The sequence below is a fragment of the Mesorhizobium australicum WSM2073 genome (genome assembly GCF_000230995.2).
In the GTDB taxonomy this organism is placed as follows: Bacteria; Pseudomonadota; Alphaproteobacteria; order Rhizobiales; family Rhizobiaceae; genus Mesorhizobium; species Mesorhizobium australicum.
In genome coordinates, this window is record NC_019973.1 from 2,087,124 (window position 1) to 2,202,233 (window position 115,110).

Sequence of the window (115,110 nt, forward strand, 5' to 3'; positions counted from 1 at the left end):
GCCTTCCTGCTGCTTTCGGTCGCGATCGTCACGTTGTTTTTCTTCGTCAGCAGGAAACGAGACTGAAACCGACAATGGGAGTTAAAACCATGAACTGGAAGACAACAGCGACCGCCATGGGGTTGGCGTTGCTTGCCTCGACGGGCCTCGCGCGGGCCGAAGGCGTGCTCAACATCTACAATTGGGGAAACTACACCAGCCCCGACGTGATCAAGAAGTTCGAGGCGAAATACAACATCAAAGTGACGATCACCGACTATGACTCGAACGACACCGCTCTGGCCAAGGTTCGCCAGGGCGGCACCGGCTTCGACATCGCGGTGCCTTCGCAGACCTATGTGCCGATCTGGATCAAGGAAGGCCTCGTCCAGGAGACCGATCCCGGCAAGATGGAGAACGCCAAGAACATCGCGCCCGAATGGGCCAACCCCGACTTCGACCCAGGCCGCAAATACACTGTTCCTTGGGCCTGGGGCACGATCGGCGTCGTCGTCAATACCGACGCCTACAAGGGCCCGGCGAACACCTGGGGCATCATCTTCAACACGCCCGACGAGTTGAAGGGCAAGGTCAACGTCGTGCCCGAGATGGGCGACGTGATGTTCGCGGCGATCAAGTATGTCGGCGGTCAGCAATGCACCGACGACAAGGCGGTGCTGAAGAAGGTGCGCGACCTCCTGGTGGCAGCCAAGCCGAACTGGATCGCCATGGAATACAACACCATCGAGAAGATGGGCGCCGGCGACTTCAAGGCAACCAGCGACTGGAACGGTTCGGCCCTGCGCCAGCGGCTGGCCAACCCGGCCATCCACTTCAACTATCCGAAGGAAGGTTATGGGCTGTGGAGCGACAACGTCGTTGTGCTCAAGGAGGCCAAGAACGTCGAAAACGCCAAGCTGTTCCAGAACTTCATCATGGATCCGGAAAACGCCGCGGGTCTCTCGGCCTTCCACCGATACGCGAACGCCATCACCGGCTCGGACAAGTACATGCCAGCCGACATGAAGGACGCGCCGGAGGTGGTCATTCCGGCCGACGCCAAGCCGCTTGGCGAACTGCAGCAGATGTGCGCTCCGGAGACGCAGGAACTCTACACCAAGATCTGGACCGAACTGCAGAAGTAGTCACAGACCCAAGGGGCCCGGCGGCACTTGCCGCCGGGCCTTTTCTTTCCGGGAATGGCCTTTCATGAGTTCCTATCGCAATTCCAATCCGCGGCCGCCGATCATGCAAGGCTCGCCGCCCGCCATGCTGCCGCCGAGGCTCGACTGGGACAGGCCGCCCTGGAACCGCTGGGCTTTCCAGCACATACGGGAAATTCTGCCGACCGTGGAAGTCTGGCGCGGCGCTGGCCATCGCCACCGTCTCGAACGCGCCGAGGTCGATCTCGACGGGCTAGCGGTCGAGGACAGCGAGGGCAGGCCTTCGACACTCGCCGGTCTGCTCGACGAGACCTATACGGACGGCTTCCTGGTGCTCAAGGACGGCAGGATAGCCTATGAGCGCTATTTCAACGGCATGGACGAGCGCACGCTGCACCTGTCGCAGTCGATGGCCAAGTCGGTCACCGGCTCGGTGTTCGGGATATTGGCCGGGCGCGGCCTGATCGATCCGGCGAAGCCAGTGACGGACTACCTGCCGGAACTGAGCGCGACCGGGTGGGCCGGCGCCAGCGTCCAGCATGTGCTTGATATGACCACCGGCGTGCGGTTTTCGGAGGAATACACCGACCGCTATTCCGACATCGGCCAGGTCGATGTCGCCACCGGCTGGAAGCCGGTGCCACCGGGCAGCGATCCGGATTTCCGCTGGCCATCGCACATGTTCGAACTGATCCTGGGCTTGAAGGACACGGTTCGCCCGCATGGAGCCACGTTCGAATATCGCTCGATCGAGACGGACGTGCTCGCCTTCATCATGGAACGGGTGACCGGCAAGCGGCTGGCGCAACTCGTCTCGGAAGAACTTTGGCAAAAGCTCGGGGCTGACGAAAGCGCCTGCTTCACCGTCGACAGCGCCGGCTATGCGCTGGCCGATGGCGGCTTCAACGCGACGCTGCGCGACTACGCCCGCTTTGGCCAGCTGATCCTCGACAGTGGCGGCGGCATCGTGCCGGCGGACTGGATCGAGGCGACGCGTACCGGCAGGCATGGTCCGGATTTCTCGGCCAGCCTGCCCGAGGGCAGCTATCGCAACCAGTTCTGGATCGAGAATCCCAGCTCGCGGGCACTGATGTGCCGTGGCGTGTTCGGACAGTTGATCCATATCGACTGGAACACAGGAATAGTCGTGGTGAAGCTGTCGACCTGGCCGGATTTCAGCAACATGGCCTATTCCAGGGCAACGCTGAAGGCCGTGCACGCCATCGCCGCGGCGCTTGCCTGAGCTTCATGACCAATGGACTGGGAGGAAACGCCATGACCGGCAAGACCGCGTTCGAGACTCGATACGGATTCCGCCGCAACGAGGTGCTGCTCGGCAACTGGCGTGTGAGCCCGTTCAATCGGTGGTCGTTCCAGAATCTCGGCGAACTGGTGCCGACCGCCCGGGTGGCGGCAGCGCCCGGCGCCGCAGAAGCCCCTCGGCGAGACATGGACGGCTTGCTCGGGGAAAAGGTCACGGTCGCGACTGCACCGGAGACGGTGGCTGAATTCCTCCTGCGCTCCAGCACCGACGCCCTGACGGTGATGAAAGGCGGCAAGATCATTGGCGACTGGTTCGCGCCGCATATGGAGTTTGGCGCGCGCCACATCATCTTCTCGATCAGCAAATCGGTGACCGCGATCATCGCCGGCATACTGGAAGGCGAGGGGGTGTTCGATCCGGAAGCGCCGGTGATGGACTATATCCCCGAAGCAGCCGGCTCGGCCTATGGCGATGCAAGCGTTCGGCATGTGCTCGACATGAGCGTCAGCCTCGACTTCGAGGAGGCCTATCTCGATCCGGAAAGCGCCTTCGCCCGCTATCGCCGCGCGACGCTGTGGAATCCGGGCGGCGGCACCGAAAGCCTGCGTGAATTCATCCTTACCCTGCAGCGGCTTGCCGAGCCGCATGGCCAGACCTTCCGCTACCGCTCGCCCAATTCCGACCTGCTCGGCCTGCTGCTCGAGCGCGCCTCGGGCCAGCGCTTCACCGACCTCATGCGCGAGAAACTATGGCTGCCGCTTGGCGCCCTCAGCGAGGCCTCTGTCGGCGTCGACATGGAAGGCACGGCACGCACCGCCGGCGGCATTTCGGTGACGCCGCGTGACCTGGCGCGCCTCGGCGAGATGATGCGGCAGGGCGGCACCGCCAATGGCCGCCGCATCGTGCCCGAGGCCTGGGTGCGCGACACCACCAGCACCGGCGGCAGCTCGGAAGCTTGGCGGCGCGGTGCCATGCTGCCGCTGTTCCCGAAAGGCCGCTACCGCAACAAATGGTACCAGACCGGCTTCGAAAATGGCGCGTATTGCGGCATCGGCATCCATGGCCAGTGGCTTTATGTCGATCCCAGCACCGAAGTGGTGATCGCTAAGATGTCGTCGCAGCCGGAGCCGGTCGACGATCCGCTGGATATCGAGATCGTTGCGTTTTTCGAGGCGCTGAGCCGGATGGTCTAAGTGGGCAGTCGCGTGCGATTGGTGATGTCGGCGCTGCCCCTCATCCGCCTGCCGGCACCTTCTCCCCGTATAGTGACGGGGAGAAGGGATCTAGTCGCTACGCCGCGGCGCCCCTTTGCACCGTTGGCAATTGGCGAAATCGGCGATGACAGCGCCCTCTCCCCGTCACTGTACGGGGAGAGGATGCCGGCAGGCAGGTGAGGGGCGGCGCAGACATCAGTATCAGCAAATTCCTGCGGTACCCAGATCCGGTGAACGCATCGCGTTTTCCTGTGGACCTCCGCCGCCGTTGAAAACGTCGCGGTTGGCGGACCTGATGTCTGCGCTTATGGTCGCCGCTCTTTTCGACGAGAGTGGGAAGACATGGCATCCGACATCAAGCGCATCGCAGCCATCATCGCGGCCGAAATCAAGGCGCGGCCGGAACAGGCGGCCGCGGCGATCGGACTGCTCGATGAGGGGGCGACGGTGCCGTTCGTGGCACGCTACCGCAAGGAAGTGACCGGCGGGCTGGACGACACGCAATTGCGCGACCTTGCCGAGCGTCTTGTCTATCTGCGCGAACTCGACGCGCGCCGCGACACCATCCTGGGCTCGATCCGCGAGCAGGGCAAGCTGACGCAAGAGCTTGAAACCAAGATCGCGGGCGCCGCGACCAAGGCGGAGCTAGAGGACATATACCTGCCCTACAAGCCGAAGCGCCGCACCAAGGCCGAGATCGCCCGCGAGCGTGGATTGGGGCCGCTGGCCGAAGCCATTCTCAACAACCGTGCGCTGGTGCCCGCGGACGTCGCGCTCGCCTATGTCACCGGCGAGGTGGCCGATGCGAAGGCGGCGCTCGAGGGCGCGCGCGACATCCTGTCGGAGCAATTCGCCGAAAACGCCGATCTGGTCGGCAAGCTGCGCAGCTACATGAAGGAGCGCGCCTTCCTGCGCGCCAGGGTGGTCGACGGCAAGCAGGAGGCCGGCGCGAAATTCTCCGACTATTTCGACCATGTCGAACGTTGGGCGACCGTGCCAAGCCACCGCGCGCTCGCCATGCTGCGCGGCCGCAACGAGGAGGTGCTGTCGCTCGACATCGAGGTGGATGCCGATGACGGCTCGCCGGTGAAGCCGGTCGAGCGGATGATCGCCAACGCCTACGCCATCGGTGCCAGCCTGCCCGGCGACCGCTGGCTGATGGAAGTGGCAGGCTGGACCTGGCGCATCAAACTGTCGCTGCACCTGACGCTCGACCTGATGCGCGACCTGCGCGAGCGGGCCGAGGAAGAAGCGATCCATGTCTTTGCCCGTAACCTCAAGGATTTGCTGCTGGCGGCTCCCGCCGGCTCGCGGCCGACGATGGGGCTCGATCCGGGCATCCGCACCGGCGTCAAGGTGGCGGTGGTCGATGGCACCGGCAAGCTGCTGGCGACGACGACGGTCTATCCGTTTCCGCCGAGGAACGATGTGCGTGGCACGCAGGCCGAACTTGCGGCACTTATCCGCCAGCACAAGGTCGAGCTGATCTCGATCGGCAACGGCACCGGCAGCCGCGAGACCGAGAAGCTGGTCGCCGACATGCTGTCCGACATGCCTTCGACCGGCGGTCCGAAGCCGCTCAAGGTGATCGTCAGCGAGGCGGGAGCGTCGGTCTATTCGGCCTCGGCGACGGCTGCCGCCGAGTTCCCCGGCCTCGACGTGTCGCTGCGCGGCGCGGTGTCGATCGCGCGACGGCTGCAGGATCCGCTGGCCGAACTGGTCAAGATCGAGCCGAAATCCATCGGCGTCGGCCAGTATCAGCACGATGTCGACCAGTACCGGCTCGGCCGCTCGCTGGAAGCGGTGGTGGAGGACGCCGTCAACGCGGTCGGCGTCGACCTCAACACCGCCTCGGCGCCGTTGCTGGCGCGGGTTTCAGGCCTCGGCGCGTCGCTCGCCGATGCAATCGTCGCGCATCGCGATGCGACCGGCCCGTTCGCCAGCCGCAAGGATCTGCTGAAGGTGGCACGGCTTGGGCCGCGCGCGTTCGAGCAGTCCGCCGGCTTCCTGCGCATCGCCAACGGCAGCGAACCGCTCGATGCCTCGTCGGTGCATCCGGAGGCCTATGGCGTGGCCAAGAAGATCGTCGCCGCCTGCGGCCGCGACGTGCGTTCGCTTTTGGGCGACAGTGCCGCGCTCAAGGCGCTCGACCCGCGCGTCTTCGTCGACGAGCGGTTCGGCTTGCCGACGGTGCGCGACATTCTGGCGGAGCTGGAGAAGCCCGGCCGCGATCCGCGTCCCGGCTTCAAGACGGCGACCTTCGCCGATGGCATCGACGAGATCAAGGATTTGAAGCCCGGCATGCTGCTGGAAGGCACCGTAACCAATGTCGCCGCTTTCGGCGCCTTCGTCGATATCGGCGTGCACCAGGACGGGCTGGTGCATGTCTCGCAGCTCGCCGACCGCTTCATCAAGGACGCGCATGAGGTGGTCAAGGCCGGCGACGTGGTCAAGGTGCGCGTCGTCGATGTCGACATCAAGCGCAAGCGTATCGCGCTCTCCATGCGTAAGGATGCCGGCGAGGGCGGTGCATCGAAGGGCGGGCCGCGCGACAATGGCGGCGGCAGGCCGGCGCCACGCGGGCCTACGCCGCAACGCCAGCCGGAGCGGCCGGCACAGCAAGGTGCGTTCGGCGCCGCGCTGGCGGACGCGCTGAAGCGAAAGTAGCTACCACGCCAGAACAGCCGGCTCCTTCTCAAGCTGGCCGAGCAGCCAGTCCCGGAAACTGGCAACCGGCGGATAGCCGCGCTTGTCGTGGGGGACGACGAGGTAATAGGCATTGCGGCTTTGCATCGGTTGGCCTGGCGCGGGCACAAGTTGGCCGCGCTGCAGTTCGCCCTCGATGAGGATCTGCGGCAAGAGCGCCACGCCGAGGCCCGCCATGCAAGCCTGGGCGGCGGTGGCGAACTGCTCGAATTGCATGCCAGGCCCGGTCGGCGCGCTCAGGCCCTGATGCTCAAACCATTCGCTCCAGGCCCCCGGGCGCGTCGTCATGTGCAGCAGCGGCAAACGGCCGATGTCGGCCGGTGTGGCGATGGCGCGGCCGGCGAGGAAGTCGGGCGACACCACCGGTGCCACCGTCTCGCGCACCAGAAGTGTCGAGTCGGCGTCCGGCCAGTCCGGCAGGCCGTAGTGGATGGCGGCATCCAACCGTTCGCGGGCGAAGTCGAAGCGCCCGACGCGGGTGACGAAATTGATGGTGATGTCGGGATTGTTCTCGACGAAATCGGGGATCATCGGCATCAGCCAACGCGTACCGAAAGTCGGCAGAATGGCAAGATTCAAGATCCCACTATGCCGATTGCTCATCAATCCAAGGGCTGCGTCACGCAACTGGCCAAGCGCCGAGCGTACCGCTTCGGCGTAGATTTCACCTGCCGTGGAGAGCCTTACATTGCGGCTGTCGCGTTCAAACAGCTGCCGGCCGAACTGATCTTCCAAAAGCCTGACCTGGCGGCTGACCGCGCCCTGGGTCAGGTCCAATTCCTGGGCGGCGGCGGTGAAGGAGCCAAGCCGCGCCACGGCCTCGAAGGCGGCAAGGGCGCTGATATTGGGCAAAAGGCGGCGCTGGACACTCATGATCCATTCCTAACGCTCATTGATCCGCGAAGCAATTTCGTTTGATTTTTTCAGGCCACGAGCCGATAAGCCGGGCTTCACCTGTTTCAAGGATCGAGAAGCCATGGCCGACAAGAATGCATTCGTGTGGGAAGACCCGTTCCTGATCGAGGACCAGCTTTCGGAAGACGAGCGCATGGTGCGCGATGGCGCTGCCGCCTTTGCCGCCGACAAGCTCGCGCCGCGTATCGAGGAAGCCTATCTCAACGAGACCTTCGACACGGCGATCTTCCGCGAGATGGGCGAGGCCGGCCTGCTCGGCATCAACATTCCGGAGGAGTTCGGTGGCCTCGCTGCCAGCTATGTCACCTACGGGCTGGTGGCGCGGGAAGTGGAACGCGTCGATTCCGGCTATCGCTCGATGATGTCGGTGCAGTCGTCGCTGGTGATGTACCCGATCCATGCCTATGGTTCGGACGAACAGCGCAGGAAGTACCTGCCGAAGCTTGCCAGCGGCGAATGGATTGGCTGCTTCGGTCTGACCGAGCCGGATGCCGGCTCCGACCCCGGCGGCATGAAGACCCGCGCCGAAAAGACCGCCAGCGGCTACAAGGTCTCCGGCTCCAAGATGTGGATTTCCAACGCGCCGGTCGCCGACGTGTTCGTCGTATGGGCGAAGTTGAAGGGGGAGAACGGCAAGGACGAGATCCGCGGTTTCGTGCTCGAGAAAGGCATGAAAGGGCTGTCGGCGCCGAAGATCGGCGGCAAGCTTTCGCTGCGCGCGTCGATCACCGGTGAAGTGGTGATGGAAGGCGTCGAGGTCGGCGAGGACGCGCTGCTGCCCAACGCCAAGGGCCTCGGTGGACCCTTCGGTTGCCTCAACCGGGCCCGCTACGGCATCTCCTGGGGTTCGATGGGCGCGGCGGAAGATTGCTGGCATCGCGCTCGCCAGTATGGCTTGGACCGCAAGCAGTTCGGCAAGCCGCTGGCCGGCACGCAGCTCTACCAGAAGAAGCTCGCCGACATGCAGACCGAGATCGCTCTGGGGCTACAGGCCTCCTTGCGCGTCGGGCGCCTGCTCGATGCAGGCAAGATGGCGCCGGAAATGATCTCGATCGTCAAGCGCAACAATTGCGGCAAGGCGCTGGACATCGCCCGCCAGGCCCGCGACATGCATGGCGGCAACGGGATCCAGATCGGCTATCACGTCATGCGCCACGCGCAGAACCTGGAAACCGTCAACACCTACGAAGGCACCCATGACGTGCACGCGCTGATCCTGGGACGGGCGCAAACGGGGATACAGGCGTTCTTTTGAGCGACTTAAGCCGGCAAGCGGTTCTTTAATTTAGGTGCACCGCAACATCCGCTTGGAGAATGGCGGCCAGGTGTGTCAGGGTTCGGCTGATGAAACGCCGATCTCCGGGGCCCCATGGCAATTCTGGCAGCCGTCTACCACCTGACCCACTATAAATACGACCGGCCGGTGGTTCTCGGGCCCCAAATCATCAGGCTGCAGCCGGCACCGCATTCCCGCACCAAGGTGTTGAGCCATTCGCTCAAGGTCGAGCCGGCGAACCACTTCGTCAATCTGCAGCAGGATCCTTACGGCAACTTCCTCGCCCGTTTCGTCTTTCCGGAGCCGGTGACGGAGCTGAAGATCGAGGTCGACCTCGTCGCCGACATGACCGTCTACAATCCGTTCGACTTCTTCGTCGAACCGTCGGCCGAGGCGTTCCCGTTCGACTATCCCGAGGATATCCGTGACGACCTCGCCATCTACCGGATGCCGGAGCGGGCCGGGCCGCTGCTCCAGGCGTTTCTGAAAACCGTCGACCGCAGCGCGCCCAACACGGTCAATTTCCTCGTCGATCTCAATGCCCGCCTGCAGCGCGAGATCGCCTATATCGTGCGCATGGAAACCGGCGTCTTCTCACCGGAGGAAACGCTGGCAGCGGCCAAGGGCTCCTGCCGCGATTCAAGCTGGCTCTTGGTGCAGATCCTGCGCAATCTCGGCATCGCCGCGCGCTTCGTCTCGGGCTATCTGATCCAGCTCAAGCCCGATCTTGTCGCGCTGGATGGGCCGGCCGGCACAGCGGTCGATTTCACAGACCTACACGCCTGGTGCGAGGTCTATCTTCCTGGCGCCGGCTGGATCGGCTTCGATCCGACCTCGGGCCTGCTCACCGGCGAGAGCCATGTGCCACTGGCAGCGACGCCGCATTTCCGCAATGCGGCGCCTATTTCCGGCATGGCGAGCTTTGCCAATGTCGAGTTCGGCTTCGAGATGCGGGTCGACCGCATCGCCGAGCATCCGCGCATCACCAAGCCGTTCTCGGATGAGAGCTGGCAGGCGCTCGACGCGCTCGGCAACAAGGTCGATGCCGCGCTCGCGGCCGGGGATGTGCGGCTGACCATGGGAGGCGAGCCGACCTTCGTCTCGATAGACGATTTCGAGGCCGCCGAATGGAACACCGCCGCCGTTGGGCCAACCAAGCGCGAAAAGGCCGATGCGTTGATCCGCAGGCTGCGCGAGCGTTTCGCGCCCGGCGGTTTTCTCCACTACGGCCAAGGCAAGTGGTATCCCGGTGAAAGCCTGCCACGCTGGACGTTTTCGCTCTTTTGGCGCGCCGACGGCGAGCCGGTGTGGAGCGACCCGTCGCTGATCGCGCGGGAAGATAGTTCGGCTGATATCGGGCCGAAACAAGCCGAAAGCCTGCTGACCGCGATCGCCGGCGAACTCGGCATCGACACGTCCATGGTCAGCGAAGCCTATGAGGATCCGGCCGAATGGCTGCTCAAGGAAGGCAAGCTGCCCGAGAATGTCGACCCGTCGAATTCGAAGCTAGAAGATCCGGAGGAACGCAGCCGCATGGCGCGTGTCTTCGAACGCGGGCTGACCAAGCCGTCCGGATATGTGCTGCCGGTGCAACGCTGGAACAGCCAGGCCTCCGATCCGCGCTGGCGCTCGGAGAAATGGAAGACGCGGCGCGGCCGGCTGTTCCTGGTCCCGGGCGATTCCCCGGTCGGCTATCGTCTCCCACTGGGCACGCTGCCCTATGTGCCGCCGGCGCAATTCCCCTACATCGTGCCCGTCGATCCGTCGCTGCCGCGTGGCCCTTTGCCCGTGCGCGAAGCGATCTTGCCAGCGGCCGCTCCTGCGGAACTCGAAGGCGCCGACGAAATGGCCCGTCGCCAGCAGGCAGCCTCGTTCACGGCGACGACCGGCCAGCAGGAGCGCGTCGAGCAGGAGATCACCGAGATCGGCGGCGCGGTGCGCACGGCACTGTCGGTCGAACCGCGTGACGGCAGGCTGTGCGTGTTCATGCCGCCGGTCGAGGCGCTCGAGGATTATCTCGAACTCGTCGCCGCCGCCGAGAACGCGGCAAAGGCAATTGGCCTTCCCGTGCACATCGAGGGCTACGGTCCGCCGCATGACCCGCGCCTCAACGTCATCCGCGTGGCACCCGATCCCGGCGTCATCGAGGTCAACATCCACCCTGCCTCGAACTGGCAGGACTGCGTGGCGACAACGACGGCGATCTACGACGAGGCGCGGCAGGCGCGGCTTGGCGCCGACAAGTTCATGATCGACGGCCGCCACACCGGCACCGGAGGCGGCAACCATGTCGTGGTCGGCGGCGCCACGCCCAATGACAGCCCATTCCTGCGCCGGCCCGACCTGCTGAAGAGCCTGGTGCTGCAATGGCAGCGGCATCCCTCGCTGTCCTATCTGTTCTCCGGCCTGTTCATCGGCCCGACCAGCCAGGCGCCGCGCTTCGACGAGGCGCGCCACGACTCTCTTTATGAGCTTGAAATCGCGATGGCGCAGGTGCCGCATCCCGACCAGGGTGCCGCACCCTTGCCGTGGCTGGTCGACCGGTTGTTCCGCAACCTGTTGACCGACGTCACCGGCAATACGCATCGCTCGGAAATCTGCATCGACAAGCTGTTTTCCCCGGATGGTCCGACTGGCCGGCTTGGCCTTGTCGAATTCCGCGGATTCGAGATGCCGCCCAATGCGCGCATGTCTCTGGCGCAGCAATTGCTGGTGCGGGCCATCATCGCCCGCGCGTGGAAGAACCCGCTCGACGGGCGCTTCGCGCGCTGGGGCACCTCGCTGCATGATCGCTTCATGCTGCCGCACCATGTCTGGGCGGACTTTCTCGACGTGCTCGACGACCTCAAGCTCAATGGTTTCGAATTCCGGCCCGAATGGTTCGATGCCCAGCTCGAATTCCGCTTTCCCTTCTGCGGCGAGGTGCAGCATGCCGGCATCAAGCTGGAGCTTAGGCAAGCGCTGGAACCATGGCATGTGATGGGCGAGCAGGGCGCGATCGGCGGCACCGTGCGCTTCGTCGATTCATCGGTCGAACGGCTGCAGGTCAGGACCGAAGGCCTCAACCCGGAGCGTCATGCGATCGTCTGCAACGGCCGCATCGTGCCGATGAGGATTACCGACAACAGAGAGGTCGCGGTGGCCGGCGTGCGCTTCAAGGCCTGGCAGCCGGCCTCGGGCCTGCATCCGGCGCTGCCGGTCAACACGCCGCTGGTGTTCGACATCTATGACCGCTGGTCCGGCCGGGCAATCGGCGGCTGCGTCTACCATGTCGCGCATCCCGGCGGGCGCAGCTACGACACTTTCCCCGTCAACGGCAACGAGGCGGAGGCACGGCGGCTCGCCCGCTTCGAACCGCGCGGCCACACACCCTCGGGCTATGTGTTGCGCGAGGAACAGCCGGCGGAAGATTTCCCGATGACCCTTGACCTCAGGCGTCCACCAAGACTGTGATCTGACATGGCAAAGGGGAATCACAAAAGGGTGCGCGGCAAGCCGCAGGCCCATAGCCTGCTGGAGCACTACCAGCCGATCGACGGCGTCGTCGACGAGATGGTCGACGCGTCAGGCAATCCCCGTCCGGTCTGGAAGCATTTTGTCGAAGCGCTCGACGACCTCGGGGCCGAAAAGCTCGGCCAGCGCTTCGCCCGCGCCGATCAGTATCTGCGCGATGCCGGTGTCTATTACCGCGTCTACGACAAGGCGGGCGCCAACGAGCGCGAATGGCCGCTGGCGCATATTCCCTTGCTCATCGAGGACAGCGAGTGGCAGGCGGTCAGCGCCGGCCTGGTGCAGCGCGCCGAACTGTTCGAGGAAATTGTTGCCGATATCCACGGGCCGAACCGGCTGATCGAAAAAGGCATCCTGCCGGCAGGACTGATCGCGGCGAGCCCTGAATATTTGCGGCCCGTGGTCGGCACCAGGCCGGCCGGAGGGCATTTCCTGCACTTCTGCGCCTTCGAACTCGGCCGCGGTCCGGACGGCCGCTGGTGGGTGCTGGGCGACCGCACCCAGGCGCCTTCGGGCGCCGGCTTCGCGCTGGAAAACCGGGTCGCCACCACGCGCGCTTTGTCCGACATCTATGGCGAGATGCATGTGCACCGGCTCGCCGGCTTCTTCCGCCGCTTTCGCGATGCGCTGATCGGCATGGCAAAGGAGAGCGACGGCCGCGTCGCCATCCTGACGCCGGGGCCACTCAACGAGACCTATTACGAACACGCCTATATCGCCCGCTACCTCGGCATCATGCTGCTCGAAGGCGAGGACCTGACCGTTTCCGGCGGCAGGCTGATGGTGCGGACCGTGTCCGGCCTGATGCCCATCAGCGTGCTGTGGCGGCGGCTCGATGCCGCCTTCGCCGATCCGCTCGAGCTGCGCCCGGATTCGCAGATCGGTACGCCGGGGCTGGTCGAGGCGATCCGGCAAGGCACGGTGTCCACCGTCAATGCGCTGGGCTCGGGCCTGATGGAGACGCGCGCGCTGCTCGCCTTTCTGCCCAAGATCGCGCGCGAATTGTGGGGCGAGGAGCTGCTTTTGCCCAGTGTGGCGACATGGTGGTGCGGGCAGGAGACGGAGCGCGCCCATGTGCTCGCCAATATCGACCGCATGGTGGTCGGCCCGGCGCTGTCGACAAGACTTGCCTTCGAAGATGACGGACAGACGAAGCTCGGCTCGGCGCTGTCGGTCGGGGAGCGGGCGGAACTGGTGGCGCGCATCGAACGCGGCGGCGAGGCCTTCGTCGGCCAGGAGGCGGTGACGCTTTCGACGACGCCGGTCTATGTCGGCGGCTGGCTGGAACCGCGGCCGGCGAGCCTGCGCGTCTATCTGGCGCGTACGCCCGAGGGCTGGACGGTGATGCCGGGCGGGTTTGCGCGCGTCGGCCTATCGCTCGACCCGACGGCGATCGCCATGCAGCGCGGCGGCCAGGCGGCTGATGTCTGGGTGGTCAGCGACAGACCCGTGGAGCGCGAGACGCTGCTGCCGCAGGAGAGCGACAGCTTCAACCGGACGAGGCCCGGCAGCCTGCCCAGCCGCGCGGCGGAAAACCTGACCTGGCTCGGCCGCTACATCGAACGCTCGGAAGACACGGTGCGTATCCTGCGCGCCTATCACGTGCGGCTCGCCGAAACGTCCGATCCGGACATGCCGCTGCTGGCCGATATCAGGGATTATCTCGAACCGTTCGGCATCGATGTCGAAACGGCGATCCCGCCAGGGCTGATCGGCACGCTCGACAGCGCGGTGTACAGCGCCGGCCAGATCCGCGATCGTTTCTCGCCGGATGGCTGGCTGGCGCTCAAGGATTTGTCGAAAACGATCCATCAGTTCGCCACCACAGTGGCGCCCGGCGACGATGCGACGCGGGCCATGACCGTGATCCTGCGCAAGCTTGCCGGATTCTCGGGCCTTTTGCATGAGAACATGTACCGCTTTGCTGGCTGGCGTTTCCTCGAGATCGGCCGGCGGCTGGAGCGCGGCATCCAGATCGCCAGCACGCTGGCCCGACTGACCAGCAGCAAGGCGCCGGACGGGGCGCTGGACATGATGCTGGAGATCGGCGACAGCGTGATGACCCATCGACGGCAATATCCGGTGCAGGCCGGCCGGCGCACGGTGATCGATCTCCTGGCGCTCGATCCGCTCAATCCACGCTCCATCCTGTTCCAATTGGAGAGGCTGAAAGCAGAGATAGGGCTGTTGCCGGCGACCGGCGGCGAGGGGCACATGTCGGCGGCGGCCAAAGAGATACTGCAGCTCAACACGTCCATCGCCATCAAGGAACCGGCAGACATGACGGTGAAGGCGTTGAACGATCTCGCGGGCGAAATAGGCGGGCTCTACAGCAGCCTCGCCAAAGCCTATTTCGGCTAGAAAGAGATGGCCATGCTGTACGACATCAGGCTTCTGCTCCACTACGACTATGCTGCCGCTGCTGGCGGCGGACGCCATCAGGTGCGCGTGCTGCCGTCGACCATTGACGGTGTGCAGCGTGTCATCGCCGCTTCGCTTTCTTTTTCACCGGCACCCAACGAACGGTCGGATTTTTCCGATTTCTTCGGCAACAATGTCACTTCGATCGCGTTTCGCGACGCCCATGACACGCTCGACATCAGGATGAGCGCGCGTGTGTCGGTGGCGCGGCCCGAGCCGGGGCTCGACGTGTCGCCCGATCTCGGCCGCCTTCGACAGGAGCTGGCCGCCGTGCGGTCGCTTGCGCCTGCCTCGCCGCACCATTTCCTGGCCGCCAGCAGCCATGCGGGCATTGATGCCGCGATCACCGCATTCGCGCGAGACAGCATCGGAAACTCGGCCGCGGGGACGGCGATGAACCTGTGCAATCGCATCCATCGCGATTTCACATACGATGACGAGGCGACCACGGTGCGGACCCAGGCCAGCGACGCCTTCCAGCTGAAGCGGGGCGTCTGTCAGGATTTCTCCCACATCATGATCGCCGGCTTACGCGGGCTTGGCATTCCGGCCGGCTATGTCAGTGGCTTCCTGCGCACCATTCCGCCCAAAGGCAAGCCCCGGCTGGAAGGCGCGGATGCCATGCATGCCTGGGTCAAGGTCTGGTGCGGGCGTGATGCCGGCTGGCAGGAGTTCGATCCGACCAATGGCATGCGGGCCTCCAACGACCATATCACCGTTGGTTACGGGCGCGACTATTCGGATGTGGCGCCCATCGTCGGCGTGCTGAAGACGACTGGCGGACAGGTCGGCGACCAGGCGGTCGACGTCATCCCGGTCGTGCTCGAAAAGGCGTGAAACGGGGAGGCAGTCGACGGCCTGGAAAGTGGCGCACGCAGTCCGCGAGATGACGGACGACCGCGACGGCCGGGATCCGCTGCTGGGCCGCATCGTCGAGGTCGACACGACCTACATGGGCGCGCCTCCGCGCAAGAAGAAGTCCAAGTTCCACCGCCATGTATGGAACCCGCCAGGCAGGGGTACGAAGCGGCCGGAGGTGGCCGTCGCAGCCAGCCGAGACGGCCGTGTGGCGGCGGCGGTGATCCCCAAGGGCGACAAAGGCGCCATCGCCCGCTTCCTCGACCGTTTCGTCTCAAAGGACGCCAGGATCATGTCGGACGATGACCGCGCGATAGCCAAGGCGGCCAAGGCTTTCGCGGGCCACGCGACCGTCATCCACGGCCAGGAGGAATTCGCCCGCGGCGATGTCCATTCGAACACCGTGGAGGGCTTGGCGTCGCAGCTGAAGCGCGCCCAACTCGGCGTGTTCCACTACATCAGCGAGACGCACCTGCAGCGCTATGTCGACGAAATCATCTTCAGGCGAAACCAGCGGGAGATTATCGTCAAGCAGTACGTCGAGGACGGGCCGAAGAGCAAAGAGATGGTCTACCGGAACTTCGAGATCCAGCTGCGTGACCTGCTGAAACGGGCGATCGGACGCCAATTGCGCAGATCGCAGATCGGCGGCATGGAATGGCCGGATCCGATCGCTCCGGGATACGCGGCCGCGCCTTCGGCGGCCTCGACCTAGCGATGAAAGCGTGACGAGTAGGGCGATGGCAGACACGGTTCTTCGCTTCGTGACGCATTCGACACACCCGCCCTTCGGCTACCGAAGCGGCGTATTCAAGGTAGCGTATGAGCTTCGTAGAACGCTGCCGCCTTTAACGCCACGTTTCGAAGACATGGCGGAGCAATTGAGCTGGTTCGAGACGAACCTCGCCGTTCCCACGCGCTTTTCGACATCTCGACACCCTCGCGCACAGGAAACGGCTATCTCGTGGATCAGGAGCAGCGCCAAAGAACACGTGCGGAGGCTTCGCTTGCTTGTAGCCTTGGTCGAAGAGCTTGGGCACACCGCGATCGACGAGATCAGGACGGAGCGACCCGGCTACGTGGTGTTTGAAGACGACCATCAGGTCGTCGCGCTGCCATTTGCGGACACTCCTCGCTGATGACCCCATCCAACAGCTAGCGAATAACTGCATCGATGCGGTCACTAGAGCAGCTCACCGGTTCACGGAAAAGGCAAGCCGATCCAAGTCTTTGATTTCGCGCAATTCCGGACGGAAAAGCCGTTTCACACTTTTCCTGTAAGTGCTTAGTCTGTATTCGCCTTAAGGGAGAATAGTCTTAGGCTGCCGCGCACAGGCATGAGGTTTGTCATTGAAAGCTGTCAGCGTCGTCATACCCGCCTACAATGCGGCGGCAACGATCGCTAAAACGCTGGCCTCGCTTGGCGGAGAGGCCGGGTTTATCGGCGAGGTCCTGCTGGTCGACGATCAATCGACCGATGGCACGGCCGATGCGGCCCGGCAGGCCGCGGCGCAATCATCCCTGCCTTTGCGTGTGCTGCCCGCCAGTTGCCGCGACGCCGGCGGCGCCCGCAACCTGGCGCTCGACGAGGCAGCCCATCCGTGGGTCTACCTGATCGACGCCGACGACCTGCACCTTCAGGGCGGCTTAAGCTCCTTGCTGTCGCAGGCGGAAACCCAGCCCAAGGCCGACATGATCGTCGGCGCCTTCCGGCGCAGGGTGAACGGCCAGGACCGGCAGATCAAGGTGCCAAACGGCTATACCGCGGCCTGCCTCACCAACGCCTCCGCCTACGTGAAGGGAGATATACGCTCGGTGGCGGTGGGCAGCGTGCTGGCTTCCCGGCGTCTCATCGGCGAGACGCGGTTCCCCGTCGGGCTCGCCTTCGACGAGGACACGCTGTTCTGGGCGCGGCTGATGAGCAAGGCGTCGCTGGTCATGATTCAGCGCCCCGTCATGATCTACGAAGTTTCAGCGGAGCGTTCGGACGATCGCTTCACGGTCAACCCGGTGCGGCGCTTCCTGGACTGGCGCCGGGAACTGCGTACGCTCACCGATTGCGGCATCCCGATTTCGGCACTGAAAGCCAGGGAGGGCCTCGTCGCGCTCAAGATCGCCCGTGTCCATTATGCGCGAGGCGACCTGGACATGGCCGCGCGCTTTCTCGCAATAGCCTCGGCGGCGCCGAAGCGGCGCTCGGAAGCCTGGCGCTGCCTGCGCTACAAATTCAAACTCGCGGCGCGGCGCCGGCTGTCCCTTCCGCCGACACAGATGCAGCGCGCATTGTAGGCCTGACCGCCGCCACCGGGGGCCTGACCGCCGCCACCGGGACTGCCTTGTTTCCAGGCGGGGTGTGGAACCAGCGGTCAGCCCGCAGCTTATCTACGCATATTTCGTGTGGAGCTTACATGCTGCAAAGAACCGGATCGTCGCGGAGCCGATTGGCCGACGGTGATAGCGTACCCAAGAATGGAGCACAGATTTCCGCCAGGGATGCCGCGCTGACCTATGTCAGCGATGCCGAGCCCGGCATCCGCCGGCTGAAGGCAGGCAAGGGATTCGCTTACAAGGCACCGGACGGGAAAGCGGTCTCCGATGCCGACAGAGCGCGCATCGCGGCGATCGTCATACCGCCGGCCTGGACCGATGTCTGGATTTCGCCCGATCCGAACGGGCATATCCAGGCGACCGGGAGGGATCAGCGGGGGCGCAAGCAGTATCGCTATCATCCGCAATGGGCCGAGGAGCGCGACGGCGCCAAATATTCGAGCCTCGTGGCTTTCGCCGAAAGCCTGCCGGACCTTCGGCGCAAGATCGACAGCGACCTGCGCCGTCACGGCCTGCCGCTCGAACGCGTCGCCGCCGCGGTGGTCTGGCTGCTCGACAACACGATGATCCGCGTCGGCAATGCCGCCTATGCTCGCGACAACAAGAGCTTCGGCCTGACGACATTGCGGGACCGGCATGTCGATATCAAGGGATCGAGCCTGCGCTTCGCCTTCAAGGGCAAGTCCGGCAAGGAATGGAAATTGAAGCTGGTTGACCGCCGGATCGCGGGGATCGTTCGGGGCGCGCAGGACCTGCCGGGCCAGAAACTGTTCCAGTATCTCGACGAGGACGGCAACAGACGCCCTGTCCGCTCCGACGACGTGAACCACTATATCCGCGAAGCGGTTGGCGACGCGTTCAGTTCGAAGCACTTCCGCACATGGGGTGGCACCATCCACGCCGCGTCGCTGTTTGCACAGACGGAACTGCCTGAAAGCCAGGCACAGCAAAAACGGGTGATGAACAACGTCATCGACAAGGTGGCCGAACGGCTGGGCAATACGCGCGCGGTCTGCCGCCAATGCTATATCCATCCGCAGGTCTTCAAGGCTTGGAGCGAAGGACGACTGCTTGCCGAAATGGCGGAAGCCAACAAGCGCAAGCGATCCATCGAAGGCCTCGATGAGGAGGAAGCGCTCGTGTTGAGATGGTTGAAGACGCAGGAGGACCGATCGGCGGCAATCGGCGGCCGCTGAATCCGCGGCGTCTCGATTTTTTTATCGACGCCATGTCGGCATCGGCCCTACTGTTTCGTCCTTTGCTACAGAAAGGACCGTCCATGCTCTACGCCATCCTCTGCTACGCCTCCGAAGATGTCGTCTGTTCCTGGAGCAAGGAACAGGACGACAAGGTCATGGCCGACCTGCTCGGCGTTCAGGAGAAGTATGCCAACGCCGGCCGGCTTGGGCCCGTGGCGCGGCTTTTGCCGACGACGGCGGCAACGACGCTGCGGAAAGTGAAAGGTGAATCGCTGGTCATCGACGGGCCGTTCGCCGAGACCAAGGAACAGTTCCTCGGTTTCTACACGCTCGATTGCGCCGACCTCGACGAGGCCGTCGAATTCGCTCGCGAGCTCTCCGAGGTCAACCCAAGCGGCGGTTCCTACGAAATCCGCCCGGTATCGGTGTTCCATCCGACGAGGGTTCCGGCATGACCGAACTCGCCTGGATAAGCTCCGCGATCAGCGCTGCCCGCCCACAAGCGATGGGCGCGCTGCTGCGCTATTTCCGCGATCTCGACACGGCGGAGGAAGCTTTCCAGGACGCCTGCCTCAAGGCGCTGAAGAACTGGCCGCAAAACGGGCCGCCTCGCGATCCGGCGGCCTGGTTGATCTTCGTCGGCCGCAACAGCGGCATCGACGCTGTGCGCAAGCGTGCCAAGCAGGCGCCGATGCCGGAAGAGGACCAGGTTTCCGATCTGGAGGACGCCGAAAGCGACATCGCCGAGCGGCTGGACGGAGCGCATTACCGCGACGACATATTGCGGCTGCTGTTCATTTGCTGTCACCCTGATTTGCCCGCAACGCAGCAGATCGCGGTGGCGCTGCGCGTCGTCTCCGGCCTCACCGTCAAGCAGATCGCGCGCGCCTTCCTGGTCGGCGAGAGCGCGATGGAGCAGCGCATCACCCGCGCCAAGGCGCGCATCGCGGACGCTGGCGTGCCGTTCGAGACGCCGGGCGCGGTCGAGCGCTCCGAGCGGCTCGCGGCGGTCGCGTCCATGGTCTACCTGATCTTCAACGAGGGCTATTCGACCAACAGCGGCGAGGCGCCGGCTCGCGCGCCATTGTGCGAGGAAGCGATCCGGCTTGCCCGGCTGCTGCTGCGGCTGTTCCAGACCGAGCCGGAGATCATGGGGCTGACGGCGCTGCTTCTGCTGCAGCACGCACGCGCACCGGCACGTTTTGATGATGATGGCGAGATCGTGCTGCTCGAGGACCAGGATCGAAGCCTGTGGAGCCGCAAGATGATCGACGAAGGGCTGGCGCTCGTCGACAAGGCGCTGCGCCATCGCAAGCCAGGTCCCTATCAAGTCCAGGCGGCGATCGCAGCGCTCCACGCGCGGGCCGAGAAAGCCGAGGACACCGACTGGGTGGAGATCGACCTGCTCTATGGGCTGCTCGAGCAGATGCAGCCGTCGCCGGTCATCACGCTCAACCGTGCGGTCGCGGTCGCCAAGGTGCGCGGACCGGAAGCGGCGCTGGCAATGATCGAGCCGCTCGAGCCGAGGCTTTCGGGCTATTTCCATTTCTTCGGCCTCAAGGGCGGGCTGTTGATGCAACTCGACCGGGGCGAGGAGGCACGCATTGCCTTCGATCGCGCCATCGCGCTCGCCAATACGGCGGCGGAAGCTGCCCATATCCGCATGCATATCGACCGTCTGATCAAGGACGGCGCCGTACGTACGCCGGCGAAAAAGGCAAACTGAGCCCCTGCGCCCGGTCGGCCCGAGCATCGCCTGGCTCAATCGTGCAGCCCGGGCATGGACCATGCCGGGGTGGCGATTTTCCCCTGAAACAGGTAATGGCACGCCATGACAGCCCCTTCCAGCCGCGACGGCGCCGGGAAGGCATGGCAAGGCGTTGGTCCGCGCCCTACGAGCGGCGGGATTCTGAAAGGGACAGAAATGACGATAGCGAAGGAAACGGCCGAGCTTCTGGCGAAACTGGGCGTGGCCAAGGAGGCGCTTGACGGCGGCGACCTGATCGTGCGCAGTCCGGTGACGGGTGAGCGGATCGCGGCGTTGAAGACGATCTCGCCGGCCGACGCGGCAAAGACCATCGATGCAGCCCACAAGGCGTTCCAGTCCTGGCGGCTGGTGCCGGGTCCCAAGCGCGGCGAACTGGTGCGGCTGCTGGGCGAGGAACTGCGCACGCACAAGGCCGAGCTTGGCCGGCTGGTGTCGATCGAGGTCGGCAAGATCCCGTCCGAAGGGCTCGGCGAAGTGCAGGAGATGATCGACATCTGCGATTTCGCCGTTGGTCTGTCCCGGCAATTGTACGGCCTGACCATCGCCACCGAGCGTCCGGGCCACCGGATGATGGAAACCTGGCATCCGCTTGGCGTCGTCGGTGTCATCTCCGCATTCAACTTCCCGGTCGCGGTGTGGTCGTGGAACGCAGCACTTGCGCTGGTTTGCGGCGATGCAGTGGTATGGAAGCCGTCTGAGAAAACGCCGCTGACCGCGCTTGCCTGCGAGGCGATCTTCAAGCGTGCGGTCAAGCGTTTCGGCACAGACGCACCGCAAGGACTGGCACCGGTTCTGATCGGCGACCGAGCGGTCGGCGAGATCCTGGTCGACCATCCCAGAGTGCCGCTGGTTTCGGCCACCGGTTCGACTCGCATGGGCCGGGATGTCGGTCCGCGCCTGGCCAAGCGTTTCGCCCGCGCCGTGCTGGAACTGGGCGGCAACAATGCCGGCATCGTCTGCCCGACGGCCGATCTCGACATGGCGCTGCGCGCCATCGCCTTCGGCGCCATGGGCACCGCTGGCCAGCGCTGCACGACGCTGCGCCGCTTGTTCGTCCATGACAGCGTCTACGACGCCTTGGTGCCGCGGCTGAAGAAGGCTTATCAGAGCGTCTCGGTCGGCAATCCGCTGGAGACCTCGTCACTGGTCGGTCCGCTGATCGACAAGGCCGCCTTCGACGCCATGCAGAAGGCGCTGACGGAGGCGGCCGCGCATGGCGGCAAGGTGACTGGCGGCAGCCGGGTCGAGAACGGCCATCCCGATGCCTATTATGTGCACCCGGCGCTGGTCGAAATGCCGAAGCAGGTTGCACCGGTGACGGAAGAGACCTTCGCGCCGATCCTCTATGTGATGAAGTATTCCGATTTCGACGCCGTGCTCGACGAGCACAACGCGGTCGGCGCCGGCCTGTCGTCGTCGATCTTCACCCGCGACTTGCAGGAATCCGAGCGCTTTCTCGGTGTCGACGGTTCGGACTGCGGCATCGCCAACGTCAATATCGGTACTTCCGGCGCCGAGATCGGGGGCGCTTTCGGTGGCGAAAAGGAAACCGGCGGCGGCCGCGAGAGCGGCTCCGATGCGTGGAAAGCGTATATGCGGCGCGCCACCAACACCGTGAATTATTCCAAGGCGCTGCCGCTCGCCCAGGGCGTCTCGTTCGACATCGATTGAGAACGCCGGCCCGGTTCGGGTGTCGTTGCACACCCGAACCGTTTGCGACCGGAGGTTGATTGCCGAGTGCAGTTATGCTACCATCTTCCGCATGGTGCCGACATGCGCCGATGACCCGCCGCAAGGCGGGTTTTTTGTTTCACGGTTCTTGTGTTTGGTTGGTTGGTTGTCGCCAACAGGCAGGTGACGCCGGCGACGCGGTTAAACCGCTCTACGGCATGTCGCGGCGAATAGGATTCGCCCGACCTGCTGTAAGCCCCTGATTTATGCAGGTCGTTGGCCCGGAGCCGGGTGCCATCCATTAAGTCCCTGTTTTTACGCGATTCCGGGCGGAAACATACCCTTCCTGGAAGCGCTTTGGAAACGGCCAAAAAGCACGCGCAGGTTGACAACCTTCCGGTTGCTGCAACATCCTGCCGATCTTTGACTCGGAGGTAGTTATGACTGTTTCGATCAACCGCCGCACCTTTTCCATAGGCACAGGAGCTTTGGCTTTGGCCGCCGCCGGCCTTTCGCCGGCGCACGCGCAGCAGGCTTTTTTCCGCATCGGCACGGGTGGAACGTCCGGCACTTACTATCCGGTGGGTGGCCTGATCGCCAACGCCATCTCGGCAACGGGGCCGGCCGGCGTCGAAGGCCTGGTCGCCACCGCCACGTCCTCCAACGGGTCGGTCGCCAACATCAGCGCCATCCAGTCGGGCGCATCCGAATCAGGGTTTACGCAATCCGATGTCGCCTACTGGGCATATTCGGGCACTGGCCTCTATGAGGGCAAGCCCAAGGCTGATGACCTGCGCCTCATCGCGACGCTCTATCCCGAAACGATCCATCTGGTCGCCCGAGCGGATGCTGGCATCAAGACGGTGGCGGACCTGAAGGGCAAGCGCGTTTCCCTCGACGAGCCGGGCTCAGGGACCATTGTCGACGCGCGCCTCGTGCTCGGCGCATACGGGCTGACGGAGAAAGATGTGCAGCCCGAATACCTCAAGCCCGGTCCGGCCGGCGAGCGGCTCCAGGATGGCGCCATGGACGCCTATTTCTTCGTCGGCGGCTATCCGACCGGCGCCATCGTCGAACTTGCCAGCACCAACAACATCACCCTGGTTCCAATCACCGGCCCCGAAGCCGACAAGCTCCTGTCCGAGCAGAAGTTCTTCTCCGCCGACACTGTGCCGGAAGGCACCTACAAGAATGTCGGCGAGACCAAGACCATATCCGTCGCCGCGCAATGGGTGACCAGTGCCAAGCAGACCGACGACCTCGTCTACAAGATCGTCAAATCGCTTTACAGCGACGCGACCCAGAAGGCGCTGCAGGCCGGCCATGCCAAGGGCAAGCTGATCACGCTCCAGAACGCGGTCACCAGCGCAGGCATTCCGTTTCATCCCGGTGCGGAGAAATTCTACAAGGAAGTCGGCGCCCTGAAGTAGGAGTCTAGCGCGTAGGACCGACGGACGACAGCGAGGCGGGAGGCGCGCTTTCCGCCTCTTTTGTCTGGAAACTCAGGACACGGAACCGGCCATGAGCGACGATGACAAAATCACGCTTTCCGCGATGGAGTTCGATGAGGAGAAGGCTCGCGAACTGGAGGAGAAATTCGACTCCGAAATCCGATTCCGGCCATTGACCCAGGCCGCGGGCTGGCTGGTCGGCTTCCTTCTGGTGGCGCTGTCGCTGTTTCACTATTACACCGCCGGCTTCGGGTTGCTGCAGGAGATGCTGCACCGAGGCATCCATCTGTCGATGGTGCTGGCGCTGATCTTCCTCGTCTTCCCGCTGGTGAAGAAGGGTTACGACCAGCCCGCGCAATCCAGCTTCCTGCGGCCGCTTGGCATACCGCTTTTCGACTGGCTGCTGGCGCTCGCCGCCGTGGTGGCCGTGCTGCACGTGCCGATGATCCCGCTCGACGATCTTGCCTTCCGCGTCGGCAACCCCACGACGCTCGATGTGGTGTTGGGCGTTATCCTGATCCTGCTCCTCCTGGAAGCGACGCGCCGCTCCGTCGGCATCCCGCTGCCGATCATCGCGTGCATCTTCATGGCTTACGCACTGTTTGGGCGGTACATGCCGAGCATTCTGGTGCACCCCGGCGCGTCCGTTTCCCAGCTTGTCGATCACCTTTATCTGACGACGCAGGGAATCTACGGCATCGCGCTCGGCGTCGTCGCCACCTACGTCTTCCATTTCGTGCTGTTCGGCGTCTTCGCAACCCGCATAGGCCTCGGCCAGCTCTTCCTCGACTGTGCCGCCTGGGTCGCCGGCCGCTACGCCGGCGGTCCCGCGAAGGTTTCGATCTTCGGCTCGGCATTGTTCGGCATGATCTCCGGCTCGTCGGTCGCCAACACCGTCACCGTCGGCTCGCTGACCATCCCGGCGATGATCAAGCTCGGCTACAAGAAACATTTCGCCGCGGCGGTGGAGGCGGCGTCCTCGACCGGCGGTCAGGTCACGCCGCCGATCATGGGCGCGGCCGCCTTCCTGATGATCGAATTCCTCGAACTGCCCTACACGACCATCATTCTGGCCGCCATCGTGCCTGCCTTCATGCATTTCTTCGGCGTGTTCATGCAGGTGCATTTCGAGGCCAAGCGCACCGGCCTCCGAGGGCTCAGGCCGGACGAGATGCCCGACGTCGTCGAGGCGCTGAAGCGGGACTGGCCGACGATCATCCCGCTCGTCGTCCTCATCGGCGTCCTGCTCTCGGGCTACACGCCCTACATGGCCGCCTTCTGGGGCATCACGCTCTGTATCGCCGTCGGCCTGCTCAATCCGCGCCGTCGCATGTCGGTTGCCGACATCGCAGTATGCCTGCGCGACGGCGCCAAATATGCGCTCGCCGTCGGTGCCGCGGCCGCCACCGTCGGCATCGTCGTCGGCGTCGTCACCCTGACCGGCGTCGGCTTCAAGCTATCCTACATCGTCACCTCGACGGCAGGCCAGTTGTCGCTCCTGTTCGGCACCTTCATCCCCGAGTCGATCTTCTCGGCTCAGGGCCTGACGCTGCTGTTCACCCTGCTCATGACCGGCGTGGTCTGCATCCTGATGGGCTGCGGCATCCCGACGACGGCCAACTACATCATCATGGTGACCATCGCGGCACCCGCGCTGGTCATGCTGGGCACCGAACCGATCGTCGCCCATTTCTTCGTCTTCTATTACGGCCTGCTGGCCGACATCACGCCACCGGTGGCGCTGGCCGCCTATGCGGCCGCCGGCATGGCGGGGGCGGACCCGTTCAAGACAGGCAACACCGCCTTCCGGTTAGGGTTGGGCAAGGCGCTGGTTCCTTTCGTGTTCGTCTTCTCGCCGTCCCTGCTGCTGGTGACAAAGGACTTCACCTGGCCGAATTTCTTCCTGGCCTTTGGCGGCTGCGTGCTTGGTATCACCTGCCTCGGGGCCGCCCTGTCGCGCTATCTGCTGGTGCGAACGCGCCCATGGGAGAACGTGCTCCTGGTATTTGCCGCCCTGCTGCTGGTGGCGCCCGAGCTCTATTCCTCGCTGCTCGGCCTGGCGCTCGTCGTTCCCGTCGTGCTGCGCCATTGGAGCGCACGCCATACCGACGAGGCGCAACCAGTCTGACCGGCGCCGCGCCCGCGCGATCGACGCTTTAAATAAGCCTGCATCACCTTCACAAGCTGGGAGGTGACGGGACTCGGCGGTCGGTGGAAAAACACGCTGCAAAGGCGCTGTCGACGACGGCCAGCTTGGCGGCCTGGACGATCATGTATTCCTCGTAGAATCCGTGCGACACCCACATCACCGAATTGCCGCGCTGACCAAGCCAGCCAATGCTGCCGAGTTCCTCCGCCGTGCGCAGTTTACGGCTGAGATGGGTCCGCGACAGCTTGAGCCATTTGGCGAAGTCGCCGATCGAAACCACGCCGGTCGGAATTCGCTCCAGCCCGGCATGGTCGGGGTTGATGCCCGACATCAGCCAGTCCATGACGATGCCGCCATTGTTGAGCCAGATGAACAGGGAAAAGGTCTGGTTGGGTTCGCGCACCGGCTTTGAGGCTAGCAAGCCGTCAGCCACCAGCGGCTGCAGCGTGGCAAGCATGTCGGGCCGCTCCAGGAACCTGGCCAGCCGGTTGCCGCCATCGATATGGTCGAGCGTGCGCAGATGGGCTGTTACCCAGCCGGTGAATCGCTCAATCGTCGCCGCCGTCGGTTGCAGGGGATGCGTGCGGCCGTCCCCACCCGCCACATACTCGGCGATGTTGTAGTGCAGCATCTCCTTGATGAAGGCGTCCGCCGTGTTGCGGCTGGCCACGGCGTTCTTGTGCACGACCTCGATGAAACGCGATACGGTCAGGTCCTTGCGGCGGTCGTTCGGGTCGCGCCTGAAGTGCATGGCAAGGCCGACATGGCCCAACAGCCAGCGTTGCTGCGTGGCAAAGACGGAAGCCAGCCGCGGGCTTTCCTCATAGATGCGGATCAGGGACTGCGACTGTTCCTGAACGTAGCGGTGCAAGGCTGGATGGCCGGCTATGTCTTGCGGATTCAGCGATGATCTCCCGATGCCTTGAATCAACTCGCATGGCGAGATTGCGTTCCCCATTTTCCAGTCTTCGACATCTGTGTCCAGACGTACCAACTACGAAGAACAGGGCCAGCCGAGACACAGATCCACGGCAACGGTCATGCGTCTCGTTTGCCATGGCTTGAGAACCCCTTCCCGAATCGTTAGCCGAACGGCGAGATCCAGCCGCAGCGTGGCGCAACGGTCGTCAAGGGCGTTTCCAGTTTCTGGTCCATGGCGGCATCTTTCACCTCCATCAACCAAATGAGTCCCAGCCAGGTCGAATTAACCGTTGGACAGGTTGAAGCCCTTGCGGGTTCCGCCGATTTCGCAAGGCCGTGCCACTTTGCCAGGTGGGACGGACGCCTTCACTCGGCCGCCTGAACCCGACAGGCCTGGATGATCGTGCGGATTTCCGACCGGCAGGAACCGCAATTGGTACCTGCCTTCAGCGTGGCGCCGATGGCTTCGACACTGTTGCAGCCGGCCGCCACGGCCGCGGTAATCTGGTTCACCCCGATGTTGAAACAGGAACAGACGGTCGCGCCGGCATCGGGCCGCTCGGCACCGGCACGGCCGGCGACGATCCTGAAGCGTTCGCGCTGGCTGGCGTGGACCTCGCCGAGCTGCTCGGCGGCCCAGCCGCGCGACACCGCGACCGGACCGGGTGCGATGAACAAGGCACCCGCCAGATGCTCGCCTTGGAAGGCGGCGATGCGGTGCTGGCCGGCCTCGCGGTCGTGATAGGCGAGCATTTCGGCATCCGCGGCATCGAAGAGAGAGCCGGCGAAGGCCGTCCAGTCGATATCGTCATTGGCAAAGGCCAGTTCGACCCGCCAGCCGCCCCGGCATCTGGCGGTCGCCCAGTAGTCGGCGGCCATCGTCACGGGCCTTTTGCGTGTCACGGCAAAGCCAAAGGCCCCAGCGGTGAATTTCTCGATGCGGGCGGCGACATGCTTTAGCGCCGGCTGCCCCGACACGGGATCGGCAAGCGACGCTGTCAGCGTGTCGAGCCGGCCCCTGGCGGCGAACTGGTCGGTCCAGTGCATCGGGGCGAACAGGCTGCCCGGGCGCTGGCGCGTTGTCACCAGCACGCGGACCAGCACTTCGCCGCGCGGAGTCGAAACGCGCGCGATGTCGGCGTCGCCAATGCCGTGGCGTTGTGCATCCTCGGGATGGATTTCGACGAAGGGCTCGGCGATGTGCTGGGACAGGCGCGGGCTTTTGCCGGTACGCGTCATGGTGTGCCAATGGTCGCGGATCCGGCCGGTGTTGAGGACGAGCGGGAAGGCGGCGGTGATGCGGGTCTCGACGGTTGGGCGCAGAGCGATGAAGCGGGCCTTGCGGTCGGGCGTGTAGAAGTTGCCGTCGGCGAAGAAACGGGTTGGTTGGCGTTCAATCGAAGTGGCCCCCTCTGGCCGAGTTCCAGCCTGAGCACCCCCTTCTGATTGAAGCTGAGCTTGAGCACCCCCCTCTGGCCTGCCGGCAGGCCAGAGGGGGGTGCCTGGGCTCGGCGCCGGCCAATGGAACGGAGCCAATCCTTCGTAGTCCTCAACATCGATCGCAGCATAAGCGCTGATGTCGAAATCCCGCTCGCCATCATTTTCGAACCCCGACAGCGCGGCGTGCTCGGCAAAGATCCCCGCCGGGCTCTTATGCGCAAACGCCTCGCCAAAGCCCATCCGCCTTGCGACTTCCGCAATGATCCACCAGTCGGGCCGCGCCTCGCCGGGGGCGGCCAAAAACGGCCTCTGGCGCGAGATGCGGCGCTCGGAATTGGTGACGGTGCCGTCCTTCTCGCCCCAGGCCGTGGCCGGCAGCCGGACATGGGCGTGGCGGACCGTGTCGGTCTCGGCCAGCACGTCCGACACCACGACGAAGGGGCAGGCCTTGATCGACGCCTCGACTGCCCCTGCATCCGGCATGGAATCGACCGGGTTGGTGGCCATGATCCACAACGCCTTGATGCGCCCATCGGCCACCGCCTTGAACATCTCGACCGCCTTGAGACCGGGCTCCCCGGCAATCGCCGGCGCCTTCCAGAAGCGCTGCACGCGTTCGCGATGCCCGGGGTTTTCGATCTCCATGTGGGCGGCGAGCATGTTGGCCATGCCGCCGACCTCGCGGCCGCCCATGGCGTTGGGCTGGCCGGTGACCGAGAAAGGGCCGGCGCCCGCTTTTCCGATGCGGCCGGTGGCGAGATGGCAGTTGATGATGGCGTTGACCTTGTCGGTGCCCTGGGACGACTGGTTGACGCCCTGGCTGTAGACGGTGACGGCCTTTTCGGTCCTGGCGAACAGGCTGTAGAAACGGCTAAGTTCGTCCTCGCTGAGGCCCGTGGCGGCAGCGACGCCGGCAAGGTCCAGCGTCGAGGCGGCGAACAGGGCTTGTCCGAATCCGGCCGTATGCGCCGTGATATAGGCACGGTCGAGCGCATTGTGCTGGCCGAGCCAGGCGAGCAGGCCGGTGAACAGGGCGACGTCGCCATCCGGCGCGATCGCCAGATGCATGTCTGCGATGTCTGATGTCATGGTACGGCGCGGATCGACCAGCACGATCTTCATCTCGGGCCGCTTTTCCCGGGCAGCCGCGATGCGCTGATAGAGCACGGGATGGCACCAGGCGAGATTGGAGCCTACCAGCACGATCAGGTCGGCCAGTTCCAGATCCTCGTAGATTCCCGGCACGGTGTCCGAACCAAACGCGCGGCAATGGCCAGCGACCGACGAAGCCATGCAGAGCCGCGAATTGGTGTCGATGTTGGCCGAGCCGATGAACCCCTTCATCAGCTTGTTGGCGAGATAATAATCCTCGGTCAGCAACTGGCCGGAGACGTAGAAGGCGACCGCGTCGGGGCCATGTTCGGCGATGGTGTGCCGGAAGGTCGAGGCGACGAGGTCGAGCGCCTCGTTCCAGCCGGCGGGGCGGTCGTGGATTTGTGGATGGAGCAGCCGGCCGTCGAGGTCGATCGTCTCGGCCAGTGCGGAGCCCTTGGAACAGAGCCGGCCGAAATTCGCGGGATGATCGGGATCGCCACGGACCGACACCTGCCCATTCGCGGCAACCTTCGCCAGCACGCCGCAGCCGACCCCGCAATAGGGGCAGGTGGTCCTCACCTCGCGCGCTGCGTCAATCTCCATAGTTCAGGCCGCGCGGCTGGCCAGCGCTTCCAGCGCGACGAACAGGTGCTCGCCCTCCCGCTTCACGGGAATCGTGCGCACGGCGCCTTCGTCGGCGCCCAGCGCCTTACCCGTCTCCAGCGAGATCACCCAATTGTGCAAGGGGCAGGTCACCGCCGCGCCATGCACGATGCCCTGGCTCAGCGGCCCGCCTCTGTGGGGGCAATGGTCCTCGATGGCGAAGACCTGGTCGTCGGCGGTGCGAAAGACAGCGATCTTGCCTTGCGGGGTGGCGACACAGCGCGCGCCACGGCGGGGAATGTCGGAGAGGGTGCCGATCGATGTCCAGGTCATAGGTGTGCCTTTGCTTGATATGAATGTGCCAAGGCACCCCCCTCTGTCCTGCCGGACATCTCCCCCGCAAGGGGGGAGATTGGCAGCTTGAGCGCAGGCGCATTTTCTTCAGCGCTGGAGATTGGCGAAAGCAAATATGACATCCGATCTCCCCCCTTGCGGGGGAGATGGCCGGCAGGCCAGAGGGGGGTGCCTCGCGCTGACATCTCCATCACTCCGCCGCCTGCGCAAACCCGACCGACGCCATCGGCCGGAATTCATGCTTGTCCTTGCCGGACACGCGCTCGGACCATGGGTCGACCTGGGCGAACTTCTGCGAAAAGATGAAGCGATCGTAATAGGCCTTGCGCTTCTCGCCATCGTCCATGATCTGGCGCTTGATCTCGACGATGCCGATGCGCTTGGCCCATTTGTAGATGCGTTCGAGATAGCGGCCCTGCTCGCGATACATCTGCGTCAGCGCCACGATATGCTCCAACGCCTCGTCCTCGGTCCTGACCAGGCCGAGCACTTCCGTGCCCTTGATGTCGAGCCCGGCGGCGCCGGCGAAATGGATCTCGTAACCGCTATCGACGCAGATGACGCCGACGTCCTTGCAGGTCGCCTCGGCGCAATTCCTCGGGCAGCCCGACACCGCCATCTTGACCTTGGCCGGCGTCCACGAGCCCCACATGAACTTCTCGATGCGGATGCCGAGACCTGTCGAATCCTGCGTGCCGAAGCGGCACCAGTCCGAGCCGACGCAGGTCTTCACCGTGCGCAGGCCCTTGGCATAGGCATGGCCCGAGACGAAGCCGGCCTGGCCGAGGTCGGCCCACACCGCCGGCAGGTCCTCCTTGCGGATGCCCAGCATGTCGATGCGCTGGCCGCCGGTGACCTTGACCATCGGAATCTCGAATTTGTCGACGACGTCGGCGATGGCGCGCAGTTCGGCCGCATTGGTGACGCCGCCCCACATGCGCGGCACCACCGAATAGGTGCCGTCCTTCTGGATGTTGGCGTGGACGCGCTCGTTGATGAAGCGCGACTGGTAGTCGTCGGCATACTCGTCCGGCCAGTCGCAGACGAGGTAGTAGTTAAGGGCCGGCCGGCATTTGGCGCAGCCGCAGGAGGTCTTCCACTCCAGCTCCTGCATGACCGCCGGAATGGTCTTCAGCCCCTTGGCCTTGATCAGCCTGCGCACGTCGTCATGGCCGAAAACGGTGCAGGAGCACATGGGCTGCACGGCGGCCGGGCTGTAGGTGTCGCCAAGCGTCAGCACCATCAGCTTTTCGACCAGCCCGGTGCAGGAGCCGCAAGACGCCGACGCCTTGGTGTGGGCGCGCACGTCGTCGAGCGAAGTCAGCCCCTTGCCCGTGATCGCGCCCGTGATCTTGCCCTTGCAGACGCCGTTGCAGCCGCAGATTTCCGCATCATCCGGCAAGGCTGCAACGGCCGCCATAGGGTCCAGCGGGGCACCCCCCTGGTAGGACTGGCCGAAGATCAACGTATCGCGCATCTGCGATATGTCGGTCTGTTTCTTCTTCAGGTCGTTGAACCAGGCGCCGTCCGATGTCTCGCCATAGAGCACGGTGCCGATGATGCGGTCATCCCTGAGCACCAGCCGCTTGTAGACGCCGGCCGAGGCGTCGCGCAGCACGATCTCCTGGCGGTCGTCGCCATCGGCGAAGTCGCCGAGCGAGAAGAGGTCGATGCCGGTGACCTTGAGCTTGGTCGGCGTGTCCATGTGGACGAAGGCGGCGGTCTCGTCGCCGGCAAGCTGATGAGCGGCGACACGCGCCATCTCATAGAGCGGCGCCACCAGCCCGTAGACCATGCCGCCCACCTCGGCGCATTCGCCGAGTGCGTAGATATCCGGGTCGTTGCTGCGCATCCCGGCATCGACGACGATGCCTCTGTTGACGGCAATGCCTGCATCCTTGGCCAGTGCCGCGTTCGGCCGGATGCCTACCGCCATGACCACCAGCGTCGCCGGGATGATTGTGCCGTCGGCGAGTTCCACCCGCTCGACCTTGCCATTGCCGGTGATTGCCTGCGTGTTGGCCTTGGTGACGACCTTGATGCCGCGCTGCTCCACCGCGCGCTGCAGGAGGTAGCCGGCGGCCGGATCGAGCTGGCGCTCCATCAGCGTCGGCATGACGTGCAGCACGGTGACATCCATGCCTTGCGCGTTGAGGCCGGCCGCCGCCTCCAATCCGAGCAGGCCGCCGCCGATGACGACGGCCTTGGCGCGCGACTGGGCGGCGAGCATCATCGCCTGAACGTCGTCGAGATCGCGATAGGTCAGCACGCCCGGCAGATTGTGGCCGGGCACCGGGATGATGAACGGCACCGAGCCGGTGGCGATGACAAGCTTGTCGTAAGGCTCGGTGACGCCGTGGTCGGAGGTGACGGTCTTCGCTTGCCGGTCGATGGCCATGATCTTGTGGCCCTTGTAGAGGGTGATGTCATTGGCGATGTACCAGCCGTCGCCATGGATGATGATTTCCTCATAGGCCTTCTCGCCGGAGAGCACCGGCGACAGCATGATGCGGTCGTAATTGACCCTGGGCTCGGCGTTGAAGATGGTGACGGCGTAGCGGCCCGGCGCCTGTTCCAGCAGATGCTCCAGCATGCGCCCGGGCGCCATGCCGTTGCCGATGATGACGAGTTTTTCGGTCATGGCGTTACTCCGCGGCTTCGACGAAGCGGTGGCGTTCGTAGAGGAACTTCAGCACCGCCTCGCGGCAACGCAGGAAGGTCCGGTCGGAGGCAAGTTCGATGCGTCGGCGCGGCCGCGCCAGCGGCACGGGCAGCACCTCGCCGACGGTCGCCGCCGGGCCGTTGGTCATCATGACGATGCGGTCGGACAGCAGCACCGCCTCGTCGACGTCATGGGTGATCATGATCGTCGTCGAACCCAGCCTGGAATGGATGTCCATCACAGCGTCCTGCAGATGGGCGCGGGTCAAGGCGTCGAGCGCACCAAACGGCTCGTCGAGCAGCAGGATCTTGGGTTCCATGGCAAGCGCCCTGGCAATGCCGACGCGCTGTTTCATGCCGCCGGAGATTTCGGCCGGCCGCTTGTCGCTCGCATGCGCCATCTGCACGAGGTCGAGATTGCGCATGATCCAGTCATGCCGCTCGGCCTTGCTCTTCGAGCGGCCGAAGACTTTCGACACCGCCAGATTGATGTTCTCGTAGACGGTCAGCCACGGCAGCAGCGAGTGGTTCTGGAACACAACGGCGCGCTCGGGGCCGGGGCTGTCGACCTCCTTGTCCTCCAGCAACACCGCGCCGGCGGAAACCTTGGTCAAGCCGGCGATCAGGTTGAGCAAGGTCGACTTGCCGCAACCGGAATGGCCGATGATGGAGACGAATTCGCCCTTGTCGATGGTCAGCCGGATGTCCCTCAGCACATCGCTTACCTGGCTGCCACGAGCGAAGGATTTGTCGATATGGTCGAGCTTGAGATAGGCGGTCATGGCGCTCTCCTCACTTTGCCGTCGTGCCGCGGGTGACAAAGGCGCCGACCGCCGCGACCAGGCGGTCGAGGCAGAAGCCGGTGACGCCGATATAGGCGAGCGCGACGATGATGTCGGGCAGCCGTGACGAATTCCACGCGTCCCAGATGAAGAAGCCGATGCCGACGCCGCCGGTCAGCATTTCGGCCGCGACGATGGCGAGCCAGGACAGGCCGATGCCGATGCGCAGGCCGGTGAAGATGTAAGGCGCAGCGGCCGGCACCATGATCTTGATGAAGAACTCGAGCTGGTTCAGCCGCAGGATGCGGGCGACATTGCGATAGTCCTGCGGGATGTTGCGCACGCCGACGGCAGTGTTGATGATGACCGGCCAGATAGAAGTGATGAAGATCACGAACAGAGCCGACGGGTTGGAGTCGCGGAAGGCGGCGAGCGACAGCGGCAGCCAGGCGAGCGGCGGCACGGTGCGCAGGATCTGGAACACTGGATCGAGGCCGCGCATCGCCCAGATCGACTGGCCGACCAGCGCGCCGAGCGCCACACCGACGACCGCCGCCATGCCGAAGCCGATGGCGACGCGCTGGAGCGAGATCAGCACCCGCCAGGCAAGGCCGATATCCTGCGGGCCGTTGTCGAAGAATGGATGCGCGATCAGGTCATAGGCCTCGTTCCACACCTGGCTCGGCGGCGGCAGGCTTGCCGTCGGCGACGAGCAGGCGACCTGCCAGACGACAAGCAGAAGGGCGATGACGATGGCGGGCGGGACGAGAGCGCTGGCCACCTTGGCGGCGACCGCCACCGGATCGACACGGCGCCGCGCTTTGCCGGTGAAGGCGACCACCTCGGCTGACTTGGCCGGGAATGCTTTCACCTTGGTGTCCTCGACGGCTTGGATGGACATGTCCTGGGATACTCCGTGGTGTGCTGGTGCGGTACTGAGCGCCAAACGGCGCTGGCGCCGTTTGCGTTGGGTACAAACGGCCTGACTAAGCCGATGCCTTGATGGTCAGGCTGTCGAGATAGGCCGAGGGGTTGGCCGGATCGAAAGTCTTGCCGTCGAAGAAGGTCTCGACGCCGCGCGAGGACGAGGCCGGGATGTCGCTCGCGGCGACACCGAGTTCCTTGGCCGCCTCCCGCCAGATATCCTCGCGGTTGACCTGTTCGACCAGCGCCTTGATGTCGGTGGTCGGCGCGAACTTGCCCCAGCGGATGTTTTCGGCGAGGAACCAGCTATCGTGGCTCTTGAACGGGTAGGAGACGCCGCCCTTCCAGAATTTCATGTAGAGGTCGGTACCGGCAGCGACCCGGCCATTGCCGTAGTTGATGTCGCCCTTGAGGCGGCCGATGATGTCGGCGACGGGCACGTTCATCCATTGACGCTTGCCGATGATGGCGGCCATCTCGTCCTTGTTTTCCTTGGCGTCGCACCATTGCTGTGCCGCCATCACCGCCATGACGATCGCCTTGGTGGCGTTGGGGTATTTTTCGATGAAGGCGGCGCGCAGGCCGAGCGCCTTTTCCGGATGGCCCTTCCAGAGTTCGCCGGTCGTGGCGGCGGTGAAGCCGACACCCTGATGGACAAGCTGTTCGTTCCACGGCTCGCCGACGCAGAACACGTCCATATTGCCGACCTTCATGTTGGCCACCATCTGCGGCGGTGGCACGACGATGGTCGAGACGTCCTTGTCCGGGTTGATGCCGCCGGCCGCCAGCCAGTAGCGCAGCCACAGATCATGGGTGCCGCCCGGGAAGGTCATGGCGGCCTTGACCTCCTTGCCCTCGGCCTTCTTGGCGGCGAAGGCGTCCTTCAGCTTGGCGGCATCGAGGCCGACGCCGGTCGCGGCATATTCCTGTGCGACCGAAATGCCCTGGCAGTCGTAGTTGAGGCGGGCGACGATCGCCATCGGCAGCGGCTGGTTGTTCTGCGTCACCTTGCCGGTGTGCATGAGGTAAGGCATCGGCGTCAGGATGTGGGCGCCGTCGATGCCATTGGCTTCGCCGCCGAGCATCAGATTGTCCCGCGTCGCGCCCCAGGAGGCCTGCTTGAGCACCTCGACATCAGGCATGCCGAATTTCGCGAACAGGCCCTTCTCCTTGGCGATGATCAGGGGCGCGGCATCGGTCAGCGCAATGAAGCCGAGCTTGGCGCCGGTTACTTCGGGACCTTTCCCTTCGGCATGAGCGCCGGCGGGAAACAATGTCTTTGCGGCGAGGAACAGTCCTGCCGTCAGCGCGCTGCTGGCCAGAAAATCGCGGCGGGTGAAATCCTTGAGGGACGTGCCAGTTCCGATCCGTTTCGTCATCGTCGTCTCCGGTTGGGCGCGTTGGAAGCGCCGTCGATTGCGTGTTCGGCCAAAAACAAAAAAGCCACCGGCCAGGCTTCGCGCATCCCTGGGGATTGCGCAGTGACCTGAGCGGCAGCTTTGCCTACGGCGCCCGCCATTGGACGCCTGTTCCATTGCCCGTGAAGGCTCGTTTATTTCAAAGCAGGAACCGTGCCAGTTTACCTCTGGCCGAAAAATCCAAATGGAATCAATACGGTGGGGGCTTTATGCGGCGACCCGATCCGTCGCGACTGAGGTCAAACATTGGTCAGCTCACCTTTCGAGCGCATAATTTTTGTGCAATGCACAAGCATGGCGCTAAAATGATCAGGCTTCCCCGATGGCTGATTTTTGCCTCTCGATATAGGCGTCGATCTCGTCTGGATCGAAGATCTGGCCATCGAAGAAACCGTCCGGTCCGAGCACCAGGCTTGCCCCCGCCGAGCCGACGGGCGTTGCGATGTTCAGCGCACCCTCGACCTTGGCATTGGCGCCTGGCAGCGCCACGCCAAGCGGCTTCAGCGCGGCGCGGTAGAGATCGGGCCGGTAGCAGTCGCGGGCGATGGCGAGATTGTCGGGCGTGTGCGCGACGTGGCCCCAGCGGACCATCTGCGTGTAGAACCACAGCGAATGGCTTTTCCAGGGAAAGTTGGCGGCCTTGTCGAACGGCACGAAGAAGTCGTCGATGTCCAGCTCGGCCTCGCCGCCCAGCCGGAGATGGCCGGTCAGGATCGGCATCTGGACCGCCGGCGGCAGGCCAAGGAAGCCACGTTGCGCCATCACCGCGGCCAATTCGTCACGGTTCGCCGGATCCTGGCACCAGCGCGCCGAGTGATGCAATGCGCGCAAGAGGGCCGCCAGCGCCTCTGGGACCTGTTCGGCCCAGGCCTTGCGCACGCCAATCACCTTCTCCGGGCTGTTGCGCCATATCCGTGCCTTGACGGTGACGATATGGCCGGTGCCGGCCGCCACCGCGGCGCTGTTCCAGGGCTCGCCGACGCAATAGCCGTCGATGCGGCCGGCGGCCAGCGCGTCGGCCATGAAGGGCGGCGGCACGATGACGATCTCGATCTCGCGCGATGGATCGACGCCGCAGGCGGCAAGCCAGTAACGCAGTTCGTAATTGTGCCCGGAATGCGGATGCACGACGGCGAAACGCAGCGGGTCCCGGCCGGCGTCGGCCCGCTCGCGGATGAAGGCGCCAAGTGCCGCGCCGGCACGGGCCGGATCGAGATCGGGTGCCGCACCGTGCGCCGCCATGCCGGCCCAGACGGCGTTGGAGATGGTGACGCAGTTGCCGCCGAGCCCCAGCGAAAAGGGCACGATGGTCTCGGAGGCGAGCGGAGTGAGGCCCAGATTGCAGGCGAGCGGCATCGGTCCGAGCATGTGCGCGAGGTCGAAATGGCCGATGGCGATGCGGTCGCGGATGTTGGCCCAGGAGGTCTCGCGGTGCAGGGTGAGATCGATGCCTTCGCGCGCGGCAAAGCCCAGTTCGCCGGCCGCGACCAGCACGGCGCTATCGAAAAGCGGCATGAAGCCGGCGGTGATCTGGTGCTCGGCGCCCATGCTCATTCGTCCTCCGCCGGTCCGAGAAGCCCGGCGGCAGTCACCAGGCTTTGGGCGATGTCGCCGATCTTGCGGTTCTGGTTCATCGCGGTCTTGCGCAGCAGCGTGTAGGCGGCCTCTTCGGTCAGGCCGCGCGACTTCATCAAGATGCCCTTGGCGCGGTCGATCACCTTGCGGCTCTCGAGTTCGCTGCGCGCCTCTTCCAGTTCACGTGCCATGCGCGAGAAAGCGTTGAAGCGGCTCACCGCCATGTCGAGGATCGGCTTGACGCGCTCCTGCCTCAACCCGTCGACGACATAGGCCGAAACGCCGGCATCGACCGCGGCCTCGATCGAGGCCTGATCCGAGCGGTCGACGAACATGGCGATCGGGCGCTTTACGGCCCGCGACAGCTGGAACATGTTTTCCAGCATGTCGCGGTTGGGATTGCCAAGGTCGATGACGATGACGTCGGGTTCGATCTCGGCAATGCGGCGCGCAATGCCCGAGACGTCATGGATGACGGTGACCTGCTGATGACCCGCCTCGCGCAATCCGGCTTCGATTATCGAAGCGCGGATGCGGTTTTCGTCGATCACCAGGACGGCGAGGGAAGCTCGGACCATGCCCGCATTATGAGCAAGGCCGCAAATTTGTGCAATGCAGCATAGCCACCGACCTTGGAAGGTCGGTGGCTATGCCCAGAATGCCCGGCGGCGAAAAGTATCGGCTTGGCAGGAGACGTTGATCAGCCGCAGACGCGAACGTCTTCGACCACCCTGTGGTGGTGGCGCCAATGCACGACCGTCTCGATGTGGCAGCGGTGATGGCGGTGGTGACGCCAGCGGTAGCCGTCATTGTCATACTGGACGCTCTGGTCGCCATCATACTCGTTGTCGTAGCGGCGCTCATGATGACGGCGCACGACGATTCCCGAATCTTCGTCCGAGGAATACTGGTTGCCGTCGTCGGACTGGATAGTCACGCTGGCAGCCTGCGTGGGCGCAATCGCCGCAGCTGACGCGGCAAACGCCAGCACCGAAGCCAAAATCAACTTTCTCATTCTGTCCTCCTGCATGTTCAACACACATAAACTCGCGGAACAACCGGGTGTTCCGCTCAAATCCACACGCTTTGCGACGCTGGCGACATCAAGCCGTTATCGGCCGCATATTACAAATGGACGAAGGCGGTCAGCGGCAGATGGTCGGAGGCCACGCGCGACAACGGTGTGTCATGCGCTTCGATGGTCCCGATCATGCCGTGCCGGTTGGCCATGATCCGGTCGAGCGCCAGCAGCGGCAGATTGGACGGGAAGGTGGGAACGGCAGGGGGCTGCGGGCCGAAGCTCGCGTGCAGCGTGTTCAGCGCGGAGCGGTTGCCGAGCCGCCATTCGTTCAGGTCGCCGAGCAGGAGCGTCGGCTTCTCGTCGGGACTGTTCATGATATCCAGCACGACCTGGGCCTGCTGCGAGCGGGAGCGGCGCAGCAGGCCCAGATGGGCCGCGATGATGCGCAAGGACCGATTTCCGTCGAGATCGATTTCCGCGACCACCGCGCCGCGCGGTTCGAGACCCGGGAGCCTGATCTGATGCACGTCACGAACGACGCCCCTTTTGAACAGCAGGACATTGCCGTGCCAGCCATGGCCTTTGCCCGTTGCTGAAATGGGCACCGGCACGAGGCCGGTTTCGAGTTCTAGACGGTGCAGGTCGAGAAGCCCGTCACGGTCGCCGAAACGATTGTCGGCCTCCTGCAGGGCGATGACATCGGGGGCGATCTCCCGGATGACGCGGCTGGTGCGGTCGGGATCGAACTTGCGGTCGACGCCGATGCATTTGTGGACGTTGTAGGAGGCGACCAGCGTCCCGGTGACGCCGTCCTTCTTCGCCGAGAAGGCGTTGGCCTTGCGCATCCGCCGGTCGCGAATGGACAGGAGCATATTGGCCGGCAGGCTACGCCCGTTCATTCGCATCGCGCGCCGATCGTCCTTGCTGTTCTCACCATGCACCTAGAAATAGAGTCTTTCAGCCGATGTTCCATGGTTGGCGACACCCTATCCGGTAAACACGTCGTTTTCTTAACGACAGGTTTTTTCCCAGAGATAGTTTCCTAGAGATAGGGCGATCCCAGCCAGAGCATGCGATCGAACAGCCGGATGATGAACGGACGCGCCCGCAAGGAGGCCAGCGTGACTGGGACGGCCGTTTCGATCGCCGATCCGATCCGGGTCTCGATCTCGGTGGCAAAACCCGCGTCGAGGACCTCAAGGTCGATCTCGAAGTTGAGCCGCAGCGAGCGGGCATCGAGGTTGGAGGACCCGACATAGGCCCACGCGCCGTCGATCGAAAGCAGCTTGGAATGGTCGAAGGGCCCTTCCGTGCGCCATATGCGGCAATAATTCTTCAGGATCTGGTCGAATTGCGCGGTCATGGCGCGATCGACAAGGAAGAGGTTGTTCACCGCCGGCACCACGACATCAATCTCGACGCCGCGCCTGGCCGCGGTGATCAAGGCACTGATCAATTCCCGGTCCGGCAGGAAATAGGGCGACATCAGCCGTATCGACTTGCGCGCGACCGAGAAGGCGCCGATCAGCAGTTTGTGGTTGGTTTCGTTGCTTGCATCCGGTCCGGATGCGACCGCACGCACCAGCATCGGCTGGCCGGCGGGTGGCGAAACCGGTGTGATCCGCCAGGCATCGCCCTTCAGCGCCTCCTTGGTGGCAAAGCGCCAGTCCTCGGCGGCGACGGAGAAGAGATCGGCGACAACGGGGCCGGTGACCTGGAAATGCGTATCCCTGGCGCTTTTCGACCCGGCGAACTCCGCCGAAAAACCCTTGCGGATGTTCATGCCGCCGGTAAAGGCAACCGTGCCGTCGACCACCAGGATCTTGCGGTGGGTCCGCAGGTTGGCATAGGGCAGGCGCAGGCCCATGACGATGTTGCCGTTGAAGACATCCGCCGTGATGTTGGCGCGGCGCAGATGCCCCAGGATGCTGGGGACGGAGTATCGTGCGCCGACGGCATCGATCAGCACACGGACGGTGACGCCGCGCTGGACGGCGCCGGCCAGCGCTTCGACGAAAAGCAGGCCGACGGCGTCGTTGTCGAAAATATAGGTCTCGAGCAGGACGCTGCGCTCGGCCCCGTCGATCGCCGCGCACATGGCCGGGTAGGCCTCGTCGCCGCTTTCCAGCACCTCGATTGCATTTCCCGGGTTGAGCGTTCGCCGCGCCACCCTGTCGCCCAGCGTCCTGAGGCCGGTGAACCGCTGTCCATAGCGTTCGATGATCAACGCCTCTTCGAGGGCGACGTCGCGTTCATGCTTGGCCGACACCAGGCCATCGGCGAGCGGGCGCTGGGCGCTGATCGTGGCGCGGCGGATGCGATTGATGCCGGCCACGGCATAGATCAGCACGCCGAGGATCGGCGACAGCACCATGATGCCGACCCAGCCGGTGGCGGCGCGGACGTCCTCCTTGGTCATGACAGCATGGGCAATGCCGATGGTCGCCATCACCACCGAGATGATCGCCAGTATTTGGGGCCAGTGAATCGCCAGGGTCTCGAACATTGCCGGGACTATCCAGCGAGCGCCCGCATAAGGCAATGCAGCCGGCCGTATCCACGTCTCTGCATGTGCGAGAACGGCGGCGCACGGTTATTTGAGCAGGCCAACCAGGACGCTGAAAGCGGCGTCGATATCGGCGCGGACCGCGGCCTTGACGGCCTCGCCGTCGCGAGCACGGCAGGCCGCCGCTGGTCGCGAGAGCCTCGGCCGCCAAGCGTGGCTCTCCAACTGGTGGGAACGTTCGTTTGAGGATTGAGCAGTTGGCTCGATCAACCTGCGATAAATTCCACCCGAGAGAGCCCAGCCTCACCGCGTGGGAAAGCATAGAGCCGGTGCGATCCGGCGCCGTCCCGCGCTGCTTTGGTCATCGAGGCTTCCTGTACTTTGGTACCGCATCCATTGTATATCAGAGGGAATGAAATTAGCGATGTAACACTTCGGTTGATGGCGAGGGGGGCGCCGAATGATGACGTTCAACTTCGAGGGGCCACCAGTGGGCGACGGCGATGCGCCGGCCGATTGCCAGGACCAGTTGCTGCCTCTCGTCAATGAGATCGTGCAGGCCGCGGTGGCGGCCGGCTGGAAGCGGGACGATGTTCTTCTGGCTTTCGTGGAACTCGCCTGGGATCTGTACGAGAACCGGCGCGGTGATCTGTAGCAGCGGACTGCCAATCACCGGCTCCGAACGGCGGCTCCCATGCTCGACCTCGCGGGCAAGCCATCAATCAGCGCAGGCTGCGCCAGGCACCTGCCGTCAGCGGTTGACGAGAACACAGAATCGCGCGACCGGGCGTGTCAGCACCGATTGGCGAACTCCTGGATGGCGAAGACCTCGCGCCGAGCGAAAATGAAACGCTCGGCAACTCCCATTCACCGCCATTCTTTGTTCTTTTCTCGAACAAAGATTTTTCTTTGCACGTGGGAGTTCTTCCCAAGCGAAGATGGCTGCGTTACGCTGTCTTCGGGGCCGGGAAGGGGATGTGAGGCGTCGTCGGACGGCTGAGGCAGTGCGAATGAAAAATGCGGACGAGGCACGGGAAAGCGGCATTTCCCGAGGCATCGATCGGAAGCGAGCAGCTCGATACGTCCTGGACATCATTCCTGAAAGTGCAGGTCCGCGCAGGGCCACAGCGCAAGGAAGCGTGATTTATTCCGTTCGCGGGCCCGGCTCGCAGACATTCCTGGCCAAGGAGTACTCCGCAGGGATCGTGCTTGCGCCCATGCAGCCTGCGCATCGTTCGCCGTCCGGACGGATCGCTCACATGAACGGGCCTCACGACGACGCCGGCCCGCGTCGAGCAATCACGAATTGTTTTTCGCGGGAACGGCCAGGGAAGCCTCGGGTTGAACTTTATCTGGAACTTATCAGGAGGCCGAAGAATGCCGGGCGATGATGGTTTCCCCGGGTCAGTTTCTCGAATCAATTCGGCGCGGCAGCCGGCGCTCACTGCAAAAGGCGGGCTTTCTCCCCGCGCCGCCCGCAAGGTGCAAGACTTCCTGCACGAGAACTTCACCCGCAAGCTGGCGCTTGCCGAGATGGCCGCGGTGTGCGGGTTGTCGCCTTCTCATTTCGTGCGGGCGTTTGCCAGGACGTTCGGCGTGCCGCCGCATCAATATGTTCTCGACCTGCGGCTGGACCTCGCCGAAAGGCTGCTTGCCGACAGCCGCATGACGATCGCCGACATCGCCCATTCCAGCGGATTTTCAAGCCAGAGCCATTTTACCACCGTGATGAAGAAATACCGGCAAGTGACCCCATTGCAGGCGCGGGTAGGGAAGCTTAACGCCAAGATTAGATGAAGCGTCGCCCACACCGTTGCTTGATTACTTGGTTTTAAAGCAGTTGCTAAGGTAACGAGCTGTTAACCTCCGCCTATATGCTCGGATCTTTTCTCACAAGACAGCAATTTCGTGAAATACGGCAAGCAGGAATCATGTCTTCCTGCCGTGGACTGGAATTGTCAGACGATTCCATGCCGGCCAGCGGAGAGGGCATCATGACCGACAATCAGATTTCGAGCGGCTCGCCTGTTGTGCAGCGTCGCGCGGCGCATTTCGCCGGCAACTGGATCGCCGGCACCGATCCCCGTTCCCGCTCAATTCGTCGTCGTTTGATGGCGGTGCTGCGCATGGCTCATCGCGCGCTGGGTATGGGACGCAAGCGCCTGGGGCTGGGAACGCTGGGCGTCGGCGGGGCGCCGGCCGCGATGCTGGGCGCCTTCGCGATCGGCATGGCTGCAACGCCGGCCCTGGCGCAATATCAGGCCGGTGGCGGGTCGGCGACAGGCGGCAACGCCGTCGCCATCGGTAACGGCGCGACGGCGAATGGCAATAACAGCACGGCGTTGGGCACCTCCAACAGTGCAACGGGCGACGCTACGATCGCCATCGGCTATGCGATGAGTGTCAATGGCCTCAATTCCATAGGCATAGGCGTGTTCGCGGGCGCGACCGGCGTCAACGCCCTCGCTTTGGGCGGGAACGCCCATGCCAACGGGGACGGAGCAAGCTCGATTGGCGTCAACTCGGTTGCAGCCGCAGGCGCGGCCGCCTTTGGCCTGAACGCGCGTGCCGACGGATTGAACTCGACGGCGATCGGCTACGTTACCCGGGCGACCGGGCTGCGCGCCACCGCGCTCGGGTTTGGGGCAACAGCGTCCGGGCTGGATTCGCTTGCCCAAGGTAATAGCGCCGTCGCAAGCAATCAGAACGCCATCGCCATCGGCTTCCAGGCGACCGCGACCGCGATCAATGCCGTCAATCTTGGCAACCGAACTGTTGCGGGAGGGGGCGCCCTTCAGGAAAGCGCCATCGCCATTGGCACGGACGTACTGGCGTCTCAGGTTGACTCCACTGCGATCGGGCGCCAAAGCAAGGCAACGGGCACGTCCGCCATAGCGATGGGCGTCACAGCCGCGGCATCGGCAACTAACTCGGTCGCCGTCGGCGCCAGCACGGTTGCATCGGGAGCCTTCGGGGTCGCCATGGGTAACCAAGCGCAGGCGCTTGCAGCCGGTGGTGCTGTTGCGATAGGCTCGGGCGCAATCGTTGCCAGCACCGCGACCTCGGGCCTTGCGCTCGGCAACAATGCAAGTTCCGGTGGTATTTTATCGGTTGCCGTAGGCGCCGGTACCAACGCCAGCGGCGACAATTCCACAGCCACCGGACGCCAGGCTGTTGCGAGTGGCACAAACGCCTCCTCGTACGGGACAGGATCCAAGGCTACGGGAGACAATTCCCTCGCTGCCGGCGTCAGCTCCAACGCCAGCGGGGTTGCCAGCACCGCACTTGGCATCGGCGCCGCGGCGTCGGCTACGAGCGCCATCGCCATCGGCAACAATGCCGCGGCCGGTTCCACCAACGCGGTTGCCATGGGTACCAACGCCGTGGCGACCGGCGGCCAAGCCGTCTCGATCGGTGCGAACAACACCGCCTTTGGCGACGGCGCGGTCGCCATCGGCGATCCGAGCTTCGCCAGCGGCACCGGCGCCTTCACCGGCGGCGCCAACAACATCGCCAACAGCGACGGCACGGCGACCGCGACCGGAGCCAATATGGCCAATGGCGCCGTCGCCATCGGCAACAACAACAAGGCGATCGGGCAAGGCTCCGTCGCGCTGGGCAACGGCTCCACCGCGGGCGCCGCCGGTTTCGTCGGCAATGTCGCGCTGGGCAACGGCGCCTCGGCGGCGGCAAGCTCGGGCGACGTGGCGCTGGGCTCGGGCTCGGTGACCGCCGTGGCGGTCGGCACCGCCAGTGGGGTGGTCAACGGCACGACCTATGCCTTCCAGGGCACCAACCCGACCTCGACGGTCAGCATCGGCGCGCCGGGCGCGGAACGCACCATCACCAACCTGGCTGCGGGGCGGATCAGCGCGCTCTCGACTGACGCGATCAACGGCTCGCAGCTCTTCGCCACCAACCAGGCGGTCGACGCCATCGGCGCCGTCGTCAACAACATCAATGTCGGCGGCGGCATCAAGTATTTCCACGCCAACTCGACGCTGGCGGATTCGCAGGCGCTGGGAGCCGATTCCGTCGCTGTCGGCCCGAACGCGGTGGCCAACAATGCCGGCGACGTCGCGATCGGCCTGAATTCGACGTCGGGCGCCACGACCAATGTCGGCGGCACGACGATCGGCGGCGTCAACTACACCTTCGCCGGCGGCACGCCGGCGGGCGCCTTCTCGGTCGGCTCGGCCGGCGCCGAGCGCCAGATCCAGAACGTCGCCGCCGGACAGTTGAACGGCGGTTCGACCGATGCCGTCAACGGCTCGCAGCTCTTCGCCACCAACCAGCAGGTGACGCAGAACACGACCGACATCGCCAATATCGGCGGCAACATCACCAATCTCGGCAACACGATCAACAACATCGCCGGCGACACCTCGGCGATCTACACCAACGCCAATGGCGAGGGCATCCGCTATGCCCGCACCAACGAGACCGGCCTGGCGCAGACCGATTCCTTCGCGCAAGGCGTCGGTTCCACCGCAGTCGGCTACCAGGCGACCGCGACCGGCGTCAGCGCGCTTGCGCTCGGTCGCGACAGCGCGGCCAGCATCGACGGCAGCGTGGCGCTCGGTCAAGGTTCGGTCTCTGACCGCGCGATCGCTCCGGCTTCCGGGCAGATCGCGGCCGGCCCGTCCAACTTCATCCAGTACAACACGACCGACAAGACGCTGCTCGGCGCCGTGTCGGTTGGTACCGCCACGGCCTACCGGCAGATCACCAACGTGGCCGACGGCACGCAGGACCAGGACGCCGTGACTGTGCGCCAGCTGGCGGGAGCGATCGCGGCGGTCTCCGCCACCTCGACGAAATATTTCCATGCCAATTCGACAGCCGGCGACTCGCTGGCGGTCGGAGCGGAATCGGTCGCGGTTGGCCCGACCACGGTCGTCAATGGCGACAATGGCGTCGGCATCGGCAATGGAGCCGTCGTCGACCAGACGGCACCCGGCGGCACCGCCATCGGGCAGAACGCCCATGTCATGCTGGCCGACGGCATCGCGCTCGGCACCGACTCCACCGCCGCCGGCGTGCAATCCATCGCACTGGGCGCCGGCGCCCAAAGCATCTTCGCCAACAGCGTGGCGCTGGGCGCGTCATCCATCACCACGGTCGGCGCGCAGGCCGGCTACACAGCCTTTGCCCTCGGCGCCGCGCAGACATCGGCCGGCGAAGTGTCCTTCGGTGCCGCCGGGGCGGAGCGCAAGCTCACCAATGTCGCGGCGGGTTCGGCCGATACGGACGGCGTCAACGTCTCGCAGTTGCGCGGTGTCTCACAAAACGTTTCCAACCTGTTCGGCGGCGGCACCACGGTCAATCCCGACGGCTCGATCACCGGGCCGACCTACAACATCCAGGGCAACAACTACTCGACCGTCTATGACGGCTTCACCGCCGTCAACAATGCGCTCACCACCATCAACAATGGCGGCGGCATCAAATATTTCCATGCCAATTCGACGCTGGCCGACAGCCTTGCCGGCGGCACCGACGCGGTGGCGATCGGGCCGGAGAGCGTGGCGAGCGGCACCGACAGCCTGGCCGCGGGCCATGGTTCGACGGCGACCGGGCAGGGCGCCGTGGCGCTCGGCCAGGGCGCGCAGGCCAACAATGCCAGCGATGTGGCGCTTGGCTCCGGCTCGGTGTCGCAGACCGCCGTCGGCACGTCCAACACGGTCATCAACGGCAAGACCTACGCCTTTGCCGGCACGACCCCGGACGGCACCGTCAGCGTCGGCGATGCCGGCGCGGAGAGGACGATCACCAATGTCGCCGCCGGACGCGTTTCTTCCGACAGCACCGATGCGATCAACGGCTCGCAGCTCTACGCCACCAACACAGCGATCGAAGACCTGACCAAAACGATCGGCGGCATCGGCGGCACCGTCCAAAACACCGTGCAGTACGACACCGTCACCAATCCGGACGGATCGACGACCAAGGTCAACAAGATCACGCTGCAGGGCGGCGATCCGAATGCGCCTGTCGTCATCTCCAATGTCGGCCCCGGCGTTGCCGGCACCGACGCGGTCAACGTCAACCAGCTGAACCTGAACCTGGCTCAGAGCAAGACCTATACCGACCAGGTGGCTGTCACGACGTTGCAACAAGCCAACACTTATACCGACCAGAAGTTCAGCCAGCTCAATTCCGACATCAGCGGCATCCGGGACGAAGCACGGCAGGCGGCGGCAATCGGTCTGGCGGCAGCCTCGCTCCGCTACGACGACCGTCCTGGCAAGCTGAGCGTGGCGGCGGGCGGTGGCTTCTGGCGGGACTCGAGCGCCTTTGCCTTCGGCGCGGGCTACACCAGCGAGGACGGCCGCATCCGTGGCAATGTGTCCGGCACGGCGGCGGGTGGAAATGTCGGTGTCGGCGCCGGGCTGAGCTTCACCTTGAACTGAGGCGGGGACCTGGGGCGGGAATGAACAGGCGAACCGGCCATGTCAGGCCAGGCTCGAATCCGGGAACCCCGTTTGGTTTTCCCGGACTAGCCATGGCATTCCTGATCTGCCTGGCGCTTGCCGGCGGGCTGGCGCCGGCTGCCGCGCAGACGGCTTCGCCCTATAGGGTCAAGCCCTCCGACGTGGTCGTGCCGCCGGACGTGAAGCTCGGACAATACCAGCGCACCATCCGTCCCTTCGAGAACTGGACGCTGATCTGCGACGAGAACCTCAAGGCGCGCAAGAAGGTCTGCAACGTCTCGCAGGTGATCGAGGACGGGGCGGGCAAGATGGCGTTCAGCTGGTCGCTCGCCGCCACCCAGGACGGCAAACCCTACATGATCCTGCGCACCGCGCCGAACGCCAGGAGCGATGGGCTGGTATCGCTGAAGTTCGAGGGGCGCGCCGAATCCATCGACGTGCATTTGAACGGCTGCAACGAAATGGTCTGTGTCGGCATGCTGCCGGTGGGACCTCTGATGCGCCAGGAGATAGCGCAGAAGGCGACGCCGGCGATTTCCTACCCGACCGTCGATGGCCAGACCGTTACCGTCACCGCAACGCTCAAGGGGCTGTCCGAGGCCCTTGCGCCAGTCAAATAACCGAGGCAGCACCGTGAGCCAGCAAGACCCGTTCATCTCCGCGACGCGCAGCAACCCGACCGTCGAGCCGGACCGCAAGAGGACCGTCGAGCCGCCGCGGCGTTGGCCGCGCGTCATCGGTTTGTGTGCGCTGGGGCTGGTCATGATGGGCATCGGCTTCGCCGCAGCGAACTATGCCGCGATCGCCGGTCTCGTCGGCACGCCGACGGCCGCTCAGGCCGGCACGGCGCCGCCCGCGCTGCCGGACTCGCCCTTCCTCCAACACGTCAAGCAATCCGGCGTGCAGGCCTGTTCAACCGTCTATCCGGTGCTCGGACAGCTCTTGACGACCGGCTCGAAATACAGCGTCAAGTCGCTGTGGAGCGACCAGGCCGCCGACAAGCACGCCGTGCAGGCGCTTGTCGGCCTGGACTATGCGACCGAGCGCTACAGCGGGCCGGCCGCCGGCATCGTTTTTGCTTCGCCCACCGCCACGGGTTGCGAAGGCACCATGGTGCGGGTGGCGCCGTTCGCCAGCCCTTGCGCCGACGTCACGTCCGCGCTTCCGCAGGGCAGCAAGATCACGGATCATCTCGGACAGGTCGAAGTGTACGAGCTTGGCGGCAACACGGGCGAAGCCCTTCTGCTGCCGACGGGCAACACCTGCGTGGTGATTTCCATCGCATCGGCGGCCAAGTGAGAATGTCAGGCGAATGGGCGAGGCGCCCTGGAAAGGATTGCGGACCATGAAATCGCGACGTTTGACAGTCTTGTGCATGGCCTTGCTGTGGAGCGGGCAGGTCGTCTCGGCCGATCTGGTGGAGCCGTCCGAGCCACCGCAGGAGGAGAAAGGTATCTGGGCGGCAATCGCCTACTCCCAGACCGATACCAAATACGGCTTCTTCTGGGGCGCCGACAAGCGGCAGGAAGCGAAGGACATAGCGCAGAAATATTGCGAGAATGCCGGTGGAAAGGCCTGTAACGTCGTTACCGTGTTCCGCAATCACCGTCATTGGACGGACGACGATAAGACCGGATTTCCCTACAAGCATTGCGGCGCGCTCGCCGTGGCAGACAAAGTGGAGCACCGGTTCACCCCGTGGGGCGTGAACTCCGCCGAGACCCGCCGGGAAGCGGAGGATCTCGCCCTGCAAGCCTGCGAGGCAGGGGGGACCCAATGCAAGATCCGTGAATGGGTCTGTACGTGACGATAAACACGGGTCCTCGAGCCGCTACTTCGGGCATTTGCCCAGCACCCAAGAGAAGGCAGCATTCATTGGTTCGTAGACAGCTTTTCCCGAAGGCAGCCGTCATCTGCGCGGCTGCCTTCGCCGCTTCGGTGCCGGCCGTTTTCGCGCAACAGCAGCAGGCTTCGCTTCCCAATGGCGCATCGTCGCTCCAGGAAACCTATCAGGACTGGCAGCTGGCCTGCGGCATGCAGGACAATGCCCGGGTCTGCACGGTCACGCAGGACCAGACGCAGAAAAACGGCCAGAGGCTTCTGGCCGTGGAACTGCGCGTGGGGCAGAAGGGCGGGCTGATCGGAACCTTGCTGCTGCCCTTCGGCATCCTGTTCGAGCCCGGCGTGACGCCACAGATCGACGACCAGCCGCCCGTCGGGGCGTTGAAGTTCAGGACCTGCCTGCCGAACGGCTGCGTGGCGCTGTTTCCGATCGACCGGGCGCTGATGCAGAAGCTCAAGGCGGGGACCGAGCTGAAACTCGACGTCACCACCGCGGCCGACACCAAGCTGAGTTTTCCGGTGTCGCTGAAAGGCCTTGGCGCCGCCCTCGATCGCATGGTCGCGCTGAGCGCACGTTGACGAGGGTGCCGTACGCGACTGCCGGCGGATGCCAAGGTCCTCGTCCCCTGCGGGCGCCCAGCGTCATACCGGAGCCTGACCCGGTCGGGTCATTTCAAAAGGCCCATTGCAGCGCGAGGCCGACAACCGACAGTCCCATCGCTGTCGTCGCGAGCCAGCCGAGAAAGCGCAGCCAGCCCTCGACGGGGAATTCGCCCATGATCTCGGAACGCCCGGTCATCAGCATCATGACGACCATTACGGGAACCGCGCATATGCCGTTGATGACGGCGCTCCAGTAAAGCGCCTTGATGGGATCGATCGGCGTCAGCATGATCCCCATTCCCAGCACCACGGCGGCGGCCAAGGTCGCATAGAATGCCAACGCTTGCTTCGGCTTGCGCTCCAGCCCCACTGGCCAGCGGCGCGCCTCGCCCACGGCGAAAGCGGCCGAGCCGGCGAGAACCGGCACGGCGAGAAGGCCAGTGCCGATAATCCCCATCGCAAAAATCACAAAGGCGAATTTGCCCGCGACCGGCTCCAGTGCCTTGGCTGCGTCGGCGGAGGAATCGATGTCGGTCACCCCCGCCTTGTGCAGGGTGGCGGCCGTCGTGACGATGATTGCAATGGCGATCAGGTTCGAAAAAGCCATACCTACCAGGGTGTCGGCGCGAATGCGCTGGAACGCTCGCGGCGCCTGCCAGGGTGCCCATTTCAAAGGCTTGGCCTTCGGGTCGATCTTCTCCTCTTCGACCTCTTGCGATGCTTGCCAGAAGAACAGGTAGGGAGAAATCGTGGTGCCGAGTATGGCCAGAAGCGTCGTGAAGAACGCCCGGCTCCATTCGACATGCGGAACGACGATTCCCTTGAGTGCCTCGCCCCATGGGATATCAGCCAGAAACGCGGCCACCACGTAGGCAAAGAGGCTCAGCGTTGTCCATTTCAGGACCGTGACGTAGCGGCTGTAGTCGAGGAAGACGATCGCCAAAACGCATGCCACGCCGAACGCAACGACGTAAAGCGAGCTTGGGCCGCCCACCAGCAACCACAATGCATCAGCCATCGCGCTCAGGTCCGCCCCGATGTTGATCACGTTGGCGGCGAACAAAAGCAAGGCTACAAAATACATCAGCGGAGATGGGTAGTGCCGTGCGAGGTTGCCGGAAATACCTCGACCTGTCGTCCGGCCTATTCGCGCTGCTATCTCCTGGATCGCGACCATGAGCGGAAAGGTGAAGACCATCGTCCAGCCGACATTGAACCCCAACTGGGCGCCCGCCTGGCTGTAGGTGCCGATGCCCGAAGGATCGTCGTCCGAAGCGCCTGTGATGAAACCAGGTCCGATTGTGCGCAGCAGCCGCTGGAATGGCCCTTTTGCCCGAAGATTGCTCTGTTTCTCAGAGACTTCGGCGCTTATGTTGCTCATGCAGGTGCTCCAAATACGGGGTCCCTTCCGTAATCCGCCTGAAGCAAAATTCGGCGATAGCCATTCGGTTCCGTTAGCTATCGCTGAAACGCCGTTGGTGCCGTGTCGCCAGGTCGTGCTTGCTTTGCCGGCGATATGCTATTTCTCAGGCGCGAGATCGAGCGAAGGTCTCGGCGATCGCGAGAACCGCGGCGTGTATAGGTCCCGCGGTTAGACTGGGCATGATCGACGCGTCGACGACAAAAAGATTGTCGAGCGCCTTCAGCCGCAGATCCGCATCGACGACGGCGTCCGGATCCTTGCCCATCCTGCAAGTGCCACAGGGATGATGATGCGTGATGACCGACTGCGCGATGAAGTCGTCCATGTCAGCCGCGCTGTTCAGGCTGCCTGGCAGGAGTTCGCGCTCGCGCCAGCCGGCGAGTTCATCCCGATGTCCGATCGTCCGGGCTGCCTCGAGCGCCTGGCGAAACAGCGCACGGTCCCGGCCGCTTTGCAAATATGCGGGGTCGATGATCAACCGATCATCGAGCTCCGGCCCGCTTATGCGCACGCTGCCGCGGCTCGCTGGATGGGTGATCCCGAACAGCAGCGAATATGCCGTGCCGGCGGCAGGCGCCTGAAAGCGTTCCGACACGATCGGCGCGATGCCGCAACCAACGACGATTTCGGGCTGACCGGTACCGGTGAACCCGTCGGCGCGCATATACGCCATCGATTCCGAGTGCTGGAGGCGCGATGGAGGAACGTGCCTGCGAGCCGCATAAAGGTTGCCGGCGCCAAGCAGGTGATCCTGAAGGTTTCGACCGACTTCCGGCATATCGATCAGGCAGCCAACGCCGGCGGTATCGAGCATGTCGTGCGGACCGATGCCCGAGCGCATCAGCAAAGCCGGACTTTCCAGCGCGCCGGCGCAAAGGACAATTTGATCCGCGAGGATTTCGACCGGACCCTGTCGCCCTGCGATTTCGAGGCCGCGGACCCGATTGCTCGCCAGGTTAAGCCGCCGCACTCGCGATCCCGTGAGGATGGTCAGGTTCTCGCGGCCTCGAACAGCCGGCGTGAGCCAGGCGTCCGCCACCGTAACCCGCCGCCCATCGCGAATGTTCAAGGAGTTCGGGGTGACGCCGATCATCTCCCCGCTGTTGTGCCCTTCAAGACGCGGCAGGCCGAGCGAAGCGCCGGCTTCGATAAACGCGCGCGCGACCGGACTGACCTCGTCGGCCGGCAAATGGACGGGCATCGGCCCGCCCTTGCCGTAAAGGCCGTTGCCGCCGAGCGGGTGATCCTCGATAGCCCGAAACGCGGGCAGCAATTCATCCCAGCTCCATCTGTTATCGCCGGTCGCGTCGACCCATGCCTGGAAGTCCCGGGGATGACCACGCATGTAACCCATCGCGTGCAGGCAACTCGAGCCGCCGACCACCCGCCCGCGCGCCCAGCGATGCACCCGGCCAGCGGTCCCGGCTTGCGGCTCCGTGCGATAGTCCCAATCGTAGCCACGGCCCTGAAGTGCCGGCCATGCGGCGGGGTTCCAGATGTCGGGATCCACCGCTTCTTCGCCTGCCTCGATCAGCAGAACGCGGCTGTCCGGCTTTTCACTCAGTCGCGCCGCAAGCAATGCGCCAGCCGACCCGCCGCCGACGATGACGATATCGGCATCCCGTTCGCGCTCAAAATTCGCCCAGCTCATCATCACTCCATCTGACGCTTGCGTATTTGGTCGGCAAGTTTGGCGCCGGCACGAGGTGGCCTACGCATCGAGCTGTGCGCGGACAGTCGATCCGCGACATCCTCAAAGGCTTCGGGTTTCAGGCGGAGCAACTGTCTTTCGAAAAACTCAAATCGCGCTGTCCATGGACATCTTCGCTGCCGCTTTGGCCTTCAACAGGTGATTTTTGGAGGCCTTGCGGGCGGCCTTCTCGTCGCCGGCGGCGATGGATTCGTATATCTCCTTCATCTCCGCCAGGCTGCTCTGTGCCCTGCCATCCAATGACATCGATCGTCCGCGAAAGAAGCTGATCCTGGCCACAAGGCCACGATGGACCTCCTCAAGGATCGGGTTGCCGCAATTGGCCAGTACGATCGAATAGAAGTCCGCGGCGGTCATGACCTGTGCCAGGCTGTCATTGCTGGACGCCGCCGCTTCGAACGCGGAAAGAGATTTCTCGAGTTCAAGCAACTGCTCCGGGGAAATTCTCGACGCGCAGCGTCCCGCGGCCTCGACTTCAAGCAGCTCTCGAACCTCGTAGATGGCGGTTGCCACCTCCCACGTAAGCGACGGTATCGACGGCCCGCGGTTGGGGACGATCTCGATCAGGCGCTCGGCTTCGAGACTGCGCAAAGCCTCCCTTAGCGAAGGGCGACTGATGCCGAGCTGTGTGCACAGCTGACTTTCGATGAGGCGGCTTCCCGGCTGGAACAATCCGGAGAAGATGGCGAGCCGTAACTTGTCGACGGTCTCCCGTTGAACTGTTCGTGGAGAAATTCGCAAATTCAAATCTGGAGGCATTTCTAACGTCTCATCGGTTTGAGTCGCAATCTCCTAACCAGCATACGTCACGCCGTGGAAAATAGCCAGATTGTCAAATCTGAAGATTGCAAGAATGTCAGACAATCTGCTTGACGTCCTTCTGGCTGTATGATCCTTTTGACCGAGACGGGCAGTGACGGTGAGGATCATGAACATTGCGGCAGGGATAGCTTCCGACCGATTTGGCTCGCGACGCATCGACACCGGCCGCATCACCGTGAATGTGCGCGAGGCCGGCAACGGCCCGTTGATGCTGTTTTTCCATGGCATTACCTCCAATTCCGCGGTCTTCACGCCGTTGATGGCTCGGCTTTCGGATCGCTTCACGACCGTGGCCGTCGACCAGAGAGGGCACGGCCACAGCGACAAGCCGGAAGGCGGTTACGAGGCGCATGACTACGCGGACGACATTGCCGGCTTGATCCGTACCCTCGATCGGGGTCCTGCCATCCTCGTCGGACATTCGCTTGGCGCGAGAAACTCCGTCACGGCCGCCGTGCGACATCCGGAACTGGTGCGGTCGGTCATCGCAATCGACTTCACGCCCTATATCGAGACCGAAGCGTTGGATACGCTGGAAGCCCGGGTAAACGCGGGAAGCCAGCTTTTCGAGGATATCAAGGCCGTCGAAGCCTATCTTGCTGGCCGCTATCCGAACATTCCCGCCGACGCCATCAGGATCCGAGCCGAGAGCGGCTATCAGCGGGTCGACGGCGGGCTGCGACCATTGGCGTCGCCCGCGGCCATGGCCCAGACGGCCAAGGGCCTGCGATCGAACCTGGTGCCCGCCTATCGGGATGTGGCGAAGCCCGTCCTTATCGTTCGGGGCGAGGCGAGCAAATTGGTTTCGGCGGCGGCGCTGGCGAAAACAAGCCGGCTACGGCCCGATCTGCCCGTGGTCGTCGTTCCGGGCGCCGACCACTACGTCAACGAGGTATCTCCCGAGATCACGCTGAAAGCGATCACGAATTTCATCGACGCCTGACGGCCCAGCACGCCGTCTTCTTGTACGCAGCATCAGGATAGAAAATGGCCAATGTAAACAAAACCCAGGGTAAGGCGCGCCGTGCCGAGGTCGCTGGCGGCGGCTTTGCCGGTCTGACCGCCGCCATCGCTCTGAGGCAGAACGGTTGGGATGTCAGGCTGCACGAAAAGAGCTCGGAGCTGCGGGCATTCGGCGCGGGCATCTATCTCTGGCACAATGGCCTTCGCGTGCTCGAAGGACTGGGCGCCCTGGATGATGTTCTCCAAGGTTCGCATACGCCCCCGACCTACGAGACCTGGATGCATAACAAGTCGGTTTCCAAGGAGACGTTCAACGGCCTCCCGTGGCGCATCATGACCCGGAGCCACCTGCATGATGCCCTGGTCAACCGCGCCCGCGCGCTGGGTGTCGACGTATCGGTCAACTCCGAAGCGGTTGCCGCCGATCCGGAAGGTCGCCTGACGCTTCAGACGGGAGAGGTTCTCGAAGCCGACCTGATCGTCGGCGCCGACGGTGTTGGGTCCAAGGTCAGGGACTCCATTGGCTTCAAGCAGGACCGATGGGTCTCCAAGGACGGTCTCATCCGGCTGATCGTGCCTCGCAAGAAGAAGGAACTCGGTCACGGCGAGTGGGACAACACCATAGACATGTGGAACTTCTGGCCGCGCGTTCAGCGGATCCTCTACTCGCCCTGCAACGAGAATGAGCTTTACCTCGGCCTCATGGCTCCAGCCGCCGATCCGCGGGGGTCGCAGGTGCCGATCGATCTCGAGGTCTGGGTCGAGATGTTCCCTTTCCTGGAGCCGTGCCTGATCGAGGCGGCCAAGCTGAAAACAGCCAGGTACGACAAGTACGAAACGACCAAGCTTGACAGCTGGACAAGAGGTAAGGTGGCCCTGGTGGGAGATGCCGCGCATGCGATGTGTCCGGCTCTTGCCCAGGGCGCCGGTTGCGCGATGGTCAATGCCTTCAGCCTGTCGCAGGATTTGCAGACGGGCTCTTCGGTCGAGGACGCGCTCGTCGCGTGGGAAAAGCGCATTCGCCCGATCACCGATCGCTGTCAGGCGCTGTCCGGCGACTATGCGGCGAACCGCTCGCTCTCGAAGGGAAACATGTTCACGCCGGCGGCGTTGGAAGCAGCCCGCTACGACCCGCTGCGCGGCGTCTTCTCATGGCCGCAGTAGCATCGGACGAGCCGCTCAACGCATTAATCGGCGCGCGCAAGCTGCGCTCCCTTCAGGAGACAAAGATGAACTATTCCAGTGAAGTCGAACGGGACTACGATGTCAGGGGGTGGTACGCCTCGGTCCAGGAAAGCCGGCATGATGGCGGCCAGCCTGGCGAGACCCTCGTCAAAGTCGCGACTGGCGTTGTCATCCGCAATCCGTTCGCCGGAAAGTTCGTCGCCGAACTGTCCGACCTGACCAATCCCAGTTCAGCCATCGGTCATGCGCTCGGCGAGCGGGCGGTGGCGCTGCTCGGCAACAGGCCGGTCGAAAGCTATGGCAAAGGCGGTATCGCGGGCACATCCGGCGAGCAAGAACATGTCGTCGCCTGCATCACCACGGTGTTCGGAGATCCGCTGCGTCAGCAAGTGGGCGGCGGCAAGGCCTGGATCTCGTCGGTCAGCAAGGTCGCCGCAGCCGGCACATCCATCGATATCCCGCTTGCCCACAAGGACGAGCTTTATATCCGTTCCCACTATGATGCCGTCACATTTTCGGTGCCGGATGGCCCGCGCCCCGATGAGCTTTTGATCTGCGTGGCCGTCGCATCGGGTCCGCGCGTGCATCAGCGCGTCGGGGGCAAATCCGTCGCCGACCTCAAGGCCGGTGTCTAATTCGATCGAAATTGGCGAAGGACGAATTCCATGCCCCTGAACATCAAGGACCTCAAGATTACGTCAGCGGATTTCAAGCCGCTCGGGAAGTTGCGCGACGAGCATGCCGGCGACAAAGGCAATGTGTTGCCCAGGCTTACGGTCAGCGGCGTCCCCGCGGGCACGAAGGAACTCGCGGTCATCTGCCATGATCCCGACGCGCCCTTGCCCAACGGCTTCACGCATTGGGTCGTCTACGGCATCGATCCGTCGACCACCGACCTTTCGGATGCGCAGGAGAAGTTTCGCGTCGGGCCAAACGGCGCCGGCGGCAAGCAGTATTACGGGCCCCAGCCGCCCGCAGGCCATGGAGAACATCACTATTACTTCTGGGTTTATGCCCTGGACACCAAGGTCGAAGGGACGCCTACCAGGGAGGAGTTCCTGCAGAAATATGCCGGGAACATCATCGAGCAAAACCGGATCGTCGGCCTCTACGAAAACAAGTGAAATCCGCGACGCCGGCGACCGATAACTAAGAATAAAAATGGTCGCCAGCGCCGCGAAATGGGAGAATTTGGAAATGAAAGACAACAGCCCAGCGCACCAGACGGTCTTCGAAGAGCTGGTCACGGCGACGAAGATCCTTCTGAACGAAGGCATCATGGATACGTTCGGGCACATCAGTGCCCGTGACCCCCAGGATCCCCAAAGCTTCTTCCTGGCGCAGAAGCTTGCTCCGAGCCTGATAACCGTCGACGACATCCAGCGTTTCAATCTCGACGGCGAGACGTCGGACAATCGCCCGTCCTATCTTGAGCGCTACATCCACAGCGAGATCTACAAGGCGCGGCCCGACGTCCAGTGTGTGCTCCACACTCATTCTCCGGCTGTCCTGCCGTACTGCTTCGTCGACACACCGCTTCGGCCGGTCACCCACATGGGAGCTTTCATCGGCGAGAAAGTCCCGGTCTACGAGATTCGCGACAAGAATGGCGACGAGACGGATCTCTTCGGCGGCAGCCCCGGGATCTGCGCTGATATCGCCGAAAGTCTCGGCAACCAGACAGTGGTGCTCATGGCGCGGCATGGCGTCGTCAATGTCGGCAACTCCGTGCGTGAGGTCGTCTTCCGGGCGTTCTATCTCGAGCAGGAAGCGGCAGCGCTCACGGCCGGCCTGCGGATCGGCAACATCAAATATCTGTCGCCGGGCGAGATAAGGACGGCAGGAAAACTCGTCGGCGCCCAGATCGATCGAGGATGGAATCACTGGTCGCAGCGTCTGAGAGAGGCCGGCCTGGCCTAGTCCCGGCCGCCTTGAGGAATACCTAGTCCATCCGGCCCTGGCCGGGATGGTCCAGGCTCGGTTTCAATAGTTCCCTCGCGCAGGAGCGCCGGACCAAGGCAATGAAACGCACCATGCCGCACGCGGAAAGTTACGACTACATCATCGTTGGGGCCGGATCGGCCGGTTGCGTGCTCGCCAACCGGCTGAGCGCCGACCCCGGATGTTCGGTGCTGCTGCTCGAGGCCGGCGGCTGGGATCGCGACCCCATGATCCACATCCCGCTTGGCTGGGGCAAGATCCTGACCGAGCGTCGCCACGACTGGATGTATTTCTGTGAACCGGAAGACAATGTCGGCGGACGCAGGGTCGAGTGCGCCCGCGGCAAGGTGATCGGCGGGTCTTCGTCGACCAACGCCATGGCCTATGTGCGGGGAAATCGCGGCGATTACGACCGTTGGGCGGCCAGCGGGCTCCATGACTGGTCGTACGACAAGGTGCTGCCCTATTTCCGCAAGCAGGAGAGCTGGGAAGGAGGCGCGAACCACTTTCGCGGCGGCAATGGTCCGGTCAGCACCCAGTTCTGCCGTTACAAGGACCCGCTGATCGACGCGTTTGCGCAGGCCAGCGTGCAGGCAGGATATCCACAGACGGACGACTACAATGGTGAGCGGCAGGAAGGTTTCGGCCGCCTCCAGATGACGATCTCGAAAGGTCGGCGCAGCTCGACCGCGTCCGCCTATCTGCGGCCAGCCCTGAAGCGGCCCAATTTGACCGTCCTGACCGGAGCGACGGCGACGAAGATCACGCTGGAGGGCACGCGCGCCGCCGGCGTGGTTGTGAACCATGGCGGCGGCCAACGGTCGGTCGTCGCCCGCAGGGAAGTCCTGCTCTCGGGCGGCGTCATCAACACGCCGCAACTTCTGATGCTGTCCGGCATAGGGGAGCCGGAGGAGCTCGCGACGCGCGGTATCCAGACGCGGGTCAACCTGCCGGCGGTCGGCAAGAACCTGCAGGATCACGTATCGGTCATTCTCATGTACCGGCGCCGGGGGCCGGGCGGCCCTTTCCTTCGCAACATGCGTGCCGACCGGATCGGGTTCGATTTCGCCAAGACCTACTTCACGGGACGAGGTTTCTCGGGAGATGTGCCCGGAGGGGTCGTCGCATTCCTGAAAAGCGGCCCGGAGCGTCCGTTGCCGGATGTGCAACTGCTGTTCACGGCCGCCCCGCTCGCCGCGTGGCCGTATTTCGAGCCGTTCAAGGCGCCATTTCCGGACGGGTTCGCCACACGGATCGTGGCGACGCAGCCTGAAAGCCGGGGCGCGGTGAAATTGGCCTCGGCCGATCCTCTCGCGGCGCCATTGATCCACCAGAATTTCCTCGCCTCGCCGAAGGACTGGGGCTCGCTTCGGGCCGGCTTCCGAGTGGCGAGGGACCTCGCGTCTCAGCCCTCCATGCAGCCCTTCATCGAGGCGGAGTTTTTCCCTGGCCCGAAGTGCCAGAGCGACGACGAGATCGATGAGCATATCCGCAAGACCTCGATCACCGTGCATCACCCGGCAGGAACCTGCCGGATGGGCGCCGACGCGGCCTCGGTCGTCGACCCGCAATTGCGGCTTCGCGGCGTCGACGGCCTGAGGGTGGTGGACGCTTCCGTCATGCCCGACCTGGTCTGCGGAAACATCAACGCGGCGGTGATCATGATCGCCGAGAAAGCCGCCGACCTCATCGCGGCATCAAAAGCAGCAACGCAAAGCAGGGCAGCATAATGATCCAGCGTATCGCCATCATCGGTCTGGGTACGATGGGGCCTGGCATGGCCGCCCGGCTCGCCAGGGGCGGCCTGCAGGTCGTCGCCTACGATGTTGCCCCGGCCGCGATCGAGCGCGCGGGGTCCATGCTGGGCGTGGCCGAGGGCGTTCTCGACGCCCTGGGTATCGCGGTGCCTCCGGCCGGCGCCGGAACGGTCCGCTTCACGGATGATATCGCAGACGCGGTATCGGGCGCCGACCTCGTCATCGAGAACGTTCCTGAAAACATTTCGATCAAGGCCGATGTCTATCGCACGATCGACAGCCTGATCGCGTCGGACACGATCGTAGCGTCCGACACGTCGGGCATCCCGATCACCAAGCTGCAGGCGCACATCTCCCATCCCGAGCGGATGGTGGGCATGCACTGGTCGAACCCGCCGCATATCATCCCGATGATCGAGGTGATCGCAGGCGAAAAGACCGCGCCGCATATCGTGACGACGATTCGCGACCTGATCCGCTCGATCGGCCTCTTGCCGGTGGTGGTGAAGAAGGATGTTCCGGGCTTCGTCGAAAACCGCGTGCTCTATGCGTTGCTGCGCGAGGCGGTCGACCTTGTCGAGCGCGGTGTCATCGAGCCGGAAGATCTCGACACCTGCGTCTCCTGGGGCATCGGCTACAAGATCGCGGTGATCGGGCCGATGGCGCTGCTCGATATGGCGGGCCTCGATATCTACAAGTCCGTTTCGTCGTTCCTCAACGCCGATCTCTCCAATCGCGACGATGTCGCGCCGATGGTGCTGGAAAAGACGAACGCGTCGAAGCTCGGCATCAAGTCGGGGGAGGGCATGTTCTCCTACACGCCCGAGCAGACAAAGGCGCTGCAAGGCGAACGGGCGCGCAAGCTCGTCGCGGTGCGGCGCATCCTGGAGGGCCGGGAGTAGCCATGACACATCGTGCTCACAAAGCCGGTCGGGTTGGGGCGCCGCATGGAGGGCCAAGCCATGCGTGTTGAAACCATCCGGGCAGCCGGCGGTCGGCCGGCCCATATACGTCACGACGACCTGATCTCCGCCAAGGGCGTTTCGGTGGTCATGGCCAGGCAATTGGTTCTGCAGAACATCGATCTTTCGGTACCGAAGGGCTCGTTTGTTTCTCTCATTGGTCCTTCCGGTTGCGGCAAGAGCACCTTGCTGAAGGTTCTGGCCGGACTTGTAAATCCGACAAGCGGCAGCGTTTCGATCGCCGGGCTTTCGCCGGTCGAGGCGGCGCGCAAGCGCATGATCGGCCTCGTCTTCCAGGACGCCAACCTTTTGCCGTGGAAGAACGCGGTCGACAACGCTTCCATGCTGCTCGGTATCGCCGACAAGTCGCTTTCGCGCGCGCAACTACGGACGCGCGGACAGGAGATGCTTGAGCTGGTGGGCCTGGGCGACAGCGCCCACAAGCGACCGAACGAATTGTCAGGCGGCATGCGCCAGCGCGTCGCTATCGCGCGGGCGCTGGCGCTCGATCCGGCGGTGCTGCTGATGGACGAGCCGTTCGGCGCGCTCGACGCCATTACCCGCGACCAGATGGGTCAGTCGCTGCTGGAGATCTGGCAGCGCACCGGCAAGACCATCGTTCTTGTCACCCACTCCATCGACGAGGCCATTCATTTGTCTCGCCATGTTCATGTGCTGGGGATCAAGCCGGGCCGGATCACCGAAAGCCTCGATATTGGCCTGCCCTATCCGCGCGATCTGTCGGTGACGGAAGATCCGGAGTTCGTCAGGCTGGTGGTTCAACTGCGCACCATGCTGCGCGCCAGCCACCAACCGGGAGGCGTGTCATGAGCGATCAACCCATCACCAATCCCTCCGACTCGCGGTTTGCCTCGAGTTGGGTGGCCGCGACCGGCAGCTGGCTGCCGGCGGTCATACTTTTGCTGGCGACGATCGTCGTATGGGAAGCCGTGGTGCGGATTTTCGCTATCTCCGCCTTCATCATTCCCGCTCCGTCCGAAATCGCGCAATCGCTGGTCGCGCAATGGGCAACGCTGATGCAGGCGACGCTGGTGACGGCAGGCGAGATCCTGTTCGGGTTCCTTGTCTCCGTCGTGGTCGGCGTCGCCATTGCGCTGGTCATCGTGCGCTTCGACTGGCTGGGCCGAGCGCTTTATCCGCTGGTGGTGTTGTTCCAGAACGTGCCGAAGGTGGCGCTGGCGCCGATCTTCATTCTCTGGTTCGGCTATGGGCTCGCGCCCAAGATCGGCCTGATCCTGGTCATCGCCTTCTTCCCGGTGACATTGTCGATGCTGGCCGGCATGCAGTCGGTCGATCGCTCGCTGCTGTCGCTGATGAACTCGGTCGGCGCCAGCCCGACGCAGATCCTGTTCAGGATCCGCGTTCCGCATTCGCTGCCGAACCTGATGGCGGGAACCAAGATCGCGGCCACGCTGAGCGTGATCGGCGCCATCGTCGGCGAATTCGCCGGTGCCTCGGACGGCTTGGGCTACGTCATCCAGTTCGCCTCGACCCAGCTCGACACCGCGCTGGTCTTCGCGGCGCTGCTGCTCGTCTCCGTGCTCGGCATCGCCTTCTACTACGCCGCCGAAATCCTCGAACGCATCGTGGTGCCATGGGCACCGAAATTCAGCCAGGCCTAGGCCTCTCGATCAACCACCGTCAATAAAAGGGAACAAAAATGCTGAGACGCTCACTTATCAAGGTAGCCACGCTTGCGGCCTTTGCCGGCGCGCTTGGCTTCTCGAACGCGACGCTGGCGGCTGACAAGATCACGGTCCAACTCGATTGGGTGGTGCGCGGCAATCATGCCATGTTCTTCGTCGGCAAGGAAAAAGGCTTCTTCGCCAAGAACGACATCGACGTTGCCGAAATCCGCAAGGGTTCGGGTTCGCCGGATGCCATGCGGCTGGTGGGCAACGGGAACGCGGATTTCGGTTTCGGCGATCTTCCCACGCTCGCCGTCGCCCGCTCGCAGAGCGTTCCGGTGGTGGCGGTGGCCGCCGTCAACCAGCACTCGCCGCTGGCAATCATGTCGCTCGCCAAGACGGTGAAGCTCACCAAGCCGGCCGATCTCAAGGGCCTGACCATCGGCATTCATCCAGCGGGCTCGACCTACATCTTCTTCAAGGGCTTCCTGGCGGCCAACGGCCTGACCGAAAAGGACATGACGCTGAACAGCGTCTCGCCGCCCTATGAAAGCTATCTGCTTCTCGGCCGGGTCCAGACGGTGGTCGGCTATGTCGACGCCGAGGTTCCCGAACTGGAAGCCAAGGCGGGCGGTCCCGGTTCGCTCAGCATCATGATGGGCGCCGACCATGGCTGGAAGGCTTATGGCTCCGGCCTGTTCACCTCGGAGACAATGACCAAGGACAAGCCGGACGTCGTCGCCCGTTTCGTCAAGGCCTACAGGGAAGCCTTCGACTATGTTGTCGCCCATCCGGAAGAAGCCGCCGAGATCACTGCCAAGGCTGCTCCAGGCTATGCCGACAAGAAGGATGTGCTGCTGGCGCAGATCAACGCCGACATCGCCTCCACCTTCACCAGCCCCGACACCAAGGATCACGGCCTCGGCTGGATGACGAAGACGCAGTGGGAGGAAACGCTGAAGACGCTCACCGACCAGGGCGTGCTTAAAGCCGCGCTATCGGCCGACGACGTCTTCACCGACAAGTTCCTGGCGAAGGAATAGGGCACGATGGCCCGGACGGACCGATCAATGAGCGCCTACCGGCATGCCAGGCTGTCCTGCTCCATGCCGCAGGACACCTCGCGCTCGCCTTTGGCGGCATCGGTTCGGTCGAGCGCGATCTGCCCGCGCGTGGCATATGCGCGACCCGCGAGGCCACACCACAGGCGCTCGACCGGCAGGTTTTCGCGCTTGTCGTTGAGGATGGTGAAGGTGCCGGTCTTGGGATCGAACCAGAGTTCGACACGAGCGCTCATGCCCGGCTCTATCGTGGCGATCCCTTCTGAATACCAGTGGGCGAAGTCGGCGTTGCAGGACACACCTTTCTTGCCGGCATTCGAAATCGTCAACGGCACCATATCGAGCCCGTCGGTTCCCTTGCGGACGATCACATGGTGCAACTCAACCGCGTTGGCAAGCGATGTGAACGCCAACATCACGGGGAGGACATAACGGATTTTCACTTTGCCTGAGCTCCATGGGTAGCTTTCTCAGGCAGTCTATCTCGCTTGTGCGCAATAACAATAAAAATATTGATTGGAAATCAAACAGAGAGGGTAACATGTTAAAGATCCTGAAGGGTAGCGTAAGTGCATTAATACTGTCTGGTATCTTGACGGGCGGCGCGCTTGCCGGCGAAGTCAAGTCGATCGCCATCCTCACGCCTGAAGAAGGCACGGACTATGGCTGGAACCAGCAAGGCATCGACGCCGCCAAGGCAGCCGGCAAGGCAGCCGGCGTCGAGGTGGTCGTGGCGCAGGGCCTCGGCTATGGCGATGTCCGTCCGACGCTGCGCGAGCTCGCGTCCGACGGCGCCAGCCTGCTGATCGCGCATGCCAGCGGCTACAACACCTCGGCGCCCGAGATCGCCAAGGAATTGAAGGTTCCGGTAGCGATCGTCGATACGCCGAACGGGCTGAAGAAAGGCCTCGTCGCCGACTACACGCTGAGCGGCCACCAGGGCGCCTATCTGGCCGGCCGTCTCGCCGCCAAGATGTCGCGCTCGAAGTCGGTCGGCATCGTCGTCTCCGGTGAACCGCCATCGTGGAACTCGCAATCGGCGGCGTTCGCGCAAGGGGTGAAGGCGGAGAACCCGGACGTCAAGATCACTTATGCGGTGATCGGGCCGGCCGCCTACAGTGACGCTGCCGGCGGCAAGCGCGTCACCGAAAGCGTTATCGCCTCGGGCGCCGACATCATTTTCGGCCAGGGCAACGGCTCCAGCTTCGGCATGCTGCAGGCAGTCGAGACGACAAAGGCCGCCGATGGCGGCAAGGTCTATTTCATCGACGTCATCGGCGACAAGTCGCCAATCGACAAGGGCTTCCTGCTGTCGTCGGTGGTGTGGAACATCGAACCGGTCTACGCGGCGATGATCGCCGACCTGAAAGCCGACACGTTCGGTACCAAGCATTACTCGATCGGCCTCAAGGACGATTCCGTGCAGTTGCTGAAGACCGCCGCCATCCCCGGCAACGTCTGGAGCGAAATCCAGGCGCTGCGCGAGGACGTCATTTCCGGCAAGATCAAGGTCGAGCCGGTCTATGACGCCGCCGCCGTCAGGGCGCTGATGACAAGCGTCGCCCAGTAAGGCGACCAGAAGTCGGCTGCCGGAGGGGCGATCGGTTCGCCCCTCCGGATATTTCCCGTTTTCCAGTGCTGGGCTTTCATGAGCAGTCTTTCTTCATCGCCCGTCGACAGCCGCGACATCGTCGCGCTCGAAGGCGTGACCAAACGCTTTCCCGGCATCGTCGCCAACGACAGCGTCGACCTGTCGATCCATCCTGGCGAGGTGCATGTACTGCTCGGCGAGAACGGCGCGGGAAAATCCACCTTGATCGGCATGCTGTCGGGCCTGCAGCAGCCGGACGAGGGGCGCATACTTGTCGACGGCAAGCCGACGCCGATCACGTCGCCGCGCCATGCGCTGGCGCTTGGCATCGGAACGGTGTTCCAACACATGATGCTGGTGCCCACCCTGACAGTCGCCGAGAACCTGCTTCTTGGCGGGCCCTGGTGGCAGCGTCCGAGGACCGAAGAGCTTGCGGCCCGCGTGGCCGAGATCACTGGCAGCCTCGGCATCACAGTAAAACTGCATGCCAAGGTTTCGGAACTCTCGCTCGGTGAGCAGCAGCAAGTCGAAATCCTGCGCGCCATGGTGCGCAACAGCCGGGTGCTGATCCTCGACGAATCCACCTCGATGCTGACGCCGAAGGGCATCGAGGAACTTGGCGCGCTGATGCGGCGCCTCGTCGAACAGGGATTGGCGATCGTCTTCATCACCCACAAGCTCAAGGAGGCGGCCGCCTTCGGCGACCGCATCTCGGTTCTCAAGCTCGGCCGCAAGGTGGGCGAGATCCCGCCCGAGCGGTTTCGCGCACTCGGCGAGCAGGAGATTATTTCCGAGATCGTGGAGTTGATGTTCGGCAAGCAGAAGGACGATCCCGAAGCGGTCGAACGTCCGGCCCGCGCGGTCGATGCCAGTGCCGCGCCTCTGCTTCAGGTCGCGGATCTGACGGTCGCGCCGACCGACAATGCACCCGGCCTGTCGTCGATCTCCTTCGACATCCGCCCGGGCGAGATACTCGGCATCGCTGGTATCGATGGCAACGGCCAGAAACAGCTGGCGGAGGCCTTGGCCGGTCAACGGGCGGCGACCAGCGGCTCGGTTCGGCTGGAGGGCACCGCCATCGAGGCGCTGAGCGTCGGCGAACGCCGCCACCGCGGTCTTCGCTACCTGACCGACGACCGGCTGGGCGAGGGCACCGTCGGCACGTTCCCTGTCTCCATCAACTTCTTCCTCAAGCAGGTCGGGGCGGCGCCCTTCTGGCGCAGCGGCGTCGAGCAGCGCGCCGAGATCGACAGGCGTGCCGCCGAGCTCGTGCGCGAATACGATGTGCGCACGCCAAGCCTGAAGACACCGGTGGCGCGGCTTTCCGGCGGCAACATCCAGAAGGTGCTGCTGGCGCGGGAACTGGCCGAAGGCGCCAAGGTGGTGATCTTCAACAAGCCGACCTACGGGCTCGATCTCGCCAACACGCTGGCCTCGCGCCAGCGCATCCGCGACACGGCGGCACGCGGCCTCGCCGTACTCTTGATCTCCACCGACCTCGAGGAACTGCTCAGCATGTGCGACCGCATCGCCGTCATCGCCAATGGCGTGCTGGTCGGCACCGTGGCGAATGCCGACGACGCCCGCACCAGGGTCGGTCGCCTGATGATCGGACTTGCCGCATGAGCATCGACACCGCACCCGCCGCCGGCGCCACCGCACTCGATGCCACGAGCGCAGCCGCCACGCGGCGCGACATAGTGCACCGGCTGCTGATGACGCTTGGGCCGATCCTTGCCGCCCTCGTCATCGCCGGCTGCATTCTGCTTGCCGTCGGCGTCGACCCGCTCGCTTACTATGGCTACGTGCTGGAGAAGGGCCTCTTCTCGCCGCTCGGCATCCAGCAGACGCTGACGCGCATGGCGCCACTGCTGTTCCTCGCCGCCGGCCTGATCGTTGCCTTTCGCGCCGGCATGTGGAACCTCGGCGGCGACGGCCAGTTCCTGCTCGGAGCCGTCACGGCGGCGGCCAGCGCTCCCGTGCTGGTGCAGGTCATGCCAGCCTGGCTGGCGTTGTTCTGCGCGTTCCTGATTGCCATGCTGGTGGCCATGATCTGGTCGCTGGTGCCGGCGCTGCTGCGCGCCTATCAGGGTGTCAACGAGATCATCACCACGCTGATGATGACGTTCCTCGGCACGTCGCTCGCCAATGTGCTGGTCAAGCTGGTGTTTCGCGATCCCGGCACGACCGTGCCGCAGACCCGCACGCTGCCGGTGGAAGACCGGCTGCCGCGCCTGTTCGAAACCACCATCACCAGTGGCCTGCTGCTCGGCCTGGCGGTAATCATCATCGTGCATCTGGTGATGACGCGTACGGCATTCGGGCTGAAACTGAGGATCGTCGGCGCCAATCCGCGCGCCGCGGTTCATGCGGGGCTGGGCGTGCCCGGCCTGACGATTGCCGTCTTTGCCATTTCCGCCGGGCTCGCCGGCCTTGCCGGCGCTGTCGACATCATCGGCGTGCAAGGCAATGTTCGCGCCGACTGGAATCCAGCCTATGGGCTGGCGGTCATTCCGGCCGTGTTTCTCGCCCGCATGAACGGCTTTGCCGCGATCGGCTTCGTGTTCCTGCTCTCCGTATTGTCGATCGGCGGCGAGAGCGCGGCGCGGCGGCTTGGCGTGCCCAATCACTTCACGCTGGTGCTGGTCTCCATCGTGCTGATCGTGCTCGCCTTGGCCGAATATGTCGACCACCGTTATCATCAGTCGAGAAAGGCGTAGGGCATGACCGGGCTCTTCAGCGAAGTCTTTCTCAGCGCATTGCTGTTTGGCGCCGTCACCGCCGCCATTCCGCTGCTGCTTGCCGGGCTCGGCGAGCAGATGTCGGAAAAGGCCGGCGTGCTCAACATCGGCATCGAGGGCATGATGCTGGCCGGCGCCTATCTCGGCTTCGTCGGCGCGTTCTATTCGGGATCGCTGTGGCTGGGCTTCCTCACCGGCGCTGCCGGCGGCATCGCGGTGGCGCTGATCATGGCGCTGCTTTGCGTGCGCATTGGGCTGAACCAGATCGTCATCGGCATCGCGCTTACGCTTGGCCTCGAAGGCCTGACCGCGCTGCTCCATCATTTCCAGTTCTCGCGCAGCTATCCTCGCCTGCCGGCGGCGGACGCAACCGTCATTCCGCTGCTGTCCGACATTCCGGTGATTGGCCCGGCCTTCTTCAGGCATCATTTGATCGTCTATCTAGCGGTCGCCCTGGTGTTCGCCATGAGCTACCTCTACCGCCGCACGCAGCTCGGTCTCAATCTGCAGGCAGCGGGCGACAAGCCGGCCGCGCTCGATGTCGCCGGCATCGACGTCATCAGGACCCGCACCATCGCGGTGCTGACGACCGGCGCGCTGGCGGGGCTTGGCGGCGCTTATCTCGCCAATGTCGGAGCGGGCCTGTTCATTCCGTTCATCACCAATGGCGCCGGCTTTCTCGGCATCGTGCTGGCGATGCTGGCGCGGGGACGGCCGATCTGGGTGCTGTTTGGCGCTCTTCTGTTCGGCGTGTGCCTGTCGCTGACGACGGCCATGCAGGTGGCGGGCATCAACATACCGACCGATGTCATCCAGATGCTGCCGTTCCTGGCGGTGATGATCATGCTGGTGCTGTTCGGGCGGCGGGCCAGCCTGCCGGCGGCACTGGGCATTCCATACGAGCGCGGGGCGCGCTGAGAAAAACCAGACGCGCGGATGGAACCCGCGCCGGAAAAGGAGGCAACAATGTCGGATACCAAGGTCTACCTGCTTGACGGCGGCTCACTTGTCCTCGACGGCTATCATGTGTTCTGGAACCGTGGCCCAGGCGGCGAAGTGCGCTTCCCCGTCTATTCGATCCTGATCGAGCATGCCGAGGGCCGCTTCCTCATAGATACCGGCTATGACTACGACCACGTCATGAAGGTGCTGCCCTTCGAGAAGCCGATCCAGGAAAAGCACCAGACCATTCCCGGCGCGCTGGCGCTGCTCGGGCTGGAGCCGAAGGATATCGACGTGGTCGTCAACTCGCACTTCCATTTCGACCATTGCGGCGGCAACAAGTACTTTCCGCATGCCAAGAAGATCTGCCACCGTTCGGAGGTGCCGCAGGCCTGCAATCCGCAGCCCTTCGAACATCTCGGTTATTCGGACCTGAGCTTCTCGGCGGAAGCGGCGGAGGCACGTGGCGCGACCGCGCAACTGCTGGCAGGCACAACACGGGCCAACTCGACTTTCGAGGGCATCGAAGGTGACATCGAACTGGCAAAAGGCGTGAAACTGATCTCCACCCCCGGCCACTCGATCGGCCATTACAGCCTTCTGGTCGAGTTTCCCAAGCGCAAGCCGATCATGTTCACGATCGACGCCGCCTACACGCAGAAGAGCCTGGAAACGCTTTGCCAGGCCGCCTTCCATATCGACCCGGTCGCGGGCGTCAATTCGATGCGCAGGGTGAAGAAACTTGCCGAGGATCACGGCGCCGAGCTGATGTACTCGCACGACATGGACAACTTCAAGACCTACAAAACCGGCACACAGTTCTACGGCTGATCGCCGCCAATCCGGAGACCAAGACCATGCGCTATCCCGATCACGCGGATCCGGTCCTCACGCTGACGGCGGGGCCAGTCAATGCCTATGCCGAGGTGCTGCGGGGCCTCGGCCGCACGGTGCTCTACGACTATGACCCGGCCTTCCAGCTCTTCTACGAGAAGGTCGTCGACAAGGTTCAAAAAGCGATGCGGCTTTCCAACAAGCCAGTCATCCTGCACGGAGAGCCGGTGCTGGGTCTCGAGGCGGCGGCGGCGTCGCTGATCACATCGGACGACGTCGTGCTCAACCTTGCCTCGGGCGTCTACGGCAAGGGGTTCGGCTATTGGGCGAAGCGCTATTCACCGCATCTCCTCGAAATCGAAGTGCCCTACAATGAGGCGATCGACCCGCAGGCGGTTGCCGCCATGCTGAAGGCGCATCCGGAAATCACTGTCGTCTCCGTCTGCCATCACGACACGCCGTCGGGCACGATCAACCCGATCGATGCCATCGGCGCGCTGGTGTCGGCGCATGGCGGTTACCTGATCGTCGATGCCGTCTCGTCTTTCGGTGGCATGAAGACGCATCCGGACGACTGCAAGGCCGACATCTATGTGACCGGCCCGGGCAAATGTCTTGGCGCGCCGCCAGCGCTGACGATCATGGGGGTCAGCGACCGCGCCTGGGCCAAGATGAAGGCCAACAAGGCGGCGCCCCGCGCCTCGATGCTGAGCATCGTCGACTGGGAGAACGCCTGGTCGCGCGACAAGCCATTCCCCTTCACGCCCTCGGTGGCCGAAGTGAACGGCTTGGATGTGGCGCTCGATCTCTATCTCAACGAGGGGCCAGAAGCGGTTTGGGCGCGCCATGCACTGACGGCCAAGGCCATGCGGGCAGGCGTCGTCGCCATGGGCCTGTCGATCTGGGCCGCCAGCGATGCAATCGCCTCGCCGAGCACCACGGCCGTTCGCACACCCGACGGTGTCGACGAGAAAGCACTTCGCCAGGCAGCGCGCACCCGCTACGGCGTGGTGTTTTCGTCGGGTCGCGGCGAAACTTTGGGGAAGCTTACACGCATCGGCCATATGGGCCCGACGGCACAGCCGATCTATGCGATCGCGGCGCTGACGGCGCTTGGCGGCGCCATGAACGCGGCTGGCCAGAAGCTTGCGGTCGGCAAGGGCATCGACGCGGCGCTGGCGGTGATCGACGCCGACGCCTGAACAGACATCAACAGACCACGCATCGAGGGAGTAATTTCATGACGGAACGGCTTGCGGGAAAGACGGCGCTGGTGACGGGGGCGGCACAAGGCATCGGCAAGGCGATCGTGGTGCGGCTGGCGGCCGACGGCGCGACCGTCATCGTCAGCGACATCAATGCCGAGGGCGCCAAGGCCGCGGCCGCCGAAATCGGCGGCAAGGCGAAGGCGATTGCAGCCGATATTGCCGATCCGGCTTCGGTGAAAGCGCTGTTTGGCGAGATACAGGCACTCACCGGCGGCGTCGACATCCTGGTCAACAATGCCAGCATCGTGCCGTTCGTCGCCTGGGACGACGTCGACCTCGACCATTGGCGCAAGATCATCGACGTCAACCTGACAGGGACCTTCATCGTCACCCGCGCGGCGACCGACCAGATGCGGGCGGCGGGCAAGGCCGGACGCGTGATCAGCATCGCCTCCAACACCTTCTTTGCCGGCACGCCGAACATGGCGGCCTATGTCGCGGCCAAGGGCGGCGTCATTGGCTTCACCCGGGCGCTGGCCACCGAGCTTGGCAAGTACAACATCACGGCCAATGCGGTGACGCCCGGCCTGATCGAGAGCGATGGCGTCAAGGCAAGCCCGCACAACGAGGCGTTCGGCTTCGTCGAGATGCTCCAGGCGATGAAGGGCAAGGGCCAGCCCGAACATATCGCCGATGTCGTGTCGTTCCTGGCCAGCGAGGACGCCCGCTGGATCACCGGCCAGACGCTGAATGTCGACGCCGGGATGATCAGGCACTAAGGGCAATCGTCAAGTCCGGCGCCCTGCCGGCCCGATCGCCGGCCATCGAAACGTCTGGCTTTTCGCTGGCCTCCAGCCTCCCGGCTAGGTCAGCGTGTTCGCAAAGCCTGGCGTCTACCGGCGGCATTATCGGGGTGCACCTCGATAACGCCGCCGGGACTTATTAGCGGCTCGCGGTTGCGAGCGATGCATCCGGCCGCTATGCCGGGCCGGGATTTCTTGACGAGAAGGCAGAGCTGATGAAAGTCGTTTCCACGTCCAAGTCGCATGGCGGCGTGCAAGGTGTTTATTCACACGCTTCCGAAGCCTGCGCCTGCGACATGACCTTTGCCGTCTTCGTGCCGCCGCAGGCCAAGGATGGGCCACTGCCGGTGCTCTGGTATCTGTCGGGCCTCACCTGCACTCATGCCAATGTCATGGACAAGGGCGAATACCGGCGTCTGGCGGCCGAGCTCGGCCTGATCGTGGTCTGCCCCGACACAAGCCCACGCGGCGAGGGTGTGGCCGACGAAAAGGATAATTGGCAGTTCGGCTCGGGCGCCGGCTTCTATCTCGACGCGACGCAGCAGCCCTTCGCCAGGAACTACCGGATGCACTCCTATATCGTCGACGAGCTGCCGGCCCTGATCGCCAGCCAGTTCCCCGCCGATATGGAGCGCCAGTCGATTTTTGGCCACTCCATGGGCGGGCATGGCGCGCTGACCATCGCGCTGAAGAACTCCGAGCACTTCAGAAGTTGCTCGGCGTTCGCACCGATCGTTCAGCCGATGACGGCAGACTGGTCGCGGCCGGCTCTGGAAAAATATCTCGGCAAGGACGAGAAATCCTGGCGCGCCTACGACGCAACAGCGCTGATCGAAGACGGGCACCGCTTCGGCGAATTCCTGGTCGATCAGGGCACCGCCGATGGCTTCCTCAAGGACGGCCTGCGGCCATGGCTTCTCGAAGATGCCTGCAAGAAGTCCGGCATCGCGCTCACCTTGCGCATGCAGGAAGGCTACGATCATTCCTATAATTTCATCTCGACCTTCATGGACGACCATTTGAAGTGGCATGCCGCGCGCCTGGCCAAGTAGGAGCACGCCAGGGGCTACTCACTCCGTGAGGATCGGGTTCGGGTCCGGCAAGGCCATCCCATAGGCGGTGTCGGCCGCGCCTTCGGCTATGTCACTGGCGCAGGATCCGCAGGGCAAGAGCCTGAGCACGCTGATGCTGACGCGGCGGCGCGGAAATCGGCCGCGAACTCGATCGTTACGCGCTCAAACGGGTATGGCTGCGTGGATAGCAAACCGAGCCAAGGTTCTCGGGCGCCGGAGCCCGTTAGTATCTGAAATTATTCTAGAAATTGGTAGCGGGAGAGGGACTTGAACCCCCGACCCCAGGATTATGATTCCCGTGCTCTAACCAACTGAGCTACCCCGCCAGGGCGGCGACAGGCCCGAAATCCGCCTTAAATCGAAAGGCATTTCGAGGCGTTCGCCAAGGTCGCGCGGATATAAGGTTGGGAGGGCGAGCCTGTCAAGCTTCGATGCATTCGATATCAGGGCTATTCTCGATGGGGAAAAGCTTTGCCGCACGAACAGCTGGTTGGTGCCGCCGGGGTTGAGTTCGACGGGGCACGTCGCTATGTCTCGGCCACGAGTTTTTAGAGTTTGAAACAGATGAAGCCGCGCATTGCAGTCCTCGGTTGCGGATACTGGGGCTCCAACCACATCCGCACCCTCAAGGCGCTCGGCGCATTGCACGCGGTTTCCGACACCAATCGGGCTCGCGCCGAAGGTTTCGCCAGCGAACAGGACTGCCTGGCGATCGAGCCGGACCAACTGTTCGTCCGCGATGACATCGACGCCATCATCATGGCCTTGCCGCCGCAGTTCCATGCCGATCTTGCCGTGCGCGCCGTCGAGAACGGCAAGGACGTGCTGGTGGAAAAACCGATCGCGCTGACGGTGGCCGATGCCGAACGCTCGGTGCAGGCGGCCAAGGACAATAGCCGCGTGTTCATGGTCGGCCATGTCCTGCGTTTCCATCCCGCCTTCGAGACGTTGAAAGGGCTGATCGACAAGGGCGAGCTCGGCGAGGTCCGCTACATCCATTCGCACCGGCTGGGGCTTGGCAAGTTCCATACCGAGAACGATGCGCTATGGGACCTGGCGCCGCACGATCTGTCGATGATCCTGGCCATCACCGGCACCGAGCCGATCGAGGTGCGCGGCGAGGGAGCGGCACTCCTCGACAATCTCAGCGATTTCGCGCATCTGCACATGCGCTTTCCCAACGGACTGCGCAGCCATCTTTTCACATCGCGGCTCAACCCCTATCGCGAGCGGCGGCTGACCGTGGTCGGAACCAAGGCGATGGCGGTGTTCGACGATGTCGAGCCATGGGAGCGCAAGCTTGCGGTCTACCGCCACGCCGTGTGGCAGGACAGCGGCCAGTGGGCATTCACCACCAATGAGCCGTCCTATGTCGCGGTTGCCCAGGGCATGCCGCTGACGCGCGAACTGGAGCACTTCATCCACTGCATCGAAACGCGCGCCGAACCACGCACCAGCGGCGAGGAAGCGATCAGGGTGCTGCGCATCCTGACGGCCGGCACCGTCACCCACACCAAATCCACGGCCTGAAGGAAGGCTACGTCGTACTGGTACGTCGCACTCCTGGTACGATGGCCAGGGGAGAGCTACTCGGCGGGAACTTGCGCCGGCTTCGCGGCCAGCCGGCTCAGCATCGCTTCGGCTTCGGCGCCGCGCTCGGAGCGCACGATGAAGCCGCCGCCGAAGACACGGGCCTCGTTGCCGTCGTCGGAATAGAGCACGCAGGCCTGTCCAGGCGCGATGCCGGATTCACCGTCGGCCAGTTCGACCGAGGCCACACCTGCCTCGTGACGCAGCACGGCCGGCCGTGGCGGCCTGGTCGAGCGCACCTTGGCGAACAGCTCGATGCCGCCGGCGGGCACATCGGCGAGGCCTCCGTCTCCCAGCCAGTTCATGTTGCGCAGATAGATCTTGTGCGTCTCCAACGCCTCGCGCGGGCCGACCACGACACGGGCGCGCTCGGCGTCGAGATGGACGACATAGAGCGGCTCGCCGGACGCGATGCCGATGCCACGGCGCTGGCCGATCGTGTAGCGCAGAATGCCCTCGTGGCGACCGAGCACGCGGCCGTCGATATGAACGATGTCGCCTGGGTTGGCGGCAGTCGGCTTCAGCTTGGCGATGATGTCGGAATATTTGCCTTGCGGCACGAAGCAGATGTCCTGGCTGTCCTGCTTGGCGGCCACCGTCAGCCCCATCTCCTCGGCGATGGCGCGAACCTGGGGCTTCGACAGGCCGCCGAGCGGAAAGCGCAGGTAGTCGATCTGCGCCTGCGTGGTGGCGAACAGGAAATAGCTCTGGTCGCGGTCGGCATCGACCGGCCGGTAAAGCGCCCGGTGGGCGCCATTGGCGCCGGAGCGGATGTAGTGGCCGGTGGCCAGCGCGTCGGCGCCGAGATCCTTGGCCGTGGCCAGGAGATCGGCGAACTTGACCGTTTGGTTGCAGGAAACGCAAGGAATGGGGGTTTCGCCGGCGACGTAGCTCTCGGCGAACGGATCGATGACCGCCTTGCGGAACCGCTCCTCGTAATCGAGCACATAATGGGGAATACCCAGCGTCTCGGAAACGCGACGGGCATCGTCGATGTCCTGGCCGGCGCAGCATGAGCCGGCCCGATGCGTTGCCGCACCATGATCATAGAGCTGCAAGGTGACGCCGACGACATCGTAGCCCTCGCGCTTCAACAAGCCGGCGACCACTGATGAATCGACGCCGCCCGACATGGCGACGACGACGCGGGTCTCTTCGGGACGTGTGGGAAGGTCGAGACTGTTCATGGTGCTTTCATTTCGCGGCAGCTCAATGCCAATGTCGAGAATATAGGTCAAGCTTTCATGCGGCGCCAGCTTGCAGGACGACCCCGGCGTGGCGGACACTGCGAACGGGCACATTTCTCCCGGCTAAAACGGGGCTTCCGGCCGCATATTTCAAATGCCCGCTAAAAGACTAACGCGGCGTTCACGATCCTTACCTAGTCATTAGGGTCTGCTTAGGCAATTTTTAAAGCTGTGGCGGTAACGTGGCGGGGATTGGGTCTTTGAGTTTTTTGTAGAGAGTACGATGACCGATCTGGTTAGACCTAGAGTCAAATATGTTATCGGGCCTGACGGCAGCCCTCTCACGATTGCCGATCTGCCGCCGACGAACACGCGTCGCTGGGTTATCCGGCGCAAGGCGGAGGTGGTTGCAGCAGTGCGCGGCGGGCTTTTGAGCCTTGAAGAGGCATGCCAGCGCTACAAGCTGACCACGGAGGAATTCCTGTCCTGGCAAGCGTCGATCGACGAATATGGCCTTGCCGGGCTGCGCACCACGCGTATCCAGCAATACCGGCACTAGGCCGGTCTCACCACAAGCAAAGGGCGCGGCATGCCGCGCCCTTTGCTTTCAGTGTCGCCGCTCAGACCGTCAGCGCTACCTTGCCGATCGGCTTGGTTGCGAGAAAGGCGTCGGCGGCTCCCGCCTGGTCGAGTGGAAAAGTCCTGGCGACAGGGACGGCAGGCTTTTGCGCGTCGATCAACCCGGCAAGCCCTCGCGGTCGGGCACCACCGACATGCGCTCGACCCTGATATCGCGCGAACTGGCGTCGGCGCGCTGCGCAAAGGCTGGCTGCGCAATGGCGCGCTTGCCACGCGTCGAACATGAACTGACCGAACTCGGCCATAACCTGGCCGGACTGCTTGCCTAGATCAGATCACGGGCGGAGCAGCTGCGCCTGATATTAGGGATGCCCGGGCGAGGGCCAGCGCCAGAAAGGAGGATTGGGCGGCGTAGGTCTTGCGTGCCAGCACCGCTTCCGCGGCGGCTTGCTGTTGCCGGTTCGAGCTGTCGCCTGGCAGGGCGCGCGCTTGTACGCCAAATAGCGCCGATGTCGGCCGACTCAGCCGATCATGGCGCTGCGGCCGCCAGTTTCGGTCTCGCGAACCTTGGTATCGCGCGATTCCAGCATCTCAGCCTTGGAAAGCTCCGCTTCAGCTTCGCCGAGTAATGATTCGGCGGCGCTTCGCTGCTGGGCGAGGTCGCCTTGCGAGTTCCTGAGATTGTCGCGGCGCAGGCGCGCCGCCTTGGCGAAGGTCGGATAGGCGAAATGATTGATATCTGTGATGCCGGCTTTCTTTTCCTCGGCGGTGATCTGAAGCTCCAATTCGACGGCCATGCGCTCGAACTCGGCGATCATCGTGTCGAGCTGCAGCAGCTGGCGCCGCTTCTCATTCACCTGAAATTGCTTCAGCCGAACGAGGTTTTCACGTGACTTCATGATTCGGTACTCCCGGAAACGCACACCCGCACATATCGTCCAAACCACCTGGAAAGGTCCAAGCGCTGCCCGTATCCACCGGCTTTCCCCGCACTATGGGAAACAAAACCCTAAAGTTTTTTGCCGACGGTAACCATTCGTTTACGGGCATTGTTAATCATACGGGTCAGGGCTTAAGGCCGGGTAAAAATTCCGGCCGCCGAAGCGAAGCCGCGTCGATGAGTCCCTGGAGTCACTTAGTCCGGGTTATTAATGTGCTGCATTAGGAATTTTGGTCTGTGATTCGTTATTAGATTCAAGAGGGTGTAGAAAGGGGTTAAAAAATCTGATACCGTATTGGACGGGAAATTAGGTTTTGTTAACCATTCGATGGCAGCCTCTGCACAAGGCAACCACTGCTCCGGGACAGGACGGGTCGTGAAATGGTCCGGCGGCAGAAAAGGGGAATGAAATGCGTGTTCTGCTGATAGAAGATGACAGTGCAACCGCACAAAGCATCGAGCTGATGCTGAAATCGGAAAGTTTCAACGTCTATACGACAGACCTCGGCGAAGAGGGTGTCGATCTGGGCAAGCTCTACGACTACGACATCATCCTTCTCGATCTCAACCTGCCGGACATGTCCGGCTACGAGGTCTTGAGAACGCTTCGCCTCTCCAAGGTAAAGACGCCCATCCTCATCCTCTCCGGCATGGCCGGCATCGAGGACAAGGTACGCGGCCTCGGCTTCGGCGCCGACGACTACATGACCAAGCCGTTCCACAAGGACGAGCTGGTGGCGCGCATCCACGCCATCGTGCGCCGCTCGAAGGGACACGCCCAGTCGGTCATCACCACCGGTGACCTGGTGGTCAACCTCGACGCCAAGACCGTCGAAGTCGGCGGCCAGCGCGTGCACCTCACCGGCAAGGAATACCAGATGCTGGAGCTGCTCTCGCTGCGCAAGGGCACCACGCTCACCAAGGAAATGTTCCTCAACCACCTCTATGGCGGCATGGACGAGCCGGAATTGAAGATCATCGACGTCTTCATCTGCAAGCTGCGCAAGAAGCTCGACGCCGCGTCCGGGGGCCAGAACTACATCGAGACTGTCTGGGGCCGCGGCTATGTGCTGCGCGAACCGGAAGATATCCGCGTCAGCGCCTGAGCGCAGTCGGCAACGCACTTCTAAAAAACCCGGCTTGGCCGGGTTTTTTTGCATTGTGGAGCAATTATTTGTTTTTGTGCGACACGACAGACCACCGCGCGGTTTGCCTGGAACAGCTTCCGTTCAGGCAGCGATTTTCAAGGCGCGAAAACGTTCGAGGAGTTGCGGGCGATTGAAGGGCTTCAACAGATAGCCCTGGGCGCCGGCGCGCTTGGCTCGCATGATCGACGCGATATCGAGTTCGACCAGCGAGATCAGGATCTGCGGCCGGATCGGGCTTTCCATGGCGCGCACGCGCCGGATGAGGTCGACCGCCTGCATATCCGGCAAGGCGCCGTCGATGACGATGATGTCGGGCATGTCGGCGGCGCACATCTCCAGTGCGTCAAGCCCGCTGGCCGCCTCGATGACCATCATGTCGGAACCGCCCAGGATGCGTTTTGCAACCTTCCTGATGACGCTTGAATCGTCGACGAACATGCAGCGTTTCATTTCCGCGTCCTCTTTGCCCTTGGGCGATCCGGTCGTGCGGGGCATCTACGGCGCAGCCTAGACCGATCTGGTAAAGAAGCCGAAAAGCCGTTAGGTAAAATTTTTGCAAAGAAACCGTTCGGCGGGTTTTTCCTTGCGGATGCTTCGGTGTCGACGAGCGGGCAAAGATCATCGCGCCACGATTGTGGCGTCAATGAAATATTTCAGACTGAAATACTTCGTTTGGTCGCGCTGCCGGCGCCGACTTTCAGGCCACTGAGAGGACGATTTCTTCAGGCGTCGCGTGAATCGAAATCGTCATGTTGGCCTCGCGGGCCAACAGCAGCGTGTAATAAGGTTGCACCGAATGCGCGTCGATCGGCTCTTCCGGCTTGTGGCCGGAGTGCAGTTCGAGGAATTTCGGCGGCACACGCAGCATCGGCCCGCTTGCCGAAAGCGAAAAACGCGGCTCGGTTTCGAGATTCTCGAGCGTCACGACCAGCTTGCCGCCGCGCGGAATGGCGGCGTTGGCGACCAGCAGCAGGTTGAGCAGCAGCTTGACCTTGTTCTTGGGCAGCAGCGCACGGGTTCCATTCCAGACCAATTCCGGCTTTTCGTTCTTGAGGAAGGCGATGGCGACGGCCTCGGCATCTCCGGTGTCGATCATCATGCCCGCCGAGCCGGCCGCGCCAAAGGCGATGCGGGCGAACTGCAAACGCGCCGAAGCGTTTTTTGCACTCTGACGGATGAGCCGCATGGCGTCTTCGTCGGCGCCGCCCTCGTCGAGCAGTTCAAGCCCGTTGTTGATCGCGCCGACCGGCGAGATGATGTCGTGGCAGACGCGGCTGCATAAAAGTGCCGCCAGGTCGGGAGCGGTAAGGGTGAACAGATCGGCCATCGGCGAAATCCCTGCAAAATCTTCCATTTGACGGCCGAGCGATCGATCTTCGCGCCTGCCCACACGAATCACGCTTCAACCCAAGGCTTTCTGAATACACAGCGCCCGTGCGTGCAGCAACAAATCCAAAATTGCCGTCATGGCATATGGCGCGTTCACGCAGGCTGCGTGTCCGCTCGAGCGGCCAAGAGCCTTCGAACCGCCATCTTCATGTGGGAGTTTAATGGTTGAAAAAGGATTACGGCATAGTTTGCCCCTAACAGTCATCCTTAACGGCCGCCTAAAGAGCCGTACGGATGCGAGGCGTCGGCGAAAGTGCTTCATGACGGAGATTGGAAGCATGTTTTCCCGAATCTATGACCGGAGTTTTCTCCGTGTCCTCTCAATGGCGATCGCGCTCATAGGCGTTCTCGTCTTCTCGACATCGCCCCTGCGGGCGCAGGAGTACACCGCTCAGGAGATTGTCGATTCCGGCCACAAGTTCTTCGGCGCGACGTCGGGCGGGTTGGCCACCGTCGTGGAGAAGATTTTCGCCTCCTACGGTCTGCCCAATGGCTACCTGCTTGGGGAGGAGGGATCCGGTGCGCTGATCGGCGGCCTGACCTATGGCGAAGGCACGCTCTACACCAAGAATGCCGGCGATCACAAAGTGTTCTGGCAAGGCCCGTCGCTGGGCTGGGATTTCGGCGGCGAGGGGTCACGCGTGATGATGCTGGTCTACAATCTCGACGATGTCGGCAACCTCTACAATCGCTATGGCGGCGTCGCCGGTTCGGCCTATGTGGTGGCGGGTGTCGGCTTCAACGTGCTGAAGAACAACAATGTGCTGCTGGTGCCGATCCGTACCGGCGTCGGCGCCCGGCTCGGCGTCAATCTGGGCTACCTGAAACTGACCGAGCGGGCGACCTGGAATCCGTTCTGATCCGGCCGATATGAGCGAATCACGGACGGTTCGACCGGATTCCTCAACCGACGACCCGAATGGGCCGCGGCAAGCCCTTGCCGCGGTGCCGGATTTCCGCCATGCCAAGATGGCACGGTCCAGCCTTCCAAGTTGTCGTCGATAACGGGTAGTCCTTTGGTTCAGTCGGTCCTGTTCTTTGCCCTCGGCTTTCTCTGTGCCGGCTTTCTGGCGCTGATGGTGGCTCCCGCCGTCTGGCGGCGTGCCGTCGCACTGACCCGCAGGCGCATCGAGGCCTCCATTCCGCTGACGCAAGCCGAGATCCAGGCCGACAAGGACCGGATCCGGGCCGAATACGCCATGACGACGCGGCGCCTCGAAATCAACGTCAAGACGCTGCGCGAGAAGGCGGCCGAACAACTCGTCGAGATCAATCGCGGCCGCGAGGCGCTGAAGGCGCTGGCGGTCGAGCGCACGGACAAGGACCACGCGCTCGCCGAACTCGGCGCCAAGAACGAAGCGCTTCGACAGCGCGAAGAGGAACTGCATCGGCTTTCGGAGCGGCTCAAGGAAACCGAACGAAAGCTGGAAAGGCGGGCGCTCGATCTCGAGAAGCTGGAGCACATGTATGACGACGCCAGTTTTGCCTCCAGCAGCCGCCAGATCGAACTCGTGGCCCGCGAATCCGAATTGCAGAAGCTTGCCAGCGATATCGTGCTGCTGCGCGGCCAGCGCAAGGAAGCGGATCGGCGCAGCCAGGAGATCGTGGCCGAAAGCAAGGCCGCGCGCGATGCCCTGAAGGCCGAGAAGAAAAGGGCCGCTGAACTCGACAAGAAGGTCCAGCGGCTGCTCGCAACGCTCGCCGACCGTGAGGACAAGCTTGATCGGCGGGAAAAGGAATTGGCGCGGTTGCGGGAAAAATCGAAAACCGAGGACGGCGCACCGGCCCTGCGGCTGGTCGGCAAGCCAGATGAGCCGGCCCGGCACGAGGAGGCCGGCAAGCGCGACGATTTGGACCGGGCGATTGCCAAGCTTGACGGCGACCGCGAACGGCTGGAGGCCAGGCTGACGGCGCTGGCGCGCGAGAACAAGCGCCTCAAGGCGGATCTCGGCGCCGCGGCATCGTCGGGTTTGACGAACGGCAATGGTGCCGCGCTGCGCGAGCAGATGAATGAGCTGGCGGCGGAGGTGGTCCACCTGACGGCCAAGCTCGAAGGCCCCGATTCACCAATCGCCAAGGCGCTCGCCGCGCCGCAGGACAATCGCTCTGCCGGCAACGACCGCAGCCTCGCCGATCGCGTGCGCGCCTTGCAGAAAGCAGAAGCCAACTGACGCCGTGCAGGCTGACGCTTTCGCCGTGTCCTGGCTCACATGATCGTCAGCGCGAGAAATGATGCAGGGCAATGGCCGAGGCGGCAGCGACGTTCAAGCTGTCGAAGCCCTTCGACATGGTGATCCGCACGGTTTGCAGGCGGGCAAGCAGGCTTTCGGGCAGGCCTTCGCCTTCGGTGCCGAGATAGAGTGCCAGCCGCTCGCCGCGCCGTGCATCGCGTATGTCGATCCGGCCGCGCGGTGACAATGCGAACTGGTCATAGCCCCGGCGGTCGAGCTCCGCGGTGAAGCCCGCGGTGTCGGTGAAGGACGCAAAAGGGATCTTGAGCGCGGCGCCGACCGAAACCCGGATCGCCTTGCGGTACAGCGGATCACAGCATGTCCCGTCCATCAGCACCGCATCGGCGCCGAAAGCGGCGGCGTTGCGGAAGATCGAACCCATATTGTCGTGGTTGGCGATGCCGACAGGCACGACGATCAGGGCTTGAGCGGGCAAGGCATCCAGCAATGACCCGGCCGGATGCGGCGTCTCCTTGCGGCCGATGGCCAGGATGCCGCGGTGCATGTGGAATCCGGCAATCGCGTCCATCACCCCGCCGGCGACGACGTAGACCGGCAGGTCCGCTTGCGCCTTGCGCAGCACCTCCTCCAGGCCGCCAAGCCGGTTTTCCAGGATCAGGATGGATTCGGCGGTGAAGCGCCTCGACGACAAAAGCAGGTCGAGCACCACTTTGCCCTCGGCGACGAAGCGGCCTTGCCGGCCCGCCAGATCGCGCTCGCGAATATCGAGATAGGCTGCGACGCGCGGATCGCGTGGATCGTCGATGCGAATTGGGTCCATGTCCCGCTCAACAATCGAAAGCGCGGTCCGTGCGCCGGGAAAGACACACCAACCGCGCTCCGGAAATCGTCAGCGAGGTAAACGACCGCGGCAGCGTCCGGTCAAGTCCCGGCGCGGCGCAACCTCTGCGCCATTTGGGACAGATCCTCCTTGCCGCCGCCGAAAATGCCTTCCAGCATGGCGAGCAGTTCGCGCACGGCATCGGATTTGCAGGAATAGTAGATCATCTGGCGATCGCGGCGGGTGTCCACGAGGTCCAGCGCCCGCAACTTGGCCAAATGCTGCGAGAGGGCGGATTGGCTAAGCATCACCTTTTCGGCGATGGCGCCGACCGACATTTCGCCGTCGATCAGATAGCTCATGATCAACAGCCGTTTTTCGTTGCCCATCAGCATCAGAAATTCGGCAGCTGATTCGGCGTTGGCGATTAGCTTTGTCGAGACCATTGATGCCCCATGCTGTTTGCTCATCGAGGCGCCATGGGGGCAATGGCGCCTGAATCCATAAATTCACGTGTGAAGGTGCCGACGAGTCAGCACCACACCTAAAGCCTAGAACATTTCTTTCAAATCTCAAGCGTTGCTTTTGATCAAATGCAATTTAATCTCGCTTTGCGCCTAGGATGCCGCCCTGGCGGCCCTCGCCATTTCAACCAAAACGGGACGCAATTCCTGCGAATTTGCCAGTGGTTGTGGGAAGAATACCCGGCAAACATCGTCCCCGGACACCAGATCCATGCCATCGGCGTCCAGCCCGGCGATGCTCCAGCCAGCACCTGGCGCCTTGGCAAAATGATGGGCGTAGTTGGCGATCGCGTCGAGATGGTCCGCATTCATGTGCTCGACGGCTGACTGTTCGCTCGCCGCGAGCTCTTCGACAATCGGCCCGGCGGTGACCAGATCGGCCCGGTCGAGCAGATAGGCCTTGCCGAAGCCGCCGTTGAGACTGGCGCGCTGCGGCTCGAGGCGAAAGATTGAGAAGTCGCCGAGCCCGGCATAGAGGCTCGCCTTGGGATTGCGGTTGAGATAGCGGCGCGCGGCGCGAGCTTGGGCCTGCGAGCCGCGCTCCAGCCGCGAGGCCTGGCAGGCCAGCGTCAGCCGCGGATGCGCCAGCGGATCGCCTTTGCCGGGCTCCCCGAGCAGAAGGGAACAGCGGGGATCGGCAAGCAGGGCCGACGTGTGCGCCGCGAGCATCGACACCAGGATGAGCGATGCGCCGTCAATGTCGGTGGCGACGCCGACCCGGCTCGCCAGCGGCGCCCCGGTCCCCGGTTCCAGCACCGCCAGGGCGCCGAAACGGGCACTGCGCAGAAGCGTTTTCGCCAGGCGGATCGCCTCGGCGTCGGTCTCGCGGATGACATCCTTCTTTCGATCGTCCAAGGTTTCTCGCCCTGCCAAGTTGATTTCCTATTCCACTTGTCAGCCGATGATGCCGGACTTGGCAAGGGGAGGTGCCCGCGCAAACCGCTTCGCGGCTTGGGGCGACACGCCTTACTTCGGCGCCATGCGGATGGCGCCGTCGAGGCGGATGGTCTCGCCGTTCAGCATCTGGTTTTCGACGATGTGCAGGGCAAGCGCGGCATATTCGGATGGTTCGCCGAGGCGCGACGGGAAAGGCACGGCGGCGCCCAGCGAATCCTGCACCTCCTGCGGCATGCCGGCCATCATCGGCGTCTTGAAGATGCCGGGCGCGATGGTGCAGACCCGAATGCCGGATCGGGCTAGATCGCGCGCCACCGGCAGCGTCATGCCGACGACACCGCCCTTCGAAGCCGAATAGGCCGCCTGGCCGATCTGGCCGTCATAGGCGGCGACCGAAGCGGTGTTGACGATGACGCCGCGCTCGCCGCCCCGCAGCGGCTCGAGTTTCGCGGCGCGGTCGGCGACCAGGCGGATCATGTTGAACGTGCCGATCAGATTGACCTCGATCACCCTGCGGTACTGGTCGAGCGGATGCGGTCCATCCTTGCCGATCGTCTTCACGCCGATGGCGATGCCGGCGCAATTGACCAGGATGCGCGGCTCGCCCAGCTTGGCGGCAGCCTCGGCCAGGGCGGCGACGGCACTGTCGGCACTCGCGACGTCGCACTGGACGGCGATGCCGCCGATCTCGGCCGCGACCTTGGCCGCGCGCTCGATGCCGACATCGAAGATGGCAACGTTGGCTCCCTTGGCGGCAAGCGCACGAGCGGTTGCCTCGCCAAGGCCGGAGCCGCCGCCGGTCACGATTGCTATCTGGCCGCTGGGATTCATGGCGTCATCCTTCCCGTGAGAATGGGCTTGCTATCAAACAGGGACGGATCAGGCCCGGATTGAAGGGCCGGGTCAAGCCATCGCCTAGACGTGCTCGGCGGCCCTGGCCTGGCTGGCGTGACCGACCTCGCCGGAAAGCCTGGCAACCGCGCCGGGCGTGATCTCGTGCGACAAAAGGCGGTCGAGGTCGACAGGCCTAGGCATCGAAATCTGACCACGGGGGATGCGCTTGAAGCCGAGCGGCCCGTAATAAGGTTCGTCGCCAACCAGGATGACGGCCGGCGCGCCAGCCTTGGCGGCCGCCTCCAGCGCGATCGCTACCAGCCGGCGGCCGATGCCGAGGTTCTTGAAGGCCGGCCGTACCGCGAGTGGCCCAAGCATCAGCGCCCGGCCGGCCCCCGCCGCTATGCGGGTCATGCGCACCGAGGCGACGACGAGGTCGCCGTCGACCGCGACAAAGGACAGGGCGCGCTCGTGGCCGCCGGCCTCGCGGATCTTGTAGGCGGCCAGCACGAAACGGCCGGGGCCGAAGGCCTCGTCGTTAATGGCTTCGATTTGAGGGTCATGCGCCGGAGTTTCCGGCAGGTATTTCACGTCGGCAAGGCTCATGGTCTTTGCGTTCCGGTAGAGGAGGAAAGATTGCTGCAAACGGCAGCATTCGCCAGTCAGCGCTTCATCAAGCGCGGGCGCCCTTTCGTCGTCGGTCAAACCGGATCAAAGCAAAGTCGAACATGCGGAGTGTCCGCTAGCATCAATTTTGCGCCGCCGCAATCGACCCGTTCGCTGGCACTACCGATTGACGATCTGTTCAGCCCTGGATGCTTTCCGCCTTGCCGCATCGCGCCCTACATGACGGGAAACCCGAAAGGACAATTCATGGGATTGCTCGTCGACGGCAAATGGCAGGATCGCTGGTACGACACGAAGAACAGTGGCGGCAAGTTCGTGCGGGCGCAGTCGCAATGGCGCGACTGGATCACGCACGACGGCAAACCCGCCGAAGGCCGCAGTCGCGGCTTCAAGGCGGAGCCCGGCCGCTATCACCTTTACATCTCACTCGCCTGTCCCTGGGCGCACCGGACGCTGATTTTTCGCACGCTGAAGAGGCTGGAAGGCATCATTTCCGTCTCGGTGGTTCACCATTTCATGGGCGCGGACGGTTGGACGTTTCTCGCCGAGGACGGCGCCACCGGCGACACGCTCTATGGTCTCGACTTCCTGCACCAGATCTACACCAAGGCCGATCCTGCCTATTCAGGCCGGGTGACGGTGCCGGTGCTGTGGGACAAGAAGGAACAGACGATCGTCTCCAACGAATCCTCCGAGATCATCCGGATGCTCAATTCGGCCTTCGACGAATGGGGCGACGCCAGCTTCGACTTCTACCCCGAGGCCTTGCGCGGCGAGATCGACGCGATCAACGGGCTGGTCTATCCCGCCGTCAACAATGGCGTCTATCGAGCCGGTTTCGCCACCACGCAAGCGGCCTATGAGGAGGCGTTCGGCGCGCTGTTTTCGGCGCTCGATACTCTGGAACATCGCCTTTCCAGGCAGCGCTACCTAGTGGGTGATCGCATCACCGAGGCCGACTGGCGGCTGTTCACCACCCTGGTGCGCTTTGACCCGGTCTATGTCGGACACTTCAAGTGCAACCTGCGCCGCATCGCCGACTATTCGAACCTGTCGAACTATCTGCGCGACCTCTATAGCGTGCCTGGCGTCGCCGGGACCGTGAACCTGCGCCACATCAAGGCGCATTATTACGGCAGCCACGATACCATCAACCCGACCCGGATCGTGCCGGTCGGGCCGACGCTCGACTATGGCGCGCCGCATGATCGGGCGCGGTTCGGAAGGGCTGCTGCCTGACTACCAATAGGGCGATGCTGGCACGTTGGCGAAAATTTCGGCGATCCGCCGCAGCGTTGCCGGCGTCGTGCCCTCCGGCAGGCGATCGAGCGGGAAAAAGCCGGCCTCGGCGATTTCATGGTCTGGCAGTTTCGGTGCGGTGCGGCTGAAATGCTCGACGAGGTAGAAGCCGACATGGTCGCGCCGGCTGGCACGGCGGTTGAAATGCATCGATTTGAGAATCGGCGCGTCCGTGATCTGGATGTTGCCTTCCTCGTAAAGTTCGCGCGCCAGCGCTTCGGCCATCGTCTCGCCGACCTCGACGCCGCCGCCGGGAAGCTGCCAACCGGGCACATAGGTATGGCGGATGAGGAAGACGGAATTGGTGGCGGCATCGTGGATCAGGCCGCGCACACCGAGCGTCATCGGCCGCCGCAGCACGAAATAGAGATGGAACAGCCGGGCCCTCAAACCCGCCCAGCCGGTCTGGCGGAACGGAGCCTCCTCGTCGCTCGCCATCAGTAGCGAAACCGTGGGTGGAAAGGGGCGCGCACGTCGCCTATGAAGGAGGGATGTTCAGGCTCGCGCATATTTCCGATGTCCATCTGGGGCCGCTGCCCGATGTATCCTATCGCGATCTCGCCTCCAAGCGCGTGCTCGGTTATGTCAACTGGCAGCGCAACCGCCGCCGCCACATGCACGACGCCGTCATCGACTCCATCGTCGCCGATATCAAGGCGCAAAATCCGGACCATCTCGCCGTCACCGGCGACCTCGTCAACCTGGCCCTCGACGGTGAGATCGAGATGGCCAAACACTGGCTGGAGACGTTGGGGCCACCGCATGACGTTTCGGTGGTGCCGGGAAACCATGATGCCTATGTGCCCGGCGCCTTCGACAAGGTCTGCCGGTCGTGGGCGGCGTGGATGAGCGGAGACGGTGTCAACACGCCGGTCGACCGCAATGCCTTCCCGTATCTGCGCGTGCGCGGCAATATCGCGCTGATCGGGGTTTCGACGGCGCGCGCCACGGCGCCCTTCATGGCCAATGGTTTTTTCATGGAGGGGCAGGCGGCTCGGCTCGGCAAGATACTCGAGAGCACGGCGAAGCAAGGGCTATTCCGCGCGATCATGATCCATCATCCGCCCCTGCGGGGCGCTGTCTCCCAGCACAAGCGGCTGTTCGGCATCGCCCGCTTCCACAAAATCGTCCGCCGCCATGGCGCGGAGCTTGTGCTGCACGGCCATTCGCATCTGCCGTCGCTGTTCCAGATTGGGCTTCGCGGTGCAAAGATCCCGGTCGTCGGGGTCGCCGCCGCCGGCCAGGCGCCGGGCGGCAATCACCCGGCAGCACAGTACAATCTGTTCGACATCGACGGCGAAAAGGGTAACTGGCGTATCCACCTGACGCGGCGGGGTCTGACCGGACCGTCAATACCGCCTTCCGATCTGCAGAGCCTGGAACTCGGGGTCGAGCCCGGCGAGGCTATGGCCGCCAGTTGAGAACCATGGCCGAGATGCGGTCCCACAGCAGCGCGGCCGACACCGCCAGACCAACCAGCGCGCCGGCGGCGACCAGCCCAAGCCCCGACAGGAAGGCCGACCAGCCCTTGCCTTGCGTCGATGCTCGCAGCGGTGGCTCGGCTTCCGCGACCTCGGCGCGTTTCATGCCGGCGACCGCCGGCTCGACGCCACCTTCCATCATCCTCTGGCGCTCGACGATGCGCTCGGCCACATAACGCGTCACGGAATCGGCGACCAGCTTCATCTCGGTCGACTCGGCAAGCACGACCCGGCCAATGCGTGTATCCTTGAGGAAGCGGTAGGTGCGACGGTCGCGTCCCATCGCGACATGGCTGACGGCGTCGATCCACAGGCGCGGCTGCAGCCCCGAGGAGACGACAAAGTCGAAATTGTCCATGTCGGCTGGAACGTCGGCGAAGATGGGCGCGAGGTCCGCGGCCAACAGGTCCAGGCGCATGCGGTGCGCCTCACGCATGTCGACGACGACATCGTCGCGGTCAGCGAAGGCATTCTTCACATCACGGATGGCATCGGACAGTTTCTTTGACGGATCGATCTTCTCGCCTGCGTCCTTCATCGGCGTGGCCTCGCGGGTTTGGTTAACAGGCAGTTAACACAGCCGAAGGCAAAATGCACTCGCGAGATCAAGACGGCAAGGGCGCCCGCTCGGTGCCGCGCGGGACGTCTCAGCCGGTCGCGGCGAGTTTCGGGCGCAAGGGCCTGGCGCGGCGGTTCATGTTGCGCTGGATGATCGTGGCGACCAGATCGGGCGCCTCCTCGATCAGCATATGGCCAGCCTCCAGCACGTGGTGCACGTGAAATCGCGCGGGCAGACCATCCATTTGGGTAACGGGTAGCATCGGGTCATTGCTCCCCCATACCACCATCACCGGCATGGCCAGTGTGTCCAACCGGTCGTGCGGGATGACGCCCTGCCGGTCGTCGCTGGTCATGGCGGCAGCAATCTCGATGAGTTGCTCCACCTGGCCGGGTCGCCCGCGCATGTCGCGAATGGTATCCACGGTGCGGTCGACGGGGCGCGTCAGCGGTCCCGACATCGCGCTTAGGCACGCCCGGATGTCGGAGGGGTCCCTTGCGGCGGCAAAGCGGCGCAACAGCGGGCCATTGATCTCGGGGCCGAAGCCGCCCGGCGCCAGAAGTGTCAGCGAGGCCACCCTCTCGGGTTCGGCCAGTGCCATCAGCGTCGCCACCGCGCCGCCCATCGAGTGGCCCACCAGATGAACGCGCTTCACCGATCGCGCGGCGAGATCGGTCAGGACGGCCCTTGCCGCCACCTTGGCCGGGCCGGCGCCGGGGAAATCGAGCGACAGCCCGTGCCCCGGCAAGTCATAAGCGAGTGTGCGCACCGCAGGCGACAGCGACGGGATCACTTCGTGCCAGACACCGTGGCAGCCGCCAAAACCATGCAGCAGGGCGATGGCCTTCGAGCCAGCACCCTGTTCGGTGGCGTGAAGCGATGCGATCATTGAAATGTGAAAGCTTATTACGGGACGGGAAAATTACGGGACGGGAAGATGGGAATGCGGCTGGATTGCTCCTTGTCCAGCACGATGGCCAGTAAAATTTTCGCGACGACTGGCGGTTGCGCTCTCTCGACCTTGCGAAGTCGCCTGACAAAGCCGACAAATCCGTCGTATCGGGGTTTTGCCACCTACTTTCGGCGGCCAACAATTCGGTTGGTCCAAACAACCCGTTGGTGGGACGTCAGCTCGCGTTGCCGAGGCCCGCCGCGCGCAGGGCTCCAACCAGCCGCTCGGTCAGATCGGGCGGGTATTTTCGTTCGATGAAGGTCGCGCGTGGATCGGCGGCGAATTTTGGAAATTTGGCGGTCAGCTCGTCGAGCAGCTTGCGCGCCAGATTGTCCTGGCCGGCGATCTTGGCACCGATCAACCGGGCTGCAAGATAGTGCGACTTGGTTGCGGTTGTTCTCAAAGAGGAACTGGCGATGGCGGCCTTGTTCGTGTCGCCAAGCATGAGTTCGCCGGCGAAAAGTCCGAAATCCCACCATGTCGGATGACCGCTGGAGGCGTCCACCGCCTGGGCCAGGATCGGCGTCCCCTCGGCATACCTGCCAGCGAAAATCAACCCATAGCCGTAAGCTGCGGCCATGGCGAGATCGTAGGGATTAAGGTCATAGGCCTTGCGCATCCAGCGCAGCGCCTCGTCAGCGTTGCCAAGACGCGAATTGATGTAGCCGTAGGAGCGATGCGCATAAGGACTGGTCGGTCCCATCTGCACGGCGCGATGGGCAAATGTCATCGCCTTCTCGATCGTGGCATCCGGCGGATAGGCGTAGTGGTCGTTCACGGCCTCCAGGTGCAGCGAGGCGAGTTCCGAATAGACCAGTGATGACTTGGTGCCGCGTTCGGCGAGGGTTTCGAGGCAGCGATAGGCGGCCTCGTGGGTCCTGGCGTTCTGGTCGAGATAATATTTGTCGTTGAGCGTCAGGCATTGCGTGAGGACGGTCTGAATACCGCTCTGTTCGAGATAGCTGTAGATCGTGCCGGAAGCGGGAAGAGCGGACGTCAAGATGCCGGCTATACGGTTCTCGACAGCGGTCGGTGCGCTGTCGGCGGCGGTCAGGTTGCGCGACAAAAGCACCCGTCCGGTCGCCACGCTCTGCAGTTCAATCGTGATTTCGCCCGTATCCGGCCCAGGCAGAATATCGAAGATGAAGCTTGTGGCATTGGTGGCCGGATCGGTCGTGGCGACCGCGTCGCGACCGATGAAGTCGATCGTATCGAAACCGCTCAGGCCGGCGCGCAGCGATGCGGCGACACGGCTGGCATCCGTGCCACTGGCCTTGACGGCGATGTAGACGAGCGGCAAGGCCTCGCTGGCGGGAGACGGCTCGATGCTGCCGGTGAGGCCTGCGGTCTCGAGCGTGGCCGCAAGGTCGCCGCCTGCCAGCAGCGCACCGCTGCCCTGACGCAGGATCAGAACACCAAGCATGGCGATGACGACGGCGATCGCCATCCAGAAGAATCTGAGGTGACGTGCCACCGACGGCGCCGGCGCAACCATCGGTGCCAGTAAGGCAGGGGCCGCAATGGCACTCTCGGCAGTGCCGCGTTGCGCCGATGGAGCCGCCGCCGCTCCCGTCTGGATGGCGAGTTCGGCCGTCTCAGGCAAGCGGATCGCATTGAGCTCGTAGGCCGGGACATAGCCGCCGCGCGGAATGGCTATGCGGACAGGCTCGGCAACACCTTCATTGGCGAAATATTGCTGCAGCAAGTCGCGCAGCCGGCCGGCCTGAACCCGCACCACCGCATCGGTCGAAGGATCGAAATCGCCGTCTTTGCCGAAGACATCCATGGCGATGGAAAAGCCCTTGAGCCTGTCGGCTTCGCCTGCCTGTTCGCGCTCGACAAGATAACGCAACAGCTTGCGTGCCCGTTCGGATCTTCCGAACGTTTCGCTGGCAAGCAGTCGCTCCAATGTTTCGCGCACTGCGGGGGCGGCAGGCGTGGCATGCTGCAAGTGTCGATCCTCTCGAAGTCGGCACAGGTTAAGGCACGGATCATATAATGCCCGCACCGCCATACAAGTATACACCCATTATGCGATCGCGTACCCCACCGGATATTTTCCCGGTGGTTAATGAGCCGCGACAGGATAGCCAGGATGCCGGAGCAATCCTTATTGAATCCCATGGATGCCAAGACCTTGTTCAGGCCCGAAGGATGGCGGCGCGAGAGCCAATCCCGGCTCTCGCGCCGACGGTAAACTATCGCGCGTTGCGGCCGACGATACGATTGGCCGCTGACGTTACCGCTTCCAGTGAGGCAGCGACGATGTTGGTGTTGATGCCGGCGCCGAACAGCTTGCCGCCGGGATATTCCATCTCGACATAGGAGATAGCCGACGCATTCGAGCCGCGCTGCATCGAATGCTCGGAATAATCGAGCACCGACATCTCGACGCCGACATGGCGTGACAGCGCATCGACGAAGCCGTCGATCGGGCCGGTGCCGGTGCCTGATATCGTCACTTCCTTGCCGTTGTCGAGGATGACCGCCTCGACCACGCGCCGGCCCTTCACCTCGGTGGCCGGGTAAGTGTGATGATCGAGGAATTTCAGACGGGCGCCAGGCTGGTCGACATAGGTTTCGAGGAAGCGGTCATGAATACGCTTGGCCGACACTTCCTTGCCTTCGGCGTCGGTGATCGCCTGGATAGCCTGACTGAATTCGATCTGCAGGTTGCGCGGCAAATTGAGGCCGTAATCGGCCTGCAGCACATAGGCAATGCCGCCCTTGCCCGACTGCGAGTTGATGCGGATGATGGCCTCATAGCTGCGGCCGACATCGGCCGGATCGATTGGCAGGTATGGCACTTCCCAGTGCGGTGTGTTGGCCTTCTTCAAGGCCTTCATGCCCTTGTTGATGGCGTCCTGGTGCGAGCCGGAAAAAGCAGTGTAGACGAGTTCGCCGACATAGGGGTGGCGCTCGGGAATCTTCAGCTGGTTCGAATATTCGTAGACATCCTTCATCCGGTTGATGTCGGAGCAGTCGATGCCCGGATCGACGCCTTGCGTGTACATGTTGAGCGCCAAGGTGACGATGTCGACATTGCCGGTGCGCTCGCCATTGCCGAACAGCGTGCCCTCGACGCGGTCGGCGCCAGCCATCAAGCCGAGTTCGGTGGTGGCGATGCCGGTGCCACGATCATTGTGCGGATGCAGCGAGATGATCAGGTTTTCGCGGTTGTCGAGATTGCGGCACATCCACTCGATGCGGTCGGCATAGATGTTGGGCGTCGACATCTCGACCGTCGACGGCAGGTTGATGATCAGCTTGTTGTCGGGTGTTGGCCTGACGATCTCGGTGACGGCGTTGCAGATCTCCAGAGCGACCTCGAGTTCGGTGCCGGTGAAGCTCTCCGGCGAATATTCGAAGCGATAGCCGCCGCCGGCCCTGGCAGCCATGTCGGTGATCATCTTGGCCGCGTCGGTCGCGATACGCTTGATGCCGCCGACATCTTTCTCGAAGACGACGCGACGCTGCAACTCGCTGGTCGAGTTGTAGAAATGCACGATCGGGTTGGCAGCGCCCTTCAGCGCCTCGAAGGTGCGGCTGATCAGTTCAGGCCGGCACTGCACCAGCACCTGCAACGACACATCGGCCGGCACGCTGCCTTGCTCGATGCACCAGCGCGCGAAGTCGAAATCGGTCTGCGAAGCCGAGGGGAAGCCGATCTCGATTTCCTTGAAGCCCATGTCGAGCAGCAGGCCGAACATGCGCGCCTTGCGCTCGTGGCCCATCGGATCGATCAGCGCCTGGTTGCCGTCGCGCAGGTCGACCGAGCACCAGATCGGCGCCTTGTCGATCACCTTCGAGGGCCAGGTCCGGTCGGTGAGGCCGACGGTCGGGTAGGGTTGATATTTGCGGGCTGCGTCCGGCATGCCCCGGCCAACTTGCTTGCCGGTCGCGGCCTCGCTGGCGCGGATGTCTTCTCGTGCGTTCATCGTCGTTTCTCCCGGCGGCTGGCGGGTCCACCTTTCAGGCGGATGTGGAGCCAAGCGGCGCCTTTACCAGAATTTCGTTCGCTTGATATGATTTGCCAAGGAGCATTTGCTTGCGCGGCGGTTCGACCGCCGGGCGCTCCTTCAGCGAACCCGGCGATCGCCGATAAGGCCGAGAAGAAGCAGGGTCGAGGCAAGCGCGCGCACGGTCTCGCCGGCAAAGCCGGTCTGACGGGAAGCGGTGGTGGGGCGCGTGTTCATGGCCGCTCTCATACAGGAGCGGCCTGTTGGAGGCAAGCGGGCCGGCCCCCGTCGAATTTTATCTTAACGCGGATGCTCTTCCCCGCGCGCCGCAAATGCGCCAGACTTGGCTTCCGGCGGGGTGCCGTCGGCAGGGGGCGTTCATGAATTTCGTGTTCTTCTCGCCGCATTTTCCCGCCAATGGCGCCGATTTCTGCGACCGGCTGAAGAAGGCCGGCGCGACCGTGCTCGGCGTTGGCGATGCGCCCTATGATGCGCTCGACGGCAAGCTGAAGCAGGCGCTTTCGGAATACTATCGCGTCGCCGACATGGAGGATTACGAGCCGGTGTTCCGGGCGATAGGCCATTTCATCCACAAATGGGGCCGCATCGACCGGTTCGAATCGCTCAACGAGCACTGGCTGGAGCTGGAAGCCAACATCCGCACCGACTTCAACATCTACGGCACCAAGCTCGATTTCGTGAAGAATCTGAAGCGCAAGAGCCGCATGCGCGCCTTCTTCCGCAAGAGCGGTGTCGAGACGATCGCGCAGCGCAAATGCTCCGACCGGGCCGGCGCCATGACCTTCATCCGCCGCGTCGGCTACCCCGTGGTGGTGAAGCCGGATTCGGGCTCCGGCGCTTCGAACACGTTCAAGATCTCCAATCCGAAAGAGCTCGACCAGTTCTTCCGGGACAAGCCGGAGGACGTGACCTTCGTCATGGAGCAGTTCATCGAAGGGCTGGTTGTGACCTATGACGGATTGATCAACCGTGACGGCGAGGTGGTGCTGGCGGCCAGCCATCGCTACGACCAGAGCGTCATGGACGTGGTCAACAAGGACCGCCACATGAGCTACACCTGCTTTCCCCGGATCAGGCCTGCCGTCGAGGAGGCCGGCCGCAAGATCCTGAAAGCATTCGACGTGCGCGAACGCTTTTTCCATATCGAATTGTTCGAGACCAGGGACGACCGCATCATCGCGCTGGAGGTCAACATGCGGCCGCCCGGCGCCTGGATGACCGACGCGATCAACTACACGTTCGACATCGATGTCTACGCGGCATGGGCGGACATGGTGGTCAAGGATGCCGTCGGCGGCCCCTATGAGGGCAAGTATTTCACCGCCTATGCCAGCCGCAAGCGCCACCTCGACTATTTGCATAGCCACGCGGACGTGCTAGCCGCCCACCGCGACAAGATCGTCCATCATCAGCCGATAGAAGAGGTTTTCAGCCGGGCCATGGGAAATTACGCCTACCAGATGCGCTCGAAGGATCAGGCTGATCTGCGCGAGGCGGTGGCCTATATCCACGCCGAAAAGGCTTGAGGCATGGACATTTCCTATCACAAGGTCTTCGCCCGCAATCTCGGCCGCGACATGGAGTACAAGCGCTACGGGCATGCCGGCCGGCCGGTCGTGGTGTTCCCGACCTCGCAGGGCCGGTTCTACCAGTTCGAAGATTCCGGCGGAGCGGGGGCGCTCGCCGAGTTCATCGATACCGGCCGCATCCAGCTGTTCACCGTCGACGGCATCGATACAGAATCCTTCTTCGCCAGGGATGTCGATGCCGTGCATCGCATCGACCGGCACGAGGCCTATTTCCGCTATCTGCGCGAGGAGGCGCTGCCGGAATTTCTGGAAACCGCCGCGCAAGCCAATGGCGGACGGCGGTTGAAGCCGCTGTTCTCGGGCTGTTCGATGGGCGGCTACCATTCCTCGAACTTCGTCTTCCGGTTTCCCGAGCTCGCCAGCGGCGTCATCTCGCTGTCGGGTGTCTATTCGGCCCGCGATTTCTTCGGCAAGGCGCTCGACGGCGACATCTTCTACAATTCGCCGCTCGATTATCTGCCAGGGATCGTCGACCCGAAACTGCTGGCGCGGCTGAAGGCGCTCAGGCTGATCTTCTGCTGCGGGCAGGGCGCATGGGAAGAGCGCATGCTGGTCGAGACCCGCCAGCTGGAACAGATACTGCGCGACAAATCCATTCCGGCCTGGGTCGACTATTGGGGCGGCGACGTCAGCCATGACTGGCCGTGGTGGCACAAGCAGCTGGCTTATTTCTTCGGCCGCTGGCTGGATGACGATCTGATGCACAGGCTGGACTAAGGTGCATTGATATTCAGCTGGCCTGCGAATGGCTGACGCCTACCCCTCCTGGCAGGCCGGCAGGGGTGCGGTCTGGTGCTCCGCCGCGGATCCGCGGCGCAGACCGAGAAAGACGACGAGGGCGGTGACGATGGTGATTGCCGCCAGCACGATCAGCAGCCTGTCGAACGCCGTTTCGTAGGCCTCGACCAGCACGGCGGCGCCAGCCGCCGGCAAATGGTGCGCGGTTCCACCGACATTGCCGGTCACCAGCAATTGCGCCGCGGCGGCCGCGTCGCTGGAAGGCGCAGCGCCCCGAGCGGCGAGTTGCGCGGCGGTAAAGCCTGACAGGGTCGCCATGACGATGGCCAGCGCCACACCTTCGCAAGCGACACGGGTGGTGTTGAAGATGCCGACCGCCATCCCGGCCCGCTCCGTCGGCACGACGCTGACGGCGAGCCCGTCCATCAACCCCCAAGGCAAGGCGATGCCGACGCCGATCAGGATCAGTGGCGCGACCAGCGCAACCTCAACCGGGGGCGTCAGGCTCAGCCAGACCAGGCCGGCCGCCGCGACGAGCAGGCCGACGCCGCAGATCGTGGCCGGAGCGATCCAGCGCGCCAGCTGGCCGGCGAGCAAGGGCAGGAACAACAACGGTCCGGAGAGGCAGATCATCAATTGCCCGGCCTTGATCTCGCTCATCCCCTCGATGCCGATGAAGCGGATCGGTAAAAGTACGAGCAGGACGACGAAGCCATAGGCGGGCGCCGCCGCAAGAAACTGGACGCCGACGAAGCGAGGAAAGCGAAACAGGGTGAGATCGAGCATCGGCCGGCGCACGCGCCGCTCGGCGACGACAAACAGCACAAAGCAAAGGACGGCGACGCCGAGAAGCGTTGCCACCAGCGGGTCGGTCCAGCCGCTCTGGGGTGCCTGGAGCACGCCATAGGTCAGCGAGGCCAGCGCGAAGGTGAACGTGGTGGCGCCCGCCCAGTCGAGGCCGGTCGCATCCGGATCACGCGATTCCCTGATGGTGCGCAGGCCGAGGGTTGCCGAGGCAGCCGCGAGCGCCATCACCAGAACAAAGATCGACCGCCAGCCGAAGGCGGCGATGAGCAGGCCGGAGGCGATCGGGCCGAAGGCCAGCCCGATGCCGAAACTGGTGCCGAGAAAGGAGAAGGCGCGCAGCCGCGATGGTCCCTCGAATTCCTGGGCAAGTGCGGAGGCGCCGCCAGCGAAGGCCAAGGCACTGCCGAGCCCTTGCGCGGCCCTGAAGACGTCGAACCTGGTGATGTCGGACGCCAGCATCGCGCCGAGCGAGGCGATAATGTAGAGGGCGAGACCGACGAGGAAGATCCGCTTGCGGCCATGATTATCGGCCAGCGCTCCGGCCGCCATCAGGCTGGCGGCGAAGGTCAGCATAAAGGCGTTGGTCACCCAGTTGAGCGCGATCGGGCTGCCGCCGAGATCGGCCGCGATGCGGGAGAGCGCGACGGCCGGGCCGGTGAAGGTCAGAGGCATCGTCATAGCGGCGAGGCATACCGACAGGAGCACGAGCCATCGCTCGGCCGGGCCGGTGGTGGTCTTCAAGGTCATGGGTTTTTCCTATCTGAGCGGTCTGCGCCGGCATGCGCGCAACCGCGGCGCCGATCATGCGGACCAAGATAGGTCAGAGACAGATCAGGAATAATAGTATTAAATATCCTGATATAACGGACTGAAACGCTCGAATGGAGCAGCATGGTGGATCGCCTCAGCGGCCTTCTGGCTTTCGCCCGCACCGCCGAGTTCGGCAGCTTCGTCGCCGCCGGCCGGGCGCTCGGCATCTCCGCTTCAGCGGTCGGCAAAAGCGTCGCGCGGCTCGAACAGGAACTCGGCGTGCGGCTGCTGCAGCGCTCCACGCGGCGGATCGGCCTGACGGAGGAGGGCAAGCTGTTCAACGACCGCGTGCGGCGCATCCTCGACGACATCGACGATGCCGAGGCAATGCTGTCGCGGACAAGGGAGACGCCGCGTGGGCGGTTGCGCGTCTCCACCCCGATCGTCACCTACCATCTTTTGCTGCCGGTGCTGTCGGAGTTCATGGCCCGCTATCCCGAGATCGAGCTCGATATCGATTTCAACGACCGGATCGTCGACGTCATCGAGGAAGGCATCGACGTCGCCATCCGCAGCGGCGAGCTGCCTGATTCACGATTGGTGTCCAGACCCATTGCGCCCTTCCGCATGCTGCTGTGCGCGGCTCCCTCCTACCTCGATCGCCATGGCACTCCCGGTGTGCCGGCGGATCTCATCAGGCATTTCGGCATAAACTTCCGCTATCTCAACAGCGGCAGGCTGCTGGACTGGCCGTTCATTACCGGGAGCGCCCAACCGCTGATCCGTTCGATGCTGACCTGCAACAACATGGAAGCTTTGAAAGGCGCCACGATCGCCGGACTCGGCATCGCCTGCATGCCCGATTTCCTGGTGCGGGATGCCCTGCGCGAGGACCGGCTGCGCACCGTGCTTGACGATCATGTCGACGGCCGTGGCCAGTTCCGGATGCTATGGCCCTCCAATCGCCATCTGTCGCCAAAGGTGCGGGTTTTCGTCGATTTCCTGCCCGAACGCCTGGCAGCCGCGCGATAGCGGTGCCCTGGTGGCAGCCCTCATCATTCCCTGATGCTTCTGGCTACCAGCCGGGCAATGCTGGGGCCGACAAGCAGCACGATCAGGAAGCGCGCCGACTGCAGGGCCATGACAAAGGAGATGTCGACGTTCTGCGCAGCGGCGGCGATGATGGCGACGCTGTCCATGCCGCCAGGGCTGGTCGCCAGATAGGCGGTCAGCGGGTCGACGCCGGCGAGCCGGCTGATGAGGAAGGCAAGGCCGCCGCAAAACGCGATCAGCGCGATGATCGAAGCGATGATCTGCGGCAAAGCGCGTGCCGCGTGGCGCAGGATCGGCCTGGTGAAGTTCAGGCCGATCGCCCAGCCGACCATCGCGTAACTGACCGCCAGCAGCCATTGCGGCAATTGCATCGGCACCCCGAGGCCGAGATGGATGACTGTGCCGAAGATGAAGCTGCCGAGGAAGAAGGGCGAAGGCAGCCGGCAAAGCCTGCCCGCGAGGCCGCCGATGAGCGCCATGCCGATGGTGGCGGCGAAGGGTTGCGGATCGATCTCGGGGAACCAGATAACGGGCGGGACCTCGATGCCCGAGGTGTCGACCCACATCTTGGCGACGAGGGCTGCCGTCATCGAGACGAAGATGACGCGCAGATACTGCATGAAGGCGACAAGGCGCTGGTCGGCGCCGAAGGCGCCGGCCATCAGCACCATGGCGGTGGCGGCCCCCGGCGAAGAACCCCAGACGGCGGTGGTGCCCGGCAGGATGCGCCAGCGGCTGATCAGCCAGCCAAGCAGGCTCGAGGCCGCGACGGTGGCGATCACCACGCCGAGGAACAGCGGCCATTCCTTGTAGAAGACCGGGAAGATATCGGCCGAGATCGAAGCCGCGACGAGGCAGCCGACGACAGCCTGGGCGGCGCCGAACAGAAGCCGCGGCACACGCACCGCGGCACCGTTGGTGCCGGCGACGATGGCCGCCAGCATCGGTCCGATCAGCAGCGCCGCCGGCAAAGCGGCGAGTTCCAGCGCGCCGGCGAAGAGCGCGGAGATGACCAGCAGGATGAGCCACTGCCAAGGCTTGCTCAGCCGCGTCATGCGCTCGACAGGGGACTGCTCGGCCTCGGAATCCATGTTCTGGTCTTAACCCCAGACGCGAAAAATGCGAACGCAAGTGCGCCTGAAAAGCATGTTTCCGCCTCGGGCGCCCGCCTTAGCCCGTTTTGGCTTCAGCCAAGCCGAAGCCGCCCACCGGATGCGTTTCCACCTGGAATTCGAAGCCGCCGATGAAGGGGCGCGCCTTGGCGATCGCCGCCTGGACTTCGGGAAGCTGCAGCGAGGCTTTGTGGCTTGCCTGATCGGTCCACACCTCGGTCACCCAGATCGCGTCGGCGTCGGCCGGGTCGGTGGCGATGATATAGCTCAGGCAGCCGGGCAGGGCGCCAGTGCTCTCACGCAGCACGGCCATGACAGCGTCGCGCTGGCCACGCGCCGCCCGCATCTTGCCGATCAGTCCATACATGTCCTCGTCTCCCCCTGGGTTGGCGCGAAAGGAGTGTGTCCAGTATGCCGGTCGCCGGTCAAGGCATCAACTGGCCGCCATTGACCTCGATCACCTGGCCGGTGATGTAGCCGCTCAACAGATCCGATGAGAGGAATAGATAGGCGCCGATGCAATCTTGCGCCGTGCCGGCACGGCCCTGCGGGATGGTGGCGACCATGCCCCTCATCTGCTCGTCGGTCGAATAGCGTTCGTGGAAGGGGGTGAGGATGGTGCCCGGCGCCACGGCGTTGACGCGGATGCCGAAGCCGATCAGTTCCTTGGCCATGCCGCGCGTCACGTTGGAGACGAAGGCCTTGGCCGAGCCGTAAAGGCCGGCGCCGCCGCCCGCCCCGTTGCGCGCGGCGATCGACGAGGTGTTGACGATGAAGCCGCCCTGTTTTTTCAGCCACGGGATCGCCTTGCGCGTGGCGGTCAGCACCGAGCGTGCGTTGAGGTCCATCACCGCGTCGTAATGCGCCTCGGTCTGCTCGGCGTAGGGCACGCGGCCAAGCATGCCGCCGGCATTGTTGACCAGCCCGTCGAGCCGGCCGAAATGCCGCGCGCTGTCCTCGACGACGCGTTCGACATCGGCAGGGAGAGAAAAGTCGCCTTGGACGAGGAACACCTCACCGCCGCCGTCGCGGATGGTCTGGCCGAGTTTCTCGGCGGCGTCGCGGCTGGAATTGTAGTGCAGCGCCACCTTGCATTCCTGCCCGGCATAAGCGAGCGCGAGCGCCGCGCCGATGCCGGTCGAGGCGCCGGTGACCAGCACCGCCTTGCCGGCGAGGTCGGGGATGACAAGACCAAGGGCTGTCTCTGGCACTGCTGTTCCTCCGGGGGATTTCCAAGTTTCTTGGCGGGTGTTGCCACCCTTGCATTCAAGTCAGTGCCGCTTCAAGGCCTGAGATAGACATAGCCCTGGCTTTGCAGTTCGGCGAGCTTGACGACGCCACCCCTGTCGGCGGCATGGAAGCCGTCGAGCAAATCGGCGAGCGTAATATCCATGCCGTGCATGGTGTTGCCGCAGGCATGCGGGTCGAGCCCTTGCTGGACAAGACCGGTAAAGCGCCCGGAAATCGCCGCCGATATGCCCTTCGACTTGAAGCCGGCAAGCGCCGGACCATGCACGACCAGCGCGATATCGACGTTGCCGCCCGTGCCCTCATAGTGGTTCTTAATGTTGCCGAGCACGAAATTGACCTTGTCGAGGTCGCTGAGGTGATAGGCGACCTTCAGCCTGGCAGGCTCGGTGGTTGCCGCCTGCACCGCCCGCAGGCCGAGAAGCGTCCCGGCTCCGGCGAGAGCCGCGTGGAACATGTCACGTCGGCGCATGGCGTGCCTCCCTGGCTTGCCGGCTCAGCGCGATTTGCGTGGCCGCGGCCGCAATACTAGCATAAATTGACGTTACGTCCTGTCGATGCGGAGAGGGGCACATGGCGTTCAGGGAATGGAAGACGTTTGCCAGCGCCGGATTTGGCGCCGCACTGCTTGGCGGACTTGTGGGTTCTGCTTTTGCCGACAATGCGCTCAAACTCACCGAACTCAGCCCCAACGGGGCGGACGCCTGTTTCGGCCGGGTCTATGACGCGGCGCACCTCAAGGCGCGTCCGAAGCAGAAGGTGACGCGGATTTTCTTCTACTACGGCCGTGATCCGGTCAGCCGTCCGAATGAGGAACCGAACGCGAATTCCGATACTTCCTACAATGGGTTCCTCACCACCACGGTGCGTGGCGCCAAGGCGCCGGAATGGGCCGGAGGCTGGTGCAATCACGAGTCCGAGGATGGCAAATCGGGCCCGATCCGTTGCGGCATGGACTGCGACCGTACTCTGGCGTCGCTGAAGGTCGACGGCAAGGGCCGGCTGATCCTGTCGGACCTGTCGTCCGACATCTACCTCGACGCCGGTTCGGAAGAAGAACTCGGAGCGGCTGAATACGACAGGCAGGCGCTTGGCAAGGAAGACGACAATTTCCGCCTCGACCCGATGCCGGCGGCGACCTGCAAGGCGGAGTTCGCGCGCATCGATCCGATCGACCCCGCGCTCGGGCCACCGCTGCGCGAGCGGCTGAAGCCCGACCAGGCCTTCTGCTACGGGCGCGACTATGACGCTGCGCATATGAGTTCGCATCCCGAGCAACTGACGCAGTCGATCCGGGTGTTTCGAGGACCGGTGGAACTGGCGTCCTTCGCCTCGGGAGGCGACGCCGCGAACTGGCCCGACGGCGCCGACATCGCGGTCTCGGTCACGACGCGGCAGAAGGGGGCCAAGGTCACGCAGACCTATTCCTGCCAGGGCGAGGCCGACCAATGGCGTTGTGCCGCGAGTTCGAAGACGAGCAATTATTCCTGCGACATCGCGCAAAAGGAGATCTTCCTCAAGCGCGGTGCCAACGGCGCCATCACGCTTGCCAACCCCAACAGCAGCCTGGCGATCGTCGACCTGTGCTCGACGGCGGCCGACGGCAAGACGATGTCCGACGACAAGGTCTATCGGCTGGAGCCAATGCCACAATCCGCCTGCGCGTCGTGAGCATGGGCTTGTCCACAATGCCGCGAAGGGATATATCTTTGCTATATCTCACTTGAGGATGGCATGATGGACAAGGCGAAGGTGTTCTGGTCAGGCCGGTCGCAAGCTGTGCGTCTGCCTAAGGAGTTTCGTTTCGAAACGGATGAGGTTTCGATTCGTCGCCATGGACAGACTGTCATACTGGAGCCCGTCGTGCAGGATTGGGCGTGGCTTGACCAAGTGATCGGATCGGTAGATGAGGATTTTGCCGAAGCGGCGCTGGAACGGCAGCAAGGGCAGGATAGACCTGCCTTGGACGACATCTTCGAGTGATCTATCTGCTCGATACCAATGCTGTCATCGCCGTCATCAAGGGCGACGCCAGTCTACTCGCGCTTCTGAAGCAGCACACGCCGCAGGATTTTGCGCTTTCTCCGATCGTGGCACATGAACTGTATTATGGTGCCGAGAGAAGCCAGAGAAGGGCTGAAAATCTGGCGCGCATCGAAGCTCTGCGATTCCCGATGCTTGAATTCGATCGGGAGGACGCGAGGCATGCCGGAGAAATTCGGGCGACGCTTGCAGCATTGGGGACGCCAATCGGCCCCTATGATGCGCTCATTGGCGGACAGGCGCGCGCCAGAAACCTCATTCTGATCACCCGCAACGTCCGGGAATTCGAGCGCGTCGACGCTCTCTCAATCGGGACTTGGTGACCCGCCTCAGGCGAACGGCACCGCGGTCGTGCCCTTGGGCAGCTTGGCTTCGTCGTCGGGCTCGACATGGATGGTCACCCGCACCGAGGGGAGTTCGGCCTTCAGCGCGTCTTCGATGCGATCGCAGATGACATGGCTGGCGCCGACCGACATGTCGGCGTCGACGACCAGATGGAACTCGATGAAGGTGGCGCGGCCGGCGATGCGGGTCTTGAGGTCGTGCACCTCCATGGCGCCCTTGCAATTGGCCGAGATGATGTCGCGAATGCGCATGTGCTCCGCCGTGTCGACGGCCCGGTCCATCAGGCCGTTCATCGACGAGCCGATGACATGCCAGCCCTGCCACAGGATGTTGAGCGCGACGATAACGGCCAATGCCGGGTCGAGGATCTGCCAGCCGGTCAGGATCGCTCCGATGAGGCCGCCGAAGACACCGACCGACGTCACCACATCGGTCATGATGTGATTGCCGTCGGCGACCAGCGCCGGCGATTTCTCGGCCCGGCCAGTGCGGATCAGCACCCAGGCCCAGAAGGCGTTGATGGCAGTGGCGACGCCGTTGACGGCAAGGCCTTTCCAAGGCTGTTCGAGCGGCGCCGGGGCCTGCCAGGAGCGCCAGACTTCGTTCAGAATCAAAAGCGCGGCGAGCACGATCAGCACGCCTTCCAGCACGGCGGAGAAATACTCGGCCTTGTGATGGCCGAAGGGGTGATCCTGGTCGGCCGGCTTGTGGCTGACCTGGATCGCCCAGAAAGCGGCAATCGACGCGATGACGTTGACGATCGATTCCAGCGCGTCCGAATAGAGCGCGACGGAGCCGGTCACGTACCAGGCGGCGGCTTTCAGCGCGAGCACGACAAAAGCGACCACGATCGACCAGAAGGCAAGGTTGGCGACCTTGCGCTTCGCGGCCGCCCTGGCTGCGATCGCCATCGTGTTCTCGGCTTCGGCCATTGGCGTCAGGCTGCCTTTTCCTTGGCCTTTCGCGGCAAATGCGCGACGATGTTCTCGATGATGCGCATGCCGGCATTGTGGCCGAGCGTCATGATCGATTCCGGGTGGAACTGGACCGCGGCGATCGGCTCCTTGCGGTGCTCGAAGGCCATGATGACGCCGTCTTCCGTCTCGGCCGTAACCATGAAATCGTCGGGCAGGCGTACCGGATCGGCGAAGATCGAGTGGTAGCGGCCGACGGTGACTTCCTTGGGCAGGCCGGAGAAGATGATGCCCGGCTTCGAGACGCGGATACGCGACGGCTTGCCGTGCATGGGAATGTGCAACTGCCTGAGTTCTCCGCCATAGGCTTCCGCCAGTGCCTGCAGGCCGAGGCACACGCCGAAGATGGGCAGGTCGCGCGCGCGCGCCTTTTTGATGGTCGCGGCGCAGTCGAAGTCCTTCGGCGTGCCGGGTCCGGGTGACAGCACGACGAGGTCGGGCTTCAGCCGGTCGAAGACTTCCTCCGGCACCGGCGAGCGCACGGTCGAGACATTGGCGCCGGTCTGGCGGAAGTAGTTGGCCAGCGTATGGACGAAGGAATCCTCGTGGTCGACCAAAAGGATGTTGACGCCGTCGCCGACGCGCGCCGTGGTGCGCTCGGTGCTGGTCGAATTGCCCGTCTTGGCGTCGCGGATCGCGGAGAGCATGGCGGATGCCTTCAGTTCGGTTTCAGCTTCTTCTTCCTCTGGAATGCTGTCGAAGAGCAATGTAGCGCCGGCACGAACCTCGGCGATGCCGTCCTTGATGCGGATGGTGCGCAAGGTAAGGCCGGTATTCATGTCGCCGTTGAAGTTGACCATGCCGATCGCGCCGCCATACCAGGCGCGCGGGCTTTTCTCGTTCTGCTCGATGAAGCGCATGGCCCACAGTTTCGGTGCACCGGTGACGGTGACCGCCCAGGCGTGCGAGAGAAACGCGTCGAAAGCGTCCATGCCTTCACGCAAGCGGCCCTCGATGTGGTCGACGGTGTGGATCAGGCGCGAATACATCTCGATCTGGCGGCGGCCGATGACGCGTACAGAACCCGGCTCGCAGACCCTGGACTTGTCGTTGCGATCGACGTCCGAGCACATTGTGAGCTCGGATTCGTCCTTCTTCGAATTGAGCAGCTTCAGGATCTGCTCGCTATCGGAAATGGCGTCGTCGCCGCGTTTGATGGTGCCGGAGATCGGACAGGTCTCGACGCGGCGGCCGTTGACGCGCACGAACATCTCCGGCGACGCACCGATCAGGTATTCGTTCTCGCCCAGGTTGATGAAGAAGGAATAGGGCGACGGGTTGATGGACTTCAGCTTGCGCGAAATCTCGGAGGGCTGGGTCTCGCAGCGCTCGTAGAACATCTGACCGGGGACGACCTCGAACAGGTCGCCACGCTTGAACGAGTCCATCGCGCGGCGCACCAGATTGGCGTATTCGCCGGGCTCATGGTCGCCGCGTGGCGGGATGCGGTCGGCGGTCCTGAACGGCTCGGCGATTTGGTCGCGTGGCAGGCCTTCGGTCGAAAAACCTTCGCCCGCATAGTCGTAACGGTCGGTCCAGGCCTTGGCCGAGTAGTGGTCGACGACCAGGATCTCGTCGGGCAGGAACAACACCAGGTCGCGCTGGCTTTGCTTGCGCACGAGCGTGTGGTCGACCGGGTCGAACTGGAAGGCAAGGTCGTAGCCGAAGGCGCCGTAGAGACCAAGATTGGCGTCTTCCGCCGTCTTGAACAGCGCGGTGATGGCGCGCAGCACAGTGAAGACCGAGGGAACGCGGCTGCGTTCCTCCTCGGTGAAGACACGGCCGGGTTTGGCGACATCGAGGCGGATCAGCTTTTTCGAGGTCTCGGCGATCGTGACCTCGGCGAGGCCGCCCAGTGTCCTGCCGATGACCGGCAACAGCGCCTCGCCACGGCCGTTCAGCGCCTCGATACGCATGGCGCGGCCGCGTGCCGAGATGACCAGCGGCGGATCGATGATGGCCGTATCCCAGCGCGTGTAGCGGCCGGGATATTCGTAGTTCGAGGAAAATACCGCGCCCCGGCGCGAGTTCAGCCCCTCGACATAAGTGTCGATCGCGCCTTCATAGGGGCGGTCGTGGCGCTCGCGGGTGATGGTGATGCCACCCGCCGTCGCGAAGCTTTCAGCGCCGTTTTCCAGAACCTTCAACGTCATTGCCGTCTCCATCAGCTACTTGGGCAACGGACCCGGGAATGGCTTTAAAAAACAAATGGCCGCCCGGACATTCCGTTGCGGCCACCCTCTATTTTCACGCGCACGCGTTCGAACAGGCCGCTGTCAGCAGGCCCACCACCAAATGGTCTTGATCGAACGCATGTTCATGGCGATTCCCTTAGCGGCGATTGGGCGGCCGCGCAACTGGATTCGACGCAGGCTCAATCCTCCAGCGTGCCCGACCTCGCATCGGCGCTCTTCCTGTCGCCAACCAGTTTCAACAGGTCTTCGCCGGAGCGGATGATGCGGCGCGAGCGGCGGGTCAGGATGATGCCGTCCTGCGGCGCGAACACTTCCGTGCGGCCATCGGCTTCGCCTGGCGCGTGAACGATGGTAGCGAGCCGCGCGCCCCTGGTGACGCGGTCGCCGGGCTTAACGTCGTAGAGGACCGCACCGCCACGGGGCGCCGGCATCATGTCGATATTTTCCAGAGGTGCCGCGACGCCCTTGAAGGGGCCGGGCGCGGGCAGGGCGGTGTCGGATATCACGCCGCGCGCCACCAGCAGCCGGTAGAGGCCTTCGGCGTCGGACTTGGCCAGCGCGCCGTTGACATCGAGAATGCCGCGATATTCGACAGTGGTGGCGACGCGCCTGTCGAACTTCGCCACATCGGCCGATGCGTTCTGGTAGGGCATGATCGAAGCGCCCTCGAAGGTGCCGTCGGTGTCCTCGCTCCACAGCACCACGGCATCGACGCCCATGGCGGCGGCGCAATCGGCCATCCCGGGCCACAGGCTGGTGTGGACGTAGAGATAGGCAAGACCCTCATCGTCGCAGTGCAGGTCGAGAACGATGTCATGGCCGAGCGAAAGCTGCACCAGGCGCGACTTCAGCCGCTGGTCGGCGCCGCCAAAGGTGGCGTCCGGCAAGAGCCTGGCGTCGGGCGCGGCCAGCAGCGGAAAGCCGCGGTTGAAGTTGGTGCGGGTGCCGAGATGAAAGCGACCCTGGTGCTCGCCGAAGTGGTATTGCGCGCGGCCGATCGGGTTGGCCCAGGGCACGATGGTGATGTTGCCCCTGATGCGACCCTCGGCCTCGGCCTTGTTCAGCATCGGCATCAATGCATCGATGGCGACGACGCCAGGCAATTCGCCGGCATGGAGCGCTGCCTGCAGGTAGGCCGAAGGTGCTGTCTTGTCGGCGCCGGCCAAGCGGAGCACCGGGAATTCGTAGGAAACGCCGTCGCTGTCGCCGGCGATGCGTTCGATCGATTTCTGCATGACGTTCTCCATGAAAGCGAGAAGACATGCCCATTGGAAGGTACCGATGTCGATTGGTCCAGCCCGCCGCGCTATGGGCGCAAGGGCCTATTCCGCGGCAGCGTGAAGCGTGACAGGCGCGCGCCTGTCCAGCGCCGCCGACAGCACCGCAACGGCGACCGCCAGCAGGGCTAGCACCGCGCCGACCAGTGGCAAACCGGCATAGGAAACGCCTGATGACAGCGCCACGCCGCCGATCCATGCGCCGCCGGCATTGCCGACATTGAAGGCGCCTTGATTGAGCGTGGCTGCAAGGTTCGGTCCTTCGGAAGCCGCCTCGACGACCCGGATCTGCAGAGGTGGCACGACGACGAAGATGAGCAGGCCCCAGAGGAAGACGATGCCGATGGCAACGCTGGCGATCGTGCCGAACTGCATGAAGCCGACGAACAGCAGGGCCATCAGCAGCAAGGTGGCGATCACTGTCGGCATCAGTTTCCAGTCGGCAAGCCTGCCGCCGATGATGTTGCCGATGGTCATGCCGGCGCCGAACAGCAAAAGCACCCAGGTGACCGCCGCGGTCGACAGGCCCGACACGCCGGTGAGGTATGGCTTTATGTATGTGAAAACGGCGAACAGGCTGGCCGAGGTCAGCGCCGCGATCAGCATCGCCAGCCACACTTGCAGCTTGCCGAGCACACGGACTTCGGCGCGCAGACCGCCGCCGCTCGGTTCCGTGACGTCGGACGGCACTAGCCAGGCGATGGCCGCGACCGAGATCAGACCGATGCCGACCACGGCCAGAAAGGTGGCCCGCCAGCCGAAGGCTTCGCCGAGTGCGGTGCCGGCGGGAACCCCGAGGATGTTGGCGAGCGTCAGGCCCGCGAACATCAGCGCGATGGCGCTGGCGCGCTTGTTGCGCGGCACAAGGCTTGCCGCGACGACCGAGCCGATGCCGAAGAAGGCGCCATGGCCGAAAGCGGTGAAGACGCGCGCCGCCATCAGCAGCCAGTAATTGGGCGCGATGGCGCAGAAGAGGTTGCCGACGACGAACAGGGCTGCAAGTCCCACCAGCACGGGCTTGCGCGGCAAATGCGCGGTGGCCATGGCCACGACAGGCGCGCCGAAGACGACCCCCAGCGCATAGCCGGTGACCAGCAGGCCGGCGGCGGGGATCGTTACGCCGAGATCGGCGGCGACCTCGGGCAGCAGGCCCATGATGACGAATTCGGTGGTGCCGATGCAGAAGGACGCAATGGCAAGCGCAAGGATCGGCAAAGGCATGGAAGGTCCAGACTGAATCGGTTCAATTCAGACTGCGCGAGACCCCTGCCGGGCGCAACAGACATTGCCGCAATGCAGCAATGCAGAAAGCGTGGAGCGGACGTCTCCTCTTCTACCGGCCCGACGCAGACCGATCCTTCAAGGGCTGAAACGATGTCGCTTCGTGCCCGACACGATATCTTGAAGCCGGCGCGGCCCCAGCAATAAATGCGTGATGACGACCGTGAAATCGCGGAGCCTTCGGCAAGACACAGGCGACGACAGAAGGGGCTGCGGCTGACAGTCTCACGCCAGCGGCTTCAGCTCCTGGGCGATGGTGGGCAGCAGCTCCGAGACGGTGGGATGGATGTGCACGGCGCGCGCCAGTGTGTCGACCGGCGCCTTGGCGTACATCAGGTCGAGCACGCAATGCACCGCCTCGTCACCGCCCGGACCGAGCACGGAGCAGCCGAGGATCTCCCTGGTGTCGGCGTCCACGAGGATCTTCATGAAACCCTGCGTCTCGCCCTTTTCGACGGCGCGGCCGACACGGGTCATCGGCCGCTGGCCGACCAGGGCGCGACGTCCGGATTTCCTCACCGCCGTCTCGGTCATGCCGCAACGGCCGAGCGGCGGATCGATGTAGAGCGCGTACGCCTCGATGCGGTCGCTGATCCTGCGCGGATCCTTGTCGAGCAGATTGGCGGCGACGATCTCATAGTCGTTGTAGGAGGTGTGGGTGAAGGCGCCCTTGCCGTTGCAGTCGCCCATCGCCCAGATGCCTGGCACGCTGGTGCGCAGCTGGTCGTCGACGACAACCGCGCCGCGTCCGTCGACCTCGACGCCCGCCTTGTCGAGGCCGAGATCGTCGGTATTGAGCGTTCGGCCCAGCGCCAGCAGCACATGCGAGCCGACCGCGGGCGGCTGGCCCGTGGAGAAACTCACGGCAATGTCCCCGCCCTGCTTGGCGAAGCCGATGTCATCGGCGCCGACATGGACCGCGATCCCTTCGTTTTCGAGGATCGACAGGATGGCGGCCGAGACGTCCTCGTCCTCGCGGCCGGTGAGGCGCGGGCTCTTTTCGATGACGGTGACTTCCGAACCGAAGCGGCGGAACATCTGCGCGAATTCGAGCGAGATGTAGCTGCCGCCGACGACGATCAGGTGGCGCGGCAAAACGTCGAGATCCATCATCGACGAGTTGGTCAGATAGTCGATGTCGTGGATGCCGGGCAGGTCCGGCACCGAGGCGCGGCCGCCGGTGTTGAGAAAGATCTTGTCGGCGGTCAACAGGTCGTCGCCGACGCGCACCGTGTTGGCGGATTCGAAGCGTGCATGGCCGCGATAGAGCGTGCATCGCTCCATTCCGGCGATCCAGGTCTCCAGATTGCCACGGGCGTCGTTGGTTACCTTGTCCTTGCGCGCCTTGATCCTGCTATAATCGACCCCGACGGAGCCGGGGAACGTCACGCCATAGTCGGCAGCGCGCCGCGCCAGATGGGCGGCATAGGCGCTGGCGACCATGGTCTTGGTCGGCATGCAGCCGGTGTTGACACAGGTGCCGCCGACCAGCTTGCGCTCGATCAGCGCCACGCTCATGCCGGCTGCCGTCAGACGGCCCGCCAGGGGCGACCCCGCCTGGCCAGCGCCGATGACGATGGCATCGAAGGTCCTTGCGTTCAAGGTCTGGGCCGTCATGCCACCGCCGCCACGATCAGCAGGCCGCCGATGATCGCCGCCGCATCCTCGATGAAGGCCGCGGGCGAATCCTTGCCGAAAACGGCCGCCAGCCGGCCGCGCGCTTCGGCACCACCCAGGGTGCCGATGACCGCGCCGATCGCTCCGGCGATCAGGCACACGATAGTGGCGCCGCTGGTCGCGCCGATCACCGCGCCGCTGAACGCGCCGAGCAGGATGCGGGCGCCGAACTGCTGCGGGACCTTGCGGCTTGGCGTCGACGGCAGCTGGTCGGTGACCAGTTCGACTATGGCAAGGACGGTGAAGATGCCGACAGCCGCCCAATGGCCCATGAAGCTCGCCCAGGTGCCGGCAACCGGCAGCCAGCCGAGATAGGCGCCCCAGGCAACGGCGGCAGGTGCCGTCATGGCGCGCAGGCCGGCAATGACGCCGATCAGGAGTGCAAGAACGTAGAGCATGGTCGATCCCCCTCGATCCCGGGCCGGTACAGCCTTGAAACGGCAAGCTACCATAGGCCGGATATTTGGCTAGGCCGCAGACTCACAAGCGCACAGCCACGGCGGACCGAGGGGAGTCAGTTGGCTGATGGAGCGTTGATCGCAAATTGCGCGGCGTAAGCCCTGATATAAGCGGGCCGAGCTTCCCCGCGCGCCACATAGGCGGCCAGGTTTTGGTATTCATCCAGAATGCCTGACATTCTCAGTCGCAGCAGCACTGAAACCATCAATAGATCGCCGGCGCTGAACGCATCATCGAGCCAGTCCGCGACGCCCAAATGCGTCGAGAGACAGTCCAGCCGGGCGCGAACACGGTCCTTTACCAGCGGCAAGCGCGCCTCGCTCCAGGGCTTGTCCGCTTCGAAAATTCTTGCCGTGGTCAATTCGAGGATCGGCGGCTCGATGGTGTTCAGCGCGGCAAACATCCACGTGATCGCTCGCGCGCGGGCGTTGCGCTCCTTCGGCAGCAGGCCCGCATGCTGCTCGGCAAGATGAAAGACGATCGAGCCGGTCTCGAACAGCGAGAGAGAACCGTCCTCATAGGTGGGGATCTGGCCGAAAGGATGGATGGCCAGATGGTCAGGCGCCTTCATGCCCGCGAAGGAAACAAAACGAACCGCGTAAGGCTGCCCCACTTCTTCCAGCGCCCAGCGAACACGCGTATCGCGGGCCAGTCCCTTCCCGCCATCGGGTGATCGTTCAAACGCCGTGATCGTGATTGTCATCGCATTTGTTCCTTGCCTGGGCGAATTTCTTCGGCTTCCTACCGAGGACGAATGAGCTTCCCGGAAATCGACATCGGTCCTGAACTATTTCATTGCTGGAGCAGATCGCGAATGGCCGCCAATCAGCAAGGCCGCGCATCCTGGTTTACGGATTTCACGTCAGTCCTCGCCTTGGCGCTGTTCGCAGTGATGTAAAAAAACGGAGGCACTGCCATGGTTCAGAGCGAACGCGCGAAAATGGCTGATGGTGAATGGTATATGTGCCTGGATGACGATCTTGGCGCGTTGCGCGGCTTGGCCGCGGATGCGGTGTTCGAGCACAATACGCTGCCGCCTCGCCGACGCGGGAACCTCGGGCCGGCCCTGCGGACACTGCTGGGCGGCGTGGGCGAGGGTGCCCGCATCGAGGCGCCGTTCCATTGCGCCTACGGCTTCAACATCTTTCTCGACGCCGGCACCTTCCTCAATGCCGGCTGCACCATTCTTGACACCGCGCCGGTGCGCCTCGGCAGGGGACGCTGCTTGGCCCCAATGTGCAGATCTATTGCGCCGAGCACCATAAGGAGGCGGCAGGGCGCCAGGCGGGGCTGGAGATCGCTAGGCCGGTCACGATAGGTGACAATGCCTGGATCGGCGGCAGCGCGGTCGTCCTTGGCGGCGTCAGCATCGGCGAGGGCGCCATCGTCGGCGCCGGGGCGGTGGTGACGCGCGACGTGGCGGCGCACACGACCGTGGTCGGCAACCCGGCGCGGGTGGTCAGGCGGGGCTGACACTACGCGGCGGGAACCTGATCGTCGCTTCAAAACCGTCCCGTCGGCCGGATGCCGGTGAGGTCAGGACAAGCGTCGCATCGATCTGCTGCAGGATTTTGGTGACGATCGCCAGTCCCAGGCCTGATCCTTCGGCACGCGTCCCACCGCGTTCGAACCGTTTGACCAGACCGCCGGGAGCTGACGCCACCGGACCTTGGTTGATCACGCTGAGCCGGGCATCGTCAGTGATGCGAACGACAACCTCGCCGCCCTCGGCGCCATGCCGCAAGGCGTTCTCGATGAGGTTGCGCAGGATAATGGCCAATGCATCCGTATCGATCGCGGCCAACGCCTTGCCTTGGTCGGACGCTTCAAGACGAAGCCGACCCCTGTTCTGGCCGTGCTGCTCGAAGTCGGCGACCACCAATGCGGCGACCGCAGCGAGATCGGCTGGCTTGCCGGCGATCGCTACTCCGGCGTCGGCGCGCGCCAGCTGCATCAGCTTTTCGGACAGGCCGGCGAGGTCGGACAGAGCCGCCTTGATCTGGCGCGGGCGTTTTCTTGCCGCCTCGTCGGATGTTTCCGCGATCAGGCGCTCCGTTTGTGCCAACGCCCCAGCGATTGGTGTGCGCAATTCATGCGCGGCGTTCGCCGTGAACTCCTTTTCAGCATCGAGCGCCATATGCAGGCGCCGCATCAGGCTGTTGACCGACTTGGCGATGGCGGCAAGTTCGGAGGGCAGGTCCTCGGTGCGGATCGGAGCAAGGTTGTCGCCGTGGCGGGCGCTGATTTCGCCGCGCAGTGTCGCGATCGGCCTCAGGAAACGCGTCAGGGTCAGCCACGCGACAAGTGCGCTCAACGGGATGAGAATGATCATCGGTATGAGGAAGCCGGTGGCGGCTTCGAGCGTTTCCTCATTGCGCCGTGAATCGAGCTCGGCGACCTGGATGAGTATTGTGCCGCTGACCGCGGGCTCGGTGTAGATGCGCCATCCGGCTGCCTCCGAGAAGCCCTGCGCGAGCTCAGCCGTGAGCGGCTCCGCGGGAGCGTCATGGGAATGCATGAGAACGCGGCCGCCGGCGTCCCGCACCTGGAAGATGAGGCGGCCGCCTTCGTCGTCCGAAACAGCCTCCCCCAGCCTGCGCGGCGATTGCGATGCCTCACGCCCGAACATATCGTCGATGACCAGCGGCAGCAGTCTGCGAGCTGCCTCCTGCATCGAATTGTCCATGGCTTCATTGATTTCGCGGTGCAGCGTGATGCTTCCGGTGCCAGCGGCGACCAGGCCAACAGCGACCGTGACGAGGATCAGCGACGACACGAGGCGACCGGCAAGGCTGCTGAAGACCTTCATGGGAGTGCAAGGCGGTAGCCCAACCCCCTCACGGTTGTAAGGACCTGGCGCCCGATCTTCTTGCGCAATCGGCTGACATAGACTTCGACAGTGTTGCTTTCGATCTCCGCGCCGAAGGCATAGAGCGCGTCCTCGATCTGGTTCTTGCCGACTGTCATACCGGGCCGGCGCAGGAACTGCTCCAGCACCGCCCATTCGCGCGATGTCAGCATGGCCTCCGTGCCGTCGATGGTAACGCGGCGCGCGGCCTGGTCGATTTCGACGGCTCCGAGCCGGATCAAAGGGTTGGGGTTTCCGGCATAGCGGCGCGCGACCGCGGCAAGGCGTGCAGACAACTCGCTGAGATCGAAGGGCTTGACCAGATAGTCGTCCGCCCCGGAATTCAGCCCCGCTATGCGGTCTGAGAGCTGGTCGCGCGCGGTCAGGATGATGACCGGCGTATCGGTGCCTTCACGACGCAGCGTTTTAAGGAATTCGAGACCCTTGCCGTCGGGCAGATGCAGGTCAAGCAGGAGGAGCATATAGGAAACTACACGGAGGTGATCGCAGGCACCGCCAAGCGTCGTGCTCCAGTCCACGGCGTGGCCGTCGGCAGCGATATGATCGCGCACCGCTTCGCCCAGCACCGGATCATCTTCGATCAACAGAACGCGCACTTCGCCTCCGTGTCGCTGCACACGCGCCTTCATGCGGCACGAGGCTGACAGGAAGCTGAATGAAAGCCAACTGAGGCTTTTGCACGATGCGACGCGTGTTCAGGCTGCTGTCAGGTTTCGCGGCCAAGGTCCTCGACATCGGAATTGGCCGATGGAGAAAATAAGATGAAGACCTTGATCCTGACCGCGCTGGTTATGGCTTTTGCCAGCCCGGCCTTCGCCGCCGACAAATGCGATGTGCCGACCGGCCAGTGGCAGCCGCGCGAAGCCTTGCAGAAGAAGCTTGAAAGCGAAGGCTGGAAGGTTCGCAGCATCAAGACGGAACACGGCTGCTATGAAGCCAAGGCGCTAGACGCCAATGGCAAGAAGCTGGAAGCCGTCT

Annotated in this window: 103 protein-coding genes, 1 tRNA gene and 1 pseudogene (2 of these 105 running past the window's edge); 59 read left to right on the plus strand and 46 right to left on the minus strand. The window is 63.8% G+C overall.

The window, feature by feature from the left end; translation table 11 throughout:
* From MESAU_RS10020 to MESAU_RS10040, 5 genes are all read left to right on the plus strand, one after another.
* Positions 1–66: the 3' portion of an ABC transporter permease gene (locus MESAU_RS10020; RefSeq protein WP_015315933.1), read on the plus strand. Its footprint begins 735 nt before the window's first position; only the last 66 of its 801 coding nucleotides appear in the window; its start codon lies off the left edge, out of view; it ends in the stop codon at positions 64–66.
* Positions 67–89: 23 nt separating this feature from the next.
* Entirely contained in the window at positions 90–1,124 is a 1,035-nt protein-coding gene (locus tag MESAU_RS10025) for an ABC transporter substrate-binding protein (RefSeq protein ID WP_015315934.1), read from the plus strand.
* Between the two features lie 64 nt (positions 1,125–1,188).
* The gene (locus tag MESAU_RS10030; protein ID WP_015315935.1) at positions 1,189–2,385 is read left to right on the plus strand and encodes a serine hydrolase domain-containing protein; all 1,197 of its coding nucleotides are present in this window, start codon (positions 1,189–1,191) and stop codon (positions 2,383–2,385) included.
* Between the two features lie 32 nt (positions 2,386–2,417).
* A complete protein-coding gene (locus MESAU_RS10035; protein ID WP_015315936.1) occupies positions 2,418–3,599 on the plus strand; it encodes a serine hydrolase domain-containing protein in 1,182 nt (393 codons plus the stop codon).
* Positions 3,600–3,962: 363 nt separating this feature from the next.
* Entirely contained in the window at positions 3,963–6,287 is a 2,325-nt protein-coding gene (locus tag MESAU_RS10040) for a Tex family protein (protein WP_015315937.1), read from the plus strand.
* On the opposite strand, the gene MESAU_RS10045 is transcribed toward MESAU_RS10040, so the two are convergent.
* Positions 6,288–7,199, minus strand: a complete 912-nt coding sequence (locus tag MESAU_RS10045) for a LysR family transcriptional regulator (protein WP_015315938.1) — start codon at positions 7,197–7,199, stop codon at positions 6,288–6,290.
* Between the two features lie 103 nt (positions 7,200–7,302).
* On the opposite strand from MESAU_RS10045, the gene MESAU_RS10050 reads away from it, so the two are divergent.
* The 13 genes from MESAU_RS10050 to MESAU_RS10110 all read left to right on the plus strand — a co-directional run bounded on the left by MESAU_RS10050 (position 7,303) and on the right by MESAU_RS10110 (position 25,851).
* Complete coding sequence (locus MESAU_RS10050; RefSeq protein WP_015315939.1) at positions 7,303–8,496, plus strand: acyl-CoA dehydrogenase; 1,194 nt, start codon at positions 7,303–7,305, stop codon at positions 8,494–8,496.
* A 114-nt stretch (positions 8,497–8,610) separates the two neighbouring features.
* Positions 8,611–11,970, plus strand: a complete 3,360-nt coding sequence (locus MESAU_RS10055) for a transglutaminase family protein (RefSeq protein WP_015315940.1) — start codon at positions 8,611–8,613, stop codon at positions 11,968–11,970.
* A 6-nt stretch (positions 11,971–11,976) separates the two neighbouring features.
* Positions 11,977–14,388, plus strand: a complete 2,412-nt coding sequence (locus MESAU_RS10060) for a circularly permuted type 2 ATP-grasp protein (protein WP_015315941.1) — start codon at positions 11,977–11,979, stop codon at positions 14,386–14,388.
* A gap of 12 nt (positions 14,389–14,400) precedes the next feature.
* Positions 14,401–15,285, plus strand: coding sequence for a transglutaminase family protein (locus MESAU_RS10065; RefSeq protein ID WP_015315942.1), 885 nt, complete (start codon positions 14,401–14,403; stop codon positions 15,283–15,285).
* Positions 15,224–16,021, plus strand: a complete 798-nt coding sequence (locus tag MESAU_RS10070; RefSeq protein WP_140721499.1) for an IS1595 family transposase — start codon at positions 15,224–15,226, stop codon at positions 16,019–16,021. The genes MESAU_RS10065 and MESAU_RS10070 overlap by 62 nt, the downstream gene beginning before the upstream one ends.
* A 25-nt stretch (positions 16,022–16,046) precedes the next feature.
* On the plus strand, positions 16,047–16,445 hold the full coding sequence (locus MESAU_RS10075; protein WP_015315943.1) for a hypothetical protein: 399 nt from the start codon (positions 16,047–16,049) through the stop codon (positions 16,443–16,445).
* Between the two features lie 211 nt (positions 16,446–16,656).
* A complete protein-coding gene (locus MESAU_RS10080) occupies positions 16,657–17,595 on the plus strand; it encodes a glycosyltransferase family 2 protein (protein WP_015315944.1) in 939 nt (312 codons plus the stop codon).
* Between the two features lie 119 nt (positions 17,596–17,714).
* On the plus strand, positions 17,715–18,830 hold the full coding sequence (locus tag MESAU_RS10085) for a DNA topoisomerase IB (protein ID WP_015315945.1): 1,116 nt from the start codon (positions 17,715–17,717) through the stop codon (positions 18,828–18,830).
* Between the two features lie 83 nt (positions 18,831–18,913).
* Positions 18,914–19,288, plus strand: coding sequence for a YciI family protein (locus MESAU_RS10090; protein WP_015315946.1), 375 nt, complete (start codon positions 18,914–18,916; stop codon positions 19,286–19,288).
* On the plus strand, positions 19,285–20,559 hold the full coding sequence (locus tag MESAU_RS10095; RefSeq protein ID WP_015315947.1) for an RNA polymerase sigma factor: 1,275 nt from the start codon (positions 19,285–19,287) through the stop codon (positions 20,557–20,559). Before MESAU_RS10090 ends, MESAU_RS10095 begins: the two co-directional genes overlap by 4 nt.
* 198 nt (positions 20,560–20,757) lie before the next feature.
* Entirely contained in the window at positions 20,758–22,272 is a 1,515-nt protein-coding gene (gene amaB / locus MESAU_RS10100) for an L-piperidine-6-carboxylate dehydrogenase (protein ID WP_015315948.1), read from the plus strand.
* A gap of 440 nt (positions 22,273–22,712) precedes the next feature.
* Positions 22,713–23,702: a TAXI family TRAP transporter solute-binding subunit gene (locus MESAU_RS10105; RefSeq protein WP_015315949.1), complete on the plus strand. Its 990-nt coding sequence runs from the start codon at positions 22,713–22,715 to the stop codon at positions 23,700–23,702.
* A gap of 91 nt (positions 23,703–23,793) precedes the next feature.
* Complete coding sequence (locus tag MESAU_RS10110; protein WP_015315950.1) at positions 23,794–25,851, plus strand: TRAP transporter permease; 2,058 nt, start codon at positions 23,794–23,796, stop codon at positions 25,849–25,851.
* Between the two features lie 49 nt (positions 25,852–25,900).
* Here MESAU_RS10110 and MESAU_RS10115 read toward each other — a convergent pair whose 3' ends face one another.
* The 12 genes from MESAU_RS10115 to MESAU_RS10170 form a co-directional block, all read right to left on the minus strand.
* On the minus strand, positions 25,901–26,830 hold the full coding sequence (locus MESAU_RS10115) for a hypothetical protein (RefSeq protein WP_015315951.1): 930 nt from the start codon (positions 26,828–26,830) through the stop codon (positions 25,901–25,903).
* Between the two features lie 329 nt (positions 26,831–27,159).
* The gene (locus tag MESAU_RS10120) at positions 27,160–29,931 is read right to left on the minus strand and encodes a nitrate reductase (RefSeq protein ID WP_015315952.1); all 2,772 of its coding nucleotides are present in this window, start codon (positions 29,929–29,931) and stop codon (positions 27,160–27,162) included.
* A 3-nt stretch (positions 29,932–29,934) separates the two neighbouring features.
* Positions 29,935–30,264 (minus strand): nitrite reductase small subunit NirD, encoded by a 330-nt coding sequence (gene nirD, locus MESAU_RS10125; RefSeq protein ID WP_015315953.1) that lies wholly within the window; start codon positions 30,262–30,264, stop codon positions 29,935–29,937.
* A gap of 211 nt (positions 30,265–30,475) precedes the next feature.
* Positions 30,476–32,926: a nitrite reductase large subunit NirB gene (gene nirB, locus MESAU_RS10130; RefSeq protein WP_015315954.1), complete on the minus strand. Its 2,451-nt coding sequence runs from the start codon at positions 32,924–32,926 to the stop codon at positions 30,476–30,478.
* Between the two features lie 4 nt (positions 32,927–32,930).
* A complete protein-coding gene (locus MESAU_RS10135) occupies positions 32,931–33,728 on the minus strand; it encodes an ABC transporter ATP-binding protein (RefSeq protein ID WP_015315955.1) in 798 nt (265 codons plus the stop codon).
* 10 nt (positions 33,729–33,738) lie between these two features.
* On the minus strand, positions 33,739–34,629 hold the full coding sequence (gene ntrB / locus MESAU_RS10140; protein WP_015315956.1) for a nitrate ABC transporter permease: 891 nt from the start codon (positions 34,627–34,629) through the stop codon (positions 33,739–33,741).
* A gap of 85 nt (positions 34,630–34,714) precedes the next feature.
* Entirely contained in the window at positions 34,715–36,031 is a 1,317-nt protein-coding gene (locus MESAU_RS10145) for a CmpA/NrtA family ABC transporter substrate-binding protein (RefSeq protein WP_015315957.1), read from the minus strand.
* Positions 36,032–36,379: 348 nt separating this feature from the next.
* Positions 36,380–37,618 carry a CmpA/NrtA family ABC transporter substrate-binding protein gene (locus MESAU_RS10150; RefSeq protein WP_041163325.1) on the minus strand — a complete coding sequence of 413 codons (1,239 nt, stop codon included), beginning with the start codon at positions 37,616–37,618 and terminating at the stop codon, positions 36,380–36,382.
* Between the two features lie 2 nt (positions 37,619–37,620).
* Positions 37,621–38,223 (minus strand): ANTAR domain-containing response regulator, encoded by a 603-nt coding sequence (locus MESAU_RS10155; RefSeq protein ID WP_015315959.1) that lies wholly within the window; start codon positions 38,221–38,223, stop codon positions 37,621–37,623.
* A gap of 122 nt (positions 38,224–38,345) precedes the next feature.
* Positions 38,346–38,660: a hypothetical protein gene (locus MESAU_RS10160; protein WP_015315960.1), complete on the minus strand. Its 315-nt coding sequence runs from the start codon at positions 38,658–38,660 to the stop codon at positions 38,346–38,348.
* 110 nt (positions 38,661–38,770) lie between these two features.
* Entirely contained in the window at positions 38,771–39,571 is an 801-nt protein-coding gene (locus tag MESAU_RS10165; protein WP_015315961.1) for an endonuclease/exonuclease/phosphatase family protein, read from the minus strand.
* A gap of 137 nt (positions 39,572–39,708) precedes the next feature.
* Positions 39,709–41,172 (minus strand): phospholipase D-like domain-containing protein, encoded by a 1,464-nt coding sequence (locus MESAU_RS10170; RefSeq protein WP_015315962.1) that lies wholly within the window; start codon positions 41,170–41,172, stop codon positions 39,709–39,711.
* Positions 41,173–41,632: 460 nt separating this feature from the next.
* Here MESAU_RS10170 and MESAU_RS10175 point away from each other — a divergent pair, with 460 nt between their 5' ends.
* From MESAU_RS10175 to MESAU_RS10205, 7 genes are all read left to right on the plus strand, one after another.
* Positions 41,633–41,827 (plus strand): hypothetical protein, encoded by a 195-nt coding sequence (locus tag MESAU_RS10175; protein ID WP_015315963.1) that lies wholly within the window; start codon positions 41,633–41,635, stop codon positions 41,825–41,827.
* 722 nt (positions 41,828–42,549) lie between these two features.
* On the plus strand, positions 42,550–42,969 hold the full coding sequence (locus MESAU_RS10180; protein WP_015315964.1) for an AraC family transcriptional regulator: 420 nt from the start codon (positions 42,550–42,552) through the stop codon (positions 42,967–42,969).
* Between the two features lie 197 nt (positions 42,970–43,166).
* Entirely contained in the window at positions 43,167–47,585 is a 4,419-nt protein-coding gene (locus MESAU_RS10185) for a YadA-like family protein (RefSeq protein ID WP_041163676.1), read from the plus strand.
* Positions 47,586–47,677: 92 nt separating this feature from the next.
* Complete coding sequence (locus tag MESAU_RS10190; RefSeq protein ID WP_015315966.1) at positions 47,678–48,226, plus strand: invasion associated locus B family protein; 549 nt, start codon at positions 47,678–47,680, stop codon at positions 48,224–48,226.
* Positions 48,227–48,239: 13 nt separating this feature from the next.
* Complete coding sequence (locus MESAU_RS10195; protein WP_015315967.1) at positions 48,240–48,905, plus strand: hypothetical protein; 666 nt, start codon at positions 48,240–48,242, stop codon at positions 48,903–48,905.
* 46 nt (positions 48,906–48,951) lie between these two features.
* Positions 48,952–49,413 (plus strand): DUF4189 domain-containing protein, encoded by a 462-nt coding sequence (locus tag MESAU_RS10200; RefSeq protein WP_015315968.1) that lies wholly within the window; start codon positions 48,952–48,954, stop codon positions 49,411–49,413.
* A 68-nt stretch (positions 49,414–49,481) separates the two neighbouring features.
* Positions 49,482–50,027, plus strand: a complete 546-nt coding sequence (locus tag MESAU_RS10205; protein ID WP_015315969.1) for an invasion associated locus B family protein — start codon at positions 49,482–49,484, stop codon at positions 50,025–50,027.
* A 94-nt stretch (positions 50,028–50,121) separates the two neighbouring features.
* Here the strand turns inward: MESAU_RS10205 and MESAU_RS10210 are convergent, their stop codons facing one another.
* The 3 genes from MESAU_RS10210 to MESAU_RS10220 form a co-directional block, all read right to left on the minus strand.
* Entirely contained in the window at positions 50,122–51,432 is a 1,311-nt protein-coding gene (locus tag MESAU_RS10210; protein ID WP_015315970.1) for an NRAMP family divalent metal transporter, read from the minus strand.
* Between the two features lie 145 nt (positions 51,433–51,577).
* Positions 51,578–53,125 carry a GMC family oxidoreductase gene (locus MESAU_RS10215; RefSeq protein WP_015315971.1) on the minus strand — a complete coding sequence of 516 codons (1,548 nt, stop codon included), beginning with the start codon at positions 53,123–53,125 and terminating at the stop codon, positions 51,578–51,580.
* 147 nt (positions 53,126–53,272) lie between these two features.
* Positions 53,273–53,944 carry a GntR family transcriptional regulator gene (locus MESAU_RS10220; protein WP_015315972.1) on the minus strand — a complete coding sequence of 224 codons (672 nt, stop codon included), beginning with the start codon at positions 53,942–53,944 and terminating at the stop codon, positions 53,273–53,275.
* A gap of 169 nt (positions 53,945–54,113) precedes the next feature.
* Here MESAU_RS10220 and MESAU_RS10225 point away from each other — a divergent pair, with 169 nt between their 5' ends.
* The 10 genes from MESAU_RS10225 to MESAU_RS10270 all read left to right on the plus strand — a co-directional run bounded on the left by MESAU_RS10225 (position 54,114) and on the right by MESAU_RS10270 (position 63,507).
* A complete protein-coding gene (locus tag MESAU_RS10225; protein WP_015315973.1) occupies positions 54,114–54,950 on the plus strand; it encodes an alpha/beta fold hydrolase in 837 nt (278 codons plus the stop codon).
* A gap of 44 nt (positions 54,951–54,994) precedes the next feature.
* Positions 54,995–56,134 carry an FAD-dependent oxidoreductase gene (locus MESAU_RS10230; RefSeq protein WP_015315974.1) on the plus strand — a complete coding sequence of 380 codons (1,140 nt, stop codon included), beginning with the start codon at positions 54,995–54,997 and terminating at the stop codon, positions 56,132–56,134.
* 65 nt (positions 56,135–56,199) lie between these two features.
* Positions 56,200–56,790, plus strand: a complete 591-nt coding sequence (locus MESAU_RS10235) for an amino acid synthesis family protein (RefSeq protein ID WP_041163678.1) — start codon at positions 56,200–56,202, stop codon at positions 56,788–56,790.
* 30 nt (positions 56,791–56,820) lie between these two features.
* Entirely contained in the window at positions 56,821–57,279 is a 459-nt protein-coding gene (locus tag MESAU_RS10240; protein ID WP_015315976.1) for a YbhB/YbcL family Raf kinase inhibitor-like protein, read from the plus strand.
* A 73-nt stretch (positions 57,280–57,352) separates the two neighbouring features.
* Entirely contained in the window at positions 57,353–58,075 is a 723-nt protein-coding gene (locus MESAU_RS10245) for a class II aldolase/adducin family protein (protein ID WP_015315977.1), read from the plus strand.
* Between the two features lie 113 nt (positions 58,076–58,188).
* Positions 58,189–59,826 carry a choline dehydrogenase gene (locus MESAU_RS10250; RefSeq protein WP_041163679.1) on the plus strand — a complete coding sequence of 546 codons (1,638 nt, stop codon included), beginning with the start codon at positions 58,189–58,191 and terminating at the stop codon, positions 59,824–59,826.
* Positions 59,826–60,755, plus strand: a complete 930-nt coding sequence (fhmpcd1, locus tag MESAU_RS10255) for a 5-formyl-3-hydroxy-2-methylpyridine 4-carboxylate 5-dehydrogenase (RefSeq protein ID WP_015315979.1) — start codon at positions 59,826–59,828, stop codon at positions 60,753–60,755. Before MESAU_RS10250 ends, fhmpcd1 begins: the two co-directional genes overlap by 1 nt.
* Before the next feature lie 60 nt (positions 60,756–60,815).
* The gene (locus tag MESAU_RS10260) at positions 60,816–61,646 is read left to right on the plus strand and encodes an ABC transporter ATP-binding protein (protein WP_015315980.1); all 831 of its coding nucleotides are present in this window, start codon (positions 60,816–60,818) and stop codon (positions 61,644–61,646) included.
* Positions 61,643–62,458, plus strand: a complete 816-nt coding sequence (locus MESAU_RS10265) for an ABC transporter permease (RefSeq protein WP_015315981.1) — start codon at positions 61,643–61,645, stop codon at positions 62,456–62,458. The genes MESAU_RS10260 and MESAU_RS10265 overlap by 4 nt, the downstream gene beginning before the upstream one ends.
* Before the next feature lie 38 nt (positions 62,459–62,496).
* Positions 62,497–63,507 carry an ABC transporter substrate-binding protein gene (locus MESAU_RS10270; RefSeq protein WP_015315982.1) on the plus strand — a complete coding sequence of 337 codons (1,011 nt, stop codon included), beginning with the start codon at positions 62,497–62,499 and terminating at the stop codon, positions 63,505–63,507.
* Positions 63,508–63,542: 35 nt separating this feature from the next.
* Here the strand turns inward: MESAU_RS10270 and MESAU_RS10275 are convergent, their stop codons facing one another.
* A complete protein-coding gene (locus tag MESAU_RS10275; RefSeq protein WP_015315983.1) occupies positions 63,543–63,968 on the minus strand; it encodes a hypothetical protein in 426 nt (141 codons plus the stop codon).
* Between the two features lie 98 nt (positions 63,969–64,066).
* Here MESAU_RS10275 and MESAU_RS10280 point away from each other — a divergent pair, with 98 nt between their 5' ends.
* From MESAU_RS10280 to fghA, 8 genes are all read left to right on the plus strand, one after another.
* Positions 64,067–65,095, plus strand: coding sequence for a putative B6 ABC transporter substrate-binding protein (locus MESAU_RS10280; protein ID WP_015315984.1), 1,029 nt, complete (start codon positions 64,067–64,069; stop codon positions 65,093–65,095).
* Between the two features lie 78 nt (positions 65,096–65,173).
* Positions 65,174–66,742 (plus strand): putative B6 ABC transporter ATP-binding protein, encoded by a 1,569-nt coding sequence (locus MESAU_RS10285; protein WP_015315985.1) that lies wholly within the window; start codon positions 65,174–65,176, stop codon positions 66,740–66,742.
* On the plus strand, positions 66,739–67,836 hold the full coding sequence (locus MESAU_RS10290; RefSeq protein WP_015315986.1) for a putative B6 ABC transporter permease subunit 2: 1,098 nt from the start codon (positions 66,739–66,741) through the stop codon (positions 67,834–67,836). The genes MESAU_RS10285 and MESAU_RS10290 overlap by 4 nt, the downstream gene beginning before the upstream one ends.
* 3 nt (positions 67,837–67,839) lie before the next feature.
* The gene (locus MESAU_RS10295; RefSeq protein WP_015315987.1) at positions 67,840–68,775 is read left to right on the plus strand and encodes a putative B6 ABC transporter permease subunit 1; all 936 of its coding nucleotides are present in this window, start codon (positions 67,840–67,842) and stop codon (positions 68,773–68,775) included.
* Between the two features lie 48 nt (positions 68,776–68,823).
* Positions 68,824–69,630 (plus strand): 4-pyridoxolactonase, encoded by an 807-nt coding sequence (gene pldA / locus MESAU_RS10300; protein WP_015315988.1) that lies wholly within the window; start codon positions 68,824–68,826, stop codon positions 69,628–69,630.
* 26 nt (positions 69,631–69,656) lie between these two features.
* A complete protein-coding gene (ppaT, locus tag MESAU_RS10305) occupies positions 69,657–70,835 on the plus strand; it encodes a pyridoxamine--pyruvate transaminase (protein ID WP_015315989.1) in 1,179 nt (392 codons plus the stop codon).
* A 38-nt stretch (positions 70,836–70,873) separates the two neighbouring features.
* Complete coding sequence (gene pldH / locus MESAU_RS10310) at positions 70,874–71,620, plus strand: pyridoxal 4-dehydrogenase, SDR-type (RefSeq protein WP_015315990.1); 747 nt, start codon at positions 70,874–70,876, stop codon at positions 71,618–71,620.
* A gap of 239 nt (positions 71,621–71,859) precedes the next feature.
* Positions 71,860–72,696 (plus strand): S-formylglutathione hydrolase, encoded by an 837-nt coding sequence (gene fghA / locus MESAU_RS10315; RefSeq protein WP_015315991.1) that lies wholly within the window; start codon positions 71,860–71,862, stop codon positions 72,694–72,696.
* 270 nt (positions 72,697–72,966) lie between these two features.
* Here the strand turns inward: fghA and MESAU_RS10320 are convergent.
* Positions 72,967–73,043, minus strand: a tRNA-Met gene (locus tag MESAU_RS10320).
* A gap of 238 nt (positions 73,044–73,281) precedes the next feature.
* Here MESAU_RS10320 and MESAU_RS10325 point away from each other — a divergent pair.
* Complete coding sequence (locus MESAU_RS10325) at positions 73,282–74,247, plus strand: Gfo/Idh/MocA family protein (protein WP_015315992.1); 966 nt, start codon at positions 73,282–73,284, stop codon at positions 74,245–74,247.
* Between the two features lie 56 nt (positions 74,248–74,303).
* On the opposite strand, the gene mnmA is transcribed toward MESAU_RS10325, so the two are convergent.
* Positions 74,304–75,494 (minus strand): tRNA 2-thiouridine(34) synthase MnmA, encoded by a 1,191-nt coding sequence (gene mnmA / locus MESAU_RS10330; RefSeq protein WP_041163680.1) that lies wholly within the window; start codon positions 75,492–75,494, stop codon positions 74,304–74,306.
* Between the two features lie 283 nt (positions 75,495–75,777).
* On the opposite strand from mnmA, the gene sciP reads away from it, so the two are divergent.
* Both sciP and MESAU_RS31645 read left to right on the plus strand, forming a co-directional pair.
* Entirely contained in the window at positions 75,778–76,053 is a 276-nt protein-coding gene (gene sciP, locus MESAU_RS10335) for a CtrA inhibitor SciP (RefSeq protein ID WP_006203587.1), read from the plus strand.
* A gap of 166 nt (positions 76,054–76,219) precedes the next feature.
* Positions 76,220–76,402, plus strand: a complete 183-nt coding sequence (locus tag MESAU_RS31645; RefSeq protein WP_041163326.1) for a hypothetical protein — start codon at positions 76,220–76,222, stop codon at positions 76,400–76,402.
* A 192-nt stretch (positions 76,403–76,594) separates the two neighbouring features.
* Here MESAU_RS31645 and MESAU_RS10345 read toward each other — a convergent pair whose 3' ends face one another.
* Complete coding sequence (locus MESAU_RS10345; protein WP_015315994.1) at positions 76,595–76,972, minus strand: flagellar export protein FliJ; 378 nt, start codon at positions 76,970–76,972, stop codon at positions 76,595–76,597.
* A gap of 451 nt (positions 76,973–77,423) precedes the next feature.
* Here MESAU_RS10345 and ctrA point away from each other — a divergent pair, with 451 nt between their 5' ends.
* The gene (gene ctrA, locus MESAU_RS10350; RefSeq protein WP_006203583.1) at positions 77,424–78,119 is read left to right on the plus strand and encodes a response regulator transcription factor CtrA; all 696 of its coding nucleotides are present in this window, start codon (positions 77,424–77,426) and stop codon (positions 78,117–78,119) included.
* A 123-nt stretch (positions 78,120–78,242) separates the two neighbouring features.
* On the opposite strand, the gene MESAU_RS10355 is transcribed toward ctrA, so the two are convergent.
* Together MESAU_RS10355 and chpT are read right to left on the minus strand one after the other, a co-directional pair.
* Positions 78,243–78,611, minus strand: a complete 369-nt coding sequence (locus MESAU_RS10355) for a response regulator (RefSeq protein ID WP_015315995.1) — start codon at positions 78,609–78,611, stop codon at positions 78,243–78,245.
* Between the two features lie 247 nt (positions 78,612–78,858).
* The gene (gene chpT / locus MESAU_RS10360) at positions 78,859–79,488 is read right to left on the minus strand and encodes a histidine phosphotransferase ChpT (protein WP_015315996.1); all 630 of its coding nucleotides are present in this window, start codon (positions 79,486–79,488) and stop codon (positions 78,859–78,861) included.
* A gap of 385 nt (positions 79,489–79,873) precedes the next feature.
* Between chpT and MESAU_RS10365 the strand changes: the two genes are divergently transcribed.
* Both MESAU_RS10365 and MESAU_RS10370 read left to right on the plus strand, forming a co-directional pair.
* Positions 79,874–80,410: a DUF1134 domain-containing protein gene (locus tag MESAU_RS10365; protein ID WP_224583420.1), complete on the plus strand. Its 537-nt coding sequence runs from the start codon at positions 79,874–79,876 to the stop codon at positions 80,408–80,410.
* A 156-nt stretch (positions 80,411–80,566) separates the two neighbouring features.
* On the plus strand, positions 80,567–81,721 hold the full coding sequence (locus MESAU_RS10370) for a coiled-coil domain-containing protein (RefSeq protein ID WP_015315998.1): 1,155 nt from the start codon (positions 80,567–80,569) through the stop codon (positions 81,719–81,721).
* Between the two features lie 46 nt (positions 81,722–81,767).
* On the opposite strand, the gene MESAU_RS10375 is transcribed toward MESAU_RS10370, so the two are convergent.
* The 5 genes from MESAU_RS10375 to MESAU_RS10395 all read right to left on the minus strand — a co-directional run bounded on the left by MESAU_RS10375 (position 81,768) and on the right by MESAU_RS10395 (position 85,423).
* Positions 81,768–82,562, minus strand: a complete 795-nt coding sequence (locus MESAU_RS10375; RefSeq protein ID WP_015315999.1) for a TrmH family RNA methyltransferase — start codon at positions 82,560–82,562, stop codon at positions 81,768–81,770.
* Between the two features lie 101 nt (positions 82,563–82,663).
* Positions 82,664–83,008 (minus strand): ArsR/SmtB family transcription factor, encoded by a 345-nt coding sequence (locus tag MESAU_RS10380; protein WP_015316000.1) that lies wholly within the window; start codon positions 83,006–83,008, stop codon positions 82,664–82,666.
* A 171-nt stretch (positions 83,009–83,179) separates the two neighbouring features.
* Positions 83,180–83,941 carry a HugZ family pyridoxamine 5'-phosphate oxidase gene (locus tag MESAU_RS10385; protein WP_041163327.1) on the minus strand — a complete coding sequence of 254 codons (762 nt, stop codon included), beginning with the start codon at positions 83,939–83,941 and terminating at the stop codon, positions 83,180–83,182.
* Positions 83,942–84,052: 111 nt separating this feature from the next.
* A complete protein-coding gene (locus MESAU_RS10390; RefSeq protein ID WP_015316002.1) occupies positions 84,053–84,814 on the minus strand; it encodes a 3-hydroxyacyl-CoA dehydrogenase in 762 nt (253 codons plus the stop codon).
* Positions 84,815–84,898: 84 nt separating this feature from the next.
* Complete coding sequence (locus MESAU_RS10395) at positions 84,899–85,423, minus strand: GNAT family N-acetyltransferase (RefSeq protein ID WP_015316003.1); 525 nt, start codon at positions 85,421–85,423, stop codon at positions 84,899–84,901.
* 267 nt (positions 85,424–85,690) lie between these two features.
* Here MESAU_RS10395 and MESAU_RS10400 point away from each other — a divergent pair, with 267 nt between their 5' ends.
* Positions 85,691–86,683 carry a glutathione S-transferase family protein gene (locus tag MESAU_RS10400; protein WP_015316004.1) on the plus strand — a complete coding sequence of 331 codons (993 nt, stop codon included), beginning with the start codon at positions 85,691–85,693 and terminating at the stop codon, positions 86,681–86,683.
* On the opposite strand, the gene MESAU_RS10405 is transcribed toward MESAU_RS10400, so the two are convergent.
* Complete coding sequence (locus tag MESAU_RS10405) at positions 86,684–87,181, minus strand: NUDIX domain-containing protein (RefSeq protein WP_015316005.1); 498 nt, start codon at positions 87,179–87,181, stop codon at positions 86,684–86,686.
* Between the two features lie 53 nt (positions 87,182–87,234).
* Here MESAU_RS10405 and MESAU_RS10410 point away from each other — a divergent pair, with 53 nt between their 5' ends.
* Positions 87,235–88,164: a metallophosphoesterase family protein gene (locus tag MESAU_RS10410; RefSeq protein ID WP_015316006.1), complete on the plus strand. Its 930-nt coding sequence runs from the start codon at positions 87,235–87,237 to the stop codon at positions 88,162–88,164.
* Here the strand turns inward: MESAU_RS10410 and MESAU_RS10415 are convergent.
* The 4 genes from MESAU_RS10415 to leuA form a co-directional block, all read right to left on the minus strand.
* On the minus strand, positions 88,148–88,762 hold the full coding sequence (locus MESAU_RS10415; protein ID WP_015316007.1) for a hypothetical protein: 615 nt from the start codon (positions 88,760–88,762) through the stop codon (positions 88,148–88,150). The genes MESAU_RS10410 and MESAU_RS10415 overlap by 17 nt on opposite strands.
* Before the next feature lie 109 nt (positions 88,763–88,871).
* Entirely contained in the window at positions 88,872–89,672 is an 801-nt protein-coding gene (locus MESAU_RS10420) for an alpha/beta fold hydrolase (protein WP_015316008.1), read from the minus strand.
* A 238-nt stretch (positions 89,673–89,910) separates the two neighbouring features.
* Positions 89,911–91,686 (minus strand): tetratricopeptide repeat protein, encoded by a 1,776-nt coding sequence (locus MESAU_RS10425; protein ID WP_015316009.1) that lies wholly within the window; start codon positions 91,684–91,686, stop codon positions 89,911–89,913.
* A 247-nt stretch (positions 91,687–91,933) separates the two neighbouring features.
* On the minus strand, positions 91,934–93,673 hold the full coding sequence (gene leuA / locus MESAU_RS10430; protein ID WP_015316010.1) for a 2-isopropylmalate synthase: 1,740 nt from the start codon (positions 93,671–93,673) through the stop codon (positions 91,934–91,936).
* 401 nt (positions 93,674–94,074) lie between these two features.
* Here leuA and MESAU_RS10435 point away from each other — a divergent pair, with 401 nt between their 5' ends.
* Together MESAU_RS10435 and MESAU_RS10440 are read left to right on the plus strand one after the other, a co-directional pair.
* Positions 94,075–95,241 carry an ATP-grasp domain-containing protein gene (locus tag MESAU_RS10435; protein WP_015316012.1) on the plus strand — a complete coding sequence of 389 codons (1,167 nt, stop codon included), beginning with the start codon at positions 94,075–94,077 and terminating at the stop codon, positions 95,239–95,241.
* A 3-nt stretch (positions 95,242–95,244) separates the two neighbouring features.
* The gene (locus MESAU_RS10440; protein WP_015316013.1) at positions 95,245–96,021 is read left to right on the plus strand and encodes an esterase family protein; all 777 of its coding nucleotides are present in this window, start codon (positions 95,245–95,247) and stop codon (positions 96,019–96,021) included.
* Positions 96,022–96,060: 39 nt separating this feature from the next.
* Here MESAU_RS10440 and MESAU_RS10445 read toward each other — a convergent pair whose 3' ends face one another.
* On the minus strand, positions 96,061–97,596 hold the full coding sequence (locus MESAU_RS10445) for an MFS transporter (RefSeq protein WP_015316014.1): 1,536 nt from the start codon (positions 97,594–97,596) through the stop codon (positions 96,061–96,063).
* A 147-nt stretch (positions 97,597–97,743) separates the two neighbouring features.
* On the opposite strand from MESAU_RS10445, the gene MESAU_RS10450 reads away from it, so the two are divergent.
* Positions 97,744–98,631, plus strand: a complete 888-nt coding sequence (locus MESAU_RS10450) for a LysR family transcriptional regulator (protein WP_041163681.1) — start codon at positions 97,744–97,746, stop codon at positions 98,629–98,631.
* A 23-nt stretch (positions 98,632–98,654) separates the two neighbouring features.
* On the opposite strand, the gene MESAU_RS10455 is transcribed toward MESAU_RS10450, so the two are convergent.
* The 4 genes from MESAU_RS10455 to MESAU_RS10470 form a co-directional block, all read right to left on the minus strand.
* On the minus strand, positions 98,655–99,743 hold the full coding sequence (locus MESAU_RS10455; RefSeq protein WP_015316016.1) for an AbrB family transcriptional regulator: 1,089 nt from the start codon (positions 99,741–99,743) through the stop codon (positions 98,655–98,657).
* Between the two features lie 79 nt (positions 99,744–99,822).
* Positions 99,823–100,131, minus strand: a complete 309-nt coding sequence (locus MESAU_RS10460) for a putative quinol monooxygenase (protein WP_015316017.1) — start codon at positions 100,129–100,131, stop codon at positions 99,823–99,825.
* A 58-nt stretch (positions 100,132–100,189) separates the two neighbouring features.
* The gene (locus MESAU_RS10465) at positions 100,190–100,975 is read right to left on the minus strand and encodes an SDR family NAD(P)-dependent oxidoreductase (RefSeq protein ID WP_015316018.1); all 786 of its coding nucleotides are present in this window, start codon (positions 100,973–100,975) and stop codon (positions 100,190–100,192) included.
* A gap of 71 nt (positions 100,976–101,046) precedes the next feature.
* Entirely contained in the window at positions 101,047–101,484 is a 438-nt protein-coding gene (locus MESAU_RS10470; protein ID WP_015316019.1) for a DsrE family protein, read from the minus strand.
* Between the two features lie 101 nt (positions 101,485–101,585).
* Here MESAU_RS10470 and MESAU_RS10475 point away from each other — a divergent pair, with 101 nt between their 5' ends.
* The 3 genes from MESAU_RS10475 (at position 101,586) to MESAU_RS10485 (ending at position 103,378) form a co-directional block, all read left to right on the plus strand.
* Positions 101,586–102,683, plus strand: a complete 1,098-nt coding sequence (locus tag MESAU_RS10475) for a hypothetical protein (protein WP_015316020.1) — start codon at positions 101,586–101,588, stop codon at positions 102,681–102,683.
* A 66-nt stretch (positions 102,684–102,749) separates the two neighbouring features.
* Complete coding sequence (locus MESAU_RS10480; RefSeq protein WP_041163682.1) at positions 102,750–102,995, plus strand: antitoxin; 246 nt, start codon at positions 102,750–102,752, stop codon at positions 102,993–102,995.
* The gene (locus MESAU_RS10485) at positions 102,992–103,378 is read left to right on the plus strand and encodes a type II toxin-antitoxin system VapC family toxin (protein ID WP_015316022.1); all 387 of its coding nucleotides are present in this window, start codon (positions 102,992–102,994) and stop codon (positions 103,376–103,378) included. Before MESAU_RS10480 ends, MESAU_RS10485 begins: the two co-directional genes overlap by 4 nt.
* Positions 103,379–103,384: 6 nt before the next feature.
* Here the strand turns inward: MESAU_RS10485 and MESAU_RS10490 are convergent, their stop codons facing one another.
* From MESAU_RS10490 to MESAU_RS10520, 7 genes are all read right to left on the minus strand, one after another.
* Positions 103,385–104,332, minus strand: coding sequence for a cation diffusion facilitator family transporter (locus MESAU_RS10490; RefSeq protein ID WP_015316023.1), 948 nt, complete (start codon positions 104,330–104,332; stop codon positions 103,385–103,387).
* 5 nt (positions 104,333–104,337) lie between these two features.
* Positions 104,338–106,527 carry an anthranilate synthase gene (locus MESAU_RS10495; protein WP_015316024.1) on the minus strand — a complete coding sequence of 730 codons (2,190 nt, stop codon included), beginning with the start codon at positions 106,525–106,527 and terminating at the stop codon, positions 104,338–104,340.
* Positions 106,528–106,748: 221 nt separating this feature from the next.
* On the minus strand, positions 106,749–107,804 hold the full coding sequence (locus MESAU_RS10500; RefSeq protein ID WP_015316025.1) for a M14 family metallopeptidase: 1,056 nt from the start codon (positions 107,802–107,804) through the stop codon (positions 106,749–106,751).
* 87 nt (positions 107,805–107,891) lie between these two features.
* A complete protein-coding gene (locus MESAU_RS10505; RefSeq protein ID WP_015316026.1) occupies positions 107,892–109,067 on the minus strand; it encodes an MFS transporter in 1,176 nt (391 codons plus the stop codon).
* Positions 109,068–109,352: 285 nt separating this feature from the next.
* Positions 109,353–110,729 (minus strand): FAD-containing oxidoreductase, encoded by a 1,377-nt coding sequence (locus MESAU_RS10510; protein WP_041163684.1) that lies wholly within the window; start codon positions 110,727–110,729, stop codon positions 109,353–109,355.
* 11 nt (positions 110,730–110,740) lie between these two features.
* The gene (locus MESAU_RS10515; RefSeq protein WP_015316028.1) at positions 110,741–111,202 is read right to left on the minus strand and encodes a membrane protein; all 462 of its coding nucleotides are present in this window, start codon (positions 111,200–111,202) and stop codon (positions 110,741–110,743) included.
* Positions 111,203–111,318: 116 nt separating this feature from the next.
* Positions 111,319–111,966: a glutathione S-transferase family protein gene (locus MESAU_RS10520; protein ID WP_015316029.1), complete on the minus strand. Its 648-nt coding sequence runs from the start codon at positions 111,964–111,966 to the stop codon at positions 111,319–111,321.
* A 213-nt stretch (positions 111,967–112,179) separates the two neighbouring features.
* Between MESAU_RS10520 and MESAU_RS32180 the strand changes: the two are divergent.
* Positions 112,180–112,736 (plus strand): annotated as a pseudogene (locus MESAU_RS32180) (sugar O-acetyltransferase).
* Here the strand turns inward: MESAU_RS32180 and MESAU_RS10530 are convergent.
* Together MESAU_RS10530 and MESAU_RS10535 are read right to left on the minus strand one after the other, a co-directional pair.
* Positions 112,723–114,072: an ATP-binding protein gene (locus tag MESAU_RS10530; RefSeq protein WP_015316030.1), complete on the minus strand. Its 1,350-nt coding sequence runs from the start codon at positions 114,070–114,072 to the stop codon at positions 112,723–112,725. The pseudogene MESAU_RS32180 and the gene MESAU_RS10530 overlap by 14 nt on opposite strands.
* The gene (locus MESAU_RS10535) at positions 114,069–114,728 is read right to left on the minus strand and encodes a response regulator (RefSeq protein WP_015316031.1); all 660 of its coding nucleotides are present in this window, start codon (positions 114,726–114,728) and stop codon (positions 114,069–114,071) included. The genes MESAU_RS10530 and MESAU_RS10535 overlap by 4 nt, the downstream gene beginning before the upstream one ends.
* A gap of 165 nt (positions 114,729–114,893) precedes the next feature.
* On the opposite strand from MESAU_RS10535, the gene MESAU_RS10540 reads away from it, so the two are divergent.
* Positions 114,894–115,110, plus strand: partial view of a PepSY domain-containing protein gene (locus MESAU_RS10540; RefSeq protein ID WP_015316032.1) — the 5' portion only. 50 nt of this gene lie beyond the right edge of the window; 217 of the gene's 267 nt are visible here — the first part of the coding sequence; its start codon is at positions 114,894–114,896; its stop codon lies beyond the right edge, outside the window.

Coding starts and splice junctions, on each gene's coding strand:
- MESAU_RS10025 (WP_015315934.1), top strand. CDS start 90: ATGAACTGGAAGACAACAGCGACCGCCATGGGGTTGGCGTTGCTTGCC.
- MESAU_RS10030 (WP_015315935.1), top strand. CDS start 1,189: ATGAGTTCCTATCGCAATTCCAATCCGCGGCCGCCGATCATGCAAGGC.
- MESAU_RS10035 (WP_015315936.1), top strand. CDS start 2,418: ATGACCGGCAAGACCGCGTTCGAGACTCGATACGGATTCCGCCGCAAC.
- MESAU_RS10040 (WP_015315937.1), top strand. CDS start 3,963: ATGGCATCCGACATCAAGCGCATCGCAGCCATCATCGCGGCCGAAATC.
- MESAU_RS10045 (WP_015315938.1), bottom strand. CDS start 7,199: ATGAGTGTCCAGCGCCGCCTTTTGCCCAATATCAGCGCCCTTGCCGCC.
- MESAU_RS10050 (WP_015315939.1), top strand. CDS start 7,303: ATGGCCGACAAGAATGCATTCGTGTGGGAAGACCCGTTCCTGATCGAG.
- MESAU_RS10055 (WP_015315940.1), top strand. CDS start 8,611: ATGGCAATTCTGGCAGCCGTCTACCACCTGACCCACTATAAATACGAC.
- MESAU_RS10060 (WP_015315941.1), top strand. CDS start 11,977: ATGGCAAAGGGGAATCACAAAAGGGTGCGCGGCAAGCCGCAGGCCCAT.
- MESAU_RS10065 (WP_015315942.1), top strand. CDS start 14,401: ATGCTGTACGACATCAGGCTTCTGCTCCACTACGACTATGCTGCCGCT.
- MESAU_RS10075 (WP_015315943.1), top strand. CDS start 16,047: ATGGCAGACACGGTTCTTCGCTTCGTGACGCATTCGACACACCCGCCC.
- MESAU_RS10085 (WP_015315945.1), top strand. CDS start 17,715: ATGCTGCAAAGAACCGGATCGTCGCGGAGCCGATTGGCCGACGGTGAT.
- MESAU_RS10090 (WP_015315946.1), top strand. CDS start 18,914: ATGCTCTACGCCATCCTCTGCTACGCCTCCGAAGATGTCGTCTGTTCC.
- MESAU_RS10095 (WP_015315947.1), top strand. CDS start 19,285: ATGACCGAACTCGCCTGGATAAGCTCCGCGATCAGCGCTGCCCGCCCA.
- amaB (WP_015315948.1), top strand. CDS start 20,758: ATGACGATAGCGAAGGAAACGGCCGAGCTTCTGGCGAAACTGGGCGTG.
- MESAU_RS10105 (WP_015315949.1), top strand. CDS start 22,713: ATGACTGTTTCGATCAACCGCCGCACCTTTTCCATAGGCACAGGAGCT.
- MESAU_RS10110 (WP_015315950.1), top strand. CDS start 23,794: ATGAGCGACGATGACAAAATCACGCTTTCCGCGATGGAGTTCGATGAG.
- MESAU_RS10115 (WP_015315951.1), bottom strand. CDS start 26,830: ATGGGGAACGCAATCTCGCCATGCGAGTTGATTCAAGGCATCGGGAGA.
- MESAU_RS10120 (WP_015315952.1), bottom strand. CDS start 29,931: ATGGAGATTGACGCAGCGCGCGAGGTGAGGACCACCTGCCCCTATTGC.
- nirD (WP_015315953.1), bottom strand. CDS start 30,264: ATGACCTGGACATCGATCGGCACCCTCTCCGACATTCCCCGCCGTGGC.
- nirB (WP_015315954.1), bottom strand. CDS start 32,926: ATGACCGAAAAACTCGTCATCATCGGCAACGGCATGGCGCCCGGGCGC.
- MESAU_RS10135 (WP_015315955.1), bottom strand. CDS start 33,728: ATGACCGCCTATCTCAAGCTCGACCATATCGACAAATCCTTCGCTCGT.
- ntrB (WP_015315956.1), bottom strand. CDS start 34,629: ATGTCCATCCAAGCCGTCGAGGACACCAAGGTGAAAGCATTCCCGGCC.
- MESAU_RS10145 (WP_015315957.1), bottom strand. CDS start 36,031: ATGACGAAACGGATCGGAACTGGCACGTCCCTCAAGGATTTCACCCGC.
- MESAU_RS10150 (WP_041163325.1), bottom strand. CDS start 37,618: ATGGGCGCCGAGCACCAGATCACCGCCGGCTTCATGCCGCTTTTCGAT.
- MESAU_RS10155 (WP_015315959.1), bottom strand. CDS start 38,223: ATGGTCCGAGCTTCCCTCGCCGTCCTGGTGATCGACGAAAACCGCATC.
- MESAU_RS10160 (WP_015315960.1), bottom strand. CDS start 38,660: ATGAGAAAGTTGATTTTGGCTTCGGTGCTGGCGTTTGCCGCGTCAGCT.
- MESAU_RS10165 (WP_015315961.1), bottom strand. CDS start 39,571: ATGCGAATGAACGGGCGTAGCCTGCCGGCCAATATGCTCCTGTCCATT.
- MESAU_RS10170 (WP_015315962.1), bottom strand. CDS start 41,172: ATGTTCGAGACCCTGGCGATTCACTGGCCCCAAATACTGGCGATCATC.
- MESAU_RS10175 (WP_015315963.1), top strand. CDS start 41,633: ATGATGACGTTCAACTTCGAGGGGCCACCAGTGGGCGACGGCGATGCG.
- MESAU_RS10180 (WP_015315964.1), top strand. CDS start 42,550: ATGCCGGGCGATGATGGTTTCCCCGGGTCAGTTTCTCGAATCAATTCG.
- MESAU_RS10185 (WP_041163676.1), top strand. CDS start 43,167: ATGACCGACAATCAGATTTCGAGCGGCTCGCCTGTTGTGCAGCGTCGC.
- MESAU_RS10190 (WP_015315966.1), top strand. CDS start 47,678: ATGGCATTCCTGATCTGCCTGGCGCTTGCCGGCGGGCTGGCGCCGGCT.
- MESAU_RS10200 (WP_015315968.1), top strand. CDS start 48,952: ATGAAATCGCGACGTTTGACAGTCTTGTGCATGGCCTTGCTGTGGAGC.
- MESAU_RS10210 (WP_015315970.1), bottom strand. CDS start 51,432: ATGAGCAACATAAGCGCCGAAGTCTCTGAGAAACAGAGCAATCTTCGG.
- MESAU_RS10215 (WP_015315971.1), bottom strand. CDS start 53,125: ATGAGCTGGGCGAATTTTGAGCGCGAACGGGATGCCGATATCGTCATC.
- MESAU_RS10220 (WP_015315972.1), bottom strand. CDS start 53,944: ATGCCTCCAGATTTGAATTTGCGAATTTCTCCACGAACAGTTCAACGG.
- MESAU_RS10225 (WP_015315973.1), top strand. CDS start 54,114: ATGAACATTGCGGCAGGGATAGCTTCCGACCGATTTGGCTCGCGACGC.
- MESAU_RS10230 (WP_015315974.1), top strand. CDS start 54,995: ATGGCCAATGTAAACAAAACCCAGGGTAAGGCGCGCCGTGCCGAGGTC.
- MESAU_RS10235 (WP_041163678.1), top strand. CDS start 56,200: ATGAACTATTCCAGTGAAGTCGAACGGGACTACGATGTCAGGGGGTGG.
- MESAU_RS10240 (WP_015315976.1), top strand. CDS start 56,821: ATGCCCCTGAACATCAAGGACCTCAAGATTACGTCAGCGGATTTCAAG.
- MESAU_RS10245 (WP_015315977.1), top strand. CDS start 57,353: ATGAAAGACAACAGCCCAGCGCACCAGACGGTCTTCGAAGAGCTGGTC.
- MESAU_RS10250 (WP_041163679.1), top strand. CDS start 58,189: ATGCCGCACGCGGAAAGTTACGACTACATCATCGTTGGGGCCGGATCG.
- fhmpcd1 (WP_015315979.1), top strand. CDS start 59,826: ATGATCCAGCGTATCGCCATCATCGGTCTGGGTACGATGGGGCCTGGC.
- MESAU_RS10260 (WP_015315980.1), top strand. CDS start 60,816: ATGCGTGTTGAAACCATCCGGGCAGCCGGCGGTCGGCCGGCCCATATA.
- MESAU_RS10265 (WP_015315981.1), top strand. CDS start 61,643: ATGAGCGATCAACCCATCACCAATCCCTCCGACTCGCGGTTTGCCTCG.
- MESAU_RS10270 (WP_015315982.1), top strand. CDS start 62,497: ATGCTGAGACGCTCACTTATCAAGGTAGCCACGCTTGCGGCCTTTGCC.
- MESAU_RS10280 (WP_015315984.1), top strand. CDS start 64,067: ATGTTAAAGATCCTGAAGGGTAGCGTAAGTGCATTAATACTGTCTGGT.
- MESAU_RS10285 (WP_015315985.1), top strand. CDS start 65,174: ATGAGCAGTCTTTCTTCATCGCCCGTCGACAGCCGCGACATCGTCGCG.
- MESAU_RS10290 (WP_015315986.1), top strand. CDS start 66,739: ATGAGCATCGACACCGCACCCGCCGCCGGCGCCACCGCACTCGATGCC.
- MESAU_RS10295 (WP_015315987.1), top strand. CDS start 67,840: ATGACCGGGCTCTTCAGCGAAGTCTTTCTCAGCGCATTGCTGTTTGGC.
- pldA (WP_015315988.1), top strand. CDS start 68,824: ATGTCGGATACCAAGGTCTACCTGCTTGACGGCGGCTCACTTGTCCTC.
- ppaT (WP_015315989.1), top strand. CDS start 69,657: ATGCGCTATCCCGATCACGCGGATCCGGTCCTCACGCTGACGGCGGGG.
- pldH (WP_015315990.1), top strand. CDS start 70,874: ATGACGGAACGGCTTGCGGGAAAGACGGCGCTGGTGACGGGGGCGGCA.
- fghA (WP_015315991.1), top strand. CDS start 71,860: ATGAAAGTCGTTTCCACGTCCAAGTCGCATGGCGGCGTGCAAGGTGTT.
- MESAU_RS10325 (WP_015315992.1), top strand. CDS start 73,282: ATGAAGCCGCGCATTGCAGTCCTCGGTTGCGGATACTGGGGCTCCAAC.
- mnmA (WP_041163680.1), bottom strand. CDS start 75,494: ATGAACAGTCTCGACCTTCCCACACGTCCCGAAGAGACCCGCGTCGTC.
- sciP (WP_006203587.1), top strand. CDS start 75,778: ATGACCGATCTGGTTAGACCTAGAGTCAAATATGTTATCGGGCCTGAC.
- MESAU_RS10345 (WP_015315994.1), bottom strand. CDS start 76,972: ATGAAGTCACGTGAAAACCTCGTTCGGCTGAAGCAATTTCAGGTGAAT.
- ctrA (WP_006203583.1), top strand. CDS start 77,424: ATGCGTGTTCTGCTGATAGAAGATGACAGTGCAACCGCACAAAGCATC.
- MESAU_RS10355 (WP_015315995.1), bottom strand. CDS start 78,611: ATGAAACGCTGCATGTTCGTCGACGATTCAAGCGTCATCAGGAAGGTT.
- chpT (WP_015315996.1), bottom strand. CDS start 79,488: ATGGCCGATCTGTTCACCCTTACCGCTCCCGACCTGGCGGCACTTTTA.
- MESAU_RS10365 (WP_224583420.1), top strand. CDS start 79,874: ATGGCGATCGCGCTCATAGGCGTTCTCGTCTTCTCGACATCGCCCCTG.
- MESAU_RS10375 (WP_015315999.1), bottom strand. CDS start 82,562: ATGGACCCAATTCGCATCGACGATCCACGCGATCCGCGCGTCGCAGCC.
- MESAU_RS10380 (WP_015316000.1), bottom strand. CDS start 83,008: ATGGTCTCGACAAAGCTAATCGCCAACGCCGAATCAGCTGCCGAATTT.
- MESAU_RS10390 (WP_015316002.1), bottom strand. CDS start 84,814: ATGAATCCCAGCGGCCAGATAGCAATCGTGACCGGCGGCGGCTCCGGC.
- MESAU_RS10395 (WP_015316003.1), bottom strand. CDS start 85,423: ATGAGCCTTGCCGACGTGAAATACCTGCCGGAAACTCCGGCGCATGAC.
- MESAU_RS10400 (WP_015316004.1), top strand. CDS start 85,691: ATGGGATTGCTCGTCGACGGCAAATGGCAGGATCGCTGGTACGACACG.
- MESAU_RS10405 (WP_015316005.1), bottom strand. CDS start 87,181: ATGGCGAGCGACGAGGAGGCTCCGTTCCGCCAGACCGGCTGGGCGGGT.
- MESAU_RS10410 (WP_015316006.1), top strand. CDS start 87,235: ATGTTCAGGCTCGCGCATATTTCCGATGTCCATCTGGGGCCGCTGCCC.
- MESAU_RS10415 (WP_015316007.1), bottom strand. CDS start 88,762: ATGAAGGACGCAGGCGAGAAGATCGATCCGTCAAAGAAACTGTCCGAT.
- MESAU_RS10420 (WP_015316008.1), bottom strand. CDS start 89,672: ATGATCGCATCGCTTCACGCCACCGAACAGGGTGCTGGCTCGAAGGCC.
- leuA (WP_015316010.1), bottom strand. CDS start 93,673: ATGAACGCACGAGAAGACATCCGCGCCAGCGAGGCCGCGACCGGCAAG.
- MESAU_RS10435 (WP_015316012.1), top strand. CDS start 94,075: ATGAATTTCGTGTTCTTCTCGCCGCATTTTCCCGCCAATGGCGCCGAT.
- MESAU_RS10440 (WP_015316013.1), top strand. CDS start 95,245: ATGGACATTTCCTATCACAAGGTCTTCGCCCGCAATCTCGGCCGCGAC.
- MESAU_RS10445 (WP_015316014.1), bottom strand. CDS start 97,596: ATGACCTTGAAGACCACCACCGGCCCGGCCGAGCGATGGCTCGTGCTC.
- MESAU_RS10455 (WP_015316016.1), bottom strand. CDS start 99,743: ATGGATTCCGAGGCCGAGCAGTCCCCTGTCGAGCGCATGACGCGGCTG.
- MESAU_RS10460 (WP_015316017.1), bottom strand. CDS start 100,131: ATGTATGGACTGATCGGCAAGATGCGGGCGGCGCGTGGCCAGCGCGAC.
- MESAU_RS10470 (WP_015316019.1), bottom strand. CDS start 101,484: ATGCGCCGACGTGACATGTTCCACGCGGCTCTCGCCGGAGCCGGGACG.
- MESAU_RS10475 (WP_015316020.1), top strand. CDS start 101,586: ATGGCGTTCAGGGAATGGAAGACGTTTGCCAGCGCCGGATTTGGCGCC.
- MESAU_RS10480 (WP_041163682.1), top strand. CDS start 102,750: ATGGACAAGGCGAAGGTGTTCTGGTCAGGCCGGTCGCAAGCTGTGCGT.
- MESAU_RS10490 (WP_015316023.1), bottom strand. CDS start 104,332: ATGGCCGAAGCCGAGAACACGATGGCGATCGCAGCCAGGGCGGCCGCG.
- MESAU_RS10495 (WP_015316024.1), bottom strand. CDS start 106,527: ATGACGTTGAAGGTTCTGGAAAACGGCGCTGAAAGCTTCGCGACGGCG.
- MESAU_RS10500 (WP_015316025.1), bottom strand. CDS start 107,804: ATGCAGAAATCGATCGAACGCATCGCCGGCGACAGCGACGGCGTTTCC.
- MESAU_RS10505 (WP_015316026.1), bottom strand. CDS start 109,067: ATGCCTTTGCCGATCCTTGCGCTTGCCATTGCGTCCTTCTGCATCGGC.
- MESAU_RS10515 (WP_015316028.1), bottom strand. CDS start 111,202: ATGCTCTACGTTCTTGCACTCCTGATCGGCGTCATTGCCGGCCTGCGC.
- MESAU_RS10520 (WP_015316029.1), bottom strand. CDS start 111,966: ATGACAATCACGATCACGGCGTTTGAACGATCACCCGATGGCGGGAAG.
- MESAU_RS10530 (WP_015316030.1), bottom strand. CDS start 114,072: ATGAAGGTCTTCAGCAGCCTTGCCGGTCGCCTCGTGTCGTCGCTGATC.